This is a genomic window from Pseudonocardia abyssalis (assembly GCF_019263705.2).
GTDB classification, from domain to species: domain Bacteria; phylum Actinomycetota; class Actinomycetes; order Mycobacteriales; family Pseudonocardiaceae; genus Pseudonocardia; species Pseudonocardia abyssalis.
This window is the reverse complement of the sequence record NZ_JADQDK010000001.1, coordinates 2,097,384-2,212,726: the sequence shown is the minus strand read 5'-3', so window position 1 is coordinate 2,212,726 and position 115,343 is coordinate 2,097,384. Positions and strand designations below refer to the sequence as shown.

General features: G+C 74.5%; 107 protein-coding genes and 1 pseudogene (2 of these 108 cut by a window edge). 68 read left to right on the top strand and 40 right to left on the bottom strand.

The window, feature by feature from the left end; genetic code table 11:
• The 5 genes and pseudogenes from I4I81_RS10580 to arsC form a co-directional block, all read left to right on the top strand.
• Positions 1–206, top strand: partial view of a phage holin family protein gene (locus I4I81_RS10580; RefSeq protein ID WP_218603617.1) — the final stretch only. Its footprint begins 226 nt before the window's first position; 206 of the gene's 432 nt are visible here — the last part of the coding sequence; the start codon falls outside the window, past its left edge; the stop codon is at positions 204–206.
• Positions 203–607, top strand: coding sequence for a DUF3618 domain-containing protein (locus I4I81_RS10575; protein ID WP_218603616.1), 405 nt, complete (start codon positions 203–205; stop codon positions 605–607). The genes I4I81_RS10580 and I4I81_RS10575 overlap by 4 nt, the downstream gene beginning before the upstream one ends.
• Entirely contained in the window at positions 604–813 is a 210-nt protein-coding gene (locus I4I81_RS10570; RefSeq protein ID WP_218603615.1) for a hypothetical protein, read from the top strand. Before I4I81_RS10575 ends, I4I81_RS10570 begins: the two co-directional genes overlap by 4 nt.
• A gap of 159 nt (positions 814–972) precedes the next feature.
• Positions 973–1,278 (top strand): annotated as a pseudogene (locus tag I4I81_RS10565) (hypothetical protein); the annotation flags it as partial.
• Positions 1,275–1,625, top strand: a complete 351-nt coding sequence (arsC, locus tag I4I81_RS10560; RefSeq protein WP_218603614.1) for an arsenate reductase (glutaredoxin) — start codon at positions 1,275–1,277, stop codon at positions 1,623–1,625. The pseudogene I4I81_RS10565 and the gene arsC, both read left to right, overlap by 4 nt.
• Positions 1,626–1,632: 7 nt before the next feature.
• Here arsC and I4I81_RS10555 read toward each other — a convergent pair whose 3' ends face one another.
• The 3 genes from I4I81_RS10555 to I4I81_RS10545 are packed head-to-tail and all read right to left on the bottom strand — an operon-like array spanning position 1,633 to position 4,094.
• Positions 1,633–2,604: a coiled-coil domain-containing protein gene (locus I4I81_RS10555; RefSeq protein WP_218603613.1), complete on the bottom strand. Its 972-nt coding sequence runs from the start codon at positions 2,602–2,604 to the stop codon at positions 1,633–1,635.
• Between the two features lie 5 nt (positions 2,605–2,609).
• Positions 2,610–3,179 carry a hypothetical protein gene (locus I4I81_RS10550; RefSeq protein WP_218603612.1) on the bottom strand — a complete coding sequence of 190 codons (570 nt, stop codon included), beginning with the start codon at positions 3,177–3,179 and terminating at the stop codon, positions 2,610–2,612.
• 51 nt (positions 3,180–3,230) lie between these two features.
• Positions 3,231–4,094, bottom strand: a complete 864-nt coding sequence (locus tag I4I81_RS10545; protein WP_218603611.1) for an alpha/beta fold hydrolase — start codon at positions 4,092–4,094, stop codon at positions 3,231–3,233.
• A 119-nt stretch (positions 4,095–4,213) separates the two neighbouring features.
• Here I4I81_RS10545 and I4I81_RS10540 point away from each other — a divergent pair, with 119 nt between their 5' ends.
• The 6 genes from I4I81_RS10540 to I4I81_RS10515 all read left to right on the top strand — a co-directional run bounded on the left by I4I81_RS10540 (position 4,214) and on the right by I4I81_RS10515 (position 11,160).
• Positions 4,214–5,812 (top strand): ABC transporter substrate-binding protein, encoded by a 1,599-nt coding sequence (locus I4I81_RS10540; protein WP_218616010.1) that lies wholly within the window; start codon positions 4,214–4,216, stop codon positions 5,810–5,812.
• A gap of 1 nt (position 5,813) precedes the next feature.
• Positions 5,814–6,749, top strand: a complete 936-nt coding sequence (locus I4I81_RS10535) for an ABC transporter permease (RefSeq protein ID WP_218604573.1) — start codon at positions 5,814–5,816, stop codon at positions 6,747–6,749.
• On the top strand, positions 6,746–7,621 hold the full coding sequence (locus I4I81_RS10530) for an ABC transporter permease (RefSeq protein WP_226363871.1): 876 nt from the start codon (positions 6,746–6,748) through the stop codon (positions 7,619–7,621). Before I4I81_RS10535 ends, I4I81_RS10530 begins: the two co-directional genes overlap by 4 nt.
• Complete coding sequence (locus I4I81_RS10525; protein ID WP_218604572.1) at positions 7,618–9,057, top strand: ABC transporter ATP-binding protein; 1,440 nt, start codon at positions 7,618–7,620, stop codon at positions 9,055–9,057. Before I4I81_RS10530 ends, I4I81_RS10525 begins: the two co-directional genes overlap by 4 nt.
• A complete protein-coding gene (locus I4I81_RS10520; protein WP_218604571.1) occupies positions 9,044–9,730 on the top strand; it encodes a (2Fe-2S) ferredoxin domain-containing protein in 687 nt (228 codons plus the stop codon). Before I4I81_RS10525 ends, I4I81_RS10520 begins: the two co-directional genes overlap by 14 nt.
• A 122-nt stretch (positions 9,731–9,852) precedes the next feature.
• Complete coding sequence (locus tag I4I81_RS10515; protein ID WP_218604570.1) at positions 9,853–11,160, top strand: lysine N(6)-hydroxylase/L-ornithine N(5)-oxygenase family protein; 1,308 nt, start codon at positions 9,853–9,855, stop codon at positions 11,158–11,160.
• Positions 11,161–11,172: 12 nt separating this feature from the next.
• Here I4I81_RS10515 and I4I81_RS10510 read toward each other — a convergent pair whose 3' ends face one another.
• Positions 11,173–11,622: a hypothetical protein gene (locus tag I4I81_RS10510; protein WP_218604569.1), complete on the bottom strand. Its 450-nt coding sequence runs from the start codon at positions 11,620–11,622 to the stop codon at positions 11,173–11,175.
• A gap of 247 nt (positions 11,623–11,869) precedes the next feature.
• On the opposite strand from I4I81_RS10510, the gene I4I81_RS10505 reads away from it, so the two are divergent.
• Together I4I81_RS10505 and I4I81_RS10500 are read left to right on the top strand one after the other, a co-directional pair.
• Positions 11,870–12,733, top strand: coding sequence for an alpha/beta fold hydrolase (locus I4I81_RS10505; RefSeq protein ID WP_218604568.1), 864 nt, complete (start codon positions 11,870–11,872; stop codon positions 12,731–12,733).
• Positions 12,734–12,902: 169 nt separating this feature from the next.
• Positions 12,903–13,877 (top strand): NADPH:quinone oxidoreductase family protein, encoded by a 975-nt coding sequence (locus tag I4I81_RS10500; RefSeq protein WP_225924534.1) that lies wholly within the window; start codon positions 12,903–12,905, stop codon positions 13,875–13,877.
• 183 nt (positions 13,878–14,060) lie between these two features.
• Here I4I81_RS10500 and I4I81_RS10495 read toward each other — a convergent pair whose 3' ends face one another.
• Complete coding sequence (locus I4I81_RS10495; RefSeq protein WP_218606415.1) at positions 14,061–14,822, bottom strand: enoyl-CoA hydratase-related protein; 762 nt, start codon at positions 14,820–14,822, stop codon at positions 14,061–14,063.
• Positions 14,823–14,970: 148 nt separating this feature from the next.
• On the opposite strand from I4I81_RS10495, the gene I4I81_RS10490 reads away from it, so the two are divergent.
• A complete protein-coding gene (locus I4I81_RS10490; protein ID WP_218616009.1) occupies positions 14,971–16,149 on the top strand; it encodes an AI-2E family transporter in 1,179 nt (392 codons plus the stop codon).
• A gap of 28 nt (positions 16,150–16,177) precedes the next feature.
• The gene (locus I4I81_RS10485; protein WP_218606105.1) at positions 16,178–17,329 is read left to right on the top strand and encodes an FAD-dependent monooxygenase; all 1,152 of its coding nucleotides are present in this window, start codon (positions 16,178–16,180) and stop codon (positions 17,327–17,329) included.
• Positions 17,330–17,346: 17 nt separating this feature from the next.
• Here I4I81_RS10485 and I4I81_RS10480 read toward each other — a convergent pair whose 3' ends face one another.
• From I4I81_RS10480 to I4I81_RS10465, 4 genes are all read right to left on the bottom strand, one after another.
• Entirely contained in the window at positions 17,347–17,901 is a 555-nt protein-coding gene (locus I4I81_RS10480; protein WP_218606106.1) for a YdeI/OmpD-associated family protein, read from the bottom strand.
• Positions 17,902–17,948: 47 nt separating this feature from the next.
• Entirely contained in the window at positions 17,949–18,491 is a 543-nt protein-coding gene (locus I4I81_RS10475) for a hypothetical protein (protein WP_218616008.1), read from the bottom strand.
• 15 nt (positions 18,492–18,506) lie between these two features.
• Entirely contained in the window at positions 18,507–18,704 is a 198-nt protein-coding gene (locus I4I81_RS10470; protein ID WP_218616007.1) for a hypothetical protein, read from the bottom strand.
• A 108-nt stretch (positions 18,705–18,812) separates the two neighbouring features.
• On the bottom strand, positions 18,813–20,483 hold the full coding sequence (locus I4I81_RS10465) for an FAD-binding dehydrogenase (RefSeq protein ID WP_218616006.1): 1,671 nt from the start codon (positions 20,481–20,483) through the stop codon (positions 18,813–18,815).
• Positions 20,484–20,528: 45 nt separating this feature from the next.
• Here I4I81_RS10465 and I4I81_RS10460 point away from each other — a divergent pair, with 45 nt between their 5' ends.
• Entirely contained in the window at positions 20,529–21,062 is a 534-nt protein-coding gene (locus I4I81_RS10460; RefSeq protein WP_218602367.1) for an SRPBCC family protein, read from the top strand.
• Here the strand turns inward: I4I81_RS10460 and I4I81_RS10455 are convergent.
• Genes I4I81_RS10455 through I4I81_RS10440 form a run of 4 tightly spaced genes read right to left on the bottom strand, consistent with a single transcriptional unit; the run spans position 21,028 to position 26,426 of the window.
• Positions 21,028–23,223, bottom strand: a complete 2,196-nt coding sequence (locus tag I4I81_RS10455) for a glycoside hydrolase family 3 N-terminal domain-containing protein (protein WP_218602366.1) — start codon at positions 23,221–23,223, stop codon at positions 21,028–21,030. The genes I4I81_RS10460 and I4I81_RS10455 overlap by 35 nt on opposite strands.
• Positions 23,224–23,231: 8 nt before the next feature.
• Complete coding sequence (locus I4I81_RS10450; RefSeq protein ID WP_218602365.1) at positions 23,232–24,236, bottom strand: TIGR03617 family F420-dependent LLM class oxidoreductase; 1,005 nt, start codon at positions 24,234–24,236, stop codon at positions 23,232–23,234.
• Between the two features lies 1 nt (position 24,237).
• On the bottom strand, positions 24,238–25,782 hold the full coding sequence (locus I4I81_RS10445; protein ID WP_218602364.1) for an acyl-CoA synthetase: 1,545 nt from the start codon (positions 25,780–25,782) through the stop codon (positions 24,238–24,240).
• 29 nt (positions 25,783–25,811) lie between these two features.
• Complete coding sequence (locus I4I81_RS10440) at positions 25,812–26,426, bottom strand: TetR/AcrR family transcriptional regulator (protein ID WP_218602363.1); 615 nt, start codon at positions 26,424–26,426, stop codon at positions 25,812–25,814.
• Positions 26,427–26,495: 69 nt separating this feature from the next.
• On the opposite strand from I4I81_RS10440, the gene I4I81_RS10435 reads away from it, so the two are divergent.
• The 6 genes from I4I81_RS10435 to I4I81_RS10410 are packed head-to-tail and all read left to right on the top strand — an operon-like array spanning position 26,496 to position 34,354.
• The gene (locus tag I4I81_RS10435; protein WP_218602362.1) at positions 26,496–27,647 is read left to right on the top strand and encodes an acyl-CoA dehydrogenase family protein; all 1,152 of its coding nucleotides are present in this window, start codon (positions 26,496–26,498) and stop codon (positions 27,645–27,647) included.
• Between the two features lie 8 nt (positions 27,648–27,655).
• Complete coding sequence (locus tag I4I81_RS10430; RefSeq protein WP_218602361.1) at positions 27,656–29,206, top strand: AMP-binding protein; 1,551 nt, start codon at positions 27,656–27,658, stop codon at positions 29,204–29,206.
• A complete protein-coding gene (locus I4I81_RS10425; RefSeq protein ID WP_218602360.1) occupies positions 29,207–30,805 on the top strand; it encodes an acyl-CoA carboxylase subunit beta in 1,599 nt (532 codons plus the stop codon).
• A gap of 8 nt (positions 30,806–30,813) precedes the next feature.
• Positions 30,814–32,778, top strand: coding sequence for an ATP-binding protein (locus tag I4I81_RS10420; RefSeq protein WP_218602359.1), 1,965 nt, complete (start codon positions 30,814–30,816; stop codon positions 32,776–32,778).
• A 47-nt stretch (positions 32,779–32,825) separates the two neighbouring features.
• Positions 32,826–33,587: a 3-hydroxyacyl-CoA dehydrogenase gene (locus I4I81_RS10415; RefSeq protein WP_218602358.1), complete on the top strand. Its 762-nt coding sequence runs from the start codon at positions 32,826–32,828 to the stop codon at positions 33,585–33,587.
• A complete protein-coding gene (locus I4I81_RS10410; protein WP_218602357.1) occupies positions 33,584–34,354 on the top strand; it encodes a crotonase/enoyl-CoA hydratase family protein in 771 nt (256 codons plus the stop codon). Before I4I81_RS10415 ends, I4I81_RS10410 begins: the two co-directional genes overlap by 4 nt.
• 138 nt (positions 34,355–34,492) lie before the next feature.
• Here I4I81_RS10410 and I4I81_RS10405 read toward each other — a convergent pair whose 3' ends face one another.
• From I4I81_RS10405 to treS, 4 genes are all read right to left on the bottom strand, one after another.
• Positions 34,493–39,406: a SpoIIE family protein phosphatase gene (locus I4I81_RS10405; RefSeq protein WP_218602356.1), complete on the bottom strand. Its 4,914-nt coding sequence runs from the start codon at positions 39,404–39,406 to the stop codon at positions 34,493–34,495.
• Positions 39,407–39,505: 99 nt separating this feature from the next.
• Positions 39,506–40,729, bottom strand: coding sequence for an MFS transporter (locus tag I4I81_RS10400; protein WP_218602355.1), 1,224 nt, complete (start codon positions 40,727–40,729; stop codon positions 39,506–39,508).
• 27 nt (positions 40,730–40,756) lie between these two features.
• A complete protein-coding gene (locus I4I81_RS10395) occupies positions 40,757–41,116 on the bottom strand; it encodes an alpha/beta fold hydrolase family protein (RefSeq protein WP_218616005.1) in 360 nt (119 codons plus the stop codon).
• Between the two features lie 2 nt (positions 41,117–41,118).
• Positions 41,119–43,329, bottom strand: a complete 2,211-nt coding sequence (treS, locus tag I4I81_RS10390) for a maltose alpha-D-glucosyltransferase (protein ID WP_218605101.1) — start codon at positions 43,327–43,329, stop codon at positions 41,119–41,121.
• Between the two features lie 351 nt (positions 43,330–43,680).
• Here treS and I4I81_RS10385 point away from each other — a divergent pair, with 351 nt between their 5' ends.
• Positions 43,681–44,091: a PaaI family thioesterase gene (locus I4I81_RS10385; RefSeq protein WP_218605102.1), complete on the top strand. Its 411-nt coding sequence runs from the start codon at positions 43,681–43,683 to the stop codon at positions 44,089–44,091.
• 269 nt (positions 44,092–44,360) lie between these two features.
• Here I4I81_RS10385 and dinB read toward each other — a convergent pair whose 3' ends face one another.
• Complete coding sequence (gene dinB / locus I4I81_RS10380) at positions 44,361–45,587, bottom strand: DNA polymerase IV (RefSeq protein WP_226363870.1); 1,227 nt, start codon at positions 45,585–45,587, stop codon at positions 44,361–44,363.
• A gap of 6 nt (positions 45,588–45,593) precedes the next feature.
• Between dinB and I4I81_RS10375 the strand changes: the two genes are divergently transcribed.
• On the top strand, positions 45,594–47,348 hold the full coding sequence (locus tag I4I81_RS10375) for an acyclic terpene utilization AtuA family protein (protein WP_218605103.1): 1,755 nt from the start codon (positions 45,594–45,596) through the stop codon (positions 47,346–47,348).
• 9 nt (positions 47,349–47,357) lie between these two features.
• Here the strand turns inward: I4I81_RS10375 and I4I81_RS10370 are convergent, their stop codons facing one another.
• From I4I81_RS10370 to I4I81_RS10350, 4 genes are all read right to left on the bottom strand, one after another.
• Positions 47,358–47,726 carry a hypothetical protein gene (locus I4I81_RS10370; RefSeq protein ID WP_218605104.1) on the bottom strand — a complete coding sequence of 123 codons (369 nt, stop codon included), beginning with the start codon at positions 47,724–47,726 and terminating at the stop codon, positions 47,358–47,360.
• A gap of 31 nt (positions 47,727–47,757) precedes the next feature.
• Positions 47,758–49,017, bottom strand: coding sequence for a hypothetical protein (locus I4I81_RS10365; RefSeq protein ID WP_218616004.1), 1,260 nt, complete (start codon positions 49,015–49,017; stop codon positions 47,758–47,760).
• 404 nt (positions 49,018–49,421) lie between these two features.
• Positions 49,422–49,661 carry an IclR family transcriptional regulator domain-containing protein gene (locus I4I81_RS10355; protein ID WP_225926488.1) on the bottom strand — a complete coding sequence of 80 codons (240 nt, stop codon included), beginning with the start codon at positions 49,659–49,661 and terminating at the stop codon, positions 49,422–49,424.
• Positions 49,556–50,008 (bottom strand): helix-turn-helix domain-containing protein, encoded by a 453-nt coding sequence (locus tag I4I81_RS10350; RefSeq protein WP_308187763.1) that lies wholly within the window; start codon positions 50,006–50,008, stop codon positions 49,556–49,558. The genes I4I81_RS10355 and I4I81_RS10350 overlap by 106 nt, the downstream gene beginning before the upstream one ends.
• Positions 50,009–50,359: 351 nt before the next feature.
• Between I4I81_RS10350 and I4I81_RS10340 the strand changes: the two genes are divergently transcribed.
• From I4I81_RS10340 to I4I81_RS10300, 9 genes are all read left to right on the top strand, one after another.
• Entirely contained in the window at positions 50,360–51,235 is an 876-nt protein-coding gene (locus I4I81_RS10340; protein WP_218601936.1) for a TroA family protein, read from the top strand.
• Positions 51,236–51,583: 348 nt separating this feature from the next.
• Positions 51,584–51,670, top strand: a complete 87-nt coding sequence (gene kdpF, locus I4I81_RS10335) for a K(+)-transporting ATPase subunit F (RefSeq protein WP_218601940.1) — start codon at positions 51,584–51,586, stop codon at positions 51,668–51,670.
• Positions 51,670–53,334 carry a potassium-transporting ATPase subunit KdpA gene (gene kdpA, locus I4I81_RS10330; RefSeq protein WP_218601935.1) on the top strand — a complete coding sequence of 555 codons (1,665 nt, stop codon included), beginning with the start codon at positions 51,670–51,672 and terminating at the stop codon, positions 53,332–53,334. Before kdpF ends, kdpA begins: the two co-directional genes overlap by 1 nt.
• A complete protein-coding gene (kdpB, locus tag I4I81_RS10325) occupies positions 53,331–55,358 on the top strand; it encodes a potassium-transporting ATPase subunit KdpB (protein ID WP_218601934.1) in 2,028 nt (675 codons plus the stop codon). Before kdpA ends, kdpB begins: the two co-directional genes overlap by 4 nt.
• Positions 55,358–55,981, top strand: coding sequence for a potassium-transporting ATPase subunit C (locus tag I4I81_RS10320; protein ID WP_218601933.1), 624 nt, complete (start codon positions 55,358–55,360; stop codon positions 55,979–55,981). Before kdpB ends, I4I81_RS10320 begins: the two co-directional genes overlap by 1 nt.
• 93 nt (positions 55,982–56,074) lie before the next feature.
• On the top strand, positions 56,075–58,576 hold the full coding sequence (locus I4I81_RS10315; protein ID WP_226363868.1) for a sensor histidine kinase: 2,502 nt from the start codon (positions 56,075–56,077) through the stop codon (positions 58,574–58,576).
• Entirely contained in the window at positions 58,573–59,253 is a 681-nt protein-coding gene (locus I4I81_RS10310) for a response regulator (RefSeq protein WP_218601932.1), read from the top strand. The genes I4I81_RS10315 and I4I81_RS10310 overlap by 4 nt, the downstream gene beginning before the upstream one ends.
• A gap of 50 nt (positions 59,254–59,303) precedes the next feature.
• Positions 59,304–60,032, top strand: a complete 729-nt coding sequence (locus I4I81_RS10305; protein ID WP_226363867.1) for an alpha/beta fold hydrolase — start codon at positions 59,304–59,306, stop codon at positions 60,030–60,032.
• Positions 60,033–60,109: 77 nt separating this feature from the next.
• Entirely contained in the window at positions 60,110–60,310 is a 201-nt protein-coding gene (locus tag I4I81_RS10300) for a hypothetical protein (protein ID WP_185722928.1), read from the top strand.
• Positions 60,311–60,326: 16 nt separating this feature from the next.
• On the opposite strand, the gene I4I81_RS10295 is transcribed toward I4I81_RS10300, so the two are convergent.
• Positions 60,327–61,478: an acyl-CoA dehydrogenase family protein gene (locus I4I81_RS10295; RefSeq protein ID WP_218601931.1), complete on the bottom strand. Its 1,152-nt coding sequence runs from the start codon at positions 61,476–61,478 to the stop codon at positions 60,327–60,329.
• Positions 61,479–61,621: 143 nt separating this feature from the next.
• Here I4I81_RS10295 and I4I81_RS10290 point away from each other — a divergent pair, with 143 nt between their 5' ends.
• The 6 genes from I4I81_RS10290 (at position 61,622) to I4I81_RS10265 (ending at position 67,622) form a co-directional block, all read left to right on the top strand.
• Positions 61,622–62,653, top strand: coding sequence for a sensor histidine kinase (locus I4I81_RS10290; protein WP_226363866.1), 1,032 nt, complete (start codon positions 61,622–61,624; stop codon positions 62,651–62,653).
• Positions 62,653–63,417: a LytR/AlgR family response regulator transcription factor gene (locus tag I4I81_RS10285; RefSeq protein ID WP_218601938.1), complete on the top strand. Its 765-nt coding sequence runs from the start codon at positions 62,653–62,655 to the stop codon at positions 63,415–63,417. The genes I4I81_RS10290 and I4I81_RS10285 overlap by 1 nt, the downstream gene beginning before the upstream one ends.
• 13 nt (positions 63,418–63,430) lie before the next feature.
• Positions 63,431–63,781 carry a DUF485 domain-containing protein gene (locus tag I4I81_RS10280; RefSeq protein WP_218601929.1) on the top strand — a complete coding sequence of 117 codons (351 nt, stop codon included), beginning with the start codon at positions 63,431–63,433 and terminating at the stop codon, positions 63,779–63,781.
• A 10-nt stretch (positions 63,782–63,791) separates the two neighbouring features.
• Positions 63,792–65,465, top strand: coding sequence for a sodium/solute symporter (locus I4I81_RS10275; RefSeq protein ID WP_218601928.1), 1,674 nt, complete (start codon positions 63,792–63,794; stop codon positions 65,463–65,465).
• Between the two features lie 169 nt (positions 65,466–65,634).
• A complete protein-coding gene (locus I4I81_RS10270; RefSeq protein ID WP_218601927.1) occupies positions 65,635–65,976 on the top strand; it encodes a DUF485 domain-containing protein in 342 nt (113 codons plus the stop codon).
• Positions 65,973–67,622, top strand: coding sequence for a monocarboxylic acid transporter (locus tag I4I81_RS10265; protein WP_226363865.1), 1,650 nt, complete (start codon positions 65,973–65,975; stop codon positions 67,620–67,622). Before I4I81_RS10270 ends, I4I81_RS10265 begins: the two co-directional genes overlap by 4 nt.
• An 81-nt stretch (positions 67,623–67,703) precedes the next feature.
• On the opposite strand, the gene I4I81_RS10260 is transcribed toward I4I81_RS10265, so the two are convergent.
• From I4I81_RS10260 to I4I81_RS10250, 3 genes are read right to left on the bottom strand one after another with little or no spacing between them, the layout of a single operon-like run.
• Positions 67,704–68,015: a DUF202 domain-containing protein gene (locus I4I81_RS10260; protein ID WP_218601926.1), complete on the bottom strand. Its 312-nt coding sequence runs from the start codon at positions 68,013–68,015 to the stop codon at positions 67,704–67,706.
• The gene (locus I4I81_RS10255; RefSeq protein WP_218601925.1) at positions 68,012–68,347 is read right to left on the bottom strand and encodes a YidH family protein; all 336 of its coding nucleotides are present in this window, start codon (positions 68,345–68,347) and stop codon (positions 68,012–68,014) included. The genes I4I81_RS10260 and I4I81_RS10255 overlap by 4 nt, the downstream gene beginning before the upstream one ends.
• Positions 68,344–68,856 (bottom strand): SLAC1 family transporter, encoded by a 513-nt coding sequence (locus tag I4I81_RS10250; RefSeq protein ID WP_372453543.1) that lies wholly within the window; start codon positions 68,854–68,856, stop codon positions 68,344–68,346. Before I4I81_RS10250 ends, I4I81_RS10255 begins: the two co-directional genes overlap by 4 nt.
• 247 nt (positions 68,857–69,103) lie before the next feature.
• Here I4I81_RS10250 and I4I81_RS10245 point away from each other — a divergent pair, with 247 nt between their 5' ends.
• Positions 69,104–69,889 carry a DUF2470 domain-containing protein gene (locus I4I81_RS10245; protein WP_218601923.1) on the top strand — a complete coding sequence of 262 codons (786 nt, stop codon included), beginning with the start codon at positions 69,104–69,106 and terminating at the stop codon, positions 69,887–69,889.
• Positions 69,886–70,734 (top strand): siderophore-interacting protein, encoded by an 849-nt coding sequence (locus tag I4I81_RS10240; protein ID WP_218601922.1) that lies wholly within the window; start codon positions 69,886–69,888, stop codon positions 70,732–70,734. The genes I4I81_RS10245 and I4I81_RS10240 overlap by 4 nt, the downstream gene beginning before the upstream one ends.
• Positions 70,735–70,758: 24 nt before the next feature.
• Here the strand turns inward: I4I81_RS10240 and I4I81_RS10235 are convergent, their stop codons facing one another.
• Both I4I81_RS10235 and I4I81_RS10230 read right to left on the bottom strand, forming a co-directional pair.
• Positions 70,759–71,679 (bottom strand): alpha/beta hydrolase, encoded by a 921-nt coding sequence (locus I4I81_RS10235; protein WP_218601921.1) that lies wholly within the window; start codon positions 71,677–71,679, stop codon positions 70,759–70,761.
• A 326-nt stretch (positions 71,680–72,005) separates the two neighbouring features.
• Positions 72,006–73,421 carry an RNA polymerase sigma factor gene (locus I4I81_RS10230; protein WP_218616003.1) on the bottom strand — a complete coding sequence of 472 codons (1,416 nt, stop codon included), beginning with the start codon at positions 73,419–73,421 and terminating at the stop codon, positions 72,006–72,008.
• Between the two features lie 220 nt (positions 73,422–73,641).
• On the opposite strand from I4I81_RS10230, the gene I4I81_RS10225 reads away from it, so the two are divergent.
• On the top strand, positions 73,642–74,508 hold the full coding sequence (locus I4I81_RS10225) for an inositol monophosphatase family protein (RefSeq protein ID WP_226363864.1): 867 nt from the start codon (positions 73,642–73,644) through the stop codon (positions 74,506–74,508).
• A 19-nt stretch (positions 74,509–74,527) separates the two neighbouring features.
• Here I4I81_RS10225 and cei read toward each other — a convergent pair whose 3' ends face one another.
• Both cei and I4I81_RS10215 read right to left on the bottom strand, forming a co-directional pair.
• Positions 74,528–75,160: an envelope integrity protein Cei gene (gene cei, locus I4I81_RS10220; protein ID WP_218605630.1), complete on the bottom strand. Its 633-nt coding sequence runs from the start codon at positions 75,158–75,160 to the stop codon at positions 74,528–74,530.
• Positions 75,157–76,182: a phosphotransferase family protein gene (locus tag I4I81_RS10215; protein WP_225924532.1), complete on the bottom strand. Its 1,026-nt coding sequence runs from the start codon at positions 76,180–76,182 to the stop codon at positions 75,157–75,159. Before I4I81_RS10215 ends, cei begins: the two co-directional genes overlap by 4 nt.
• Before the next feature lie 314 nt (positions 76,183–76,496).
• Here I4I81_RS10215 and I4I81_RS10210 point away from each other — a divergent pair, with 314 nt between their 5' ends.
• Positions 76,497–76,796 carry a DUF4193 domain-containing protein gene (locus tag I4I81_RS10210; RefSeq protein WP_172164589.1) on the top strand — a complete coding sequence of 100 codons (300 nt, stop codon included), beginning with the start codon at positions 76,497–76,499 and terminating at the stop codon, positions 76,794–76,796.
• Positions 76,797–76,865: 69 nt separating this feature from the next.
• Here the strand turns inward: I4I81_RS10210 and I4I81_RS10205 are convergent, their stop codons facing one another.
• Positions 76,866–77,348 carry a DUF3093 domain-containing protein gene (locus tag I4I81_RS10205; RefSeq protein WP_218605632.1) on the bottom strand — a complete coding sequence of 161 codons (483 nt, stop codon included), beginning with the start codon at positions 77,346–77,348 and terminating at the stop codon, positions 76,866–76,868.
• 134 nt (positions 77,349–77,482) lie between these two features.
• On the opposite strand from I4I81_RS10205, the gene dut reads away from it, so the two are divergent.
• Positions 77,483–77,968, top strand: a complete 486-nt coding sequence (dut, locus tag I4I81_RS10200) for a dUTP diphosphatase (protein ID WP_372453684.1) — start codon at positions 77,483–77,485, stop codon at positions 77,966–77,968.
• Entirely contained in the window at positions 77,965–80,271 is a 2,307-nt protein-coding gene (locus I4I81_RS10195) for a DUF3710 domain-containing protein (RefSeq protein ID WP_218616002.1), read from the top strand. Before dut ends, I4I81_RS10195 begins: the two co-directional genes overlap by 4 nt.
• Positions 80,272–80,276: 5 nt before the next feature.
• Here the strand turns inward: I4I81_RS10195 and I4I81_RS10190 are convergent, their stop codons facing one another.
• Positions 80,277–81,005: an alpha/beta hydrolase gene (locus tag I4I81_RS10190; RefSeq protein WP_218616001.1), complete on the bottom strand. Its 729-nt coding sequence runs from the start codon at positions 81,003–81,005 to the stop codon at positions 80,277–80,279.
• Between the two features lie 165 nt (positions 81,006–81,170).
• Here I4I81_RS10190 and I4I81_RS10185 point away from each other — a divergent pair, with 165 nt between their 5' ends.
• Both I4I81_RS10185 and I4I81_RS10180 read left to right on the top strand, forming a co-directional pair.
• On the top strand, positions 81,171–81,548 hold the full coding sequence (locus I4I81_RS10185) for an OB-fold nucleic acid binding domain-containing protein (protein ID WP_218605319.1): 378 nt from the start codon (positions 81,171–81,173) through the stop codon (positions 81,546–81,548).
• A gap of 56 nt (positions 81,549–81,604) precedes the next feature.
• Complete coding sequence (locus I4I81_RS10180) at positions 81,605–82,243, top strand: DUF3159 domain-containing protein (protein ID WP_226363863.1); 639 nt, start codon at positions 81,605–81,607, stop codon at positions 82,241–82,243.
• Here the strand turns inward: I4I81_RS10180 and I4I81_RS10175 are convergent.
• Positions 82,240–82,587 (bottom strand): ArsR/SmtB family transcription factor, encoded by a 348-nt coding sequence (locus I4I81_RS10175; protein ID WP_218605320.1) that lies wholly within the window; start codon positions 82,585–82,587, stop codon positions 82,240–82,242. The two genes, I4I81_RS10180 and I4I81_RS10175, sit on opposite strands and share 4 nt — an antisense overlap.
• Before the next feature lie 38 nt (positions 82,588–82,625).
• On the opposite strand from I4I81_RS10175, the gene I4I81_RS10170 reads away from it, so the two are divergent.
• Positions 82,626–83,666: a cation diffusion facilitator family transporter gene (locus I4I81_RS10170; protein WP_218605321.1), complete on the top strand. Its 1,041-nt coding sequence runs from the start codon at positions 82,626–82,628 to the stop codon at positions 83,664–83,666.
• Between the two features lie 3 nt (positions 83,667–83,669).
• Here the strand turns inward: I4I81_RS10170 and I4I81_RS10165 are convergent, their stop codons facing one another.
• Entirely contained in the window at positions 83,670–84,326 is a 657-nt protein-coding gene (locus tag I4I81_RS10165; protein ID WP_218605322.1) for a potassium channel family protein, read from the bottom strand.
• Positions 84,327–84,329: 3 nt separating this feature from the next.
• On the bottom strand, positions 84,330–84,992 hold the full coding sequence (locus tag I4I81_RS10160; RefSeq protein WP_218605323.1) for a potassium channel family protein: 663 nt from the start codon (positions 84,990–84,992) through the stop codon (positions 84,330–84,332).
• 60 nt (positions 84,993–85,052) lie between these two features.
• Here I4I81_RS10160 and I4I81_RS10155 point away from each other — a divergent pair, with 60 nt between their 5' ends.
• Genes I4I81_RS10155 through I4I81_RS10140 form a run of 4 tightly spaced genes read left to right on the top strand, consistent with a single transcriptional unit; the run spans position 85,053 to position 91,740 of the window.
• A complete protein-coding gene (locus I4I81_RS10155) occupies positions 85,053–87,119 on the top strand; it encodes an APC family permease (protein WP_218616000.1) in 2,067 nt (688 codons plus the stop codon).
• Complete coding sequence (locus I4I81_RS10150) at positions 87,116–88,300, top strand: class I SAM-dependent RNA methyltransferase (RefSeq protein ID WP_218602695.1); 1,185 nt, start codon at positions 87,116–87,118, stop codon at positions 88,298–88,300. Before I4I81_RS10155 ends, I4I81_RS10150 begins: the two co-directional genes overlap by 4 nt.
• A gap of 4 nt (positions 88,301–88,304) precedes the next feature.
• Complete coding sequence (locus tag I4I81_RS10145) at positions 88,305–89,123, top strand: HTD2 family dehydratase (RefSeq protein ID WP_218602692.1); 819 nt, start codon at positions 88,305–88,307, stop codon at positions 89,121–89,123.
• 46 nt (positions 89,124–89,169) lie between these two features.
• Positions 89,170–91,740 (top strand): Tex family protein, encoded by a 2,571-nt coding sequence (locus tag I4I81_RS10140; protein ID WP_218602691.1) that lies wholly within the window; start codon positions 89,170–89,172, stop codon positions 91,738–91,740.
• Positions 91,741–91,750: 10 nt separating this feature from the next.
• Here I4I81_RS10140 and I4I81_RS10135 read toward each other — a convergent pair whose 3' ends face one another.
• The 3 genes from I4I81_RS10135 to I4I81_RS10125 form a co-directional block, all read right to left on the bottom strand.
• On the bottom strand, positions 91,751–92,434 hold the full coding sequence (locus tag I4I81_RS10135) for an HAD family hydrolase (protein WP_218602690.1): 684 nt from the start codon (positions 92,432–92,434) through the stop codon (positions 91,751–91,753).
• A 17-nt stretch (positions 92,435–92,451) separates the two neighbouring features.
• Positions 92,452–93,171, bottom strand: a complete 720-nt coding sequence (locus I4I81_RS10130; protein ID WP_226363861.1) for a tyrosine-protein phosphatase — start codon at positions 93,169–93,171, stop codon at positions 92,452–92,454.
• A gap of 64 nt (positions 93,172–93,235) precedes the next feature.
• A complete protein-coding gene (locus tag I4I81_RS10125) occupies positions 93,236–93,463 on the bottom strand; it encodes a hypothetical protein (protein ID WP_218602689.1) in 228 nt (75 codons plus the stop codon).
• A 171-nt stretch (positions 93,464–93,634) separates the two neighbouring features.
• Between I4I81_RS10125 and I4I81_RS10120 the strand changes: the two genes are divergently transcribed.
• The 8 genes from I4I81_RS10120 (at position 93,635) to I4I81_RS10085 (ending at position 104,582) form a co-directional block, all read left to right on the top strand.
• Positions 93,635–95,368, top strand: coding sequence for a DEAD/DEAH box helicase (locus I4I81_RS10120; RefSeq protein ID WP_225924531.1), 1,734 nt, complete (start codon positions 93,635–93,637; stop codon positions 95,366–95,368).
• 46 nt (positions 95,369–95,414) lie between these two features.
• Positions 95,415–96,824: a hypothetical protein gene (locus tag I4I81_RS10115; protein WP_218602687.1), complete on the top strand. Its 1,410-nt coding sequence runs from the start codon at positions 95,415–95,417 to the stop codon at positions 96,822–96,824.
• 36 nt (positions 96,825–96,860) lie between these two features.
• Positions 96,861–98,195 (top strand): MFS transporter, encoded by a 1,335-nt coding sequence (locus I4I81_RS10110; RefSeq protein WP_218602686.1) that lies wholly within the window; start codon positions 96,861–96,863, stop codon positions 98,193–98,195.
• Positions 98,192–99,865, top strand: coding sequence for a dihydroxy-acid dehydratase (ilvD, locus tag I4I81_RS10105; RefSeq protein ID WP_218602685.1), 1,674 nt, complete (start codon positions 98,192–98,194; stop codon positions 99,863–99,865). Before I4I81_RS10110 ends, ilvD begins: the two co-directional genes overlap by 4 nt.
• Positions 99,866–100,004: 139 nt before the next feature.
• Positions 100,005–100,628, top strand: coding sequence for a TetR/AcrR family transcriptional regulator (locus I4I81_RS10100; protein ID WP_218602684.1), 624 nt, complete (start codon positions 100,005–100,007; stop codon positions 100,626–100,628).
• The gene (locus tag I4I81_RS10095; RefSeq protein ID WP_218602683.1) at positions 100,622–102,355 is read left to right on the top strand and encodes an ABC transporter ATP-binding protein; all 1,734 of its coding nucleotides are present in this window, start codon (positions 100,622–100,624) and stop codon (positions 102,353–102,355) included. Before I4I81_RS10100 ends, I4I81_RS10095 begins: the two co-directional genes overlap by 7 nt.
• A 53-nt stretch (positions 102,356–102,408) precedes the next feature.
• The gene (locus tag I4I81_RS10090) at positions 102,409–104,343 is read left to right on the top strand and encodes an ABC transporter ATP-binding protein (RefSeq protein WP_218602693.1); all 1,935 of its coding nucleotides are present in this window, start codon (positions 102,409–102,411) and stop codon (positions 104,341–104,343) included.
• 11 nt (positions 104,344–104,354) lie between these two features.
• Positions 104,355–104,582 carry a VOC family protein gene (locus tag I4I81_RS10085; RefSeq protein ID WP_218602682.1) on the top strand — a complete coding sequence of 76 codons (228 nt, stop codon included), beginning with the start codon at positions 104,355–104,357 and terminating at the stop codon, positions 104,580–104,582.
• Here I4I81_RS10085 and I4I81_RS10080 read toward each other — a convergent pair.
• Positions 104,575–104,997: a pyridoxamine 5'-phosphate oxidase family protein gene (locus tag I4I81_RS10080; protein ID WP_218615999.1), complete on the bottom strand. Its 423-nt coding sequence runs from the start codon at positions 104,995–104,997 to the stop codon at positions 104,575–104,577. The two genes, I4I81_RS10085 and I4I81_RS10080, sit on opposite strands and share 8 nt — an antisense overlap.
• A gap of 81 nt (positions 104,998–105,078) precedes the next feature.
• Here I4I81_RS10080 and I4I81_RS10075 point away from each other — a divergent pair, with 81 nt between their 5' ends.
• The 8 genes from I4I81_RS10075 to I4I81_RS10040 all read left to right on the top strand — a co-directional run bounded on the left by I4I81_RS10075 (position 105,079) and on the right by I4I81_RS10040 (position 114,146).
• Positions 105,079–106,005, top strand: coding sequence for an AraC family transcriptional regulator (locus I4I81_RS10075; protein ID WP_218604884.1), 927 nt, complete (start codon positions 105,079–105,081; stop codon positions 106,003–106,005).
• A 29-nt stretch (positions 106,006–106,034) separates the two neighbouring features.
• Positions 106,035–107,567, top strand: a complete 1,533-nt coding sequence (locus tag I4I81_RS10070; RefSeq protein ID WP_218604885.1) for an MFS transporter — start codon at positions 106,035–106,037, stop codon at positions 107,565–107,567.
• A 128-nt stretch (positions 107,568–107,695) separates the two neighbouring features.
• The gene (locus tag I4I81_RS10065; protein ID WP_218604886.1) at positions 107,696–108,343 is read left to right on the top strand and encodes a TetR/AcrR family transcriptional regulator; all 648 of its coding nucleotides are present in this window, start codon (positions 107,696–107,698) and stop codon (positions 108,341–108,343) included.
• Between the two features lie 9 nt (positions 108,344–108,352).
• Positions 108,353–109,063: a dienelactone hydrolase family protein gene (locus tag I4I81_RS10060; RefSeq protein WP_226363860.1), complete on the top strand. Its 711-nt coding sequence runs from the start codon at positions 108,353–108,355 to the stop codon at positions 109,061–109,063.
• 59 nt (positions 109,064–109,122) lie between these two features.
• Positions 109,123–110,412, top strand: a complete 1,290-nt coding sequence (locus I4I81_RS10055) for an MFS transporter (protein WP_218604887.1) — start codon at positions 109,123–109,125, stop codon at positions 110,410–110,412.
• 288 nt (positions 110,413–110,700) lie between these two features.
• The gene (locus tag I4I81_RS10050) at positions 110,701–112,032 is read left to right on the top strand and encodes a ferredoxin reductase family protein (protein WP_218604888.1); all 1,332 of its coding nucleotides are present in this window, start codon (positions 110,701–110,703) and stop codon (positions 112,030–112,032) included.
• A 25-nt stretch (positions 112,033–112,057) separates the two neighbouring features.
• Positions 112,058–113,062: a DUF4142 domain-containing protein gene (locus I4I81_RS10045; protein WP_218615998.1), complete on the top strand. Its 1,005-nt coding sequence runs from the start codon at positions 112,058–112,060 to the stop codon at positions 113,060–113,062.
• 76 nt (positions 113,063–113,138) lie between these two features.
• On the top strand, positions 113,139–114,146 hold the full coding sequence (locus I4I81_RS10040) for a hypothetical protein (protein WP_218615997.1): 1,008 nt from the start codon (positions 113,139–113,141) through the stop codon (positions 114,144–114,146).
• Here I4I81_RS10040 and I4I81_RS10035 read toward each other — a convergent pair.
• On the bottom strand, positions 114,133–115,343 hold the 3' portion of the coding sequence (locus I4I81_RS10035; protein ID WP_225925331.1) for an ROK family protein. It continues 16 nt past the right edge of the window; 1,211 of the gene's 1,227 nt are visible here — the last part of the coding sequence; its start codon lies off the right edge, out of view; it ends in the stop codon at positions 114,133–114,135. The genes I4I81_RS10040 and I4I81_RS10035 overlap by 14 nt on opposite strands.

The following is a 115,343-nucleotide window of genomic DNA, read 5'->3' as shown; positions in this document are numbered from 1 at the left end:
TCGCGGCCGCGATCGCCGGCCTCTCCCTCGTCCTCGACGTGTGGCTGGCCGCGCTGATCGTCGCGGTCGTCGTCCTCGTCGTGGCGGGCGTGCTCGCGCTGGTCGGGCGCTCGCAGATCCGCAAGGCGGTGCCGCCGGTGCCGGAGCGGACCGTCGAGTCCGTCGGGCACGACGTCGACACCGTGAAGGCGGCGGTGCGGCGATGACCGGCGCGCACCGGGCCGACGACGGCGACGCCGAGACCCGCACCGTGGCCGATCTCGTGGCCGACGGCCCGGGCCCGGTCGACCCCGACCGCCCCGTCGTCGACGCACGCACCCCCGAGGACAAGCGGGCCGCGATCGAGGAGCTGCGCGCCGACCTCGGCGACACCGTCTCCGAGCTCGCGCACCGCGTCGACGTCCCCGCCCGGGTCAAGGCCCGCGGCGAGGAGGTCACGGCGCAGGCCAAGGCCGGGCTGGGGCGGGCGCAGTCCGTCCTCGACGACAACGCGCCGCAGGTCGGGCAGGTCGTCCGAGAACGTCCCGGATCCGTCGCCGCCGCGGCCCTCGCCGCCGTCCTCGCCGTGCTGGTGGTGACCCGCCTGCGCCAACGGAACGCCGGATGAGGGTGTCGAGAGTGCGGCGGACGGTGGCCGCAGGCGCGGCCGCGGCCGCTCTGCTGCTGACCGGAGCCGGTGCGTGCGACAGCGGCCCGGGCGTGCCGCCCAACGGTGAGCAGGGCGACGGCGTCGGCAACGGCGGCGACCAGGGCGACGAGGAGGCCCCGGGCGAGGGTGGCGCGGGCGACGAGGTCGGTGGCGGCGGGGGCTGAGCCCCCCGGTCCCGGGGGACCGCGGCGACGACCCGGTCCGGGCGCAGCAGCACCGCGGTCGTCCGACCGGCACCGAGCCACCTTCGGAGCGCGGGGCCGTCGGTGACGACCGTGCGGGCTCCGAGCGCGGCGGCCCTCGCCCGCAGGCCGGCATCGACCGGGGCCGTGAGCGACTTCGTCGTGGCGCGCGGGCGATCGGCGGTCCTGCTGTGCCTGGAGCTCACCTCGCTGCACGTCCGGCCGCCGACCGGGGACCAGGCCGCCTTCCCCGCCGACTCCCGCCGCAGGGTCGACGCACTCGGGGTGGCCGACCTGACCACGGCCTCGGTCCGCGGGCTGCACCTCGGCGGGGCTCCGGTGCCCGGGGAGTCGACCGGCAACGACCTCGCCGCCGACGAGATCGTCGGGTGGCTGGGGAAGCGGCACGACCTGGCCCCGCACCGCCGGACTACGCTCGGAGCGTGATCGTCTGGCACAACCCGCGCTGTTCGAAGAGCCGTGGCGTCCTGCAGGTGCTGGCCGAGGCCGGGGTGACGCCCGAGGTGGTGCGCTACCTCGACACCCCGCCGTCGCGGGCGGAGATCGAGGACGTGCTGCGCCTGCTCGGCACCGACGACCCGGCGTCGGTCGTCCGCACCGGCGAGCCCGCGTACCGCGAGCTGGGGCTGGCCGGAGCCGACCGCGACACCCTGCTCGACGCGCTCGCCGCACACCCGTCCCTGATCGAGCGGCCCATCGTGATCGACGGGGACCGGGCGGTGCTGGCCCGGCCGCCGGAGCGCGTGCGGGAGCTCCTCGACCGCCACCGCTGAACCCCGGTCAGGACCGGTGGGGAGCCAGGCGCGTCGCGATCCGGTGGTGGGACTCGCGGCGGCGGGGCGAGGCGTCGGGGCCCGGTGGATCGCCCAGCGCCACGGCGGCGTCGGTGATGCCGTAGGTGACCCGGTGCACGAGCAGGTCGACGGCGGTCTCCAGCCACGGACCGGCCTCGGCGGGCGGACCGGGCCCGAGCACCGCGTCGAACCACACCGGCGGCATCTCCGCGCGGTCGATCATCCCGGCCAGGCGGGTCCGCAGCGACGTGCGCAGGGCGTCGTGGGAGGAGCGGCCGTCGTCGATCGCCTCGGCCCGCTGCCCGCGGCGCTCGTCGTCGGCGGCCAGCACCGCCGCGGCGCGGTCGGCCGCCTCGGTGACGTGCTCGGAGGTCTGGCGGTAGTCGTCGAGGTCGAGCCGGGCGGCGGCGAACTCGCGAGCGGCGGTCGAGCGGGTCGGTGAGCCGGGCTCGCTCCGGGCGACGGCCAGGCTGGCGTCGACGGTGGCGCGGACGGCGCGGCCGTGGCCCACCCGCCAGCGGCGCAGCTCCGCGACGTCGGCCTGGAGGATCCGGCGCCGGGCCTCGGGCAGGAGATCGGCCTCCAGGTTCGCGCCGCGCTCGGCCCGGGCGGCGAGCGCGACGAGGTCGGGGCCGGCGTCGAGGTCGGCCGTGCGGGCCCCCGTGGACGCCCGGACGTGGCGGTCGAGCCAGCGCAGCCTGCGCTCGAGCCGGGCGGTGGTCTCGTCGAGACGCCGGGTGAGGTCGCGCTCCACCGCGTCGACCGCCTCGCCTGCCTCGTCGACACGACGTTCGAGCTGCTCGGCGTGGTCGGTGTAGCGGCTCAGGTCGTCGCGCAGCTCCTCGACGGGCCGCGCGTCGGCCTTGGCGTCGACGTCGCGCCGGAGCTGGGTGAGCCGGTTCTCCAGGCGCGCGATCAGGTGGTGCAGGTCGGCGTGCTGGTGATCGTCGGCGTCCACGGGGCTCAGGCCTCCTCGTCGGCCGGTGGGCGGCGCACGGTGCGCACGAACCCGGCGACCGCGACGGCGGCCACGACCAGCGCCACCGTGCGGGCCCACCACGGCGCCCACTCCGGCGCGACGCAGGCCAGCGCCACCCCGGCGACCAGCACGACGAGCGAGCCGGTGCGGCGCATGCGGTGACCGGCGGGCGGGCCGAACCGGTGCGCGACCGCGATCACTGCGGCGGCCACGATCCCGGCGACGAGGACGACGACGCCCCCCGCGCTCCACCACCCGGCGATCAGCCCGACGACGAGCAGCACCGCGGACCCCGCCCCGAGCGCCAGCGCGGCGCGGAGCACCTGCCGGGAGCTGGCGGCGTACGCGAGGGCCTCCTCGGCCCGCGCGGCCCGATCCTCCATCTCCAGCACCTCGTCGGTGGCCCGGACGATCTCGTCGACCTGGTCGTCGGTGAGGTCGGCGTCGCGCAGGTCCTGGTGGGCGCGGAGCAGCTCGAACCGCCGGCGCCGCGCGGCCTCGACGAGGCGCGCCGGCGACTCGGCGGCGAGGTCGGCCTCGGGGTCGGGCGGCACCCCGCCATCATGGCCGAGCGGGCCGAGAAGAATCCGGCGACGCGCGCGGGGTCAGCCGCCGAGGACCTCGCGCAGCGTCCGCGCGAACGCCTCGGGCTGCCCCGGGTGGCCGAACTCGTCGCCGGCGAAGCCGCCGTGGTGGCTGGGGAACACGGTCGCCTCCTGGCCGAGCAGCGCGGCCGTGGCCACCGCGGTGCGGCCGGTGAGGAGGTTCAGCGACTCCTCGCCGACGGCCAGCACGACCCGCGTCGGGGCTGCGAGCAGCGCCTCGACGCGGGGGCGGTAGGTGGTGAAGGCCAGCGACCGGTCCGAAAGCAGCGGGTCGTCGCGGTTGCCGTCGTCCTCGGTCGGCATCCCGAACGCGGCCGGGTCCGGCGCGGGCTGCGCGAAGTACTCGTCGGTGAACTCGCCCTCCCACGAGGTGCCGGCGATGAACCCGGCCATGCCGGCACCGAAGCCCTTGGCCTGGTACGCCTCGCGCCACCCGGCCTGGGCGCGCTCGGCGGCCGCGGCGTCGGGAAGCGTCGGGAGCACCGGGGGCTCGTGCGCCACCAGGACGGTCACGTCGTCGGGGTAGGCCGCGACGAGCTCCAGCGCGGTGACCGCGCCGCCGCTGCTGGCGAACATCTCGACCGGGCCCGCGCCGAGCGTCTCGATCAGGGCGTGGACGTCGGCGGCCTGGGTCTCGGGGAGGTTGTCGACGCGGCCGTCCCTGCGCACGCTGCGGCCGATGCCGCGCGGGTCGTAGGTGACGCAGGTGCGGTCGGGGAACTGCGCCGACAGCGAGCGGAAGCCGGTGGCGTCCATCGGCTGGCCGATCATGAGCAGGAGCGGCCGCCCGTCGGCGGTGGGGAGGGGCCCGAGGACGTCGTAGGCCAGGTCGGCGTCGGGAAGCGCGAGCGTGTGAGTGGTCATGCCCGTCAGACGACGCCTGCGCGGCAAACTCATCGCTCCGCGCAATCGTCGTCACATATGAACAATCGTTCAGATGTTGTTAGGGTCTCGTCAATCATCCGACGACGTGTGGAGGCAGCGTGCCGACCCGATCCCTGCCCGCCCTGTTCGCGCTGCCCGCCCTGCTCGCGCTGCCCGCCCTGCTCGCGCTGGTCGCGCTGCTGCTGGCCGGCTGCGCGACCACCGGCACCGGACCGGCGCCCGCCGACGCGCCCCCCACGCTGACGATCGCGACGGGTTTCGCGATCGACGACCTCGACCCGATCGAGAACGCGTTCTGGGGCCCCGAGTTCGGCTACATCGAGCTGCTCATGCACCCCGAGCGCGACGGCGCCCCGACGCCGTGGGTGCTGTCCGGCCTCGACAACCCGGACCCGCTGACCTGGGTGCTCGACCTGAACGGCGGCGTCACCTTCCAGAACGGCGCCCCGCTCGACGGCGCCGCGCTGGCCGCGCTGCTGACGTTCCAGCTCGCCGAGAACCCCGACTTCGGGGCCGGGCTGCCCGGCGCGACGGCCGCCGCCACGGGGCCGCTGCAGGCCACCCTGACCACCACGCGGCCCATCCCGAACGTGCCCGCGCTGCTCGCCGACGAGGCGATGGTGCCGGTCTACGACGTGGCGGCCTACCAGGCCCACCGCGCGTCGGGGGCGCCCGTGACCGACCTGGTGACCGCGGGCCTCTACACCGGGCCCTACGTCGTCGACGCGCTCGACGCCGAGTCGATGCAGCTCTCCCCGCGCCCCGGCTACTGGGACGGCGTCCCCGCGCTCGAGGACCTCACCGTGCGGTTCGTGCCGGAGGTCTCCGCGCGGATCCAGGCGGTGCAGGCCGGGGAGGCCGACATCGCGCTCTACCCGCCGACCGCGTCGGCGCAGACCCTGGACGGGCGCACCGACTCGTTCTACGTCACCGGGCAGCCCAGCGGGCCGTCGTTCATGTTCCAGCTCAACCAGCGGGTGGACCCGTTCGGCGACCCCCTCGTCCGGCGCGCGGTCTACTCCGCCGTCGGCTACGACCAGCTCGCGAACGAGGTGATGAACGGCCGCTACGCCCCGTCGACCGGCCTCTACATCGACTCGCGGCCGTGGGCCGTGCCGACCCAGCGCACCGACGTCGCCGCAGCCGCCGCCCTGCTCGACGAGGCGGGCTGGGCTCCCGGGGCGGACGGCACCCGCACCCGCGACGGCGTCCCGCTGCGCTTCACCGTCCTGACCTACCCGCAGCAGCCCGACTCCGACGTGCTGGCCCTCGCGCTGCAGTCCCAGCTCGGCGCGGTGGGGATCGGGGTGGAGATCCAGCAGGTCCCCGACATCAACGACGTGCAGGAGGGCGATCCGGTCGGCTGGCAGGCGGCGGTGACGAGCAACGGCTTCATCTCCTTCGGCGGTGACTACCTCACGCCCGTGCAGCGCTACCTGCGCACCGGCGGTCCGCGCAACGTCACCGGTGTCGCCGACCCCGAACTCGACGCGCTGGTCGACGAGCTCTCGACCACCCTCGACACGACCGCCCGCGACGACCTGCTGCGCCGCGTCCAGCAGCGCGTGGCCGACCAGGGACACCTCGCCTACCTCGGCATCCGGCTGCCCGCCGTGATCACCGGGCCCGCCTGGCGCGGCTACGAGGTGCCGATCTCCAATCTCTGGGTGGACGCCCGCACCGCGCCGGCCGCCTGAGGTGCGCGCGGTACTGACCCGGCTGGTCCAGGCTCTGGTCACGCTCGCCGGGGCGGGCGCGCTGGTCTTCGGGATGCTCGCCGTCACCCCGGGCGACCCGGCCCGGCGGGTGCTGGAGGCGCGCGGCGTGACCGAGCCGAGCCCGCCCGCGATCGCCGCGGTCCGCGCGGAGCTGCGCCTGGACGACCCGCTACCGCTGCGGTTCCTCCGGTGGGCGGCCGACGCGGCGACCGGGGACCTGGGGATCTCCTGGAGCACCGGGCAGCCGGTCGCCGCGGAGTTCGCCGAGCGGCTGCCCGCGACGCTGCGGCTCACCGGGGCGGCGCTCGCCCTCGCCGTCGCGCTGGCCCTGGTGCTCGGCGCGGTCGCCGCGGCGGCGCCGGGGCGGTGGCCCGACGTCGTCTCCCGGGTGGTGGCGCTCGGGATGCTCGTCGTGCCGAGCTTCGTGCTGGGCGTGCTCGTCCTCGACGTGCTGGTCGTCGGCGCCGGGCTCGGCCGCGTCATCGCCGACGGCACCTGGGCCACGGTGTTCCTCCCCGCGCTGACGCTCGCGCTCGCGTCGGGGGCGACCTGGTCGCGGGTGTTGCGCACCGGCCTGCTGGAGGCCCGCTCGGCGTCCTACCTGCGTGTGAGCACCGCCCGCGGTGCGACGCCGTGGCAGCGGCTGCGCGTCCACGAGCTCCCCAACGCCGCGGCCCCGTTCCTCACCGTCGTCGGGCTGGGCACCGCGGCGCTGATCGGCGGGGCGCCGATCGTCGAGAGCGTGTTCACCTGGCCCGGTGTCGGGCGGTACACCGTCGAGGCGATCGACGCGCGGGACATGCCGGTCGTCGTCGGGTTCACGCTCGTCGCGGTCGTCGTCTACGTGGTGACGAGCCTGGTCGTGGACCTGGTGTGCACGCTGATCGACCCACGGCTGCGGCAGGACGTCCGGTGACCGCGCTCGGGATCCTCACCCGCCCGGGACTCGCCCCCGAGGTCCGCGGCGGGGTGTGGCGCGACCTGCTGCGCCGCCCGGCGGCCCGGGTGGGGCTGGCGCTGGCCGCGGCCCTCGCCCTGGTCGCGCTGGTCGGCCCGTTGCTCGCCGCCGACCCGGACCTGCCCGACTACACCGACCAGCTCGCCGCCCCGAGTGCCGCGCACCGGCTGGGCACCGACCAGTCCGGCCGCGACCTGCTCGCGCGCAGCGTCGCCGGCGCGCAGACCTCGCTGGGGGCGGCGCTGCTGGTCATGAGCATCGCCGCGGCGGTCGGGCTCGTCGTCGGCACCGTCGCGGGGTCGGTCGGCGGCCGGGTCGACGCCGTGCTGACCCGCCTCACCGATGTCCTGCTCGGGCTGCCGTCGCTGGTGCTGACCCTGGCCGTCGTCGGGGTGCTCGGGCCCGGCTTCTGGAACCTGGTCCTCGCGATGTCGGCCACGAGCTGGGCGGGGCTCGCGCGCCTGGCCCGCAGCGTCGCACGCGGCAGCGACCGGCGCCCCGACGTGGTCGCGGCCCGGATGGCGGGTGTCGGGCGGGTGCGGGTCGCCCTGGGGCACGTCCTGCCTGCGGCGGCGTCGCAGGTCACGGTGGCGGCCACGCTGGGGCTGGGGGAGACGGTGCTCGCGCTCGGCGGGCTGTCGTTCCTCGGGCTCGGCGCGCAGCCCCCGACCGCGGAGTGGGGCAACATGCTCGCCACCGGCCGCGCGACGTTCGCGTTCGCGCCGTGGCAGCTGATCGGGCCCGGCGTCGGGCTCGTCCTCACCGTCACCGCGGCCGCCCTGATCAGCGACGCGCTGCGCGACGTCACGGACCCGGGGCGGCCCGCGTGAACGCCCCGCTGCAGATCACCGGGCTCACCGTCCGGTACCCGGGCGGCCGGGTCGCGCTCGACGGCGTCGACCTCACCGTGGGGGCGGGCGAGCGCTGGGCCGTCGTCGGGCGGTCGGGCAGCGGCAAGACCACCCTGGTCCGTGCGGTCCTCGGGCTGCTCCCGCCCGGTACACACGTGTCGGGCAGCGTGCGGGTGGGCGGCCGGGAGGTGCTGGGTGCGCCGGACGCGGAGCTGCGGGCGCTGCGCGGGCTCGTCGTCGGCTACGTCCCGCAGGACCCGTTCGCGGCGTGCGACCCGCTGCGGACCGTCGGGCACCACGTCGCGCAGGCCTGGGCCGCGCACCGCTGCCGCCCGCCCGACGGCGCGGTGCCCGCCGCGCTCCAGCGCGTCGGCATCCCCGACGCCGAGCGGCGCCACGGCCAGCACCCGCACCAGTGGTCGGGCGGGATGCTGCAGCGCGCCACCCTGGTGGCGGCCACCGCGCACACCCCGCTGCTGACGCTCGCCGACGAGCCCACCAGCGCGCTGGACGCGGAGCTCGCCGACGACGTGCTCGACCTCGTCCGCCGCACCTGCGGGGCACTGCTGCTGATCAGCCACGATCTCGCGCTCGTCGCCCGCCACGCCGGGTCGGTGCTGGTGCTCGGCGAGGGCCGGGTGGTCGAGCACGGCACCTCCGCGACGCTGCTGCGGGCGCCCGCGGCCCCGGAGACCCGTCTGCTGGTCGCGGCGTCGGCCCCGGAACCGCGGGCCGGACCCGCCGTGCCCGGCCCGGTCGTCGCGGGCGTGCGCGGGATCGTGCGCCGCTACGGGCCGGTCACCGCCGTCGACGGGGTCGATCTCGACGTCGCGGCGGGCGAGGTGGTCGGCGTGATCGGCCGTTCGGGGTCGGGCAAATCGACGCTCGCGCGGCTCGTCGGCGGGATGGAGCGCCCCGACGCGGGGACGGTGCACCTGCACGGGAACCGGCCCGGGTTCGTGATGCCGGTCTTCCAGGACCCCGTGGCGAGCCTGGACCGGCGCTGGCCGCTGTGGCGCACGCTGGCCGAACCGCGCCGTGCGCGCGGCGAGCGCCACTCCCGACGCCGGCTGCGCGATCTCGCGGCGGAGGCGCTGGACCGGGTCGGACTGGCCGGGGTCGACGTCGACCGGGTCCCGGGGACCCTCTCGACGGGCCAGGCGCAGCGGGTCGCGATCGCCCGCGCGCTCCTGGCCCGGCCCGCGCTGCTGATCGCCGACGAGCCGACCGCCAGCCTCGACGTCGCCGCCGCGACCGCGATCGCCGCCCTGCTCCGCACGATCGCCGACGACGGCGCGGCGCTGCTGGTCGTCAGCCACGAGGAGGCGCGGTTGCGCAGCTACGCCGACCGCGTGATCAGGATGCGGGCCGGTCGGCTCGCCGAGGGGGAGGTCCAGGACCGTGCCGTCCACTGAGTTCGCACGATCGACCGAGTTGTTGCTCGTCGCCCGCCCGACGCCCGCGGGCGTCGACGCGCGTTCGCTCGCGGCACTCGCCGCCGCCGTCGCGGAACGCAGCGCACTCCCGGTCCGGGTCGGGCACCTCGACCAGGCCGAGCCGTCGATCCATTCCGCGCTCGACGACGCCGTCGCCGCCGGGGCGGAGCGGGTGCGGATCGTGGCGCTCGCGGTGCCCGAGGACCGGTACCTCACCGCGTGGATCGGGCGGGCCGTCGCGCACTGGCGCGAGGACCGGGTCCCCGACGTGAACGTGACCCTCGCCACCGGGCTGGCCCGCCACGACGATCTCGCCGGGTTGGTCGCACGGCTCGGCGACGACGCGGGCGACCCGGTCCGGGCGAGCCCGGCCGGGTTCCGCAGCCCGGCGTGGTCGACGCTCCCGCGGGTCGGGCGGCACCTGCTGGTCTGCCGCGGCCCCCGCTGCACCGCCTACGACGCCGGGACGACGCACCGCGCGCTGACCGCGGCCACCTGCGACGACCCCGGCACGCTGGTCACCCCGATCGGCTGTCTCGGACCGTGCAACCTCGGCCCGCTGGTGATCGACAACCCGGCGGGGACCTGGCACACCGGGGTCGACGCGGCGGGGGTGTCCGCTCTGCTGTCGGGCCCGCGACAGCGCTCCTGAGGGGCCCGGGCCGCCCACGACACGAGCAGGCGCTTCCGTCAAGACTTGTAGTTAGGCAATCCTTCCATGAGGGTTGCCTATAGTCCTACGTTCGGGGGGCTCGTCGTCGAGAAGGGGCAGTCATGCCGCAGGTGAGATCGGCCGATGCAGGTCGCGGCTCCGTCCACGACCTGGTCGGTATCGGGTTCGGTCCGTCGAACCTGGCGTTGGCCATCGCGGCGGAGGAGTACGGCGGGCGGCTCGCCGCGCGGTTCGTCGAGAGGCAGACGGAGTTCGGCTGGCACCGCGGGATGCTGATCGAGGACGCGACGATGCAGGTGTCGTTCCTCAAGGACCTCGCGACGCTGCGCAACCCGACCAGCCGCTTCGGGTTCCTGTCCTACCTGCACGACCGGGACAGGCTCGTCGACTTCATCAACTACGGCACGTCGTTCCCCACGCGCCTGGAGTTCCACGACTACCTGGAGTGGGCCGCGGCGGGTTTCGCCGACCGCGTCGACTACGGCACGACGATCGTGGGGGTCGAGGCCGTCCCGGACGACCCGGAGGTGCTCGACGTCCGCACCGAGGACGGCGGGCGGCTGCGCACGCGCAACGTGGTGCTGGCGACGGGGCTGGTGCCGCACCTGCCCGAGGGCGTCTCCGGGGGGCGCCGGGTGTGGCACAGCCGCGACCTGGTCGCGGCCACGGCCGCGGCGACGGAGGTCCGTCGGGTGATCGTGGTCGGGGCCGGCCAGAGTGCCGCGGAGGCGGCGGACCACCTGCACCGCACGTTCCCCGACGCCGAGGTGTGCGCGGTGTTCGCCCGGTACGGCTACAGCCCCGCGGACGACAGCTCGTTCGCGAACCGGGTGTTCGACCCGGGTGCGGTGGACGACTTCTTCCAGGCCCCTTCGGAGGTGAAGGACCTGATCCTGGCCTATCACGGGAACACGAACTACTCGGTGGTGGACCTGGACCTCATCCAGGCGCTCTACCGGCGGCACTACCACGAGAAGGTCAGCGGGCGGGAGCGGTTGCGGTTCCTGAACGTCAGCCGGGTGGCCGACGTGGTCGAGACCGACGACCGCGTCGAACTGGCGGTGGAGTCGCTGGTGGACCGCAGCCGGGAGGTGATCTCGGCGGACCTGGTGGTGTACGCGACGGGGTACCGGCCGTCGGACCCGGTGGCCCTGCTCGGGGGGCTGGCGCCGCGGTGCCGCCGGGACCGGTTGGGACGTCTGGACATCGGGCGCGACTACCGGGTGGCGACCGACGGGGACCTGCGGGCGGGGATCTACGTGCAGGGGGCCACCGAGCACACCCACGGGTTGTCCTCGACCCTGCTGTCGAACGTCGCGGTGCGGACGGGGGAGATCGCCGCGTCGATCGTGGCCCGCAAGACCGCCCACCGGCCCGCCGACCTGGCGCGTTCCGCCACCGGCTCCTGAGGGCCACCGCCGTCAGATCCCGGCACGGTGGGTCCACCGGCCGCCCAGCAGCGTTCCGGCGACGGGCATCGACCGGAGCGCGGCCGGGGCGGCGGTGCGGGGGTCGAGGTCGGTGACGACGAGATCGGCCCGCCGCCCGACCGCCACCGGCCCGTCCGGCCCGGCCGACGCCGCCAGCGCGACGTCGACCGGGACGTGCTGCTCGGGATGCCACGGCGGGCGGGCGTCCCCGGAGTGGTGCACCGCGGCGGCGAGGGTGATCCACGGGTCGAGCGGGACGACCGGCGTGTCGGAGCCCAGCGCGAGCACCGCACCCGAGTTGCGGTTCCTCGGGGCGGGCCCGTCCTCCCCGTGCCCACGACGGCGCAGGACGGCAGCTGCGACGTGGCGCCGCGCGGTGCCCCGCCCGGGGTGCGCGTGCTCGACGACCAGACGGTCGCGATCGCCGACCGCACGGGACACCGGCGCCTCGACGGCATGCGCGACATCCCGAGCGGTCCGCAGGTGGGGACGCTGTTCCTGGTGCCGGGTCGGCGACACGCTGCGCGTCGACCCGGCTGCCACGACCCGGCCGCAGCGCGGCGACGTGCCCGGGGCCGGGCAGCTGGTGCGCGGCCGGCACGGCACACCGATCCCGGTCCGGCTGATCGACGCCGCTGCGCCAGGAGGCTCGGTTCCACCGGTACCGACACTGCCTAGGCTGCGGGTCATGGACGTGCCCGGTTGGTTCGCCGACGCGCTCGCCGCTCCCGTCGAGCACGTCCGGGTCCCCGCCGGGGAGGTCGCCGTGCCGGTGCGGGCCTGGGGCGATCCGGGCGCGCCCGGTGTCGTGCTCGTTCACGGGGCCGCCGCGCACGCCGGCTGGTGGGACCACGTCGGGCCGCCGCTGGCCCGGGCGGCCGGGTGCCGCGTCGTCGCGCTCGACCTGTCCGGCCACGGCGACGCTGACACCCGCACCGACTACTCGGTCGACCGGTGGGCCGAGGGGGTCCGTGCGGTCGCCGCGAGCCCCGTCGCGGGGCGGGCACCGGTCGTCGTCGGGCACAGCCTCGGCGGGATGGTCGGGCTCGCGGCCGCCGTCGTGTCCGGGGCGATGGCGGGACTGGTGATCGTCGACGCCGTCGTCCGGCCGCCGGACCCGCGGATCGAGCGGGTGCGCGAACGTCGGGCCCGCGCGGTCGCGCGCACGTTCGACTCGCCCGAGGAGGCCGTGGCGCGGTTCCGGCCGTTCCCCGACCAGGAGTGCCTGGGGTACGTCCGCGACCGTGTCGCCCGGGCCGCGGTGCGCCCCGACGGCGACCGGTGGACCTGGAAGCGCGACCTCCGGGCGTTCGACCGCCCGAGCCTCTACCTCGAGGACCTGCGGCCGCTCGCCTGCCCGCTCGCGGTGCTCCGCGCCGCGCACGGGCGGCTCACCGACGACGACCTCGCCGCGATGCTCCCGCGGCTCGCCCGGCCCGACGCCGCGGTCGCGGTGGTCGACTCCGGGCACCACCCGATGCTCGACCGCCCGCAGGCGCTGGTGGGGGCCCTGACGGCGCTGCTGGACGGCCTGCGGGCCGCAGCCGGATGACCGGTCGCTCGTCGCACGGCCTCTGGTTCGTCGCACGGCCTCTGGTTCGTCGCACGGGCTGCACCGTGTGCGAGTGACCGGGACGTCTGCGGGGACCGGGGCGCCCGTGCGTCCCGCCCGGGGGGTCCTGTCCGGCACGGTGCCGACCCGGACCGGCAGAGTGCAGGGCATGCGGCGCGTGGTGTGTGCGGAGTTCGGGGGGCCCGAGGGACTGGCCGTGGTCGAGGAGGCCACGCCGGATCCGGGGTCGGGCGAGGTGCTCGTCGAGGTCTCCGCGGCGGGCGTCAGCTTCGTCGACGGGCTGATCGTCGCGGGTCGCTACCAGCTACGGCCGCCGCTGCCGTTCACCCCGGGGTCAGCGGTCGCGGGACGGGTCGCGGCCCTCGGCCCGGACGTCGCGGGACCGGCGGTGGGCACCCCCGTCGTCGCCGCGTTGATGGACTTCGGCGGGTACGCCTCGCACGTCGTGGTGCCCGCGGCGCTGGCCGTCCCGGTGCCCGACGGCGTCGCCCTCGCCGTCGCGGCGTCGGCGATGGAGAGCTACAACACGCTGGTCTTCGCCGTGACCCGGCGCGTCACGATCGCGGCGGGGGAGTGGGTCGTCGTCCTCGGGGCGGGCGGGGGCATCGGGCTCGCCGCCGTCGACGTCGTCCGCGGGCTGGGGGCGCGGGTCGTCGGCGTCGCGTCGTCGGCGGAGAAGCGGGCGGCGGCCACGGCGGCCGGCGCCGAGGTCGTGATCGACTACACCGACCTCAAGGACGGCATCCGCGCCGCGACCGGTGGTGGCGCGGACGTCGTGATCGACCCGGTCGGCGGGCCCGCGGCCGAGTCGGCCCTACGGGCGCTGCGCGCGGGCGGGCGGTTCTGCGTGCTCGGGTTCGCCTCGGGGGAGATCCCGCGGCTGCCGGCCAACGTCGTGCTGCTGCTCAACCGCACGGTCGTCGGCGTCGACTGGGGCGACTGGGCGCGCCGGGTCGGCGGCCCGAGCGGCAACGCCGAACTGCTCGCCGACGTGCTCGGCCGCATCGCCCGCGGGGAGCTCCACCCGCCGCGCCCGGCCACCGCCCCGCTGGCGCAGGCGGGCGAGGTGCTGACCCGCTACGCCGGGCGCAGCGTCACGGGCAAGATCGTCCTGAACCCCTGAACCCCTGACGGTCGAGGGACTCGCGGACGGGATCGAGGGACTCACGGGCGCGAAACCGGCGACTCGCGGGCGCGAAACCGGCGACTCGCGGGCGCGAATCTCGCGACTCGCGGGAAACTCCGCGAGTCGCTGTCCCTCCGCCCGCGAGTCGCTGCATCTGCGCCCCCGAGTCCTTGCCGCTCGTCAGCGGGCCGTCCAGGTCGGGGGCCGTTTGCCGAGGAACGCCGCCACACCCTCCGCGGCGTCGGCACTCGGCAGGACCACGTCCTTCGCCGCCTCGGTCGCCGTCCAGCCCGCGCCGTCCCCTCCGAGGGCGTCGTCGATCGCGCGGACGCAGGCAGCCACGGCGAGCGGGGCGTTGCGGCAGATCCGTTGCGCGAGGCCCAGCGCGCCGTCGAGAGCGCCGCCCGGATCCGTCAGCAGGTTGACGAAGCCTAGGTCGTGCGCCCGGGCGGCGGACATCGGGTCGCCGGTCAGCACCAGCTCCCGGGCGATGTTGACGGGCAGTGCCCGTGGCCCGCGGAACAGCGCGCCGCAGGTCGGGATCAGGCCGATCCCCACCTCGGGCAGCCCGAACCGCGAGTCCGACGCCGCGACGACGAGGTCGCACGCCAGCGCGATCTCCATGCCGCCGCCGAGGGCGAAGCCCTCGACCGCGGCGATCAGCGGGGTGCGCCGCTCCCGCCGGACGACGCCGTACTCCCCGCCGCGCCCGGTGACGTAGTCGCCGTTCGCCGTCAGGTCGCTGCCGGCGCAGAAGTACCCGCCCGCCCCGGTCAGGACGCCGCACCACAGGTCGGGGTCGTCGTCGAGGCGGTCGAGCGCCGCGCTGAGCCCGTCGGCGGTGGCGCGGTCGATCGCGTTGCGCCGGGCGGGCCGGTCCACGGTGACGACCAGGACGTGGCCGCGCACCTCCGTGCTGACGGGTCGGACGGCGCCGGTCATGGTCCCCCTCGGGTGCGGTGTCGGGCCGGCCGAGGCTACCCGCGCACCCGTTGGGCCGATCGGCCCAACTTGGGGTCCGGGCCGGTGGGCGGCGTCCGGTGGGGGTACCCGGTCCTTCGGCCCGGTGCGGGCCGGACGGGTGGTGGAGATGACGGTGGACGAGCGTGCGCGGGTCCCGCGGGCCCTGCGCGTGACGGCGGCGCTCGGGTGGCGGGCACTGGTCGTCGTCGCCGCGCTGTATGTCGTCGGGCAGGTGCTCGCGACCCTCGCGTCCGTGGTGGTGCCGGTGGCCGTCGCGCTGCTGCTCGCCGCCCTGCTGGCGCCCGCGGTGCACTGGCTCGTGCAGCACCGGGTGCCACGCTGGGTGGCGACCGCCGTGGTGATGACGGGCGGGCTCGCCGTGCTGGGCGGGGTGCTGTCGTTCGTCGTGATCGCCTTCGTCGACGGCGTGCCGGACCTCGCGGCGCAGCTCACCTCGGGTGTCGACACGCTCGCGAGGTGGCTGCAGGACGGCCCGCTGCGCGTCAGCGAGCAGCAGCTCAGCAGCGCCCAGCAGGACGTGCTGGCGCTCATCGGCGACAACCAGGGCGCGTTGACGACCGGGGCGCTCACGACCGCCGCGACGCTCGGCGAGACCCTGGCCGAGATCCTCCTCGTGGTGTTCACCCTGATCTTCTTCCTGCAGGGCGGGTCGGGGATCTGGCAGTTCCTGCTGCTCGCGGTGCCGTCGGACGTCCGGGCCAGGGCCGACGTCGCGGGGCGCCGCGGACTGGCCGCGCTGGTGAGCTACGTGCGGGCGACCGCAGCCGTCGCGGTCGTCGACGCCGTCGCGATCGGGATCGGGCTGGGGGTCCTCGGCGTGCCGCTCGCGGTGCCGCTGTCGGCGCTGGTGTTCCTCGGCGCGTTCGTCCCGATCATCGGCGCGCTGGTCGGGGGCGGGGCGGCCGTGCTCGTCGCGCTCGTCGCGCAGGGCCCGGTCTCCGCACTGATCGTGCTGGCGATCATCGTGGGCGTCATGCAGCTGGAGGCGCACGTCCTGCAGCCGCTGCTGCTGGGCCGCGCGGTCCGGCTGCACCCGCTCGCCGTCGTGCTCGCGGTCGCCACCGGGCTGCTCGTGGCGGGCATCGCGGGCGCCCTGTTCTCGGTGCCGCTGCTGGCCGTCCTGAACTCGGGGATCCGGTCGCTGCGCAGCTCCTCCGACGAGCACCTGGACCCGGACGAGGTGCGCGGCAGCGAACCCGAGGAGCGCGCCCCGCCCGAACCCGGGCACGACCGCTACGGCGAAGCGGACCCGTCCGAGGTCGAGGTGCACGCCGTCCCGACGTGACCCCGTCCGCCCCCTACTGTCTCCGTCCATGACGGAGATCGTCCCGGACGTCCTGGTGGTCGGCGGCGGGATCGGCGGGCTCACCACCGCCCTGTGCGCCGTCCGCCGCGGGCTCTCGGCGCGGGTGCTGGAGCAGGCCGCGACCTACGGCGAGATCGGGGCCGGGATCCAGCTCGCGCCCAACGCCACCCGCGTCCTGGACCGGCTCGGGCTGCTCGACCGCATCCGCGACGTCGGGGTCCTGCCCCGGCGGCTCGTCCTGGCCCACGCCGGTACCGGACGCGAGCTCACCCACCTCCCGCTCACCGACTTCCCGCAGCGCTACGGCGGGCCCTACGTCGTGCTGCACCGCAGCGACCTGCTCGCCGCGCTGCTCGACGCCTGCCGCGACGCGGGCGTCGCACTGGAGACGGGCGCCCGCGCCGACCACGTCACCGACACCGGCGACCGGGTCGAGGTCCGCTGCACCGACGGGCGGGGGTTCGCGGGTGGCGTGCTCCTCGCCGCCGACGGGCTGCACTCGCGGATCCGGCCGCGGCTCGTCGTCGACGAACCGGTCTGCTCGGGTTACGTCGCCTACCGGGGTGCGGTGCCGCTGGAGCGCGTGCAGCACCGCTCGGACCTCGACGACGTCGTCGTGTTCCTCGGCCCCGGCCGCCACCTCGTGCAGTACCCGCTGCGCGCCCGGACGCTCTACAACCAGGTCGCGGTGTTCCGCAGCCCGGGTTTCGCGCGCGGGGAGACCGACTGGGGCGGCCCGGACGAGCTGGACGCCGCGTTCGCCGGGAGCTGCGGGCACGTCCGCGGCGCGATCACCGCCGTGGGCCGTGACGCCCGCTGGCCCATGTACGACCGGCCGCCCACCGAGCACTGGGTGAGGGGCCGGATCGGCCTGCTCGGCGACGCCGCCCACCCGATGCTCCAGTACCTGGCGCAGGGCGCCTGCCAGGCGGTGGAGGACGCCGACGCCGTGACCGGGGCGCTCGCCTCCTCGCCGCCCGCGGAGGCGCTGCGCCGCTACGCCGAGCGGCGGGTGCCCCGCGCGACCCGCGTCCAGACCACCGCGCGGCAGTGGGGCGAGCTGTGGCACCTCGACGGGCCCGCCGCCGACGCCCGCGACGCGCTGCTCGTCGGACGGGCCCCGGACGACCACGGCCACGTCGGGTGGTTGTACGGCTGACGCTCCCGCCGAGGGGATCAGGGTCGCTCGCCCCGCGCCGCCCGCTCCACGATCCGCTCGACGTGGCGGCGGCGGGTCTCCGGCCGCTTCGCCCGCGCGACCGCCTCCAGCGCGGCCCGGCGCGCCGACGCCGGGAACGCGGCGAAGTGGCCGGCCGCCTCGGGCACCGCGTCCAGGGCCGCGCGCAGGTCGTCGGGGACGATCCCGGCCTGGGCGTCGGTGAGCAGGCCCCACGTACCGGTCCGCCGGGCCAGCTCGACCGCGGCGAGCCCGGCCGGGGCCATCCGTCCCTCCGCGGTCAGTCGCTCGACGGCCTCGCGGTTGATCGCGCTCCACGCGCTCCTCGGGTTGCGCGGGCTGAACCGCTGCCGCCGCGAGTTCTCGTCGTGGCGGCGGGTGAGGCTGTCGATCCAGCCGAGGCACAGCGCCTCCTCGACGGCCTCGCCGTGCCGGATGCCGCCCTGTGCCGCTCGCGGGATCACCAGCCAGACCTCGCGCGCGGTGCCGGCGTGCTCGTCGAGCCACGCCCGCCACCCGGCGCGGTCGGTGACGTGGAGTATGTCGTCGGTCATGGGCACAGGATGCTCCGCAGAAGTGCTCATCTCCTGAGCACTTCGCGTCAGAACCTCAGCATCGGCGCCGGTCGCCACGGGGCCTCACGCAGGCCCCGGCCGAACGCGCGGGCCAGCATCGGCCGGAACCCGCGGTCCGGGTACCGCCCGACCAGCTCGCGGAACCGCGCGCGGGGCACCCCGGGCGCCCCGATCAGCCCGCCCGTGACGTCGGCGAGGTCCGCCCGGCGGAACGCCTCGACCAGCGGGTCCGGGTGCCGCGCGGGCCGCACGCGGTGGTGCTCGTCGACCATCGCCGCGACCAGCGCCGCCTGTCCGGGGTCCCCGAGCGCGTCGACGGCCCGGCGCGACGACGGCGGAAGGTAGTCCCACGTCCCGTCGAACCAGATCCCGGCGTCATGGAAGAACGCGGCGACGCCGAGCACGCGGGCCCGGTCCTCGGGCACCGGTGCCTGCAGTGCGACGACGCCGATGACGCGGTGGACGTGACCGCGGTAGGTGGCGAGCTCGTCGCCGAAGACGGCGGCGTGCTCGGTGAACAGCTCGTCGGCGGTGTCGTGGGCGGTGTCGGGGGCGCAGGCGGGGGGCATCGGCACAGCATTCCGTTACTGCACCGGGGCGGTCAGCTCCAGATGGCCGCGGACGACCTCGCTCACCGCCGGTGCCTCGACGCGCCCCCAGGATTCCGGCTCCCACAGCCCGGACCGCTTCAGCGACGCCGCGCAGTCCACGAACACCGACCCGACGGTGATGCCGATCGCCGAGACCGGGCGCGGGCCGTCGCCGGCGACGCGGTCGAGCACGGCGTCGTCGACGGCTCGCCCGGCGGGCGGTAGTGCTCCGCCAGCTGCTCGGGGGTGGTCAGGACGGAACCGAAACCGGGCACCTGCCCACCTTGGGGTCGCCTGCGTTCACACCCCTGTCGCGAGCGCCGCCGACCGTCCGGCCTGGCGGCCCGAGAACAGGCACCCGCCCAGGAACGTGCCTTCCAGCGAGCGGTACCCGTGCACACCGCCGCCGCCGAACCCGGCGACCTCGCCCGCGGCGTAGAGGCCGGGGAACGGGGTGCCGTCGGCCCGGCGGACCCGCCCGGACAGGTCGGTCTGCAGTCCGCCGAGGGTCTTGCGGGTGAGGATGTTGAGCTTCACGGCGATCAGCGGGCCGTTGCGGGGGTCGAGCACCCGGTGCGGGGCGGCGGTGCGCACGAGCCTGTCGCCGCGGTAGCGCCGCGCCCCGTGGATCGCGGTGACCTGCAGGTCCTTGGTGAACGGGTTGTCCATCTCGCGGTCGCGGGCCACGATCTGGCGCTCCAGCGCGGCGGCGTCGAGCAGCGGCTCGTCGGTCAGCCCGTTCATCCCGGCGACCAGCTCGGGCAGCGTGTCGGCGACGACGAAGTCGGCCCCGTTGCGCAGGAACGCCTGGACGGGGGCGGGGGCGCCGGCGCGGGCCCTGCCCAGCGTCGCGCGGACGTCCTTGCCGGTCAGGTCCGGGTTCTGCTCGGATCCCGAGAGCGCGAACTCCTTCTCCACGATCTTCTGCGTGAGCACGAACCACGAGTGGTCGTGGCCGGTGGCGGTGATCGCGGCGAGCGTGGACAGGGTGTCGAACCCGGGGAAGTTCGGGGCGCCGAAGCGCGTCCCGGTGGCGTCGAACCACAGCGACGACGGCCCGGGCAGGATCCGGATGCCGTGCCGGGCCCAGATCGGGTCCCAGTTGCGGATGCCCTCGGTGTAGTGCCACATGCGGTCGCGGTTGACGATCCGCCCGCCCGCGGCCTCGGTGATCCCGAGCATCCGCCCGTCGACGTGCTCGGGGACCCCGGAGATCATCCGCTTCGGCGGCGAACCGAGCCGCCTCGGCCAGTTGGCCCGGACGAGGTCGTGGTTCGCGCCGATGCCGCCGGAGGTGACGATCACCGCCTGCGCGCCCAGCGCGAACTCGCCGGCCGTGGTCCGGGAGCTCGCCGTACCCCGCGGGGCCGTGCTGGGTTCGAGCACCGCCCCGTGGACGCCGGTGACCGTGCCGTCGGTGACGGCCAGCCCGTCGACGCGGTGCCGGAAGCGGAGTTCGACGAGCCCGCGCGCGACCGCCTCGCGCACCCGCAGCGCGAACGGCTCCACGACGCCCGGCCCGGTGCCCCAGGTGACGTGGAAGCGCGGCACCGAGTTGCCGTGCCCGTCGGCGAGACCCCCACCGCGCTCGGCCCACCCCACGACCGGGAACCAGCGCATCCCCATCGCGTGCAGCCACGACCGCTTCTCGCCCGCGGCGAAGTCGAGGTACGCGGTGGCCCACTGGCGGGCCCAGAAGTCCTCGCCGGACGGGTCGTCGACGCCGCGGTCGAACCCGGCGCTGCCCAGCCAGTCCTGCATCGCGAGGTCGGCGGAGTCGCGGATGCCCAGGCGGCGCTGCTCGGGGGAGTCGACGAGGAACAGCCCGCCGAACGACCAGAACGCCTGGCCACCCAGGTTCTGCTCCGGTTCCTGCTCGAGCAGCAGCACCCGCCGCCCCGCGTCGGCCAGCTCCGCGGTGGCCGCCAGCCCGGCCAACCCCGCCCCCACCACGATCACGTCGGCGTCCATCCCCTCATCCTGCCTCGACCCCCACCACGGGAGCAGGATGCGGGGATGGCCGACGAACGCATCCCAGAGGAACGCATCCCAGAAGAACGCATCCCAGAAGAACGAATCGAGGTACGCCGCACCGTCCCCGCCACCCCGCAGACGGTCTTCGCCGTCCTCTGCGACCCGCAGGGGCACGTGGAGATCGACGCCACCGGGATGCTGCAGGACGCCACGGGGGAGCCGGTGACGGCGGCGGGTGACACGTTCGTCGTCCACATGGACCGCGAGTCCCTCGGCGACCTGCCGATGGGCCGCTACGACGTGCAGGTCACGATCCGCGACTTCGAGCCGGACCGCGAGATCGCCTGGACGATCCTCGGCACGATCCGCCCGGCGATCGGCCACGTCTACGGCTACCGCCTGGAGCCCACCGCCGACGGCACGGTCGTGACGTCCTACTACGACTGGTCCGGCATCGACGACGAGTGGCGGGCCAGGGCGGTCTTCCCGATCATCTCCGAGCAGGCGCTGAAGGCGACGCTGGGCATCCTGGAGCGGACGGTCAGGCGCCGAGCCGCGTCAGCGTCTCCCAGCTGATCCCGATACCGGGGAACGCGGCGAGCCGCCCGAGCGGGAAGTTGCCGATCACCCGCAGCAGCTCGTCGTCCTGCAGGATCCCGGGCCCCGCCGCGGCACGCAGCTCCGGTCCGCGGTCGGGGTCGGCCAGCCACTCCTGCAGCGTCGAGTCCGCCGTGAGCGGGGTGCGCACCGGGTCGGTGTCGACGACGACGGTCCGGCACAGCCGCAGGTCCCGCGAGGACGCCCCGACGGCGATCTCGAACTCGCCCGCCTCCAGCACCCAGCGGCCGCGGGCGGTCGACCAGAACGACAGGTCGCGGGCGTCGAGGGTGAAGGAGACGGTCCGCGACTCCCCGGGTTCCAGCGTGATCTTGGTGAACCCGCGCAGCTCGGCGGGCGGGCGCGCGACCGAGGCCTCCGGGTCCCCGACGTAGAGCTGCACGACCTCGCGCCCCGCCCGGCCGCCGGTGTTGGTGACGGTGGCCCCGACGGTCAGGTCCGTCCCGTCGACGTCGACGGTCAGCCCCGAGTAGTCGAACCCGGTGTAGGACAGGCCGTGGCCGAACGGGTGCGCGACCGGGCGGTCCAGCGCGTCGAACCCGCGGTAGCCGACGAACACGCCCTCGCCGTAGCGGACGCGCCCCTCCTCGCCGGGGAAGTTCAGGTGCGACGGGGTGTCGGCCAGGCGCAGCGGGATGGTCTCGGCGAGGCGCCCGCCGGGGTCGACGACGCCGGTCAGGACGTCGGCGAGCGCACCGCCGCCGGCCTGCCCGCCGAGCCGGCACTCGACGAGCGCCGCGACGCGCTGTTCCCACGGGTCGGTGCGCACGACCCCGCCGTGCGCCAGCGCGACGACCACGGGCACCCCGGTGTCGACGAGCCGCGACAGCAGCATGAGCTGCGCGGTGGGCAGGTCGATGTGCTCACGGTCGAAGCCCTCGGACTCCTGCGCCGCGGGCAGCCCGAGCAGCGCGACGACGACGTCGGCCCCCGTGGACAGCGCGACCGCCTCGTCGGCGAGCGCCCGGTCGCCGGGCCCGTCGAGGGCGTAGCCCGCGGCGAAGGAGACCGTCGCCTGCGGCAGGGCGGCCACCAGCTCGTCGAACGGGACGTCCAGGCGGGTCGGGTTGACCTGGGAGCTGCCCGCGCCCTGGTAGCGGGGGGTGCGGGCCAGCTCGCCGACGACCGCGACCGTCAGCGCCGCCGAGTCGTGCAGCGGCAGGATCCGGTCCTCGGGGTCGTGGCCCTCGTTGCGCAGCAGCACGATCCCGTCGGCCGCGGCCCGCCGGGCCAACGCGTGGTGGGCGTCGACGTCGAACGCATCGCCCGGGTCGGACCGATGTGCCCGCTCCACCAGCGTCCGCATCCGCGCGACGGCCCGGTCCAGCACCGCCTCGTCCAGTGACCCGTCGGCGACGGCGTCGACGATCGCGCGGTCGCTCACGCCCAGGTTCGGCGGCATCTCCAGGTCCAGCCCCGCGGCGAGCGCGGCGACGCGGTCGGCCACCGCGCCCCAGTCGGACACGACGACGCCGTCGAAGCCCCACTCGTCGCGCAGCACCGTCGTGAGCAGCCACTCGTGCTGCGAGGCGTAGATGCCGTTGACCTTGTTGTAGGCGCACATCACCGTCCACGGCCGGGCGTGCGTGACGACCCGCTCGAACGCGGGCAGGTAGATCTCGCGCAGCGTGCGCTCGTCGACCTCCGCGCTCACGCGCAGCCGGTCGGTCTCCTGGTTGTTGGCCGCGAAGTGCTTCACCGACGTCCCGACGCCCCGGCTCTGCACGCCCTCGACCAGCGCCGCGGCGAGCACGCCCGTGAGGTGCGGGTCCTCGGAGAAGTACTCGAAGTTGCGCCCGCACAGCGGCGAGCGCTTGATGTTCACCCCCGGCCCCAGCACGACGCCGACGCCCTGCGCACGGGCCTCGTCGCCGAGTGCCGCACCGATCTCGCGGGCCAGGTCCGGGTCCCACGACGACGCGAGCGCCGCCGCCGTCGGGAAGCAGGTGGCGGGCAGGCTGCCGCCGATCCCGGCGTGGTCACCCGCGCCGGGCTGCACGCGCAGGCCGTGCGGCCCGTCGGAGACCAGGATCGACGGGACGCCCGGGACGGCGGCGGTGTGCCAGAAGTCGGCGCCGAGGCACAGCGCGGCCTTCTGGTCGACGGTGAGGGTCTCCATACCGGCGATCATGCCCGCAGCCGCGCGGCCACCTCCAGCACCTGTGCCTCGTCGGCCGCGTACGGCGTGTTGAGCGAGAGCCGCCCCGCGATCCCGCCGAAGCGGGTCCTCAGCTGCGCGGCGACCTCCGCGGCGTCCCCGGCGACGGCGAAGGTGTCGAGCACGTCGTCGTCGATCAGCCCGGTCATCTCCGTCCAGGACTGCCGGCGCGAGAGGCGGTTGAGCCGGTCGGCCAGGTCTCCCCAGCCGTGCAGCTCCAGCACCGGGCGGTAGGCGGGCGTGGATCCGTAGAACGCGATCTGCCGGCGCACGCCCGCCTCGGCCGCGGCCCGCTGCTCCGGGGAGTCGCCGAGCACGGCGAACGCCGGCACGCCGACGGTGAACCCGTCGAGCGGGCCGCCGCGCCCGCGCGTCAGGGCCGGGAGCGTCACCTCGGTCAGGTACCGCACGGTCGTGAGGCTGTGGCACAGGATCCCGTCCGCGACGCGGCCCGCGACCTCGGTCATCCGCTCCCCGACGGCGGCCAGCAGCACCGGCGGCGGGCCGTGCGGGTTGGGCCCGGGGTCGAAGAACTCCGTCATCAGGGTGTGCCGGTAGAACTCGCCCTCGACGCGCAGCCGCTCGCCGGTGGCGAACCGCTCCCAGATCGCGCGCAGTGTCGAGATGTACTCCTCCATGCGCGCGGCCGGGCGGCTCCACGGCATCCCGAACCGCCGCTCGATGTGCGCCCGCACCTGCGACCCGAGGCCGAGCTCGAACCGCCCGCCGGAGACGAGCTGCACGTCGTTGGCGACCACCGCCGTCGTCATCGGGTTACGGGCGAAGGCCACCGCGATGCCGCTCTGCAGCGTGATGCCGTTCGTCGCCCTGGCTGCGAGCGTCAGCGCGACGAACGGGTCGTGCGAGGTCTCCGGGATCGAGACGCCGTCGTACCCCTCGGCCTCCGCGCGCACGGCGGCGGCCTCGGCGGCGAACGGGTCGGCCGCGAAGTCGACGACGGCGTCGATCAGCACCTCAGCCCGCCGGGGTCGGGTAGCGGTCGCGCAGCTTGTGCTTCTGCAGCTTGCCGGTCTCGGTGCGGGGCAGCGCGTCGACGAAGTCGATGCTGCGCGGGACCTTGAACCCGGCGATGTGCGTGCGCAGGAAGTCGAGCAGCTCGCGCTCGAGCTCCGGGGACCCGGCGACGCCCGGCGCCGGCTGCACGACCGCCTTGACCTGCTCACCCATCTCCTCGTCGGGGATGCCGATGACGGCCAGGTCGAGCACCGACGGGTGCAGCGTCAGCGCGTTCTCGATCTCCTGCGGGTAGATGTTCACCCCACCGGAGATGATCATGAATGCCTGGCGGTCGGTGAGGAACAGGAAGCCGTCCCCGTCGAGGTAGCCGACGTCGCCGGTGGTGCCCCAGTTCGGGTGGTCCGGGTGCTGCGCGGAGGCCGTCTTGTCGGGGTCGTTGTGGTAGGCGAAGGGCAGCACCTCGCGCTCGAAGTAGATCAGCCCGACGTCGCCGGTCGGCTGGTCGGTGCCGTCCTCGCCGCAGATGTGCACCACGCCGAGCAGCGACCGGCCGACCGACCCGGGGTGCTCCAGCCAGGTGGGGGAGTCGATCACGGTGACGCCGATGGCCTCGGTCGCCGCGTAGTACTCCTGCAGGACCGGGCCCCACCAGTCGATCATCCGGCGCTTGACCTCCACCGGGCACGGTGCGGCGGCGTGCACCGCGACCCGCAGCGAGGACAGGTCGTAACCCGCGCGGACCTCGTCGGGGAGCTTCAGCATGCGCACGAACATCGTCGGTACCCACTGGCTGTGCGTGACGCGGTAGCGCTCGATCGCCGCCAGCGCCGCGGTCGGCTCGAACTTCGGCATCACGACGACCGTGCCGCCGACCTGGTGGATCATCCCGCCGAAGCGCAGCGGCGCGGCGTGGTACAGCGGCGCGGGGGAGAGGTAGACGGTGTCGGCGCCGAACCCGTAGAGCGGGCCGAACAGACCGAGCAGCGCGTCGCCACCCTCCCGGACGTCGACGCCGGGCAGCGGCGCCTTGACGCCCTTGGGCTGCCCGGTGGTGCCCGAGGAGTAGAGCATGTCGCGGCCGCGGGGCTGGTCCTCGAGCGGCTCGGCCGGCGCCGCGGCGAGCGCGGTCTCGAGGTCGTCGTGGTGGTCGACGGGGTCGGGCCCGTAGGCGAGCCGCAGCGTGACGGCCGGCGTGCCGTCGACGATCGCGGTCGCGGTGGCCGCGTAGGCGGAGGAGACGACGATCGCCTTCGCCCCGCAGTCGCCGACGATGTAGGAGACCTCGGACGGCGTCAGGTGCTGGTTGATCGCGGTGATGTAGAGCCCGCTGCGCATCGCGGCCCAGAACACCTCGTAGGTGCGCAGGTTGTTCTCGGCGAGCAGGGCGACGTCGTCGCCGGGCCGCAGGCCCGCGGCGTGCAGGACGCGCGAGAGCCGGATCGACCGGTCCTCCAGTTCGGCGTAGGTGAGCGTGGCCCCGGTGTCGGACATGACGACGGCGGCCTTGTCCGGGGTCGTCGCGGCGAAGGTCCCTGGGTACACGGTGCTCTCCTCGGTGGGGTGCGGTCAGATCACCAGTCGGTCATCGGGGATTCACTCGCGGGCTCCACACCGAGGCAGCTGTGCGCCATCGTGTCGAGCAGCGCGGCCAGCCGGTCCTCGGGCAGTCCGCTGCGGAAGAACAGCGTCGACTGCACGGCGCCGATCGCGGCCTGCACCACCACCCGCAACTCGGGATCGGACAGGTCGCGGCGCAGCGGGCCGAGCACGTGCACCCAGTCCTCGAGGTAGTGGCGCTGGCGCCTGCGCAGCCGCCGCCGGTCGTCCTCGGGCAGGTTGTGCACCTCGCGGTGGTAGGCGGCGAGCATCGGCCGCTCGGTGATGGCCACCTCGATGTGGTCGCGGACCAGCGCGGTCAGGGCACTGCGGTCGTCGGGGGCCGAGGAGACGATGTCGGCGGCCCCGCGGGCGAGGCGGTCCATGCCCAGGTCGAGCACTGCGACCAGCACGGCCATCTTGCTGTCGAAGTGCCGGTAGATCCCGGTGCCGACGATCCCGGCCTGCGCGCCGATCTCGGCCATCCCGACGCTGTGGAACCCGCGCTGCGCCGCGAGCTCGGCTGCGGCGTCGAGGATGCGGGCGCGCCGGTCCGGGTCGCGTCTGCGCCCGGTGTCGGTCGACGGCATCTGGCCAGTGTGGCACCGGGAGGTCTACGTTGCTAGTGATCCGGGAATGACTCGATGAGGAGGACACGGGTGGACTTCACCGAGACCGACGAGCACCGCGACCTGCGCGCCGCGGTGGGTGCGGTCGCGAGCCGCTTCGGCCCCACCTACTACGCCGGGCGCGCCGCGGCCCACGAGCCGTGCACCGAGCTGTGGGCGGCCCTCGGGGAGTCGGGCTTCATCGGGGTCAACGTGGCCGAGGAGCACGGCGGCGGCGGGGGCGGGCTCGTCGAGCTGGCCATCGTCTGTGAGGAGATCGCCGCCCGCGGCACCCCGCTGCTCCTGCTGCTGGTCTCCGCAGCGATCTCGGCCGAGGTGATCGGCGAGTTCGGCAGCGCGGCGCAGCGCGCGCAGTGGCTCCCGGGTCTCGCCGACGGCACGGTCAAGGTCGTCTTCGCGATCACCGAGCCGGACGCGGGCTCCAACACCCACAAGATCAGCACCACGGCCGTGCGCGACGGCGACGACTGGCTGATCCGCGGCACGAAGTACTACATCTCCGGCGTCGACGAGGCGGCCGCGCTGCTCGTCGTCGCGCGCACCGGCCGCGACGAGTCCGGCGGCCCGCTGATGTCGCTGTTCGTCGTCCCCACCGACGCGCCGGGGATGCAGGCCGTCCCGCTGCCCGTCGACGCGATGCTCCCGGAGCGCCAGTTCACCCTGCACTTCGACGACGTCCGGGTGCCGGCCACCTCGCTCGTCGGCGAGGAGGGGCAGGGGTTCCGGCAGGTCTTCCGCGGGCTCAACCCGGAGCGGATCACCGGCGCCGCGCTGTGTGTCGGCATCGCCCGGCACGCACTCGACCAGGCCGCGTCCTACGCCACCACGCGCACGGTCTGGGACACCCCGATCGGCGCGCACCAGGGCGTGTCGCACCCGCTGGCCAAGGCGAAGATCGAGACCGAGCTGGCCGCGCTGATGACCCGTAAGGCCGCCTGGCTGCACGACCGCGGGCTGCCGGCGGGCGAGGCGTCGAACATGGCGAAGTACGCCGCGGCGGAGGCCGCGATCGCCGCCGTCGACGCGGCGATCCAGTCCCACGGCGGCAACGGCCTGGCCACCGAGTACGGCCTCGTGCCCTACTGGGGCCTCGCGCGGCTGCTGCGGATCGCGCCGGTCAACCGCGAGATGATCCTCAACTACGTGGCCCAGCACAGCCTCGGCCTCCCGCGCTCCTACTAGGGGTCGACATGCAGAACCTCGTTCAGCGGATCAACGTCGGCGACTCGCTGACCCGCACCGCCGCCCTGCGGCCCACGCAGCCCGCGCTCGTCGACGGCGACCGCCGGTGGACCTACGCCGAGCTGAACGCGTGGGTCAACCGGCTCGCGCACGGCCTCGCCGCCCGCGGCTACGTCCGCGGCGAGGCACTGGGGCTCGCGTCGGCCAACAGCGCGGAGTTCCTCGCCGTCTACTACGCGTGCGCGAAGATCGGTGTGGTCTGCGTGCCGATGAACCTCGGCTGGCGGCCCGACGAGGTCGCCTACGTCCTCGGGCACTCCCGGGCGCGCGGGATCGTCGTGGAGTCCCAGCTGCTCGACGCGCTGCGCGACGGCATCGCCGACGGCGTCGAGGTGATCGTCGCGCCCGGCACCGGGACGGCCCCCGCCGGCGCCCTCACGGCGGCGGCGGTCGAGTCCGACGACGCCTCCGAGCCCGCTGTCCACGTCGAGGACGCCGACGCACTGTCCTACCTCTACACCTCTGGCACCACGTCGTTCCCCAAGGGCGTGGTGGGCAGCCACAAGGCGATCTACCTGGGGTCGATGTCGGGCGCGCTGGAGGCGGGCTGGAACGCCGGCGACCGGTTCGTCGCGATGATGCCGATGTTCCACACCGCGCAGCTCAACGCGTTCTGCACCCCGGCGGTCCTGGTCGGGGCCACGATCCACGTCCACCGCGGGTTCGACCCGGCCGCGTTCCTGGACGCGATCGAGCGCGAGCGGATCACCCAGGTCTTCGGGCTGCCGATGATGTTCCGCGCGGCGTTGGAGCACCCGTCGTTCGCCGGACGGGACCTGTCGTCGCTCAAGCGCGCGGTCTACGCCATGGCCCCGATGCCCGACGCGCTGATCCGCGCCTGCCTGGACGGCTTCGGCTGCGACTTCGCGCTGCTGTTCGGCCAGACCGAGATGAGCCCGGTCACCACGCTGTTCCGCCCCGAGCACCAGCTCACCCACATCGGCGCGGTCGGCACGCCGATCGTCGGCGTCCAGGTCGCGATCATGGGCCCGGAGGGGGAGCTGCTCCCGGCCGGCGAGCTGGGCGAGATCGTCTACCGCGGCCCGTCGACGATGAACGGCTACCTCGACGACCCCGACGCCACCGCGGAGGCGTTCGCGCACGGCTGGTTCCACTCCGGCGACGTCGGCCGCTTCGACGACGACGGCGTGCTGTGGTTCGCCGACCGCTACAAGGACGTGATCAAGACCGGCGGCGAGAACGTCGCGTCGATCGAGGTGGAGAAGGCGGTCTACGCCGCCGACGACCGCGTGGCGGAGGCCGTCGTCGTCGGGTTGCCGCACGAGCGCTGGACCGAGGCGATCACGGTGGTGGTGGTGCCCAAGCCCGGCGAGAGCGTCGACGGGCCGGAACTGCTGGCGGCGCTGCGCGGCCGGCTCGACGGCTACAAGGTCCCCAAGTCCGTGATCGTGGTGGACGAACTGCCGCGCACGAGCACGGGCAAGATCCGCAAGAACATGGTGCGCGAGGCGCACGCGGACCACTACGGAGGTCGCTGAATGGCCGTACTGAGATCGGCACTGGACACGGCGACGGACGACTACCGCGCCAACCGGGCCGTCCAGCTCGACCTGCTGGAGCGGGTCGCCGAGCAGCACGCGATCGCGATCGCGGGCGGCGGAGCGAAGTACCAGCAGCGCCACCGCGACCGCGGGCGGCTGCCGGTGCGCGAGCGCATCGAGCTGCTGCTCGACCCGGACTCCCCGTTCCTGGAGCTCTCCGCGCTCGCCGCGTGGGGCACCGCGTTCACGGTCGGGGCCACCGTCGTCACCGGGATCGGGGTGGTGTCGGACGTCGAGTGCATGGTGATCGCGCACGACCCGACCGTCCGCGGCGGCGCGATGAACCCGTACTCGCTGAAGAAGACGCTGCGGGCGCTGGAGATCGCGCGCGTCAACCGGCTGCCGGTGGTCAACCTGGTGGAGTCCGGCGGAGCCGACCTGCCGACCCAGGCGGACCTGTTCGTGCCGGCCGGGCGGATCTTCCACGAGCTGACGGGGCTCTCGGCCGCCGGCGTGCCGACCGTCGCGCTGGTGTTCGGCAACTCCACCGCCGGCGGCGCGTACGTGCCCGGCATGTGCGACTACGCGGTGCTCGTCGACAAGCAGGCGAAGGTCTTCCTCGGCGGGCCGCCGCTGGTCAAGATGGCCACCGGCGAGGACGCCGACGACGAGGCGCTCGGTGGCGCCGACATGCACTCGCGGGTCTCCGGGCTGTCCGACCACTTCGCCGTCGACGAGCGCGACGCCATCCGGATCGGCCGCGAGATCCTCACGCGGATCAACTGGCGCAAGCTCGGCCCCGCGCCGCGCGCGCTGCCGGAGGAGCCGACGTACGACCCCGACGAGATCCTGGGGATCGTCTCCACCGACACCAAGGTGCCGTTCGACCCCCGCGAGGTCCTCGCGCGCACCGTCGACGGCTCCGAGTTCGACGAGTACAAGCCGCTCTACGGCACCTCGCTGGTCACCGGGTGGGCGCAGATCCACGGCTATCCGGTCGGCGTGCTCGCCAACCACCGCGGCGTGCTGTTCAGCGAGGAGGCCAAGAAGGCCACCGAGTTCATCCTGCTGGCCAACCAGACCGACACGCCGCTCGTCTTCCTGCAGAACACCACCGGTTACATGGTGGGCACGAGCTACGAGCAGGGCGGCATCGTCAAGGACGGCGCCAAGATGATCAACGCGGTCGCGAACAGCACCGTGCCGCACCTGACGATCAACATGGCCAGCTCGTTCGGGGCGGGCAACTACGGCATGTCCGGGCGCGCGTACGACCCGCGGCTGATGTTCGCCTGGCCCGGCGCGAAGCTCGCGGTCATGGGGGCCACGCAGCTCGCGGGCGTCATGTCGATCGTCGGGCGGGCGTCGGCGTCGTCGCAGGGGAAGCCCTTCGACGAGGACGCCGACGCGGCCCGCACCGCGGCGATCGAGGAGCAGATCGAGGCGGAGTCGCAGGCGATGTTCGTCTCCGGCCGCCTCTACGACGACGGCATCGTCGACCCGCGCGACACCCGCACCGTGCTGGGGATGTCGCTCTCGGCCACCCACTCGAACACCGTCGAGGGCCGTCGCGGCTTCGGCGTCTTCCGGATGTGAGTACTCGCATGATCCAGAAGTTGCTCGTCGCCAACCGCGGCGAGATCGCCGTCCGCGTGTTCCGCACCGCGCGGGCCCTCGGGATCACATGCGTCGCCGTGTACTCCGATCCCGACGCCGACGCCCCGTTCGTCGCCGCCGCGGACGAGGCCGTGCGGCTGCCCGGGGCCGCGCCCGCCGACACCTACCTGCGCGGCGACCTCGTGCTCGCCGCCGCCCGCGCCACCGGCGCCGACGCGATCCACCCCGGTTACGGGTTCCTCTCGGAGAACGCCGGGTTCGCCCGCGAGTGCGCCGCGGCCGGGATCACGTTCGTCGGCCCGTCGCCCGAGGCGATCGCGGCGATGGGGTCGAAGATCGGGGCCAAGGCGCTGATGTCGGCGGCCGGGGTGCCGGTGCTTCCCGGGGCGACCGTCGGCCCGGACGACGATCTCGCCGCACTGGGGGACCGGGTCGGCTTCCCGCTGCTGGTCAAGGCCGCGTTCGGCGGTGGCGGACGGGGGATGCGGGTGGTCCGCGCCGCCGGTGAGCTGGAGGAGGCCGTGTCGAGCGCGCGCCGCGAGGCCGCGTCCGCGTTCGGCGACGGCACGGTGTTCCTGGAGCGGTTCGTCGTCGACCCGCGCCACGTCGAGGTGCAGATCCTCGGTGACGCCCACGGCTCGGTCGTCGCGCTGTTCGAGCGCGAGTGCTCGATCCAGCGCCGCTACCAGAAGATCGTGGAGGAGGCGCCGTCCCCCGCGGTCGACGACGCGCTGCGCGCGGAGCTGAGCGCCGCCGCCGTGACGGCCGGGAAGGCCCTGTCCTACGCGGGCGCGGGCACCGTCGAGTTCGTCCTCGACGCCGACGGTTCCTTCGGGTTCCTGGAGGTCAACACCCGGCTGCAGGTGGAGCACCCGGTCACCGAGCTGGTCACCGGGCTCGATCTCGTGGAGCTGCAGCTGCGCGTCGCGGAGGGCGAGCCCCTGCCGCCCGAGGTGCACGACGCCCGGATCAGCGGGCACGCGATCGAGGCGCGGCTCTACGCCGAGGACGTCCCCGCGGGGTTCCTGCCCGCCACCGGCACCCTGCACCGCTTCGCCGTGCCGGGCGACGTGCGCGTCGACACCGGCGTCGCCGACGGGTCGGTCGTCGGCCCGCACTACGACCCGATGCTGGCGAAGGTGATCGCGCACGGCCCCACCCGCGCCGCGGCCGCCCGCACGCTCGCCGCGGCACTGGCCGGTGCGCGCGTGCACGGCGTCGTCACCAACCGCGACCTGCTCGTCGCCATCCTGCGCGAGCCCGACTTCCTCGCCGGCGCCACCGACACCGGCTTCCTCGACCGGCACCCGGACCTGCTCACCGTCACGGACTCCGCCGTGGCGCTGCACGCCGCGGCCGCCGTGCTCGCCCGCCAGGCCGGGAACCGGGCGGCCGCGCGCGTGCTCGGCGGGCTCCCGTCGGGCTGGCGCAGTGTCGCCCCGGCGCCGCAGCACGTGTCGTTCCTGCTGGGGGAGCGGGACGTCGAGGTGGCCTACCGCATCCGTCGCGGGGGCGCCGACGTCACCGTCGACGGCGGGTCGTTCGCGGTCACGACGCACGCGGTGACGCCGACGTCGGTCGAGGTCTCCGTCGACGGCGTACGACGGTCGGTGTCGGTGCACTCGGTCGACGGCGTGTCCTACGTCGACAGCCCGCTGGGCTCCAGCGCGCTCGTCGAGGTGCCGCGGTTCGTCGACCCGTCCGCCGCGCAGGCCCCGGGCTCGCTGCTCGCCCCGATGCCCGGTGCGGTGCTGCGGGTGCTCGCCGAACCCGGCGCGACGGTCACCGCAGGCCAGCCGCTCGTCGTCCTGGAGGCGATGAAGATGGAGCACACGGTGGCGGCCCCGGCCGACGGCGAGCTGACCGAGCTGCACGTCGCCGCGGGCGACCAGGTCACGACCGGCCAGGTGCTGGCCGTCGTGACCGGGGCCACCCCTAACGGTCAGGACTGACTGCTAACCTGCCGGTCAGGTAGGCATCGACGCACGAGGAGACACCTGTGGACATCAACGGAGCTGCCGCGGTCGTGACCGGTGGGGCGTCCGGGCTCGGCCTGGCCACCACCGAGAAGCTGCTCGACGGGGGCGCGTCGGTCGTCATCCTCGACCTGCCGTCGTCGGCGGGTGCCGAGGTCGCGGCGAAGCTGGGCGACCGCGTGCGGTTCGCCCCCGGTGACGTCACCGACGAGGCCTCGGTGAGCGCCGCGCTCGACGCCGCCGCCGAGCTGGGCCCGATCCGGGTGGCCGTCAACTGCGCAGGCACCGGAGACGCGATCCGCGTGCTGGGCAAGAAGGGCGTGTACCCGCTCGAGAAGTTCGCGCGGATCATCAACATCAACCTGATCGGCACGTTCAACGTCATCCGGCTCGCGGCCGAGCGCATCGCCGCCACCGAGATCGTCGACGGTGAGCGCGGCGTCATCGTCAACACCGCGTCCGTCGCGGCGTTCGACGGCCAGATCGGGCAGGCCGCGTACTCGGCGTCGAAGGGCGGCGTCGTCGGCATGACGCTGCCGATCGCGCGCGACCTCGCGTCGGCGATGATCCGCGTCGTCACGATCGCGCCGGGCCTGTTCGACACCCCGTTGCTCGCGGGCCTCCCCGAGGACGCGCGGATCTCGCTGGGCCAGCAGGTGCCGCACCCGTCGCGGCTGGGGCAGCCGTCGGAGTTCGGCGCGCTCGTCGCCCACATCGCGGCCAACCCGATGCTCAACGGCGAGGTCATCCGCCTCGACGGCGCGATCCGGATGGCCCCCCGATGAGTGGGTCCGACGAGGTCCTCGTCGAGCGCCGCGGCGCCGTCCAGGTCATCACCATCAACCGGCCGCAGGTCAAGAACGCGCTCAACGGCGCGGTCGCGCAGGGTATCGCCGACGCCGTCGACGAGCTGGACGCCTCCGACGAGCTGTGGGCCGGCGTGCTCACCGGCGCGGGCGGCGTGTTCTCCGCCGGCATGGACCTGAAGGCGTTCCTGCAGGGCGAGCGTCCGGGGATCGAGGGTCGCGGCCTGTGCGGGATCACCGAGACCCCGCCCCGCAAGCCGCTGATCGGCGCGGCCGAGGGCTGGGCGCTGGCGGGCGGGTTCGAGCTGCTGCTGGCGTGCGACCTGGTGGTGGCGTCCCGTACCGCGAAGTTCGGTGTACCCGAGGTGAAGCGCTCGCTGGTCGCCGCGGCCGGCGGCGCACTGCTGTTGACCCGCCGGGTGCCGTACGCGCTCGCGATGGAGATGCTGCTGACCGGCGACCCGATCGGCGCCGAGCGCGCCGCGGAGATCGGCCTGGTCAACCGCGTCACCGACGAGGGCGGCGCCCTCGACGCGGCCCTGGAGCTGGCCGCCACCATCGCCGCCAACGCCCCGCTCGCCGTCGCGGCCTCGAAGCGGATCGCCCGCTCCAGCGCCGACTGGACCGTGGAGCAGGGCTGGGTCGACCAGGCCGAGATCATCGCGCCGGTGTTCTCCTCCGACGATGCGCGGGAGGGATCCACGGCGTTCGCGGAGAAGCGGGCGCCGGTCTGGAGGGGACGCTAGGAGCCGCCGGCGCCCACCGCGCCGGGTTCGCCCACCGCGCCGGGTTCGCCCACCGCGCCGGGTTCGCCCACCGCACAGTCGTGGTGCGGACCGCACCGCCGCCGGAACAGCGGTGCGGTCACCGCGACGGCGGTGCGGTCAGGTGAGCTCCGCGCCGAGGGCGCGCCCCAGGTCCGTCAGGGCCAGTACCCGCGCCACCGGTCCGCCCCCCGTCACGACCACCCGCACCCCCCGCGGGGCCAGCGCCGCGATCTCCAACAGCAGCCCGATCCCGGCACTGGCCAGGTGCGTGACCGCCGTGGCGTCGACGACCACCGGGGATCCCGCCCCGTGGATCGCCTCCAGTACCCGGTCGCGCAACCCCGGCACCGTCGCGACGTCCAGCTCCCCGGCCAGCTCCAGGCGCGGCCCGTCGTGCACGCGCAGCCCGGCCCACGCGGGCGGCGCCGGGCCGGCGGGCGCCGCGGCGGGGGCGGGGTCCGGCTCGTCGACGGGGAGCACCGTGAACGTCACGCGCGTGCCCTCGTCGGACCGCTCGATGACCGCTCCGCCGGCGAGGCGGTCGATCACGAGCAGGCCGCGGCCGCGGTACCCGGGGTCAGCGGGCGGGGGCCGCCAGCTCCCGTGGTCGCTCACCTCGACCTGCACCGCGCCGTCGGGGCGCTGGTCGAGCCGGTAGTGGTACTCGCCGGGGGCGCGGTCGCGGTAGGCGTGCTCGACGGCGTTGGCGAGCGCCTCGCCGAGCGCGAGCTGCAGGTCGTCGCCGGTGTCCTTCGACAGCGCGGCGGCGGTGACCCAGGCGGCGACGTCGCGGCGCACGACCGCGAGCTGGTCGGGGCGGGCCGGGCCGCGGCCGGCCAGGGCCGGCGGGCGCAGCCGCGCGACGATCAGTGCGACGTCGTCGGCCGGGCCCGCGCGGTCCAGCGCCGCGTCCAGCACGGCGGGGACGAGCTTCTCGACGGGACTGGTGCAGTACCGGGCCGCGGCGGCGGCCAGCCGCGCGACCCCGTCATCGACGATCTCCCCGCGACGCTCGACGAGCCCGTCGGTGTAGAGGATCACCGTGGACCCGGGGGCCAGGGTCGTGCTGCCCTCGGTGAACGGGGGCGCGCCGGTCACGCCGAGGACCGCTCCGTGGGCGTCCTCCAGGAACTCGAACCCGCCGTCGGGCCCGAGGACCAGGGGCGGCGGGTGGCCGGCGCGGGCCCAGCGGACGTCGCCGGTGCGGGTGTCGAGCACGACGCAGATCGCGGTGCTCGCGCGCGCCCCCGGCACCCGGAACGACCACCGGTTCAGCCAGGTCAGCGCTTCGGCGGGGGCGTGGTTCTGCAGCAGGTACGCCGAGAGTGCGCTGCGCAGCTGGCCCATCACGGCGGCGGCGGTGGGCCCCTGCCCCACCACGTCGCCCACGACGATCGCGACGTGGTGGTCGTCGAGCGGGAGGACGTCGTACCAGTCGCCGCCGGTGTTGCTGCCCGACGACGCGGGCAGGTAGCGGGCGGCGAGGGTGACCCGGTCGTGGTCGGGGAGCGCGGGCGGGAGCAGGCTGCGCTGCAGCGTGTCGGCGAGCTCGCGCCGGGTGTCGGCCAGCGCGGCCCGCTCGAAGGCCAGTCCGGCCTCGCTGGCGAGGGTCTGCAGGAACGTGCGTTCGTCGTCGTTGAAGGCGCGGGGGCCGTCGAACCCGATCGCGAGCGCGCCGACGACCCGCTCGCCCACCGTCAGCGGGAGCGCGGCCCCGCACGGACCCCAACCGGGGGTCGCGGTCCGGATGGCGTCGGTGACCGGCGGGACCGCGTGCGGGTCGCCCACCTCGTGGACCATCGCGGGCCCGCCGGGCGCGGGCAGGGTGACCGAGACGGCGACCGCACCCGTCGCGTCGACGATCCCGGCCTCCAGCACCCGTGCGGCCTCGGTCACGGTCCCGGCGGCGGCGAGCGCGGCCGTCACCTCGTGCAGCTGGCGCTCGCGGGTGGCGAGACGGTCGGTCTCGATCATCAGTGCGACGCGGCGGCCCAGCTCCTCCGCGGTGGCGACGTCGGTGTCGTCGTGGCGGTGCGGCCGACCGGTCGCGGCGAACACCAGTTCGCCGAGCAGGCGTCCGGCGACGAGGAGGGGAACGACCAGCGCGCCGCCGAACCGGGCCCCGCCCGCCTCGGTGGGCGTGCCGGGGGACAGCTCCGTGAGCTCGTACGCCTGCCCGGCGCGCTGCCGGGCGTTCTGCGCGGGTGTCGGGCGGCCCGGTGGGAGCGCGCGGACGGCGTCGGCCACGACGGGGTCGCGGTGGTGCGCGGCCGCGACGGCGTGCGTGCCGTCGGGCCGGGCGAGGTAGACGACGGCCAGGTCGCCGAGCACCGGGGACGCCGCGGCGAGCAGACCGGCGAGCCGCTCCCGCAGCGCACCGGGCTGCCCGAGCAGGCGGCCGGTGTCGGCGAGCAGCCGGTCGCGCTCGGCGATCCGGCGACGTTCGGTGACGTCGCGGACCGTGCTCAGCAGCATCGGATCCCCGCCGTCGCGACCCGGGGCCGTGGCGACCGACACCTCCACCCAGAGCCAGTGCCCGTCCTTGTGCCGGACGGGCAGGACGAACGTGCCCGTCCCCTGCCCGGTCGCCGTGGCGAAGGCGGCGGCGGCCTCCGCCGCGGCCTCGGGGTCGGTCTCCGGGTCGGGTAGCCACGGGTAGGGGGGTCGGTACGGGAGCCCGTCCCGGCCGTACCCGAGGATGGTCTCGAGCGCCGCGTTCGCGTCGATGACGGAACCGTCGGGCGCGACGACGAACAGGCCCTCGCGCATCGCGTCGATGAGCGCGGTGCGCCACGCCGACTCCTGGTTGCGCACCCGGGAGAGCTGCAGGTTGGACCGGACCCGCGCCAGCAGGTCGGCCGAGGAGAACGGCTTGACCAGGTAGTCGTCGGCACCCGCCGCCAGCCCCTCGATGGCGGCGTCCTCGCCCGCCCGCGCGGAGAGCATCACGACCGGCGTGGTTGCCGTCGCCGGGTCGGCGCGCAGCGCCGTGAGCAGTTCGAAGCCGTCGAGGCCCGGCATCATCGCGTCGGTCAGGACCAGGTCGGGCCGCTCCGCCAGTGCGGTGGCCAGCGCGCTGTCGCCGTCGCCGACGACGAGCACGCGGTAGTGCGGGGAGAGCAGCCCGGCCAGGAACCGTCGCAGGTCGCTGTTGTCCTCCGCGACGAGCACCGTGTCGCCCGCCGTCGTCCCCGCGTCGAGCGGGACGAGCTCGTCGGTGTCGTAGGTGGACCACTGCAGCGCCTCCTCGCGGTAGCGCTGGGTCGCGACGGAGACCCGGGCGCTCGTCGGAGGGGCGCCGGTGAACGCGGAGGCCGGGAGCGTCACCGAGAACTCCGAGCCGCTGTCGGGGACGCTCGCGACGCCGGTCGTGCCGCCGTGCAGCGCCGTCAGTTCGGCGACGAGCGCGAGCCCGATGCCGGATCCCTCACGGCTGCGACCGGCCGCCCCCTGCACGCGGTGGAAGCGCTGGAACAGCAGCGGCACGTCCTCGGCCGGGATGCCGATCCCGGTGTCGGTGACGTCGAGCCGTACCCCGCCGTCGTCGGTGGCGGCGAGGGTGACGGAGACCCCTCCGGCCAGGGTGTACTTGACCGCGTTGGACAGCAGGTTGAGGACGATCTTCTCCCACATGTCCACGTCGACGGCGACGGCGGACGGCAGCGCGGGGCACGTGACCACGAACCCCAGCCCGGCCCGGGTGGCTGCGGGGGCGAAGGACTCGGCGATGCCGCGGGTCAGAGCGGCGAGGTCGACGGAGGCGAGCTGCGGCGCGAGCCGGCCGCCCTCCAGCCGGGCGAAGTCCAGCAGGGTGTCGACGAGCCGCCGCAGCCGGCCGCTGCTGCGGCGGATGACCTCGAGGCGGGCGCGCTGCGGCGGGGTCAGAGGGTGGTCGCGGTCGGCGAGCGCGTCCTCGGCCGGCCCGGCGACGAGCGTCAGCGGGGTGCGCAGCTCATGGCTGACGCCGGTGAAGAACTCGGTCTTGGCCCGGTCGAGCTCGGCGAGCTCGTCGGCGCGGCGGCGCTGGGCCTGGTAGGCCTGCGCGTCGGTGACCGCGATGGTGACCTGCCCGGCGACGAGGTCGAGGAAGCGCCGGTACTCGGTGTCGAGCGCCCGGAACGGGCTCACCCCCGCGGTGAACACCCCGATCGGCCGCCCGGTCCCGCCCCCGACGAGCGGCATGCAGATCGCCGCGTCGGGCTCGATCGCGTCGTCGATGTACCCGGTGGGCAGGAACAGGCCCTTGTGCTCGGCGGCGAGCCCGGTCAGGGCGCGCGCCTCACCGGTCTGGAGCACCGACCACAACGGGGATCCGTCGTCGAGCACGGGCGGGACGATCCGTGGGTCGTCGAGCATGCCGAAGTAGGCGGTGCGGTGGGCCGTCCCCGCGCCGTCGAGGAGGTAGACCGAGGCGAACGGGACGTCGAGGCGGCCGCGCTCCAGAGCCGTCAGCACGGCGCGGCAGGCTTCCTCGACGGACGGTGCGGTGGCCGTCGAGACGTCGCCGAGTTCGCTGAGGACCCGCAGCCGGCGCTCGCTGAGCACCCGCTCGGTGTTCTCGCTGACGACGCAGAGCAGGCCGGAGATCCGGCCGTCGGCGTACTCGAGCGGGCTGTAGGAGAAGGTGTGGTAACTCTCCTCGACGTAGCCCGCGCGTTCCAGGGTGAGCAGCAGGCCCTCGTCCCAGGTGGCCTCACCGGTCTCGATGACCTGGCGCACACGCGGCGAGACGTCGTCCCAGATCTCCGCCCACACCTCGTGGGCGGGCCGCCCCAGCGCCCACGGGTGCTTCGCGCGGAGCGTGTCGCGCTGGTAGGCGTCGTTGTAGAAGAACGCCAGATCGGGGCCCCAGCCCATCCACATCGAGAAGCGCGACGTGAGCAGGATCCGCACGACGCTGCGCAGCTCGGGCGGCCAGGTCTCGGGTGGCCCGACCGGGGTCGCGGCCCAGTCGTGGGACTCCATGACGCGCCCGACCTCCCCGCCCCCGGCGAACAGCGGGTTCGGAGCCGAGGGCGGGTCGGTGGGCATGGTCGAACAGTCTGACTTCCCGCTGATCGACGCGCCATCGCAGCCGCTCGACCGATCCGGCGAGCAGGGTGCGCCGGCTCGGCAGGTCGTGGGGGAGGGTCACGCGCGAGGTGCAGGAAGCCTGACCTGATCTGCGCGAGCACTCGCCGAGAAGCCGCCCGCGACGGTGAGCAGGGTGACCGCGCCCAGGACCACCAGCAGCGGGGCCGTCCAGGTGCCGGTGGCCTCGTGCACGGCACCGACGATCGTCGGTCCGGTGGCCGCGATCAGGTACCCGCCGCCCTGCACCAGCGCCGACATCCGGCGCCCCTCGGCCGGCCCGCGCGCCGCCCGCACGACGATCGAGAAGATCACGGTGAACCCACCGCCCTGCGCGGCGCCGCCGAGTGCGCACCAGACCGGCCACAGCCCGGGGGCCAGCAGCAGGCCCAGCGGAAGCGTCACCCAGAACGCGCAGACGACCAGCAGCGCGGGCAGCGGACGGTCGAACACCCGCAGTAGAACCGGCACGCCGAACGCGCCCGCCACGGCCGCCACCTGGAAGATCGACGCGCTGACGCCGGCCGCTGCGGGGTCCATGCCCAGCTCGTCGCGCAGCAGCAGCGGCAGCCACGCCGTCACTCCGTAGTAGGCGAACGCCTGGCCGCCGAACGCGATCGCGAGGGTCCAGACGATCGGGCGCCGCCACCATACGGGGTCGCCGTCGCTGCCCCCGTCCGGCGCGACGGCCTCCGCGGCGCGCCGCGCGTTGCCGCGCGTGCCGACCCACCAGATCACCGCCGCGAGCACGGCGACCAGCCCCCACGCCGCCAGCGCGGGCCGCCAGCCCAGCCCGGCCGCGAGCGGCACCGTGAACGACAGCATGATCATCGAGCCGACGTTGAGCGCCGCCGTGTAGCCGCCGAGCACGATCCCGGCGCGGTGCGCGGGCACGTCCCGTCCGACGATGACCGGCACCGCGACGTTGCCGACGGTGATCGCGATCCCGATGATCAGCGTGCCCACGACGACGGCGGGCAACCCGTCGGTCGAACGGACCACCGTGCCGACGAGCAGTGCCCCCAGCGCGATCAGCACCCCGCGCTCCAGACCGGCCCGGGCCAGCAGCAGCGACGCGAGCGGCGTGGCGAGCGCGAAGCAGAGGACCGGCAGGCTGGTGAGCAGCCCCGCCGTGCCTGCCCCGATGCCCAGGTCGGCGCGGATCGTGTCCAGCACCGGGGAGATCGCGACGATCGGGCCGCGCAGGTTCAGCGCGAGCACGACGAGCGCGAGGACGAGGAGTGCGGTGCTGGTGCCGGGGCGGACGGGGGAGCGGACGGTCACTGCCTCCATGTTCGTCCCGCAGGGGCGTCAGGTCACGCCGGGGTGAGCAGTTCCACCGCGGAGCACGCGCGCGAGGAACGCGTGCAGGGCCGTCCGCAGCGCGTCGGCCCCGGCCGGTTCGGCGGGCAGGTGCCCGGCGTCGGGCGGGCCGACGTACACCGTCGGCGCGGCGATCCGGTCGAGGAACCGGCGGCTGGGCGGCGGGGTCCAGCGGTCGGCGGCCGGGTGGGCGAGCAGGACCGTGCACGGCGCGTCGGGGGCGGGCAGCCGGTCCAGGTGTACCGGGCCGAGCCTCTCCCCGACCGGGTCCGGGCCCCCGCGCAGGGCGTCCGGGTAGTGGTCGGGGTACCGGGTCCACAGGCCCGTGGACCCGGCGTACCTACGCACCGTCAGTGCTCCTCCGGGGCCTGCGCCACCAGCAGCGAGTGCCCCTGGTGCGGCTCCATCTCGACGGAGAAGGAGTGCAGGTCGTCGACGGTGCCGAGCGGACGGCTGGTGAACATGTCCGAGACCTCGGCGCCGGGCGTCAGGAACTCCGAGCGGACGGTGCCGGTGACGGGCTCTCCCGAGAAGTTGAGCACCGTGAGGTGCAGCTGCGCGGCGTCGGCGAGCTGGTGCACGAGCACGAGCAGGCCGTGGTGCGACACGTCCGGCACGTCGACCTGCTGAGCCGTCGCGATGCCGTAGCGGGTGCGGACGGCGAGGATCGCCTGGAGCTGGCGGACGAAGCTGGCCTCGTCGTCGAGCTGGTCGGGGATCGTGCCGTAGAGGCTGCGCCCGCGCGGCAGGCCCGACGACGAGCTCCGCGCCCCCGGGTTGACCCCCATCAGGTCGTGCCCCGCCCGGTGGATCCAGCGGGTGTCGCCGCTCTCCAGCAGCTCTGCGACCTGGTCGGGGGCCAGGGTGAGCATGCCGCCGAGGTCCCACCCGGACAGCGCGAACACGCCGGGCTGCAGCGCGTTGAACATCGCGAGCAGCAGGTGCACCCGCATGATCCGGGCGGTGTCGATCTCCTCGATGGTGTCGAGGTCGGAGATGCCCAGCGTCGCGGCGATGACGGTGGCGGTGGTGCAGGCGATGCCGTTGGTCGTGAAGATCAGGTTGTACGGGGCGTCCGGCCCGGTGAGCTGCTCGCACAGGTCGCGGCGCACGCTGATCGCCAGGTCGCCGCCGGTGATCTCCGCACCCTTGTAGGTGTAGACGTCGTCGCGGTGCCCGGTGGCCCAGTGCACGAGCTCGTAGGTCAGCTCGTCGTGGTTCTGCAGGGCGTGCACCAGCGACGCCGGGTCGACGCCGAGCTCCAGCGACGTGCGCAGCGTCAGCCGCAGGAACTCGGTGTCGCCGGTGGCGAGCGCGTGGTGGTAGGCGGGCCGGTTGACGAAGTCGTAGGACAGGTCGGCGCCCGCCTCGGCGGTGACCCGGATGTCGTCGATGGTGAGGTTCAGCTCCTGGAAGGTGAACCCGCCGAGCTTGCGCACCATCGAGCCGATGAGGTGGTTGGCCGCCTGGGAGAGCGGGTGGCCCTCGGACCACGCGGGCAGCCCCTCCGTCGACTTCTCGACGCCGAGGAAGCCGTTGGCGTCCAGGCGCAGCGCGCCCGCGCCGAGGTCGGTGAGCGAGTGCAGGGCGTCGCCGATGACCAGGCGCATGCCCGCGAAGCTGGGGTCGAGCCAGTTGATCGAGGGCTGGCCCTCCTTGAAGTAGTGCAGGTACACCCAGCGGCGTTCGACCCCGTCGACGCCCTCGACGGCCTTCGTGGCGCTCCAGTTCGTCTCCTTGACGCCCTCGGCGTAGAAGATGACGCGCTGCAGGCGGCCGATGATGTAGCCGGCCTTCTCCAGTTGCTCCTCGGTGGCCGGGTCGATGTTGACGGAGTCGCGGCCGGACGGGACGTCCGGGAGCAGCGTCCAGTCCTCCGGGTCGACCTCGATCATGTGGTAGACGCCGGGGTAGTCGGCGTACTTCATCTCGGCGAGCCGGAAGTCGGCGCCCTTGCCGGTGTGGCCGGGCACGATGTCGTCGATGATCGTGCCGCCGGACCAGGTGGCCATGCCGCACATCGCGCGGAACTCGGCCTCGGTGCCGAACGCCGGGTCGATCTCGGTGCTCATCCGGTCGAAGTGCCCGTCGACGCTCGGGGTGGTCTGCCAGCCCGACAGCCCGCCCGCGCGCTTCACCGGCCCGGTGTGCACGGCCTCGATGCCGATGGTCGCGAACGCGTCCCACAGCGCCTCGTCGGCCAGCGCGCCCAGGAACGACTCCCCGGGGCGGGTGATGAACGAGATCGGGTAGGCGGTGAACCACACCGACGCCGTCTCCACGGCCTGCCGCGGCCCGGGGTTCGCGAACGGGTTCTGCCACATCGTGCCCTGGCCGGAGAACTGCCGGCTGATCTCGTTGGCGTCGGCCAGCATCGACTGGCTCAGCAGCCACGACACGTACGCCGGGTTCGTGCCGGTCGGCTTCCCGTCCTTGGCCACGGACCGGCGCGCGAACGGCGCCTTGACCTTCGCGCGGTGCCGCAGGCTCCGGGGCCGGGCCGGATGGAAGTGCTCCGCGTAGGTGATCTCGCTCGGCTCGTGGGACTGCTCGTCTGACATCGACTCTCCGTGCAGGATCGCGGCGCTCGTTCGACCCGGACGGTAGTGGAGGCCGGGCGCGGTGGTGGGGGTGGCCACACCCCTGCCGGGGGAACGAATCCGCGCGCGCCCGGGGTGTGCGGCCGGACGGAGGAACCGTGGCGGTCACACGCCGTGGTCGCCCGCGGCGCCGCGGCATCCGGGCGGCGCGCGGTGCCCCCGCGCTCCCGTCGGCACCAGACGCACCCGGCGGTCCGGTGCCCAGGTCGGGCTCCCGCGCACCCGCCGCTGTCTTGCGCACGTCCGGGCGTGCGCGGGTGGCCGGGAGGTGCGCGGGATCCGCGCAGGTCGTGGGGTGGCACGCTGCGGGGCGTGACCGACTCCCTCGCCGAGCGGGCCGCGGCCGCGCTCGCCATCCCGCTGCAGGTGGCCCTCGAGGCCCGGGCGCTCGACCCGGCCGACCCCGCAGCGGGCGTGGTGTTCCCCGTGGCCGGGCTGGCGATCAACCCGGGCGGCACCCTGCACGCCGGAGCGCTGGGCTCGATCATGGAGCTCACCGGCTTCCTGGCCCTGCTCCCGCACCTCGACGCCGCCGAGCACGCCGTGACCCACCACATCTCGACCCAGGTCCTCAGCCCCGGGCGGGCGGGGGAGGAGGTGACGGTGACGGCCGTGGTGGAGCGCCGCACCCGCCGCCTCGGCTTCGTGACCGCCACCGCGGTGGTGGGCGACCGCCTCGTCGCCCGATCCCAGATCACGAAGTCGGTGATCGACATCCGCTGACCGGCGCCCCGTGCCGGGTCCGGGCGCGTTCCCGGGTTTCGCGCGCCCCGGGGCCACGCAGATCCCGGCCCGGCGTGCGAGCCAGGCGCGGACGTGGCACGGGACCCGGCTCGACGCGTGAACCCCGATCCGGACCCGGCGCGGTGTGCGGGCCCCGCCCGGCGTCCGGGCGGGGACGCGGCGGCGAGCCTCGCATGATCGTGATCCGCCGCACCGCACGGCCCCGGGGAGGGCGCCGATGTGCGGCCGGTGACGATCTTCGCGGTGGGTCAGGGGTCGTCCGGGAGTTGGGGTACCTCCAGCGGGGCGCGGGTGTGCAGCAGGGTGCCGCGGGTGACCGAGCGGGCGCCGAAGCGGGCGCGCAGGTCGTCGAGGGTGGAGTCGAGGGCGGCCCCGGCGGCGCGGTCGAAGGGCAGCGCGAGCTGGACGGCGTCGTCGTCGGCCAGGTTGCCCAGCGAGACCCCGAGCAGGGTGATCCCGCGCTCGCGGATCATCGGCAGCGCGGCGACCAGCAGCTCGCGGCACGCGGCCAGCAGCGTGGCGGTGTGCGCGGTGGCCTCGGGGAGGGTGTGCGAGCGGGTGGCGCGGGAGAAGTCGCCGAAGCGCAGCCGCAGCACGACCGTGCGGCAGACGCGATGGCCGCCGCGCAGCCGCCGCCCGAGCCGGTCGAGCGTGCCGGCGAGCAGGGCGTCGAGCTCGTCGGGTGTGCGGGTGCGCCGGCCCAGCGCCTGCTGCGACCCGATGGAGCGCCGCCGCTCGGTGGCCTGCACCGGGCGGGGGTCGCGGTTGTGGGCGAGGGCGTGCAGGTGCCGCCCGCCTGCCCGGCCGAGCATCGACACGAGCGCGGCCTCGCCCACCGCGGCGACCTCGCCGACCGTGCGGATGCCCATCGCGTGCAGCTTCTCCGTGGTGACGGCGCCGACGCCCCACAACCTCCGCACCGGCAGCGGGTGCAGGAACGCGAGCTCGGCCTCCGGGGCCACGCGCAGCAGACCGTCGGGCTTGGCGACCCCGCTCGCGACCTTGGCCAGGAACTTCGTGCGCGCGACGCCCACCGTGATCGGCAGCCCCACCTCCCGCGCGATCCGCTCCCGCAGCCGCGCCGCGATCTCGACGGGCGAGCCCGCGATCCGCCGCAGCCCGCCGACCTCGAGGAACGCCTCGTCGATCGAGATGCCCTCCACCAGCGGCGTCGTGTCACGGAACACCGCGAACACCTCCGTGCTGGCGCGGGAGTACGCCGCCATCCGCGGCGGCACGACGATGGCCTGCGGGCACAGCGCCCGTGCCTGCCGCCCGTTCATCGCCGTGCGCACCCCGCGGGCCTTGGCCTCGTAGCTGCACGCGAGCACCACCCCGCCGCCGACGATCACCGGCCGCCCGCGCAGCCGCCGGTCGTCGCGCTGCTCGACCGACGCGTAGAACGCGTCGAGGTCGGCGTGCAGGATCGTGGCGGTGTCGGATCGGGTCGGATCGGGTCGTCTCGGGTCGGACACGAACGCATGTTCGCATCGACCACCGACATTCTCGTCGCCTACGGTGCGACGGTGACGCGACCGGTGATCATCGGCAACTGCTCGGGGTTCTACGGCGACCGGATCGCCGCCGCACGGGAGATGGTGGACGGGGGGCCGATCGACGTCCTGTGCGGCGACTACCTCGCCGAGCTCACCATGCTCATCCTGGCGAAGGCGCAGGCGAAGGACCCCGCGGGCGGCTTCGCGAAGACGTTCCTCACGCAGGTGGAGGACGTCCTCGGCACCTGCCTGGAGCGCGGGATCAAGATCGTCGCCAACGCGGGGGGGCTCAACGCGGCCGGGCTGGCCGACGCGATCCGGGCGGTCGCGACGCGGCTCGGGCTCACGGTCGCCGTGGCCCACATCGAGGGCGACGACCTGCGCGGCGACCTGTCGGCGATCAGGCCCGAGGTCGTGGGCGAGCCGGTCTCGGCCAACGCCTACCTGGGCGGCTGGGGCATCGCGCAGGCGCTCGCGGCGGGGGCCGACGTCGTCGTCACCGGGCGCGTCACGGACGCGTCGCTGGTCGTGGGCCCGGCGGCGTGGTGGCACGGCTGGGGCCTCGAGGACTGGGACCGCCTGGCCGGGGCCGTCGCCGCCGGTCACGTGATCGAGTGCGGCCCGCAGGCGACCGGCGGCAACTACCCGTTCCTCGACGAGATCACCGACCTGCGCTACCCCGGCTTCCCGATCGCCGAGGTGGCCGCGGACGGCTCGTCGGTGATCACGAAGCACCCGGGGACGGGCGGGCTCGTCTCCGTCGGCACCGTCACCGCGCAGCTGCTCTACGAGATCGCCGAGCCCGCCTACCTGGGCCCGGACGTCACCACGCACATGGACACCGCCGTCCTCGGCCAGGACGCCGAGCACCGCGTCACGATCTCCGGCGTGCAGGGCAGCCCGCCGCCGTCGACGCTCAAGGTCGCGCTCAACGACATCGGCGGGTTCCGCAACACGATGACGTTCGTGATCACCGGCCTCGACATCGAGGCGAAGGCCGCGCGCTGCGAGTCCCTGCTGTTCGAGGTGCTCGGTGGGAAGGACCGCTTCGGCTCCGTCGACGTCCGGCTGCTGCGCTTCGACACCCCCGACGCGGAGGAGAACGCGCTGGCCACCGCGCACCTGAAGATCACGGTCATGGACCCGGACCCGCAAGTGGTCGGCCGGGCGTTCTCGGGTGCGGCGATGGAGCTCGCGCTCGCCGGCTACGCGGGTTTCCACACCACGACGCCGCCGACCTCGGAGTCGGCCTACGGGGTGTACCGGCCCGCCGCCGTGCCGCGGACCGCGCTGGAGCAGGTCGTGGTGCTGCCCGACGGGTCCCGCCACGTCGTGGCCGACCCGCCGACCGGCCCTGCGCCGACGCCCCCGACGCTCACCCCGGCCGACCTGCCGGACGGGCCGACCGTGCGTGCCCCGCTGGGCCGGGTCTGCGGCGCGCGCTCCGGCGACAAGGGCGGCAACGCGAACGTCGGCCTCTGGGCCCGTGACGACGCCGGCCACGCCTGGCTGCGCGCCTACCTCACCGTCGACCGGCTCCGCGAGCTGCTCGGTCCGGAGGCCGCAGACCTGCGCATCGAGCGGTACGAGCTGCCCACGCTGCGCGCGATCAACGTGGTGGTGCACCGGCTGCTCGGCGACGGCGTCGCCTCCACCGCCCGCCCGGACCCGCAGGCCAAGGGGCTGGGGGAGTACCTGCGCAGCCGGACCGTCGACGTCCCGGCGGCGCTGCTCGACTGAGCGCCGGCGTCAGTCGGTCCGTGCGGCCACGACGCCGGTCGCGGCCGCCGCCAGCGCCACGGTCGTCACGAGTGCGGCGGCGGTGCGGGGGATGCCACCCTTCCGCGCGGCGAGCAGGGCCGCGGCGGCGTCGAGGACGTCGCACGCGATCCCGGACCGCAGCACCGTGCGGCGGGCCGTCCCGGTCGTGCCGAGCGTCGCGTAGGCCAGCGCGGCGTCGCGGACGGCGAACAGGCGCGCCATCAGCACGGCCTCGGTGTTGCCGTCGACGCGCAGGCCGAACGTGCGGGCGGCCAGGGCCGGAGCGGCCCAGGCCCCCACCCCGATCCCGGCGCGGAGGGCGACGAGGGCGGTGGCTGCGGTGTCCCGACGGCTCATGGGGGCGCAGGATGCCAGGTGGGTGCGCCGTTCAGCCCAGCAGGCCGCCGAGGGACGGGGCGTCGCCGCCGAGCAGACCGGTGACGGTCTCGACGACCGGCACCTCGGACGTCGAGATCTCGGGGAGCTCGACGTCGGGGAGGTCGAGCTCCGTGCCGCCGACGGTGAGGGGCGGGGTCTCGATCTCGGTCGCGGAGAGCCCGATCCCGGGCACGGTCAGCTCGGGTTCGGGGCCGAGCTGCAGTACCTCCGCACCCTCGACGGTGAGGGCGGGCAGGGTCGCCGACGTCTCCCCGAGACCGACCGGCCCTGCGTCGAGGGGGCCGACGTCGGTGTCCGGGAGGTCCACGACGGTGTCGGTGATGGCGACGCCGACCCCCTCGTCGTCGACGGTCACGCCGAGGTCGGGGGTGGTGACGGCGGCCGCGCCGACCGTGATCGGCGGCGTCGACACCGGGCCGAGCGGGGTGGGCGCCACGACGACGGCGGGCACGTCGACCTCGGGGGTGCCGAGGTCGGGGGTCGGGACGGACACGGTCGGCGCCTCCGGTGCGGCCGGCGACGGCCCGGGCTCGGAGGGCGACGGCCCCGCCGGCGGCGGTGCGACGGGCGACGGTCCGGTGGGCGCGGGCCCGGCGGCCCCCGGATCGACCGCACCCGGATCGACCGCACCGGGACCCGCGGCACCGGGCGCGGTGGGCAGTACGGGCGCGGACGGCGACGACGCCGCCGGGGACGCGCCGGGACCGCCGGGGGCGGCCGCCCCGGGCGCGAACGGCCCGAGCACCGCCCGACCGATGTCCGCGCCGTCGACCGGTGCGGTGTCGGCGAGCGGCAGCGCGGCGGACGCGAGCGTCACGCCCGGTCCGGGGACGAGTCCCGGCCGTGCGGCACTGCCGGCGATCCCCGCGGAACCGGCCGTGGGCTCCTCGGCGTCGGCCTCCGGGGACGGGAGCAGCAGGGCCTCCTCCAGCGAGGTCGTGCCGAACACCGCGCCGACGACGAACAGTGCACCCGCCGCGGCGGCGGCCTTGCGGACGTTGTGGCGCGGCGGCTCGTCGGAGGCAGGTCCGGGCCCGGGGCGGGAGTGGCCGCGGGGCACGAGCGGGCGGTCCAGCGCGCGCCGGGCCCGGCCCTCGCGGCGCAGCAGCGCCGACACGGGCACCGGCTCTCCCGGTGGCCCGGCCGGGGGACGTGCGTCGGTGACCGGAGTGGTCGCGTAGCGGCAGAGCAGGTCGGCGACGGTGACGGGGTGCGGGGAGCGCCGTCGGGTCGGGGGGAGCGCGTCCACGGTCGGGGGCCTTCCGGGCGAGCGGTTGGGGAGGGGGTGACGATCGTCGCGCGGTAACCGTCCCGTCGCTAGGTGTCATTCGCCCGTTCACCGTCAGCCACCTGAACGGCCCAACGAACCACTCACCGTGACGCCGGGCCCGCTCGACGTGTAGCTGGACCGGAAGCAGGGGAGAAGTTCCGGCATTCGGCCCAGCAGACTGCGCACCCTCGACGAGGGGCGGCCACCGCACCGCCGTCGTCGGCACCGCACCGCCGTCCCGTCAGCGGTGCGGTGCCCGAAACGGCGGTGCGGTGGCCGACTCTTCAGGCGAGTGCCCGGACCAGCGACACCGCCGCCCCGCGGCCGTCCGTCGTGCACCGGCGCGGCGACCAACAGCGAGTCGTCGGTGACCTGCCGGTCGCTCACCGCGTACCCGCTCCCGCGGATGTCGGCGAGCATGTCGCGCAGCGCCCGCGGATCGATGACGGTGTGCGGGATGTAGTGCTCCACTCCGGCGGCGCGTGCGCGGGCAGGACGAGCCCGAGGCCGGTCGCGGTCAGCGCGAACCGCCCGCCGACGCGCATGAGGACCGGCACCGCGCCGGACCCGGCGATCCGCTCGACGAACACCACCTCGACGCCCTCGAGCACCGCGAGCTGCACGTTCTCCCGCGTGACCTGGCTGGGGTCCTCCAGGAACGGCAGCGCCCCGCTCCGCAGCGCCGATCCGCGCGGGGCGGGCGCCCCGACCCCCGGAGCCGCAGCCCGACGCGGAACCGCCCGTTCTCACCCCGCTCCACCAGCTCCCCGGCGAGGAGGTGCACCGTCGACAGCGGGAGCTCCGCGCGGCGGGCTAGCTCGGACAGGCTCAGGGCGGGGTGATCGGCGGAGAAGGCGTCGAGGATCCGCAGGCCGCGGGCGAGCACCGGTCCGCGACGGGGCCACGGCGCCACCTCCTGGAGATCGAGCACGAGTCTCCCGCACGCCGCCCGGCAGACGCAGACGACCATCGTGTCGTGCGACAGCCTGCTCGGCGTCGGTGAGCAGCGAGTCGCGGTGGTCGACCCCGCCGGCGAGCCCCCCCGTCTCGCAGCTGCCCTCCCGGCACGACGACAGGACGTCGATCCCGGCGGTCGTCTCCGGCGTCTCGAGCACGGTCCGGTCGACCGGCACGGTGAGCACGGTCCCGCTGGAGGACAGCTCCACCTCGAAGGAGAGCCCCGAACCGTCCGTGGCGGCGCCGCCGACGTGCGTGGGCGCGAACCGCTCCACCGGTGGGTGCGGCCGGCGTGACGACGACGGTGTGCCGGAACGAACAGGCTCTCCGGATGCCGGAAGGCCGACCTCCGTAGGCTGTCCGCGTGCGGATCGCGTCGTTGCTGCCCGCCGCCACCGAGATCGCGGCCGCGGTCGGCCTGCTCGACGACCTGGTGGCGGTCACGTTCGAGTGCGACCACCCGGCCGGGATCCGCGACCGCGTGCCCGTCGTCGTCGACACCGCGCTGCCCGCCGGTCTCTCCCCCGGGGAGATCGACGCCGTGGTGCGCGACCGGTCCGCCCGCGGCCTGCCGATGTACGAGGTCGACGCCGACGCGCTGGGCCGGCTGCGGCCCGAGCTGATCCTCACCCAGGACCTGTGCCGGGTCTGCGCGCTGCCCGCGGGGTCGGTGGCCGACGCGCTCGCGCTCATCGGGTCCGACGCCGAGGTCCTGTCGATCGACCCGCACTCCGTCGACGACGTGCTGGCCGCGATCGTCGCCGTCGGGCACCGCGGCGGTGCGGGCGTCGCGGCGGACGCGTTGGTGGGGGAGCTGCGGGAGCGGCTCGCGGCCGTCGAGCGGGCGGTGGCGGGTCGGCCCCGGCCGCGGGTGCTCGTGCTGGAGTGGACCGATCCGCCGTTCCTCGCCGGGCACTGGGTGCCTGAGCTGGTGCGCCGCGCGGGCGGGGAGCCGGTCGGCGGCGTCGACGCGGGACGCAGCACCACGGTGGACTGGGCCGACCTGCCCGCCGCGGACGTGGTCGTGGTGGCGCCGTGCGGCTACGGCCTGCCCGACGCCCTCGCCCAGGCCGCCGCGGTCCGTCCGCTGCTCCCCGCCGTCCCGGTGCTGGCGATGGACTCCGCGTCCTACGTCGTCCGCGCCGGACCCCGGCTCGTCGACGGGATCGAGGCGCTGGCCGGTGCCCTGCACCCCGACGCCGTCGCCCCGGCCCCACCCGGCCGGATCGCGAGCCCCTGACCCGCGCCCACCACGTCGGGCGTACGCGCGCGCACCTCCGGTCCCCCCGCGCACCGTCGACGGTGCGCGTGGCGGCGGTCGGTGCGCGTGGCTGGAGCGGTGCGCATCGGCCGGGGACGGCGTGCGGGCCGTCACCCCCGGCGTCAAGATCGCGTCAACGCGGCGCTCCCGGCCGTCAAGCCCCCGTAGCGGCCGCCCCGACCACCGCTCGCCGGGTGCACGGTGAGCCGTCCCACCGGAACGGCCGGTGGGAGTCGGAGGTGTGGCGATGGCGGACATCGCGTACGTGCTGCTGCTCGTCGGTGGCTTCCTGGTGCTCGCGCTGACCCTGCGCGGACTGGAGCGTCTGTGATCGCGAACGTCGTCGGGGCGGTCATCGCCCTGGCCCTGCTCGTCTACCTGTTCATCGCGTTGATCCGCCCGGAGAGGTTCTGATGTCGTCCACCGTCGCCGGCCTGCTCCAGGTCGGCGCGCTCCTCGTGCTGCTCGCCGCCGTGTACGCGCCGTTCGGCAACTACATGGCGCGGGTCTACGGGAGCGGGAAGCACTGGCGCGTCGAGCGCGCCCTCTACCGCGTCGTCCGCGTCGATCCCGACTCCGAGCAGCGCTGGACGGTCTACGCCGCCGCGCTGCTCGCGTTCTCCTTCGTCTCGGTCCTGTTCCTCTACCTGCTGCAGCGGTTCCAGGCGTTCCTCCCGCTGAGCCTGGGCCGCGGCGCGGTGGAGCCGGGGATCGCGTTCAACACCGCGGTGTCGTTCGTGACGAACACGAACTGGCAGTCCTACGTGCCCGAGACCGTCATGGGCCACCTGGTGCAGATGGCCGGGCTGACGGTGCAGAACTTCGTGTCCGCCGCGGTCGGGATGGCCGTCGCCGTGGCGCTGGTGCGCGGGTTCGCCCGCACCGGGTCCGACCGCATCGGCAACTTCTGGGTCGACCTGACCCGGGGCGTCACCCGCATCCTGATGCCGATCTCGGTGGTCGGCGCGATCGTGCTGGTCGCGCTGGGCGTCACGATGTCGCTGAAGGCGGGCGTCGACGTCACCGGTGTCGACGGCTCGTCGAGCACCGTCGCCCTCGCCCCGACGGCGAGCCAGGAGCTGCCCAAGCTGCTGGGCACCAACGGCGGCGGGATCTTCAACGCGAACTCCGCGCACCCGTTCGAGAACCCCAACGCGTTCACGAACATCCTGGAGGTCTTCCTGCTGCTGGTGATCCCGGTCTGCCTGACGCGCACGTTCGGCGTGCTGGTGCGCGACACGCGCCAGGGACACCTGCTGATCGCCGTGATGGGCGCGCTGTGGGGCATCCTGCTCGCCGTCGCGTGGTGGGCGGAGAGCAACCCGAACGGACCCGCGCACCTGCTCGCGGGCGGGGCGCTGGAGGGCAAGGAGACCCGCTTCGGGATCCCGTCCTCGGTGCTGTTCGCGATCTCCACCACCGGCACGTCGACGGGCGCGGTCAACAGCTGGCACGACGGCTACACCGGCCTGGGCGGCGGGATGGCGCTGCTGAACATGCTGTTCGGAGAGGTCGCACCGGGAGGGGTCGGCGCGGGTCTCTACGGCATCCTCGTGCTGGCGATCATCGCGGTGTTCCTGGCCGGGCTGATGGTCGGGCGCACCCCGGAGTACCTGGGCAAGAAGCTCGGGCGCGTGCAGATCACCGCCGCCGTCGTGGCGATCCTCGCGATGCCGACGATGGTGCTGCTCGGGACGGGCGCCGCGCTCGCGCAACCGGTAGAGCTCGACGCGGCGCTGAACAACTCCGGCGCGCACGGTCTGTCCGAGGTCCTCTACGCCTACGCCAGCGCCGCGAACAACAACGGCAGCGCGTTCGCCGGGATCACGGTCACCAGCGGCTGGTTCCAGGCCTCGCTGGGCGTCGCGATGCTGATCGGGCGGTTCGTGCCGATCCTCGCGGTGCTGGCCCTGGCCGGATCGCTCGCCGCGCAGAAGCGCGTCGAGCCCGGGGCGGGGAGCCTGCCGACGTCCGGGCCGCTGTTCGGCGTGCTGCTCGGCGGCACCGTCGTCCTCGTCGCCGCACTCACCTTCTTCCCGGCCCTCGCGCTGGGCCCGTTCGCGGAGGCGTTGGCATGACCGCAGTACTGGACAAGCCCACCGAGACCGTTCCGGGCGGGGCGTTCGCCCCGTCGCAGCTCGTCGCGTCGCTGCCCGAGGCGTTCCGCAAGCTCGACCCGCGCGCCCAGCTCCGCAACCCCGTCATGTTCGTGGTCTGGGTCGGGTCCGTGCTGGTCACGGTGCTGACGATCGTGGAACCGAGCGTCTTCTCCGTCCTGATCGCGGTGTGGCTGTGGTTCACCGTGCTGTTCGCGAACCTCGCCGAGGCCGTCGCGGAGGGCCGCGGCAAGGCGCAGGCGGAGTCGTTGCGGCGCACCAAGAAGGAGTCGGTCGCCCGCAAGGTCGACGGGACCGAGGTCCCCGGCACCGAGCTGAGGGTCGGCGACCGCGTCGTCGTCGAGGCGGGGGAGGTGATTCCCGGCGACGGCGACGTCGTCGAGGGCATCGCCACCGTCGACGAGTCGGCGATCACCGGCGAGTCCGCTCCGGTCATCCGCGAGTCCGGCGGCGACCGGTCCTCGGTCACCGGCGGCACCACGGTGCTGTCGGACCGGATCGTCGTGGAGATCACGACGAAACCGGGGGAGTCCTTCGTCGACCGGATGATCGCGCTGGTCGAGGGCGCCGAACGGCAGAAGACGCCCAACGAGATCGCGCTGACGATCCTGCTCTCCGCCCTGACGATCATCTTCCTGCTCGCCGTCGTGGCGCTGCAGCCGATGGCGGGCTACTCGGGCGCGCAGCAGTCGCTGGTCGTGCTCACGGCCCTGCTGGTCTGCCTCATCCCGACGACGATCGGTGCGCTGCTGTCCGCGATCGGCATCGCCGGGATGGACCGGCTCGTGCAGCGCAACGTGCTCGCGACGTCCGGCCGGGCCGTCGAGGCGGCCGGGGACGTCGACGTCCTGCTGTTGGACAAGACCGGCACCATCACCTTCGGCAACCGGCAGGCGACCGACCTGGTCCCGACCGGCGGGGTGTCGCCCGACGAGCTCGCGGCGGCGGCGCGGCTGTCCAGCCTCGCCGACCAGACGCCGGAGGGCCGGTCGATCGTGGTGCTCTGCGCGGAGCGGTACGGCCTGCCGGGGGAGGCCACCCGCGACGAGGCCGTCGCCGAGTTCGTGCCGTTCACGGCGCAGACGCGGATGTCCGGCGTCGACATCGGGGGCCGCGAGATCCGCAAGGGGGCCTCGTCGGCCGTCGCCGGGTGGGTCGGGTCGCTCGACGCCGAGGTGACCGACGTCGTCAACGCGATCAGCCAGGGCGGCGGCACCCCGCTCGTCGTGGCCGAGCGCGGGCGGGTGCTGGGCGTCGTCCAGCTCTCCGACGTGGTCAAGCCCGGCATGCGCGAGCGGTTCGACGAGATGCGCGCCATGGGCATCCGCACCGTCATGATCACCGGGGACAACGCGCTCACCGCCGCGGCCATCGCGCGGGAGGCGGGCGTCGACGACTTCCTCGCCGAGGCCACCCCCGAGGACAAGATGGCGCTGATCAAGAAGGAGCAGGCCGGGGGCCGGCTGGTCGCCATGACCGGGGACGGCACCAACGACGCGCCCGCGCTCGCGCAGGCCGACGTCGGCGTCGCGATGAACACGGGGACGGCCGCGGCCAAGGAGGCCGGCAACATGGTCGACCTCGACTCGAACCCCACGAAGCTCATCGAGATCGTGGAGATCGGCAAGCAGCTGCTCATCACCCGCGGCGCGCTCACCACGTTCTCCGTGGCGAACGACCTCGCGAAGTACTTCGCGATCCTGCCGGCCATGTTCGCGGTGCTCCACCCGCAGCTGGGGCGGCTCAACGTCATGGCGCTGGCGACACCGCAGTCGGCCATCCTCTCCGCGGTCGTCTTCAACGCGCTGATCATCGTGGTGCTCATCCCGCTGGCGCTCAAGGGCGTCCGGTACCGCCCTGCCAGCGCGGCGAACCTGTTGCGCCGCAACCTGTTGATCTACGGACTGGGTGGCGTCGTCACGCCGTTCGTCGGCATCTCCGGAATCGACCTGCTCGTCCGCCTCATCCCGGGAATGGGGATCTGATGCTCACCTCCATCGCCCGCCAGTCCGGCGCCGCCCTGCGCGTGCTGCTGGTCATGACCCTGCTCCTCGGGGTCGTCTACCCGCTCGGGATCTGGGCGATCGCCCGCATCCCGGGCCTGTCCGGGCCCGCCGAGGGCTCGGTGATCCACTCCGCGGACGGCACGGCGGTCGGGTCGTCGCTGATCGGGATCGACCCGGTCGCGTCCGATCCCACCGACGACCCGTGGTTCCACGCCCGGCCCTCGGCCACCGCGGAGGACGAGCTGGGCCTCGGCCCGGGTGACCCGTCCACCTCGGCGGGGGCCAACCTCGGCGGCTTCGACGAGGGCCTGGTCGAGACGATCGCGGCCCGCCGGGAGGCGATCGCGGCCCGTGAGGGCGTCGACGTCTCGCAGGTGCCGGTCGACGCGGTGTCCAGCTCGGCGTCGGGCATCGATCCCGGGATCTCCCCGGAGTACGCGGCGCTGCAGGTCGCGCGGGTGGCCCGGGTGACCGGACTGCCGCTGGGGCAGGTGCAGGCGCTGGTCGCCGACGCGACGACCGGCCGGGTGTTCGGATTCCTCGGCGAGCCGACGGTGAACGTGACGGAGCTGAACCTCGCGGTGGCGGGGGCGCGGGGCTGACCGGGATGGCAGCAAAGCCACCTTGCCGCCGTGAGATGGCGGGAAGGTGGCTTTGCTGCCACCGGGGTGGGCCGCAGGGAGGAGGATGGCGCCGTGGGTGAGCGGGGAGAGTTGCGGATCTACCTCGGGGCCGCGCCGGGCGTCGGGAAGACCTTCGCCATGCTCGGCGAGGCGCACCGGCGGCTGGAGCGGGGCACCGACGTCGTGGTCGGGCTCGTGGAGACCCACGGCCGGGCCCGGACCGCCGAGCTGGTCGGGGGGTTCGAGACGGTGCCCCGCCGCCGCTACGTGCACCGCGGCACCACGCTGGAGGAGATGGACGTCGACGCCCTCCTCGCCCGCGCCCCCGAGGTCGCGATCGTCGACGAGCTCGCGCACACCAACGCCCCCGGCTCCCGCAACGCCAAGCGCTGCCAGGACGTCGCGGAGCTGCTGGAGGCCGGGATCGACGTCCTGACCACGGTCAACGTGCAGCACCTGGAGTCCCTCAACGACGTGGTGGAGCGGATCACCGGGGTCAAGCAGCGCGAGACCGTGCCCGACGAGGTGGTGCGCCGCGCGGAGCAGATCGAGCTCGTCGACATCACCCCGGAGGCGCTGCGCCGCCGCATGGCGCACGGCAACATCTACGCCGCGGAGAAGGTCGACGCCGCGCTGAGCAACTACTTCCAGCCGGGCAACCTCATCGCGCTGCGCGAGCTGGCCCTGCTCTGGGTCGCCGACCAGGTCGACGTGGCGCTGCAGCGCTACCGCACCGACCGCTCCATCACCGACACCTGGGAGACCCGCGAGCGGGTCGTCGTCGCCGTCACCGGCGGCACGGAGAGCGAGACGGTGGTGCGCCGGGCCGCGCGGATCGCGAAGCGGGCCGGGTCGGCCGACCTGCTGTGCGTGCACGTCCTGCGCGGCGACGGGCTCGCGGGCGCCCCGGTCGGGGCGCTGGCGACGCTGCGCAAGCTCGCCGACGACGTCGGCGGCTCGTTCCACACCGTCGTCGGCGACGACGTACCGGACGCCCTGCTCGACTTCGCCCGCGGCGTCAACGCCACCCAGCTCGTGATCGGCACGTCCCGGCGCTCCCGGCTGGCCCGCGCCCTGGACGAGGGCATCGGCTCGCAGGTGGTGCAGGACTCCGGACCGATCGACGTCCACATGGTCACCCACGCCGAGGCGGGCGGGCGGGCCCTGCGGCTGCCCGCGCTGCGGTCCGGGATCCCCGGCCCGCGCGGCGCGCTCGGCTGGGTGCTGGCCCTCGTACTTCCCGGGCTGGCCACCGGGATCGGGGTGCTGCTGCTGGAGGTCATCGACCTGTCCACCGACGTCGTCCTGTTCTTCCTGGCGACGGTGGTGGTGGCGCTGGTCGGCGGGCTCGGGCCCGCGGTGGCGGCGGCGCTCGTCGGCGGGCTGCTGCTCAACTTCTTCCTCACCCCGCCCACCGGCAGCCTGACGATCGCGCAGCCGGAGAACGTCGTGACGCTGGTGGCGATGGTGCTGGTCGCCGTGCTCGTCGCGCTCGTCGTCGACCGGGCCGCACGGCGCACCGAGCAGGCGGCGCGGCTGCGCACCGAGGCGGCGCTGCTCGCGTCGTTCTCGCGCACCGTCCTGACCCGCACCGACCCGCTGCCGCGGCTGCTGGAGAAGGTCTCCGAGGCGTTCGGGCTGTCGTCGGTGGCCGTCCTGGAGCGGTCCGACGGCGGGTGGCGCCGCGTCGTGGAGGTCGGGCCGCCGGTCTGCGACCGCCCGGACGAGTGCGACGTCGACGTGGCGGTGGAGCCCGGACTGCACCTCGTCGGGCGCGGCCGCGCGCTCGCGGCGGCCGACCGGCGGCTGCTGGAGACCGTCGGCGGGCAGGCCCTGCTCGCCCTGCGCAGCCAGCGCGACGCCGCCGACGCCGCGGCCGCCCGTCGCCGCGCCGAGGCGACCGAGCTGCGCAGTGCACTGCTCTCGGCCGTGGGGCACGACCTGCGCACGCCGCTGACCTCGATCAAGGCCGCAGCGGGGAGCCTGCGCGACGAGCACCTGCGCCTCTCCGCCGCCGACAGGGCCGATCTCGCCGCCACCGTCGAGGAGTCGGCGGACCGGCTCACCGCCCTGGTCGACAACCTGCTCGACTCCTCCCGGCTCGCCGCGGGTGCGGTCGTCCCGCTGCTCGCGCCCGTCGGCTACGACGAGGTGGTGGTGCCCGCGCTCGCCGGGGTGGAGGGGGCGGCGCGGGTCGAGGTGGAGGTCGACGAGACGCTGCCCGACGTGGTCGCCGACGCCGGTCTGCTCGAACGGGTCGTCGCCAACCTCGTCGACAACGCGCTGCGCCACGGCCGCGGTGCCCCGGTCGCGGTGCGGGCGAGCGCCTACGCCGACCGCGTCGAGCTCCGCGTCGTCGACCGCGGCCCGGGGAAGGCGCGTGAGGACCTGTTCGCGGCGTTCCAGCGCAGGGGTGACCGCAACGCCACCGGTGGGGTGGGGCTCGGGCTCAGCGTCGCGCGCGGGTTCACCGAGGCGATGGGCGGTTCGCTCGCCGCCGAGGACACCCCGGGGGGCGGGCTGACTCTGGTCGTCGCGCTGCCCGCGGCCCGCCGGCCGGTGCCGGTCACGTGACGCGCGTCCTCGTCGTCGACGACGACCCGCAGATCCTGCGCGCGTTGCGGATCAACCTCACCGCGCACGGCTACGACGTCACCGTCGCCTCCGACGGGGCGGGGGCGCTGCGCGCGGCCGCCGACCACCACCCCGATGTCGTGGTGCTCGACCTCGGCCTGCCCGACCTCGACGGCACCGAGGTGATCGCCGGGCTCCGCGGCTGGACCCCGGTGCCGATCATCGTGCTGTCCGCGCGGGTCGAGTCGACCGACAAGGTGCGGGCGCTGGACGCCGGCGCCGACGACTACGTCACCAAGCCGTTCGGGATGGCCGAGCTGCTCGCCCGGCTGCGGGCGTCGGTGCGCCGCGCCGCGGTGGCGACCGTCGACGGGGAACCGGTCGTCGACGCCGGGGACTTCCGGGTCGACCTCGCCGCGAAGAAGGTCGTGCGCGGCGGCACCGAGGTGCACCTGACGCCGACCGAGTGGGGGATCCTCGAGCTCCTGGTGCGCCACCGCGGCAAGCTCGTGGGCCAGCGGGACCTGCTGCGTGCCGTCTGGGGGCCCGGGTACGGCAAGGAGACCAACTACCTGCGGGTCTACCTCGCCCAGTTGCGGCGCAAGCTCGAGGTGGAGCCGTCGCGGCCGCGGCACCTGATCACCGAGGCGGGCATGGGGTACCGGTTCGAGGTGTGAGACCCCTCGCGGCCGGGCACCGATCCGGCCCGCCGGGCCGTTGTTCCCACGTGCTCTCCGAGGTGGTCCGTGAACTCGCCCCCGTCGTCGGCGTCGGCCGGCGCACCCTGCGCCGTCATCCCGTGTGGACCGCGACCGGGCCCGGCGTCGGGCACGGCCTCGGCGTCGTGGTGGTGCCGGGGTTCGGTGGCGCCGACGCGTCGATGTCGGCGCTGCGGACCTGGCTCGACGCCCGCGGCTACCGGGCCTCCGGGGCCGGGCTGGGGATCAACGTCGGCTGCACCGCCTACCTCGTCGACCGCCTCGAGCGCCGCGTCGCGGAGCACGCGGCGGCCACCGGCGGGCCGGTGGTGCTCGTCGGGCACAGCCGCGGCGGCTGGATCGGGCGCCTGGTCGCGGTGCGCCGCCCCGACCTCGTCCGCGCGCTGGTCATGCTGGGCACCCCGGTCCTCGACCCGCTCGACACCCGGGCCGCGGTGACGGTCGCCTGCCGCGCACTCGTCCGGCTCTCCGACCTGGGCCTGCGCGGGCTGCTGGAGCGCGACTGCCTCGACGGGACCTGCCGCGCCGCCACCGAGGCCGGGCTGAACGCCCCGCTGCTGATGCCCGCCGTATCGGTCTACTCCCGCAGCGACGGCGTCGTCGGCTGGCGGTCCTGCCTCGCCCCCGACGCCGAGCACGTCGAGGTGACCTGCGGTCACACCGCGATGGTGCAGGATCCGGCGCTGTTCGCCGCACTGGCCCCACGCCTCGCCGCATGGGTCCCCCGGCCGGAGTGACCCGGGGTAGGATCGACACGACGTGCGAGCGACCTCATCGGGGCCCGCGGCACGCGACCCGAGGGAGTCACGGACACGTGAGCTGGACCGGAAGCCCCACCACCAACGACGAGGGCGGCCGGTTCGCCGCCGCCCAGGTCGCCAACGAGATGAGCAACGACCTCCAGAACCGCCGCGCCGCGCGCGTGGTGGCCGGCCGGGCGATCGACGTCGACGACTGCGCCGAGATGCTGGCCATGTTGGGCCTCGACGCGAACGAGCGCGTCGCCGTCGACTGACCCGTCGCGCGGGGGCTCAGTCGAGACCCCCGCGCTTCACCAGCTGCGCGGCGATGACGTTGCGCTGGATCTCGTTCGTCCCCTCGCCCACGATCATCAGCGGGGCGTCGCGGAAGTAGCGCTCCACGTCGAACTCGGTGGAGTAGCCGTACCCGCCGTGGATGCGCACCGCGTCGAGGGCGATCTCCATGGCCGCCTCCGAGGCGAACAGCTTCGCCATCCCCGCCTCCAGGTCGCAGCGCTGCCCGGTCTCGTACCGCTCGGCGGCGTGCAGGATCAGCTGCTTGGCCGCGGTGAGCTTCGTGGCCATGTTCGCGAGGTGGTTGCCGATCGACTGGTGCTGCCAGATCGGCTTGCCGAAGCTCTCCCGCTCCTGGGAGTAGCGCAGGGCGTCGTCGAACGCGGCCCGTCCGACGCCGAGCGCGCGCGCCGCCACCTGGATGCGGCCGGTCTCCAGGCCCGTCATCATCTGCGCGAACCCGCGCCCCTCGACGCCGCCGAGCAGGGCGTCGTCGGCGACGCGGTGGTCGGAGAACGTCAGCTCGCAGCTCTCGACGCCCTTGTAGCCCAGCTTGGGCAGGTCGCGGGACACGGTGAGCCCCGGACCGTGCTCGACGAGCAGGATCGAGATGCCCCGGTGCGCCGGGGACGCGTCCGGGTCGGTCTTGCACAGCAGCGCGATGAGCTGCGAGCGCCGCGAGTTGGTGATCCACGTCTTCGCCCCGTCGACGACGTACCCGCCGTCGGTGCGTCGGGCGCGGGTCGTCATCGCCTGCAGGTCGGAGCCGCCGCCGGGCTCCGTCAGCGCCATCGTGGCGCGCACCTCGCCGGTGGCCATCCGCGGCAGCCAGCGCTCCTGCTGGTCCCGGGTGCCGAACGCGACGAGCAGCTTCGCCACGACGGTGTGCCCGCCCATCGCCCCGGCCAGGCTCATCCAGCCCCGGGCCAGCTCGGCGGTGACGAGCGCGTAGCAGGGCATCGACACCGGCGCCTCGCCCCACGGCTCCGGCACGGCGAGCCCGAAGATGCCGAGCTCCTTCATCTGCTCGATCAGCTTCTCGGGGTAGGTGTCGGCGTGCTCCAGCTCGCGGACGACCGGCCGGACCTCGCGTTCCACGAACTCCCGGACGGTGGCGATCACGGCCTGTTCCTCGGTGCTCAGCTCCACGGGCCGAGCGTAGAGTCACGCGGGCCCGGGTCCCCGACGGAGAGGCGGAGATGGTCGTCCTGCCCCGCCTCCGGTTGTCCCGACTCCGCCTGCCCCGACCGAGGTTGCCCCGTCCACGGTTGCCGCACCTCCTCGGACGACCGGTGCGCACCGGTCCGGGGCCCGAGGCGCTCGCGGTCCTGGCCGCGGGCCGGCGGATCGCGATCGAGCTGCGCGACGGCCTCGACGCACCGCGGGCGGCCGGTGCGGCCCGCGAGCTGCGCCGCCTGCTCGACGTCACCGCGGTCGGCCTGGTCGGGCTCGACGGCGAGACGCAGTGGGGCGGGCGACCCGACAACCCCGCCACCGCCGCACAGCTGATCGAGCGCGTGCGGCGCACCGACTCCCGATCCGTGCGTGGCGACCTCGTCGCGTTGCCGGTGCACGCCCGCGACGAGCTGGTGGGCGTCCTCGTCACCCAGGGCCGGTTGTCGGCCGGCCAGCTGCGGGAGGCCGCGGCGTGGGTGGGCGAGGCGCTGGAGCGGGGCCGCCTCGAGGCATCGGCCGGGGTCGCGGAGGCCGCCGAGCTGCGGGCGCTGCGCGCGGAGATCTCTCCGCACTTCGTCTACAACTCGCTCACGGTGATCGCGTCGTTCGTGCGCACCGATCCCGAGCGGGCCCGGGAGCTCATGCTCGACTTCGCCGCCTACACCCGGCACAGCCTGGCCCGCAGTGGCGACTACACGACGGTCGCGGGCGAGTTCGCCGCGATCGAGGCGTACCTCGCGCTGGCCAGGGCGGTGCTGGGGGAGCGGTTGCGGGTGCAGGTCCGGATCGCGCCGGAGATCCTGCCCGTCGCCCTGCCCTATCTCGCACTGCAGCCGCTCGTGGAGAACGCGGTGCGGCACGGGGTGGAGCTCGGTCCGGGCGGGTTGATCCAGGTCACCGGCGAGGCGCAGGGGGGCGAGTGCGTGATCAGCGTCGAGGACGACGGGGCGGGCATGGACCCGGCCTACGCCGCCGACGTGCTGGCCGGGCGCGGGAAGCCGGGCAGCCTCGGCCTGGTCAACGTCGACCGCAGGCTGCGCAGCGTGTTCGGGCCCGGCTACGGCCTGATCGTGGAGACCGCCGACGGCGCCGGCACGCGGGTGGTGCTGCGGGTGCCGCGGTTCCAGCCGGGGGTGGCGGCCACGTGATGCGCGTCCTGGTCGTCGACGACGTCGAGCCCGCCCGCGACGAGCTGCGGCGGCTGCTGCTGGACTCCCCGGGTGTCGACGAGGTGGCGACGGCCCCGGGTGCGGTCGAGGCGCTGCGGCAGATCCAGGCCGGGCCGGTCGACGTGGTGTTCCTCGACGTGTCCATGCCCGCGATGGACGGCATGGAGCTGGCGTCGCTGCTCGCGCGGATGACCGACCCGCCGATGGTCGTGTTCGTCACCGCGTTCGAGGAGCACGCGGCGTCGGCGTACGGCATCGGGGCGGTCGACTACCTGCTCAAGCCGGTCGGCCCGGAGCGGCTCGCGGCCGCGCTGGACCGGGTCCGCCGCTTCGCCGCCGCCGGGCTCGGGGACCAGCCGCCCGGCGAGCCGGTCGACGCACTGGCCGCCGTCCCGGTCGAGCTGGGCGGGCGCACCCGGTTCGTCCGCCGCGACGACGTGCGGTTCGTCGAGGCCCAGGGCGACTACGTGCGGCTGCACACCCCGGGAGGCGGGCACCTGGTGCGCATCCCGATCTCCCGGCTGGAGGAGCACTGGCGGCCCGCCGGGTTCGTGCGCGTGCACCGCAGCTACCTGCTGGCCGTGGGGGCGGTGCGGGAGCTGCGCAGCGACGTCAGCGGAGGGCTGCTCGCGCACACCGACGCCGGTGACGTCCCGGTGAGCCGCCGCCACGCCCGCGACCTGCGCGAGCTGCTCCTGGAGGCGGCCACGCGCGGCGACTTCGACCCCCGGGGCCGGCGATGACGGGGGGTCGGCGGTGACCAGGCAGCGCCGCGTCGCGGTCACCAGCCCGCAGACCAGCCTGGTGATCGCGCGCAGGCGCGCGGGCGGGCGGGTCGACCCCCCGCACCTCGCCGCGGCCGACATGGAGCGCGCCCGCCGGCTGCACCGCGAGCAGTTGCGCCGCGCGATGGGGGCCGTCGCGGGACTGGCCGGACTGATCATCGGACTACCGCTGGTGCTGGCCGCGTTCCCGGATCTCGACGCCGTGCGCCTCTACGGGGTGCCCGTGTCCTGGCTCGCGATCGCGGTCCTGCCCTACGTCGTGCTCGTCGGGCTCGCGTGGTGGCAGCTGCGCCGGGCCGAGGCGGCCGAGGACGGCCGGTGACCGGTCCACGATGATCATCGCCGGGATCGTGCTCGTCGTCCTCGCGGCGCTCCTGATCGGGGCGCGCGGAGTGGCCGCGATGCGCAGCACGTCGGACTTCCTGGTCGCCTCGCGGCGGATCTCGCCCGTGCTGAACGCGGCGGCGGTGTCGGGGGAGTACCTGTCGGCTGCCTCGTTCCTGGGCGTCGCGGGGCTCGTCGTCAAGGACGGGATCGGGGCGCTGTGGTACCCGGTCGGGTTCACCGCGGGCTACCTCGCGATGCTCGCGCTGGTGGCGGCGCCGATGCGGCGCACCGGCGCACTGACCGTCCCCGACTTCGCGGAGGCCCGCCTCGGGTCCGCCGGCCTGCGGCGCCTGTCCGCGGTCGTGGTGCTGGTGATCGCCACGCTGTACCTGGTGCCGCAGTTCAAGGCGGCGGGGCAGGTGCTCGCGGTGGTGGCGGGCACGCCGTACTGGGTCGGGGTCGTCGTCGCGGGGGCGGCGGTGTCGATCACCCTGGCGCTGGGTGGGATGCGCGCGGCCACCTACGTACAGGCCTTCCAGTTCGGGCTGAAACTGCTGCTGTTCGTCGTCCCGGCCATCTGGCTGGTGCTCAGCGTGACCGGCGAGACGCGCGCGGCGGCGCTGTCCCCGGTGGAGTTCACGACGTTCACGCGCGACACCCCCGTCGACTTCCGGCTCGGCACGGAACTGAGCGTCACCGAGCCGACGACCGTCGCCGTCGACGGGGCGGAGCGCACCCTCGCCCCGGGCCGGTACGTCGTCGACGCGGGCAGCACGTGGGTGTTCGCGGCGGGCTCGGACGTCCCCGACGTCGACGGGGCCGTCCCGCCAGGCGGCGAGGGCTGGTCGCGGCCGCTGCTCGACCCGGGCGGCGCGGGCTACCCGGTGCTCACGACACTGTCGATCCTCGTCGCCACCGTGCTGGGGACGATGGGCCTTCCGCACATCCTGGTGCGCTTCCACACCAGCCCCGACGGCCGCGGCGCGCGGCGCACCGCGGCGATCACCGTGGCCCTGCTCAGCACGTTCTACCTCTTCCCGGCGGTGTACGGGGTGCTCGGTGCGGTGCTGCTGCCCGAGCTGTACCTCTCCGGCGGCACCGACACCGTCGTGGTCTCCCTGCCCGCGCGCGTCGACGGCGGGTTCGCCGGCTCGCTGTTCACCGCCCTGCTGACGGCCGGGGCGTTCGCCGCGTTCCTCGCCACCTCGCTCGGTCTGCTGCTCGCGATGTCCGGGGCGGTGTCGCACGACCTGCTGCCCGGTACGACCCTGCGCCGGCTGCGGCTGACCTCGCTCGGTGCGGCCGCACTCGTGGTCATGCTGGCCCTGCCCGCGGTCCACCTCGACGTCGGAGTGCTGGTGACCTCGGCGTTCGCCGTCGCCGCCTCCACGTTCTGCCCCCTGCTCGTGCTCGGCATCTGGTGGGCCGGGCTCACCGCCCGCGGCGCCGTCGTCGGGATGGTGGTGGGGCTGGTCTCCTCCGCCGGGGTGATCGGCGTCGATCTCACGCTCGGGTCCCCGGAGGGCATCGCCTCGATCCTGCTGGGCCAGCCCGCGCTGTGGTCGGTGCCGCTCGCGTTCGCGACGATGGTCCTGGTGTCGTTGCGCGGCAGCCCACCCGCGTGGGCCGCCGCCGCGATGCTGCGCCTGCACCTGGACGAGACCCGCCCCCGTTCCTGATCGTGCTCACGCTGTGTGACCGTTGGACGGCATCCCCGACCGTTCGTCGACCGTTCGTCGACCGTGCGGGCTATGTGTCGTGCGCCACTTCCGGGTGGGAACTCGGGCCGCTTTCCTGAGCGTCCGTTCCGATCGGAGAACTGCGGTCGGACGAGTGCGAGGAGGCACCGTGAGTACCACCGATCCGTCTCCGGCGGCGGCGACCCGGGACTGGCAGGCCATCGAGGCCGAGCCGGACTTCCAGGAGCTCCGTCGCAGGTTGCGCAGTTTCGTCTTCCCGGTCACCGGCCTGTTCCTGGCCTGGTACGTGCTGTACGTGCTGCTGGCGACGTACGCCACGCCGATCATGTCGATCAAGGTGCTGGGCAACATCAACCTGGGGCTGCTGCTCGGCCTGCTGCAGTTCGTGTCGACCTTCGCGATCACCGCCTGGTACGTGAAGTTCGCCGACCGCAGGCTCGACCCGCTGTCCAGCTCGATCCGTGAGGGCATTCAGGGGGCCGACAAGTGAACACCACCGTGCTCGCCCAGGGCGGGGTCGAGGGCAGCGACCCGATCCTCAACATCACCATCTTCGGGCTGTTCGTCGTCTTCACGCTCGGCATCGTCATCTACGTGAGCCGCCGCGCCACGTCGAGCGCCTCGGACTTCTACACCGCGGGCGGCGGCTTCTCCGGCCCGCAGAACGGCGTCGCGATCTCCGGCGACTACCTCTCCGCCGCGTCGTTCCTCGGCATCGCCGGTGCCATCGCGCTCAACGGCTACGACGGCTTCCTGTACTCGATCGGGTTCCTCGTCGCCTGGCTCGTCGCGCTGCTGCTGGTGGCCGAGCTGCTCCGCAACACCGGCAAGTACACGATGGGCGACGTCCTCGCGTTCCGCATGCGGCAGCGGCCCGTCCGCGCCGCCGCGGCCACGTCGACGCTCGCGGTGTCGTTCTTCTACCTGCTCGCGCAGATGGCGGGTGCCGGTGGTCTCGTCGCGCTGCTGCTCAACGTCACCGACGGGTTCGGGCAGTCGATCGTCATCGCGATCGTCGGCGCGGTCATGATCGCCTACGTCCTCATCGGCGGCATGCGCGGCACGACCTGGGTGCAGATCATCAAGGCGGTCCTGCTGATCGCGGGCGCCGGCATCATGACGATCTGGGTCCTCGCGCTCTACGGCTTCAACTTCTCCGCGGTGCTCGCCGACGCCGTCCGTGCGGGCGGTGAGACGGGTGAGGCGCTGCTCAACCCGGGCAAGCAGTACGGCAAGAGCGCGCTCACCCAGATCGACTTCCTGTCCCTCGGGCTCGCGCTCGTGCTCGGTACCGCGGGCCTGCCGCACATCCTCATGCGCTTCTACACCGTGCCCACGGCCAAGGAGGCCCGCCGCTCGGTGGTCTGGGCGATCTGGCTGATCGGCCTGTTCTACGTGTTCACGCTGGTCCTGGGCTACGGGGCGGGTGCACTGGTCGGCCCCGAGGCGATCCGGGCGGCGCCGGGTGGCGCCAACTCGGCGGCCCCGCTGCTGGCCTACGAGCTGGGCGGCACGGTGCTGCTCGGCATCATCGCGGCGGTCGCGTTCGCCACGATCCTCGCGGTCGTCGCGGGTTTGACGATCACCGCGTCGGCGTCGTTCGCGCACGACATCTACGCCAACGTGATCAAGAAGGGCGAGCTGTCCGACCCGAACGAGGAGGTGAAGGTCGCCCGCATCACGGCGGTCGTCATCGGCGTCGTCGCGATCTTCGGCGGCATCCTGGCCAACGGCCAGAACATCGCGTTCCTCGTGGCGCTGGCCTTCGCGGTCGCGGCCTCGGCGAACCTGCCGACGATCCTGTACTCGCTGTTCTGGAAGCGCTTCAACACCTCGGGCGCGCTGTGGAGCATCTACGGCGGCCTCGGCGTGACGGTGATCCTGATCGTCTTCTCGCCGGTGGTGTCGGGCAAGCCCGTCGACGCCGTCACCGGGAAGAGCGCGTCGATGCTGCAGGGCGTCGACTTCCACTGGTTCCCGCTCGACAACCCGGGCATCGTCTCGATCCCGCTGTCGTTCCTGCTCGGTTACCTCGGCACCGTGCTGAGCAAGGAGAAGCCGAACGCCGACAAGGTCTCCGAGATGGCGGTCCGGTCGCTGACCGGGGTCGGCGTCGAGAAGTCGGTCGCGCACTAGACACCCCGAACCCCGGGGACCGAACGGCCCTCCCGTCCACCACGAGTGGACGGGAGGGCCGTTCGTCGTCCGGCCAGGGGACTAGCCCAGCGCGCCGGTCAGGACCGCGACGACCACCGCGAGCCCGAACACGACCACCGCGGTGCCCCCGACGACGACCGCCCGCCGCGGCGACGCCGTCGGGTCCGCGAGCAGCAGCCGCGTGCGCCCCCGCCCGAGCGCGGCGAGCAGCAGCGCGAGGACCAGGCCGAGTGCGGCGAGGACGAGCGCGCCCGAGCCGGGGTCGTCGAGGTGGCGCACCGCGAGCAGCGCGCCACCGGTCAGCATCGCGAGCGCGGTGCGCTCCCAGGCCAGTGCGGTGCGCTCGGTCGCGAGCCCCGGCGGCGCGCTCACCGCGGGCCGCCGACCAGCAGCAGCACCGCCACGGCCAGACCGAGGGCGCCCAGCGCGGAGCCGAGCAGCAGCGGCATCCGCGTCGGCGGCAGGTCCGCGCCGCGGGTCATCGCGTCCTGCACGCGGTGCCAGCGCCGCATCGCCCCGGCGGCCACGGCCACGCCGAGCCCGGCCAGCACCACCCCGACGACGTGTCGGGCCCCGTCGACGCCGAACTCCGGCACCAGCGCCGCGACCGCCACCCCGGCGGCGACGAGCGCGAGCGAGGTCCGCAGCCAGGCCAGGAAGGTGCGCTCGTTGGCGAGGGTGAAGCGGGGGTCCGGGGCGGTCACGCGGGCACCCGACCGGCGACGCCGACCCGGACGGAGCGGGTCGCGACGGTGGGCCGGGCCGCGACCAGTGCGCCGTGGAGTGCGACGGCCGGCCCGCCCAGCGCCGCGGAGCCGCTGTGCGGGGTCAGCGCACGGGCGCCGGTGACGACCGGGAACGTGGACGACGACCAGGCCGACGAGAACGGCGGGTGCGCCCGGGCGGTGTGCACCGAGACCGCGGTGGCCAGCGCCGCCCACAGGAACGCGAAGCCGAGCACCGGCACACCGTAGACGAGCCCGAGCACGACGAACGCCGTGGCGCACGGCTCGGGCAGGGCGAGCGGGGCGACCGCTCCGAGCAGGGTCACCGCGGCTGTCGCTGCCGCGGGAGCTGCGGGCGGTCTCGGTCGACGGCCCGGCCCGGCCCGCGACCTGCTGCGGATCGCCCACCGTCCCGGAGCGCCCGGCCCCGGTGGCCTGGGTCGGGCCGGCTCGCGGGCGGCGCGCCGCCGCCGCTCCTGCTCGTGCATCGCCTCGTCGGCGGCCTGCCACGCGCCGGGCAGCCCGGCGACGACGCTGTGCGGAGCGTGCCCGAACCGGCCCCGGACGTGCCTCGGGGCCCGACCGATTCGGCCGGGCCCCGAGGTGTCCCGAACTGACGCGCTGCTCCCACCACGAAGCAACGTGGCTGAAGTTAGCCTAACCTGATTTCTGACGCAACCCCTTGCGGTCGGAGATCATCCCGATACAGTTAGGGCAACCTAACTCGGAGGTCCAGTGCGCAGTCCGTCCCGCCGGTCCGGTCCCGGCACCGCCGAGATCGCCCGCACCGTGCTCGGTCACGCCCCGCTGCTCGACGTCGGGTGCGGGGCCGACGTCGAGGTGGTCGACGTCCGCGGGATCGGCGACGACGGGTCGCTGGTGCTGCTGGTCGGCGCGGAGGGCCCGCTGGCGAGGCGGCTGTGCGAGGACTCGCGGACGGACGACGTCTGCACCGTGCGCGCGGCACTGCTGAGCCCGATCGCGGGCCCCGACCGCGTCCTGCACACCCTGACCCTGCACGGCCGACTCGAACCGGCCGCAGAGGTCGAGCCCGCGCTGGACGCCGTCCTGCGGAGCCACCCGGACCGCTCGGCCGAGGTGGTCCTGCGCCCCGACGCGTCCGCCCTGCTCCGGGTGCGTCCCCTGCACCTCGAGCTCGACGGCGAGCTCGTCGACCCCGCGGCCCTCGCCGAAGCGCCCGACGATCCGATCGCCCACGGCAGCGACGAGTTCGTGTCGCACCTGCTGCACGACCACCCGGACGCGGTGGTGCGACTCGCCCTCCTGCTGCGGCCGGTCGTGCTCGCCACGGCCCGCGCGATCGCCCCGGTGCGGGTCGACCGCCACGGCCTGACCCTGCGCGTCGACTCCCCGGTGTGCTCCGAGTACCTCCGGCTGGACTTCCCGGCGGCCCTGCGCGGCCCGGCGGACCTGCCCGCGGCGATACGGGAGCTCCGGCGCCGGGCGGCGCAGGTGAGTGCCTGCCCGATCAGCCCCGACGCGATCAAGGAGCGCCCGTGAGCACCGACGAGGTGACGGCCCGCCAGGTCGAGGTGCGGGAGGTGGTGCGGCTGTCGCCGAGCCTCGTGCGGGTCCGGCTCGGCGGGCCCGACCTCGACGGCTTCGAGTCGCTCGGGGTACCCGACGAGGGGTGCGTGCTGCACTTCCCGGCCGGGCCCGACGGCGAGCCCGACCCGGAGATCGGCCGCTGGTACACCGTGCGCCGGATCGACGCCGGGCTGCTCACCGTCGACGTCGTCCTGCACGAGGGCGGGTCCGGGGGTGAGTGGGCCGCGGTCGCGCGGGTCGGTGACCGGCTGCGGATCACCCACCGCAACAGCTGGTACAGGCGGCCGGAGTCGGCGGAATGGCAGCTGCTCGTCGGTGACGTCACCGCGCTGCCGACGATCGGCCGGATCGTCGAGGAGACCGCGTCGACGGTCCCGACGACGGTGCTGGTCGAGGTGCCCGACACCGGTGACGCGCAGCCCCTCGACGGCGTGGACGCGACCTGGGTGCACCGGCCCCGGCTGGCCACCGAGGGGAGCGGGATGGAGGCGCTGGTGCGCTCGGCCGTCCTCCCGGACAGCCCGGGGTACGTCTACGTCGCGGGGGAGGCGGCCGCGACCCGGGCGGTGCGGAAGTACCTGAGGCACGAGGCCGGGCTGCCCACCGGGTCCTACGGCGTGGTCGGCTACTGGCGGGTCGACGGTGAGTGCTGGAAGCGGCGGTACGCGGAGTCCGGCGTCGACACCGTCGCCCTGTACCAGGCCGCTCAGGCCGAGGCGGAGCGGGTCGGGGGCGGCCACGGGGAGGAGGTCCGCGACATCTACGAGCGCAAGCTCGCCGAGGTCGGGCTGCTCTGAACCGGTCACCGACGCAGGACCCGGCTACCGCAGCAGGGTCGCGAACGCGGCGAGCACCTCGCGGCTGCGGGCGTCGGCGGCGGGTACGGTGCCGAGGAACGCGAAGTAGCCGTGGATCAGGCCCGGACCGTCGAGGTGCGTCACGGGCACGCCCGCGGCGCGCAGCCGCTCGGCGTAGGCCGCGCCCTCGTCGTGGAGCGGGTCGAACTCCGCCGTCGCCACGACGGCGGGCGGGAGACCGGCCAGGTCCGGGGCGGTGAGCAGGTCGACGCGCGGGTCACCGGCCTGTGCGGGCGTCGGCGCGTACTGCCGGTAGAACCATGCCATGTCGGCGGCGGTGAGGAAGCGGCCCTCACCGTTGCGTCGCACCGAGTCGTGCGCCATCGACGGGTCGGTGGCCGGATAGACGAGGAGCTGCGCGGCCAGTGCCGGCCCGCCCTCATCGCGGCTGTGCAGGGCCAGCCCGGCGGCCAGGCTGGCCCCGGCGCTGTCACCCGCGACGGCGAGGGGGCGTCCCGGGAAGCAGGCCGCCACCTCCCGCAGCGCCGCCCACGCGTCGTCCACGGGCGCCGGGTGCGGGTGCTCCGGGGCGAGGCGGTAGTCCAGCGCGACGACGGTCGCGCCCACCGCGTTCGCCACACGGCGGCACACGGGATCGTGGGTGTCGAGGTCACCCATCACCCAGCCGCCGCCGTGCAGGAACAGCACCACGGCGTGGGCGGGGTCCGGGGTGTAGATGCGGACGGGGAGTGGCCCGTCCGGCCCCGGCACCGTCGCGTCGACGACGGACGCGACGCGTTCGGGCACGAAGTCCTGGCCGCGCCGGGCGAGCGAGAGCGCCCGGTAGTGCGCGCGCGTGTCCTGCGCGGTGCCCCGCACCAGCGGTAGCGCGCCGGCGTCGGTCAGCCGGGTGATGAGGGCGGTGAACTCGGGGTCCAGCGGCACGGACGGCCTCCTCGGGTCGACGGTGATCGTCGATCACTCTGCCGGTCGGCCCGGCGTGCTCGCCACCAGGAGCGGGCGCCGATGGTGCACCATGACGGCATGTCGTCCCCGGAGCTGACCGAGGTGTTCACCGCGCCCGCGACCAGCGCGGATAGCCGCACCCACCGTGGGCCGGGGCGCGCAGCCCATCGGCTGTCCTAGAGCACCGGGCCACCCTGCCACCGCGAGAGCGGTCGACGTGGCACGGGCGTGGGCCTCGGCGACGACGAACGGCACCCCCGTCGACCAGGTCGGACGGGGGTGCCGTTCGTGGCGTGCGGACCTGCCTAGTCCAGGTAGTCCCGGAGGACCTGGGACCGGCTCGGGTGGCGCAGCTTCGACATCGTCTTCGACTCGATCTGCCGGATCCGCTCCCGGGTGACCCCGTAGACCTGGCCGATCTCGTCGAGTGTGCGGGGCTGGCCGTCGGTGAGGCCGAACCGCAGTCGCACCACGCCCGCCTCGCGCTCGCTCAGCGTGGCCAGTACCGACTGGAGCTGGTCCTGCAGGAGCGTGAAGCTGACCGCGTCGACCGCGACGACCGCCTCGGAGTCCTCGATGAAGTCACCGAGCTGGCTGTCGCCCTCGTCACCGATGGTCTGGTCGAGCGAGATGGGCTCCCGGGCGTACTGCTGGATCTCCAGCACCTTCTCCGGGGTGATGTCCATCTCCTTGGCGAGCTCCTCGGGCGTGGGCTCGCGGCCCAGGTCCTGGAGGAGTTCGCGCTGTATGCGGCCGAGCTTGTTGATGACCTCGACCATGTGCACCGGGATACGGATGGTGCGGGCCTGGTCGGCCATCGCGCGGGTGATGGCCTGGCGGATCCACCACGTCGCGTAGGTCGAGAACTTGTAGCCCTTGGTGTAGTCGAACTTCTCGACCGCGCGGATCAGACCGAGGTTGCCCTCCTGGATCAGGTCCAGGAACGCCATGCCGCGGCCGGTGTAGCGCTTGGCCAGGGAGACCACGAGCCGGAGGTTGGCCTCCAGCAGGTGGTTCTTGGCGCGCTCGCCGTCGCGGACGATCCAGCGCAGGTCGCGCCGCAGCTGCGGGGAGACCTTCTCGCCGGCGTCGATCGCACGGCGCAGCCGCTCGGCGGCGTAGAGGCCGGCCTCGATGCGCTTGGCGAGCTCGACCTCCTCCTCCGCGTTGAGCAGCGCGACCTTGCCGATCTGCTTGAGGTACGCGCGGACCGAGTCGGCCGAGGCGGTGAGCTCGGCGTCCTTGCGGGCCTGGCGCAGGGCCTCGGACTCCTCCTCGTCCCACACGAAGTCCGAGGACTTCGTCGGGGTGGAGGAGCGCTCGCGCGGGCCGCGACGGTTGGCTCCGGTGTTGGCCGGCTCGTCCTCGTCGTCGTCCTCGTCGTCGTCGTCCTCGTCGGTGGCCTTGCCGGGCACCTGGACGCCCTTGGCCGGCGCCTCGGGCGTCACCTCGACGTCGTCGAGGTCGACCTCGACCTCCTCGAGGTCGGCACCCTCGGGGGAGCCGTCGAGCTCGCCCGGGTCGGCGTCGGGACCGTCGAGGTCGGCGGGCTCGCCGTCCTTCTTGGCGGGGGCCGCCTTGGTGCCGGCACGGGCGCGCGGCTTGGGCGCGGCCTTGGCCGCGGGGGCGGTCTTCGCCCGGGGCGCCCGGCGCGCGGGGGTGGGAGCCGTGGCCTGGTCGGCCGTGGGCTCGGTACGGGTTGCGGAATCTGCGGCTGCCACCTAGGCCCTCTCACTACGGTGCGCTGGTGAGCCGGACGATCACATACCGGCTGCCTGACGAGATCTGTGGGACGTTGACCCGCCGGGTCGCCGCCCGGGAACATCGGAGGGGCGGCCCCGCAGCGGGGTGTATGGCCATTGTAACTGCGTGCGTCCCGGGTGCTCGCGCCTGCAATCCCGTAGGCGTGTCCGGAGCCCCGGGATGTGATCGGATGACGGGGTGAGCACCCCGCCCGACAGCCCCCCGCCCGCGGCCGATCCGGAGGTATTGCGTCTGGTCGCGGTGCGTGTCGCCACCGAGGCGGCCGAACACCTGCGCGGCCTGCCGAGGCCGTGGGAGACCGGAGGGGCGGCCGGGTCGGTGGCCACCAAGAGCACCCCGACCGACGTCGTGACGGCCTCGGACACCGCGCTGGAGACGCTGATCCGCGAACGGCTCGCCGTGCTGCGTCCGGGCGACCCGATCGTGGGGGAGGAGCACGGCGGCAGCGCGGGTGTCGACCCCGAGCGCGTCGTGTGGGTCGTGGACCCGATCGACGGCACCGTCAACTTCCTCTACGGCCTGCCCTGGTACGCGATCTCGGTGGCCGCCACGCGCGGCGGCGAGTCGCTGGCGGGGGCCGTCGTGGAGCCGGACTCGGGGCGGCTGTGGAGCGCGGCCGCGGGCCTCGGGGCCACCTGCGACGGGCGGCCGCTGGCGGTGTCGGCGGCCACCGACGTGTCGCTGTCGCTGCTGGGCACCGGCTTCGCCTACGACGGGCGGCGCCGCGCCCGGCAGGCCGGCCTGGTCGCCGCGTTGCTCCCGCAGGTCCGCGACGTCCGCCGCACCGGGTCGGCCGCGCTGGACCTGTGCGCCGTCGCCGCCGGCTGGACCGACGCCTACCTGGAGCACGGCTGCAACTGGTGGGACTGGGCCGCGGCCGCACTCGTCGCGCGGGAGGCCGGCGCGGTGGTGCGGACGCCGGGCGTCGCCGGGGTGGAGGCCCCCGACGACGGTCTGGGCGCCGACGCGACCCTCGCCGCCGCCCCGGGCATCGCGGCGCGGATCGCCGCGTTGGCGCGGGACGCCGGAGCCGCGTCCGTATGAGGTCGTGCGCGCACGGGTCCTAGCAGGGCGTCGTGTCGCGCGCCTCCGCCAGCACCGCGGGGTCGACGGCCGCGGGGGCACCCGCCTCGCCGTCGTCGGCGGGGGAGGGGGCACCGAGGGTCTCCAGCACGTCGCGCACCGGGCGCGGCGGGTTGACGTCGCCGAAGCCCGTGCCGACGGAGACGTCGACGGTCTCGTCGGCCCGCTCGTCGCGCACCAGTTCCGCGCAGGGCAGCACGAGCGACAGCGTGCTGGCCGCAGCCTCGCCCGCGGGCCCGAAGCGGACCTGCCCGACGCACTCCATGTCGCCGTCGGGGAAGAACGGGTCGTTGTCCGGTGCGCCCGCGGAGTCGAAGCCCAGGTCGCCGAGCTGTGCGGCCACCAGGTTGGCCTGCCCGCGCTGCCCGCCGGCGTTGAAGACCCGGACCGAGATCGCGGCGGGCGGGGCCGGCGCGACGGCGTCGAGGGCGCCGGACTCCAGCGTCGCGCCGGGCGCGGTGCCCGCCGCGGGGGTCGGGCAGGACTGCGGGCCGCTCGGTCCGGACGCGCCGATGAGCACGACGGTCCAGGTGACGACCGCGATCACGGCGAGGACGGACACCACCGCGACGATGGGGGTCCGGCGCCTGCGCCGGAAGGGCGGCGCGGTCATCGGTCGATCCCGTGGGCCAGCACGTGCTCGCCGAGCGCGACCAGCGGGTCGACCGCGTCGTCCAGACCGTCGGCCATCGACGCGGGCACCATCCCGGCGTGCACGCGCGCCAGGATCCCGGCGAGCACGACGGCGAGCTTGAACGTGCCGAACGCGACGTACCAGGGCAGCGGGGAGAGATCGAGACCCGACCCGGCGGCGTAGGCGGCGGCGACCTCCGCGCGCGTCGGGAACCCGGGCAACCGCGTCGGGCTGGACAGGTGCTGCGCGCCGCGCCAGATGGGGGAGTCGTCGGCCTCGTGCCAGTAGACGAGCAGCAGGCCCAGGTCGGCGAGCGGGTCGCCGAGCGTGGAGAGCTCCCAGTCGAGCACCGCGCGGATCCGGCCGGGGTCGTCGGCGTCGAACAGGCAGTTGTCGATGCGGTAGTCGCCGTGGACGATCGTGTCGCGCTGGGTGGTCGGCACGGACGCGGCCAGGGTCCCGGCCAGGCCGGTGAGCGCGTCGGCGGTGCTCTGCTCGACGGCGCCGCCGGACTCGCGCGAGGCGTCCCACTGCTTGCCCCAGCGACGCACCTGCCGGGCCATGAACCCGTCGGGACGCCCGAAGTCGCCCAGGCCGACCGCCTCCGGGTCGACGGCGTGCAGGGCGACCAGCACGTCGACCAGTGCCTGACCCGCCCGGCCGCGGTCGGCCCCGGTCTCCGCCCAGCCCGCGGGCAGCTCGCCCAGCGGGACGACGCCGTCGACGAGCTCCATGACGAAGCACGGGGCGTCGACCGGCGGGCCGCCGTCGGAGGAGGCCAGGACCTGAGGCACCGGCACCGCCGTGCCCGCCAGGCCGGTGATGACGCGCCGCTCGCGCCCCATGTCGTGCGCGGTGGCCGCGACCTCCCCGACCGGCGGCCGGCGCAGCACCACCGCTCCCGCGGGGCTCGCGACGCGGTAGGTGAGGTTCGAGCGACCCCCGCCGATCGGCGACAGCGTGCAGTCCGTCCAGCGCGGGTCGCCGAGCCGCTCGGCCAACCAGGGGCCGACGGCACCGGGATCGGCTCCCGGGACGGGGCCCGGCGATTGCGCTCTGGGCGAGTCGGATCCGGGGGCGGCAGACGCGGTCACGAACGCGAACCCTAGCCCGCACGTCCGCTCGCGGCCGGGCCCGTCGCGGGGTCGGTCGCGGGGGCTTGACGCATGGGCTAGGGTTCGCGGCCGCGGGTCAGAGCTGACGGTCCCGGGCGGGTGAGACCGGCATCACTCCTGGGGCCGGGCACAAACCCTGCCGCTGTGACGTTGTCCAGCGGCACGACGACGAAGAACTGCTGTTCACAGAGGGTGGGACGATGGCAACCGACTACGACGCTCCACGGCGCAACGAGACCGACGACATGGCCGAGGACTCGCTCGACGAGCTGAAGGCCCGTCGCAACGAGGCGCAGTCGTCCGTGGTCGACGTCGACGAGACCGACACGGCCGAGAGCTTCGAACTCCCGGGCGCCGACCTGTCCGGCGAGGAGCTCACCGTCAAGGTGATCCCGAAGCAGGCCGACGAGTTCACCTGCTCCAGCTGCTTCCTGGTGCACCACCGCAGCCGCCTCGCCGAGAGCAGCCCGCAGTTCGTCTGCCGCGACTGCGCGGCCTGAGGTCTGCACGGCCTGACGCACCACGACCGCTCGACGCCCCGGACCCCGGAGGGTTCGGGGCGTCCTCGCTCACTTGCCGAGCGCGGCCACCAGCCCGTCGGCGTCGCGCACGCTGACCACCCAGTACGGGGCCGCGGACGCGGGGTCGGTGACCTGTACCCGCACCACCGGCCGCACCCACGCGCGGTGCAGCAGGTACGCGGTCGGGTCGAGGTCGGGACCCAGCGCCACCTGCTTGGCGTCGCGGTCGCGGAGCACGTCGACGTGGCCGACGTGCGCCAGTGGCAGGACGGCGTCCCCCGCCCGCAGCACGCCGCCGGACACCCGTACCCGGACGCGCCCCAGCCAGACCAGCACGGCCACCGCGACGGGGATCAGCGCGGCGTACCCGATCCAGGCCCGGACGCCCGGGTAGCCCATGTGGATCTCGGCGCCGAGCAGCACCGCCACGCCGACGGCCGGTAGGTACCACCACCACGGCACGGACAACCGCTCGTCGAACCCGGAGGTGCCGGACGTCGCAGGCTCGGCCGTCGATGGGTGCTCGTTCACGATTCCTGAGGGTAGCGTCGCCCGTCGTGTCCGGCCCCGTCGATGCTCCCCAGCAGGCGCCGTCCACCGCACCGCCCGCGGCGCAGCCCCACCGCGCCCAGGGCGGGTCGCCGGTCGACGAGCGCCCGGCCGAGGTGTGCCCGGCCCCGGTGGACGTCCGGATCGTCCGGCTCGACCCCGCGCTGCCGCTGCCCGCGTACGCCCGTCCCGGTGACGCCGGCGTCGACCTGACCTGCACCGACGACGTGCTGCTCGGCCCCGGGCGCCGCGAGCTCGTCGGCACCGGGGTCGCTGTGGCCCTGCCGCCGGGGTTCGCCGGCTTCGTGCACCCACGGTCCGGTCTGGCCGCGCGGACGGGGCTGTCGATCGTCAACGCGCCCGGCACCGTCGACGCCGGGTACCGCGGCGAGATCCGGGTCTGCCTGGTCAACCTTGGCCAGGACGAGGTGCGGCTGGCCCGCGGTGACCGGATCGCCCAGCTCGTCGTGCAGCGGGTGGAGCAGGTGCGGTTCGTCGAGGTCGACGCGCTGCCGGAGTCCGTGCGCGGGGCGGGCGGCCACGGGTCCACCGGTGGGCACGCCGTCCTCGACACGCCCGCCCCGGACGGGGGCCTCCGGTGACCGCCGACGCCCCGGGCCGGGTCGGGCGCCGCGCCACGTCGACCGGCACGTTCGGCACGGCGGCCATCCGCCGCCGGTTCGCCGCCCAGCGCGACTTCGGACCGTTCGACGCCGAGGACCTCGACGCCGCCGTCGGCTCCCCGCCCGGCCTGCTCGACTTCGGCTCCATCCGCGTGCCGGTCCCGGAGGCGGGCACCGTCACCGTCGAACCGACGGCGAACGGGCGTCTGCAGGCCGTGCACGTCGCTCTGCCCGGCGGGCGGCTCTCGGTGAGTGCGCTCGCGGCGCCGAAGTCGTCGGGGCTGTGGGCGGAGCTGGTCGCGGAGATCGACAGCTCGCTGCGCGAGGGCGGTGCGAGGGTGCGGTCGTTCCAGGGCGACTGGGGCCGTGAGCTGCACGCCCAGACCGGGGCGGCCACCTCCGTGTTCGTCGGGGTCGACGGCGCCCGCTGGATGCTCTACGGCGTCGCCACCGGGCCCGAGCGGCATGCCGTCGACCTCGACGCCGCCCTGCGGCAGATGCTCAAGGGCACGATCGTCGACCGCGGCCGCTCGCCGTTCCCGGTGCGCACCGTCCTCCCGCTGACGGTGCCCGAGGAGCTGGCCGACTCCGACGTCGTCGACGACTCGGCGGCCGGGGTACCCGGACCGCCCGCGCCGCCCGCCCGCCCGTCGCTGGTTCCGCCGGCAGCGCGCCGGCCGGCGGCCCCGGCCGGTCCCGTCCCGGTCCGGGCGCCCGCGCCGGTGGTGCCGCGGCGGATCGACGCCCCGACCGTCATCCGGCCCGTCACGGCCTTCCCGCCGGCCGCGTCGGCCCCCGCGCCCGTCCAGCCGCTGCGCCCGGCGGACCGGCGGCCGGTGCCGCCGACCGTCCCGCCGCGGGCGCCCGCCGCGGCCGCCCGCAACGAGGCCCGGACCCCGGACACCCGGATGCCCGACCACCGGACCTCCGACGCCCGGACCTCCGACGCCCGTACCCCGGACCGGTGGACGCCGGACCGCTGGACCCCGGAACCCGACCCCGGCCGGCCCGCCGGGATCGGCTCGCCCCCCGCCGATCCCACGCAGGCGCTGCCCGTCGCGCGGCACGACCGGCCGGACGAGACGCCCGTCCCGCTGTGGGCCGCACCGGCGGGGTACCCCGCCGACGGCGAGCTGGGCCCGGACCCGACCGGTGACCCCTACCCGGCCGACCTGTCCACCGCGGGCGGGCGCACCCGCGACGACGCCGCCACCGAATGGTGGCCCGCTCTCGGCGAGGTCTCCCGGCCGGACGCCCCGCGTACCGACGGCCGGTCCGGCCGCGAACCCGGACCGTGGTCGGCCGCGGACCCGTGGGCCGCCGCGGCGCCGCTGCAGGACGACCCCGACGCCGCCGTGCGCGAGGCGCCCGCGGGGGGCCGCCGCCGAGCCCGCGACGACGTCGACGACGGCCCGAGCACGGGCTACGGGGCCCCTCGGCGCCGTGCCCCCGGCGCCGGCCCAGGCGACGGCCACGACGACGACCGCACCTACGGCGCCCCCAACCACGGGCTGCCCGGTGCCGGGTACACCGCCGTCCCGGTGCACGGCGCCGGGGCCGATCCCGCCCCCACCGAGTGGTGGCCCGCGCTGCCCCCGGAGGAGCCCGGGCCCGCGCCCCGCCGCGCACGCCACGGGTCCCCCGACGCGGCCCCGCCCGCCGCCCCCGCCTTCGACGCCGTCGCGCCGGAGCCGCGGTCCGGGCGCCGCAGGCGCGCCGACGACGAACCGGCCGGCGCCGAGGCCACTCTCGACCTCGCCGCGTTGGTCCGCGACCGGCCCGGCCGCCGCCGGTCCCGCTACGAGCCGGAGCCCGGCGGTCACGGCGTCGGCGACCTCCCGTCGCCCCCGCCGCCCGGGCGGCGCACCCCGCCGGGGAGCGAGCCCCCCGCGTGGGACCGCCCGGCGTCCGCGTGGACGGCCTCCGAGCACGGCCGCGGCGGCCCCCCGGCCGTCGGCTTCGATCCGCTGTCCGATCCGCTGTCCGACTCGCAGCCGGGGTGGTCGACGATCGACCCCCACCCGTCGGAGGACCGGTACGGCTGGTCGACCACGGGGGAGCGTCCGGGCCGCCGCCGCGCCCCGGAGCCGGCCGCCGCCACCGACCCGGTGCCCGCGGTCGATCCCGCGCCCCGGCGCCGCCGCAGCGTCGACGTGCCGCCGGACCCCGACTGGGCACCGCCGTCGTCCCGCGACGGCCGTCCCCGGGACGGGTCCGCCCCGGCTCTGGCGTTCCTCGACGAGCCCGTACCCCGCCCCGGCCGCCACCACCGCCCCCGCTGATCCGCTCAGCGGGCCCCGTCCCGGTCCGGCCCGGCCTCCCGATCACGGGCGGCGGCCCACCCCCGGACGGCGGCCCGGCCGAGCACGGCGGGATCGGCGCCGAACGCGTCGAGAGTGGAGGTCACCAGCGTGGCCCGGGGGAGCAGCTCCGCCCACCGCCGTGCCTCGGCGAGCGGGTGCACGGCGTCCCCGGACAGTCCGACGACCCCGGCCGGCACGTCGAGGCCCCGTAGTTCGTCGGGTGAGGGGCCGGGTTCGGTGGCGGCGGCGTCGAGCGCGTCGGGCAGCGCGGGGCCGTGCCCGGCCCAGGCCCGCGCGAGCTCGTCGGCGAGCCACGCCGGCGCCCCGGACCGCGCCGACGCGACCGCGGCGTCCAGCCCGTCGCGGCGCATCAGGACCGCGGTGAACCGCGCGGCGAGTGCGGCGGGCGCGGCGGCCGGGTCGTCGCCCCACGCGGGCAGGACCAGCAGCAACCCCGCCACCCGGCCGGCGCCGGCCCGGGCCGCCCACCGCGCGGCCACGTGCGCCCCGAGCGACACCCCACCCACCAGCAGCGGCCCGTCTGCTCGGTCCAGGGCGCCGTCGAGGGCCGTCCGGTACCCGGCGACCACGTCCCGTCCGCGGCGCGGGACGGGTGCGTGCAGCGCCACGCCCGCGGCCCGCAGCGGAGCGGCGAACGCGGTCCGGACGAACACGTCGTCGGACCCGGAACCGGGGAGGAGGACCGCCGTCACCGGCCGACCGTCCGGCGAGCCGCCCCACCGTTCGGCGCTCGGCGCGGCGCGTGCGGCTCGATGCGCGGGATCGGCCCCGTCCGGGGGCATCGAGGCAGGTTTCCGGGGAGTTACGCTTGTAGGGTAGCGGGCCCGACGACGGGCGCCGGATGTGATGGGGGAGAGATGGGCACCACCGATGGTGGCGCGTTCAAGCGGATGCTCAAGCGTCTGACCAGCGACGTCGACACGCTCGACGCCGACGATCTCTCCTCCGACGCCGAGAAGTCCGGGGCCCAGCGCGCATCGGACTGCGTCTGCGGCGACGAGGTCGAGGTGCTCGGTAGGCTGCGCAGCGTGGAGTTCTGTCCGCAGGACGCCGCGGCGTCCCTGGAGGCGGAACTGTTCGACGGCAGCGAGGGAGTCACGTTGATCTGGCTGGGCCGGCGGCGCATCCCGGGCATCGAGCCCGGGCGCACGATGCGCGTACGGGGGCGGCTCGCCGTCCGCGACGGGCGCAAGGTGCTCTACAACCCGTACTACGAGATCTGCCAGGCCCAGTGAAGGTCGGTAGGGCGCAGTGAAGGTCGGTAAGGCGCAGTGAAGGTCGGTAGGGCGCAGTGACGGCTGGTCCGGAGAAGGAACGTCCCGCACGCGAGATGCCGACGCTGCTCGACCAGATGGGCGGCGTGTCCGGCATCGTCGCGTCCTCGGTCCCGGTGGGCGTGTTCGTCGTCGCCAACATCCTGTTCGAGCTGCAGCCTGCGATCATCGCGGCGCTCGTCGCCGGGGTGGCCGTGGCCGTGTGGCGCGTCGTCCGCAAGCAGCCGTTGCAGCCCGCGGTCTCGGGCCTGCTCGGTGTCGGCCTGGCCGCGTTCATCGCCTCCCGCACCGGTGAGGCCCGCGGGTTCTACCTGCCCGGCCTGATCACCAGCGGGGTCTTCGCGGTGGCGTTCCTGGTCTCGGTGCTGGTGCGCAGGCCGCTCGCCGGGGTGGTCTGGCACGGCATCAACGGCGACGGTCAGGGCTGGCGACGCAACCCGCTGCTGCTGCGCGCCTACACCTACGCCACGCTGCTGTGGGCGCTCGTGTTCGCCTCCCGCGTCGTCCTGCAGGGGCTGCTCTACGACGCCAACGAGGAGACCTGGCTCGGCGTCGCACGCCTGGCCATGGGCTACCCGCTCACCGGTCTGGCCCTGCTGTTCACGATCTGGGCCGTCCGCCGCGCCCACCGCAGCAGCGAGGCCCCGGCCACCTAGCCGTCCACCACGTGGTGCGGGATCGACCGCACCACGTGCGAGGCGAACTCGTAGGCCTCCGCGACGAGCGCGTGCACGTGGTCGCTGCCGACGCGGTAGAGCATTCGCCGCCCGTCGCGGCGCACCTGCACGAGTCCGGCCAGGCGCAGCCGGCCCAGGTGCTGCGACACCGACGACCGTGACGCCGCCACCTGTTCCGTCAACGTCGATACGTCCTGCTCCCCGCCGGCGAGCAGCCGGAGCAGGTGCAGCCGCGTCGGGTCGGCCAGGTGACCCAGCACCTCCGCGGCCAGCTCGGTCTCGTGCACGGTGCTGGCAGCAGCCACTCCGTTGTGCGCGCGCATGATTGCATGATGGCCCTGAGCAGGGCATCCTGGCAACCGTGAACGACACGCAGACGGGTCATGGTCATGGTCATGGTCATGGCCACGGGCACTCCCGCGCCGGGGTCCGGGCGGCGCTCGCCTCGGTGTTCCGTCCGCACAGCCACGACGCCGCCGACTCGGTCGACGCGGAGCTGGAGGCCAGCGCCGACGGCATCCGCGCCCTGAAGATCAGCCTGGTCGTGCTGCTGGTGACCGCGCTCGCGCAGGCCGTGGTGGTCGCCCTGTCCGGGTCCGTCGCCCTGCTCGCCGACACGATCCACAACTTCTCCGACGCCCTCACCGCCGTCCCGCTGTGGATCGCGTTCGTGCTGGGCCGCCGCGCCGCCACCCGCCGCTACACCTACGGCTTCGGCCGGGCCGAGGACCTCGCGGGCGTGTTCATCGTCGCGATGATCGCGCTGTCCGCGGTCGTGGCGGGCTGGGAGTCGGTCCACCGGCTGATCGAGCCCCGACCGATCGAGAACGTGGGCATCGTGGTGGCCGCGGGGGTCATCGGGTTCGCGGGCAACGAGCTCGTCGCGGTGTACCGGATCCGGGTCGGGCGGCGGATCGGGTCCGCCGCGCTCGTCGCCGACGGCCTGCACGCCCGCACCGACGGCTTCACCTCGCTCGCGGTGGTCGGCGGGGCGGTGGGCGTGCTGCTCGGGTTCCCGCTCGCCGACCCGATCGTCGGCCTGCTCATCACCGCGGCGATCCTGGTCGTCCTGCGCGGCGCCGCCCGCGACATCTACCGGCGCCTGATGGACGCGGTCGACCCCGCGCTCGTGGACACCGCGGAGGCGGCGCTGCGCGAGGTCCCCGGCGTGCTCGACGTCGAGTCGCTGCGGTTGCGCTGGATCGGGCACCGGCTGCGCGCCGAGACCGCGATCGCCGTCGACCCGACGCTGTCGGTCGTCGACGCGCACGCCCTCGCCGCCCGCGCCCAGCACCGCCTGCTGCACGACGTGCCGCGGTTGGCGGCGGCGTCGGTGCACGTCAGCCCGGCGGGGGAGCACGGAGCGGCCCACCACGCCGAGCTGGCGCACCACCTGGGGTGAGCCTCAGCTCCGCAGCGCGGCGCGGATGTCCTCCTCGACCGCTGCGGTGGCCACGAAGACCAGCTCGTCGCCCGGCTCCAGCGCGTCGTCGGCCTGCGGCACGATCACGCGTCCGCCGCGCAGGATCACGACGAGCGCAGAGTCGACGGGCAGCTTCAGCGAGCGGACCGCACGCCCGGCGAGCGGGGTGTCGGCGGGCAGCGTCACCTCGACGAGGTTGGCCTGGCCCTGGCGGAAGGTGAGCAGCCGGACGAGGTCGCCGACGGCGACGGCCTCCTCGACGAGTGCGGCGAGCAGGCGCGGGGTGGACACGGCGACGTCGACGCCCCAGTTGTCGCCGAAGAGCCACTCGTTGCGGGGGTCGTTCACCCGCGCGACCACCCGGCGCACCGCGAACTCGGTCTTCGCCAACAGCGACACCACGAGGTTGACCTTGTCGTCGCCGGTCGCGGCGATCATCACGTCGCAGCTCTCGATGTCGGCGTCTTCGAGCGTGGACAGCTCGCAGGCGTCGGCGTGCACCCACTCCGCCGCCTCGACGGTCTCGGGCGCGATGTTGGCCAGCTCGCGCTCGATGAGCATGACCTGGTGGTGGTTGTCGAGGAGCTCGAGCGCGATGGACCGCCCGACGGCGCCCGCTCCCGCGATGGCGACGCGCATGGTTCAGCCTTCCTGCGGGGGAGCGGCCGCGGCCGCGGTGACGTCGCTGACCGTGCCGGAGACCGCGGCGACGTAGACGGTGTCCTCGGCCTGCACGACGGTGTCGGGCTTGGGCAGCACGCCGGTGCCGAACCGGACGACGAACGCCACCCGGGACCCGGTGACGCGCTCCAGCTCGGAGACCGGGTGCCCGACCCAGTCCTCGTGCACGGGCAGCGGCAGGATCGCGACCGTGCCCGACGGCTCCCGCCACGCCGACGCGACGCCGTCGGGCAGGATCATCCGCAGCAGCCGGTCGGTGCTCCAGGGCACGGTCGCGACGGTCGGGATGCCGAGCCGCTCGTAGACCGCGGCGCGCTTCTCGTCGTAGATCCGCGCGACGACCCGCTCGATGCCGAAGCTCTCCCGGGCGACCCGCGCGGCGATGATGTTGGAGTTGTCTCCGCTGGAGACCGCCGCGAACGCACTCGCCCGCTCGACCCCGGCCTCCACCAGCACCTCCCGGTGGAAGCCCTCGCCGATGACCTGTCGGCCGCGGAACTCCGGGCCGAGCCTGCGGAAGGCCTGCGGGTTCCGGTCGACGACCGCCACCTCGTGGCCGAGGCGTTCCAGCCCGGCGACGAGCGACGAGCCGACCCGGCCGCACCCCATGATCACGACGTACACGGGACGCAACGTTAGCGCGCCCGCTGCTCGAACCGCGGGCCGGCGGCATAGGCTGCGCCCGTGTCCACGCTCGCCACCGCGGTGAAGCGCATCCTGGTCGGGCGACCGCAGCGAAGCGATCGACTCAGCCACCAGTTGCTGCCCAAGCGGATCGCGCTCCCCGTCTTCGCCTCCGACGCCATGTCCTCCGTCGCCTACGCGCCAGAGGAGATCTTCCTGACGCTGTCGATCGCGGGCGTCGCGTCGTACGCCTTCTCGCCCTGGATCGGGCTCGCGGTGGTGATCGTGCTGCTCACGGTGGTCACGAGCTACCGGCAGAACGTCACGGCGTACCCGTCCGGCGGCGGCGACTACGAGGTCGCCACCGTCAACCTGGGCAAGCGGGCGGGACTGACGGTCGCGAGCGCGCTGCTCGTCGACTACACCCTCACCGTCGCCGTCTCGATCTCCGCGGCCGCGGCCAACGTCGGGGCGCTGGTGCCCTACGTCGCCGAGCACAAGGTGCAGTTCGCCGTCGCCGCGATCGTCGTGCTCACCGCGGTGAACCTGCGCGGGGTGCGCGAGTCGGGTGTCGCGTTCGCGATCCCCACGTACGCGTTCATGATCGGCATCGCCACCATGATCATCTGGGGGCTGACGCGGATCCTGCTGTTCGGGGAGACGGTGCAGGCCCCGAGCGCCGGTCTGGAGCTGGTGGCCGAGGGCGACGCGCTCACCGGGCTCGCGCTCGCGCTGCTGGTGCTCCGCTCGTTCACGCAGGGCTGTGCGGCGCTCACCGGCGTCGAGGCGATCAGCAACGGCGTACCGGCGTTCCGCAAGCCGAAGTCGAGCAACGCGGCGAAGACGCTGCTGCTGCTCGGCGGCATCTCCGTCACGATGTTCATGGGCCTGATCTGGCTGGCCCAGCTCACCGGCGCGAAGATCGCGGAGAACCCGGCGGTCCAGTTCCCCGGCGCACCTCCCGGCTACGTCCAGCAGACGCTGGTGGCCCAGCTCGCCGACGCCGTGTTCGACGACTTCCGCCCCGGCTTCTTCTTCGTCGTCGTGGTCACCGCGCTGATCCTCGTGCTCGCCGCCAACACCGCCTACAACGGTTTCCCGGTGTTGGGCTCGATCCTGAGCCAGGACCGCTACCTGCCCCGCCAGCTGCACACCCGCGGCGACCGGCTGGCGTTCTCCAACGGCATCCTGGTGCTCGCCGGGGTCGCGATCCTGCTGGTCGTGGGGTTCCAGGCCGAGGTGACGCGGCTGATCGCGCTCTACACCGTCGGCGTGTTCACCTCGTTCACGCTGAGCCAGTTCGGCATGCTGCGGCACTGGAACCGGCTCCTCGCAGGGGAGACCGACCCCGCCGAGCGCAGCCGGATGCGCCGCGCGCGCGTCGTCAACGGGTTCGGTGCGGGCATGACCGGCGTCGTGCTGATCATCGTGCTGATCACCAAGTTCACCCGCGGGGCGTGGATCGCGATCGCCGCGATGGGCGTGTTCTACCTGCTGATGATGGCGATCCAGAAGCACTACGACCGCGTCTCCGCCGAGCTGGTCGCGGGCGACGGCGACGGCGTGCTGCCCTCGCGCAACCACGCGATCGTGCTGGTCTCCACGCTGCACAAGCCCACGCTGCGGGCCGTCGCCTACGCCAGGGCCACGCGCCCGGACGTGCTCGAGGCGGTCACCGTCAACGTCGACGAGGCCGACACGAAGCGCCTGATGCGCGACTGGGACAAGCGCAAGATCCCGGTGGCGCTCAAGGTCATCGAGTCGCCGTACCGGGAGATCACCAAGCCGGTCCTCGACTACGTCCGGCGGATCCGCGGCGACAACCCGCGCGACGTCGTCACCGTCTTCATCCCCGAGTACGTGGTGGGGCACTGGTGGGAGCAGATCCTGCACAACCAGAGCGCGCTGCGGCTCAAGGGGCGGCTGCTGTTCCAGCCCGGGGTGATGGTCACGAGCGTGCCGTGGCAGCTCGCGTCCTCGGAGCGGGTCACGACGCGGCGGCCGGAGACCCCGCCCGGGTCCACGCGGCGCGGGTACGAGACGCCGCCCGCCCCCCTCCCGAAGACGTCCACGACGAAGGCCCCCACGACGAAGGCCCCCACGACGAAGTCAGAGGTGCGCCGGTGACGGCCGACTGGACCGACCGGATCCTCGATCTCGACGTCGGCGCGGTCGCGCACGGCGGGCACTGCGTCGCGCGCTCGGAGGGGCGGGTCGTGTTCGTACGGCACGCGCTGCCGGGCGAGCGGGTGCGGGCCGTCGTCAGCGAGGACGGCGGCGGTGCGTTCTGTCGCGCCGACGCCGTCGCCGTGCTCGACGCGTCGCCGGACCGCGTGCCGTCCTCGTGCGTCTGGGCCCGCGCGGGCGGCTGCGGCGGCTGCGACCTGCAGCACGCCGACCCGGCGGCCCAGCGTGCGCTCAAGGGCGCCGTGCTGGCCGAGCAGCTCCAGCGCCTCGCCGGGGTCGTGCGGCCCACCGTGGTCGAGGAGCTGCCCGGCGGGCCGCTGGGCTGGCGGCACCGCGTGCGCCTCGCGGTCGACGCCGCGGGCCGTGCCGGGCTGCGCGCGCACCGCAGCCACGACGTCCTCCCGATCGCCGACTGCCCGCTCGCCCCCGCCGGCACGCTGCCGTCGGTGCTCGCGCACTCGTTCGAGCCCGGGGGAGAGGTGGAGATCGCCTCCGACGCCGACGGGCTGCTGCACGTCGACGCCCCCGGCCCGCAGGCCGGCGGCTTCCCGGAGGACGGTCCCGTCGTCCAGCGGGCCGTGGGCCGGGAGTGGCGGCTCTCGCCCGGCGTCTTCTGGCAGGTGCACCCCGCCCTGCCCGACACCCTCGCCGCGGTCGTCGCGCAGTGGGCCGACGCCCCGGCGGGCGGCGTGGCGTGGGACCTCTACGGCGGCGTCGGGCTGTTCGCGGCCGTGCTCGCGGAGCAGGTCGGTCCCGACGGCGGCGTCACCGTCGTCGAGTCCTCGCGCCAGGCCGTCGCGGACGGGCGGGCGGCGCTGGCCGACCTGCCGCAGATCGGGTGGCGGGTCGGGCGCGTCGAGCGGCTCGTGGAGACCCTCGACGGGCAGCCGGACGTCGTCGTCGCCGACCCGCCGCGCAAGGGGCTGGGCAAGGCTCTCGTCGAGGCCCTGTGCGACCGCGGGCCGCAGCGGGTGGTGCACGTGGCGTGCGACCCGGCCGCCCTGGCCCGCGACGTGTCCCTGTTCGAGGCGCGCGGGTACGCGCTCACCGAACTGCGCGCGTTCGACGCGTTCCCGATGACGCACCACTTCGAGTGCGTGGCGCTGTTCGTCCGGGTCTGAGCAGGTGATCGACCTGGCCGGATGGGCACCCGAGCCCGTCGAGACCACCGCCCGCATCGACCCGTGGCCCGGTGAGGCGTTCGCGGCCCTGCTCGACGTCGAGCCGCCCGGGCCGGAGCTCCCGCCGATGTGGCACGGGTTCCACCTGCTCGACCACCCGGCTCAGGCCGACCTCGGCGACGACGGGCACCCCGCCCACGGGCACTTCCTCCCGCCGATGCCGGACCGGCGGCGCATGTTCGCCGGCGGCCGGCTCGAGGTGCGCACGCCGCTGCGCGTCGGCGATCTCGTCACCCGGCGCTCGTCGCTGGTGTCGGTCGTGCCCAAGACCGGGCGCAGCGGGGAGATGGTGCTGGTGACGCAGCGCCACGAGTTCACCGTCGACGGGGCGCTGGTGCAGGTGGAGGAGCAGGACTTCGCCTACCGCAGCCAGCCCGCCGGCACCGCCCGCGCGCTCGCCCCGGACGCGCCGGGGGAGCTGCCCGCCGGGGGGTGGCGCCTGGACCTCGCGCCCGACGCCCCGATGCTGTTCCGCTTCAGCGCGCTGACCTACAACACCCACCGCATCCACTACGACCACCCGTACGTCACCGGGGTCGAGGGCTACCCGGGTCTCGTCGTGCACGGCCCCCTGCTCGCCCTGCTGCTGCTGGAGCTGCCCCGCCGCTTCGCCCCGTCGCGGCGGGTCACCGGCTTCTCCTACCGGCTGCGGCGGCCGGTGTTCGCCGGGACGCCGGTGGCCGCGGCCGGGTCGCCCGACGACCTCGCGGCCGGGGTGCCGGGGCGGTCACCTGCGGTCACCGGTGGGGTGACGCTCGGCTAGGACCCCGCGAGTCGGTGCGCCGAGCGTCACCGGGCACCATGGACGGGTGACGAGTACCGCCCCCGCCATCCGGAACACCGTGCCGCACGGCCCGCACACCGTCGAGCAGCGCATCGCCGACGAGCTCGGGGTCCGCCCCCACCAGGTGGCCGCGGCCGTCGGGCTCCTCGACGGCGGGGCCACGGTCCCGTTCATCGCCCGGTACCGCAAGGAGGCCACCGGAACCCTCGACGACGCGCAGCTGCGCACGCTCGAGGAGCGCCTGGGCTACCTGCGGGAGCTGGAGGACCGGCGCGCCGCCGTGCTGGAGGAGATCCGGAAGCAGGGCAAGCTCGAGCCCGAGCTGGAGGGCCGGATCCGTGCCGCGGAGTCCAAGGCGCGGCTGGAGGACGTCTACCTCCCGTTCAAGCCCAAGCGTCGCACCAAGGCGATGGCCGCGCGCGAGGCGGGCCTGGAGCCCCTGGCCGACGCCCTGCTCGGCGACCCGTCGCTGGACCCGCAGGGGACCGCGGCCGGGTACCTGAACGACACGGTCGCCGACGTCGCCGCGGCCCTGGAGGGGGCGCGGGCGATCCTCGTCGAGCGCTTCGGGGAGGACGCCGACCTCATCGGCGGCCTGCGCGAGCGGATGTGGACGCGCGGCGTGCTCGTCACGAAGGTCCAGGCGGGCAAGGAGGCCGAGGGTGCGAAGTTCTCCGACTACTTCGACTTCTCCGAGCCGTTCACGAAGCTGCCCTCCCACCGGATCCTGGCCGCGCTGCGCGGGGAGAAGGAGGAGATCCTCGACCTGTCGCTGGAGCCCGATCGCGAGCCCGCCGAGCCCGGGGTGCGCACGGACTACGAGGCCACGATCGCGAAGGCGTTCGGGATCTCCGACGAGGGCCGTCCGGCCGACAAGTGGCTCGGCGACGTCGTGCGCTGGGCCTGGCGCACCCGGATCCTGCTGCACCTGGGCATCGACATCCGCGTGCGGCTGCGGACGGTGGCCGAGGAGGGCGCGATCGGCGTCTTCGCCACCAACCTGCGAGACCTGCTGCTCGCCGCCCCGGCGGGCAGCCGCGCGACGATGGGCCTGGACCCCGGCCTGCGCACGGGGGTGAAGGTCGCCGTCGTCGACGCGACGGGCAAGGTCGTCGCCACGGACACGATCTACCCCCACGAGCCCCGCAGGGACTGGAAGGGCTCGCTCGCGACGCTGACGAGGTTGGCCGCCGCCCACGACGTCGACCTGGTGGCGATCGGCAACGGCACCGCATCGCGCGAGACCGACCAGCTCGCGCGCGAGCTCGCCGCCACCAACCCCGCACTCAAACTGACGCCGGTGATGGTGAGCGAGGCCGGGGCGTCGGTGTACTCGGCCTCCGCGTTCGCCTCGGCGGAGCTGCCCGACCTCGACGTCTCGATCCGCGGCGCCGTCTCGATCGCGCGGCGCCTGCAGGACCCGCTCGCCGAGCTGGTGAAGATCGACCCCAAGTCGATCGGCGTGGGCCAGTACCAGCACGACCTCGCGGAGTCGGCGCTGTCACGCTCGCTCGACGCGGTCGTCGAGGACTGCGTGAACGCGGTCGGCGTCGACGTCAACACCGCGTCGGTGCCACTGTTGCGCCGCGTCTCGGGGATCACCGAGGGCCTGGCCACCCAGATCGTGCTGCACCGCGACACGCACGGCCCCTTCCGCACCCGCACCGCGCTGGCCGACGTGCCGCGGCTGGGCCCGAAGGCCTTCGAGCAGTGCGCGGGCTTCCTGCGCATCCGCGGCGGCGACGACCCGATCGACATGTCCGGCGTGCACCCCGAGGCGTACCCGGTGGTGCGCCGGATCGTGGAGACTGCGAAGGTCGACGTCTCCACGCTGATCGGCAACGCGTCGAAGATCAAGACGTTGCGCGCCAAGGACTTCGTCGACGAGACGTTCGGTCTGCCGACGGTCTCCGACATCCTCGGCGAGCTGGAGAAGCCCGGCCGCGACCCTCGCCCGGCGTTCCGCACGGCCACGTTCGCCGACGGCGTCCACAAGATCTCGGACCTGCGGCCGGGGATGCTGCTGGAGGGCCAGGTCACCAACGTGGCGGCGTTCGGGGCGTTCGTCGACGTGGGCGTGCACCAGGACGGCCTGGTGCACGTGTCGGCGATGTCGAAGGACTTCGTGTCCGACCCGCGCGAGGTCGTCAAGAACGGCGACGTGGTGCGCGTCAAGGTGATGGAGGTCGACGAGGCGCGCAAGCGCATCTCGCTGACCCTGCGCCTCGACGACGAGGTCGGGGCCGACGGGAAGCCGGTGTCGCAGCGCGAGCGCCGCTCCGGCGGCGGGCGGCCCGAGGGTGACCGCCCCGGCGGCGGCCCGCGTGGCGCCGGCCCCCGTCAGGGAGCCGGCCAGGGCGGTGGCGGCAAGCGCTCCGACCCCAAGCGCTCCGACCCCAGGCGCGGCGACCCCAGGCGCGGCGACGGCAAGCGCATCGACGCCGGCCGCGGTGGCCAGGGCGGCGGCGGCCGCGGAGCAGGATCGGGCGGGTCCCGCGGCGGCTCCAGCAGCAGTCCCGGCGGCGGCGGGCTCGGCAACAGCGCGATGGCCGACGCCCTGCGCCGGGCCGGCCTGGCCGACGGCGGCAAGAAGTAGCGGCCGGGGCTCAGCTCGCCAGCACCGCCACCACCGCGTCGACGTCGGAGAGGTCGACGAGCACGTGGTGAGCGCCCGCGTGCATCAGCTCCTCGGCGGTGGCCGGGCCGGTGGTGACGCCGACGGCCACGACGCCGGCCCCGAGCGCGGCGGCGACGTCGTGCACGGTGTCGCCCACGACGAGCACGTCGGCGTCGGCGAACGGGCCGTGGGCCGCCTCCGCGCGCTCCCGGCTGCGGCGCACCAGCTCGGTGCGCACGGGGTGGTCGTCGCCGTAGCCGCCGATGGCGGTCTCCAGCCAGCCGTCGAGACCGAACGCGGCCACCTTGCCGATGCCGACGGGGGCGATGTTGCCGGTCACCAGCGTCTGTACGACGTCGGGCCGCCCGGCCAGCGCGGCGAGCACCTCGGCGGCACCGGGCAGGAGCCTGCCCTCGACGGCCATCCGCGCGGAGCGTCCGGCGAACTCCTCGGCGTAGCGGGCGAAGAACGGTTGCAGGTGCGGGCCGGCGTCGTCGATGCCGTGCTGGGCGAACAGCTCCGGGGTGATCGACAGGTCGGTGCGGCCCGCGGCCACGAGCGCGCCGCGCCACGGGATACCGGTGACGGCGGTGAACGCCGCCGCGTACGCCTCGACGCCCACGCCGCCGCCGACGAGCAGCGTGCGGTCGACGTCCCACTGGATCAGCCTCATGCGCTGATCCTGCGCGATCAGGCGGCGACGACCTGCGCCGCCCCGAGCAGGCGGTCGGTGAGCCGCGCGAGCACGGCCTCGTCGACGCCGTGCGCGGCGAGCCAGCCCGCGGCACCGCCGTCGTAGGCCTCGACCTCGTCGAGCACCGCCTCCAGCGCCGCGGCCTGCACGCCCATCAGTGCGCGGTTGCGCGGCTCGTGGATCCCGGCGGCGCGCAGCGTGGCCCACAGCTGCGGGAGGTTGGCCTCGGTCCGCAGGTAGTCGTCCATGACGTCGGCGCGGCGGACGCCCACCGCCCGCAGCAGCACCGCGACGACGACGCCGGTGCGGTCCTTGCCCGCGGTGCAGTGCACCAGCACCGGGCCGGGGGAGCCGGCGACGACCCCGGCGATGTGCGCGATGGAGCCGGCGGCGTCGCGGGCGAGGAGCCGGTACGCCTCGGCCAGGTCGTGACCGGTGGGCTGCTCGGCGGCCAGCGCCGGTGCGAGGTCGGCGCCCATCGGGACGGAGTGCACCGTGGTGCCGGGGCGGTCGAGGCGGTGCGGTGCGGGGTCCTCACCCGGGACGCGCAGGTCGATGACGTCGGCGGGCGGCCAGATCGCGACCGTGGCCGACGCGGCGGTGCCCGACAGCGGCAGCTCGCTGCGGTAGAGCACACCCCGGCGCACGATCCGGCCGTCGTCGGTGCGCAGGCCGCGCAGGTCACGCAGGTTGGCGGGAGCGGGGGAGATCGTCACGTCGACCAGGGTCCCCGCGCGAGGTGAACGGCGAGCCACATCGTGACCCACGACCCATGTGACGTCAGCGGTTGCGCGGGTGGTCCCGGGCCGTGCGCTCGTTGCCCCGCTTGTAGTCGCCGGTGACACGGGCCATCAGCTGCTGCGGGTCACCCGACTCGACCTCGACGAGGAACTGCGCGGCGGCGGCCCCGCGCAGCGTCGTGGCGGGCCGGCCGCGGTGGCTGATGCGCACCTCGTCACCGTGCTGCGCGTAGTCGAAGCCGTCGGGGGAGTGCGCCACGGGGCCCATGATCGCACCCCGATGGTGACGTGAGCGGTGTCACCTGGGAGTATTACCGGTCGATGGTGCGTTGAAGGCCATCAGAGACCGCAACGGCCAGGCAGATTTCGTGCAGAGGGCCCGCGGGCTCGCCCGCGGGTACGCCGACGTGTGCCCGCCGACTGCGACGGAAGACTTCATTTGTCTCAGCACGACTCCGACCTGACCACCTTCGCCGAACTCCCCCTGCGCGCCGAGCTCCTCTCGGTCGTCGAGGAGCTGGGCTACACCAGCCCGAGCCCGATCCAGGCCCAGGCCATCACCCCTCTGGTGGAGGGCCGCGACCTGCTCGGCCAGGCCGCCACCGGCACCGGCAAGACGGCGGCGTTCGCGCTGCCGATGCTGGAGCGCCTCACCGACCTGCGCCCCGCCCGCGACCGCGGCGCGGCGCCGTTCGGCCTGATCCTGGCGCCGACCCGCGAGCTCGCGCTGCAGGTGTCCGAGGCGGTCACCCGCTACGGCTCGCACCTGCGCACCCGCGTGCTCACCGTCTACGGCGGTGCGCCGGTCGGGCCGCAGCTCAAGGCGTTGCACCAGGGCGTCGACGTCGTGGTGGCCACGCCGGGCCGCGCGATCGACCTGATGAACCGCGGCGCGCTCAAGCTCCAGGACCTGGAGATGGTCGTCCTCGACGAGGCCGACGAGATGCTCGACATGGGCTTCGTCGAGGAGATCGAGACGCTGCTCGACGCCACCCCGGACACCCGGCAGGTCGTGCTGTTCAGCGCCACCATGCCGCGCCGCATCGAGACCCTCGCGCAGAAGTACCTGCGCGAGCCGGTCACCGTGCGGATCGCCCGCGAGGAGGCCGTCGAGGGCGAGGCGCCGCAGGTCCGCCAGACCGCGTACCTGGTGCCCCGCACCCACACCACCGCCGCGCTCGGGCGCGTCCTGGAGGCCGAGCGGCCGAAGGCGGCCATCGTCTTCTGCCGCACCCGCCTCGACGTCGACGCCGTCACCGAGACGCTCACCGGCCGCGGCCTGCGCGCCGAGGCGCTGCACGGCGGCATGGACCAGGAGCACCGCACCCGGGTGGTCGAGCGGCTGCGCAGCGGGCGCACCGAGCTGCTCGTCGCCACCGACGTCGCGGCCCGCGGCCTCGACATCGACCTGCTCACCCACGTCGTCAACCACGACGTGCCGCAGAGCTCCGAGGCCTACGTCCACCGCATCGGGCGCGTCGGCCGGGCCGGGCGCGAAGGCGTGGCGATCACGCTCGCGCCGCCGTCGAAGGTGTACGCGCTGCGCAACGTGGAGCGGCTCACCGGCCAGACCATCGAGATGGCGCCGGTGCCCACCGCCGCCGACCTGCGCGCCGCCCGCCTCGAGCGCACCCGTGAGGCGCTGCGCGCCGAGCTGGAGACCGGCACGCCCGACGCAGGAGACGGCGTCGACGCGATGATCGCCTCCCTGGCCGAGGACTTCGACCCCGCCGACGTCGCCGCCGCGGCGATCCGGCTGATGACCTCCGCCGCGGGCTCGCCCGACGACGGCGAGGACATCCCCGTCGTCAGCGCCCCGCGCTCGGGTTCGCGCGACGCGCGCGGCCCCCGCGACACGCGTGGTCGCGGCGGAGCGGCCGCGGGCACCCGCGCGCCGAAGGCCGGCACCACGCGGCTGTTCGTCAACGCGGGCCGCGCCAGCGGCGTGCGCCCGCAGGACATCGTGGGTGCGCTGGCCAACGAGTCCAACCTGACGGGCCGCGACATCGGCGCCATCCAGATCCACGAGCGCCACGCGCTCGTCGAGATCCCGGAGCACGCCGCCGACGACGTCCTGCGCAGCCTGCGCGGCACCACGACGCTCAAGGGTCGCCGGGCCAACGTCCGGCGAGACCGCGGGTTCGCGGGCGCCGGAGCGGGCCAGAGGGACTAGTCGCGTTAGGACGAACGGTCTAGCGCCGCTCTGCTAGTTTCGCCCGATGCGCGGGCGGACGGCGGTGGCGGCGCTGGCCGCGTTCACGGTCATGGCCGGGTGTTCGGCCGTCGTGCCCGGCACCGGGGCGCCGGCCCGCGACGTGCCCGTCGCCGACGTCGGTTTCGGCGACGCCGAGCGGGTCCTCGCCGAACAGATGGCGATCTTCCGCTCGTGGGACGTGTGCGCGATGCACGACGTGGCCGCGGCGGAGCGCGAGACCGCGGCCGTCGCCTTCGCGGTGCGTCCGGTGCGGGGGTACGACGGATGCGAGATCGCCTTGGAGGCCGCCGCGGACGGCGCGCTGTCCTACGTGACGATCGAGGTCACGGAGGTCGTGCGGGGGTCCGGTGCGCCCCGCGAGGTCGACGCGCGCACGTTCGCGCCCGTGGCCGCGGCCCCGCAGGCGCAGGGGCGGTCCGAGTGCGGGTACGTCCGGGAGGTCGCGCTCGGCTGGGGCGTCGTCGTGCGCGGGGAGGTCGCCGGTGACCCGGGCGCCTCGTGCGCACTGGCCGGTGACTACCTCGCCGACGTCCTGCCCCGCATCGACGACCCGCCGCGGCGGGCGGCCGCGGGCACCGACCCGGCGTTCGCGCTGGACGAGCAGGACCCCTGCGCGGTGCTCGCCGCACTGGCCCCCGATGCGGCGGACGTGACCGTCGACGGCCCGCGCGCCTGTTCCGCCCCGGGTCTGCGGGTGGCGTTCGGGCTGTCCCAGGTCGAGGCCGACGTCGAGGGTTCCGCTGTGCTGCTGCCCGGCGGCCGCGTCGAGGTCGTCGACGACGCACCGGACGGGTGCACGGTGACGCGGCAGGCGAGCGACACGACGTTGCTCGCCCCGTCGCTGCCCTACCTGTTCCGCGAGACGCTCGCCGTCACCACGGCCGACTGCGCCGCAGCCCGTGCCGACCTGGACGCGGTCGGGCTCCCGGGTCCGGTCGCCGCGGCGCCGGGGGCGTTCGCGTTGGGGTCGCTGGAGGACTTCCCGACCGCCGACGACGTGGGCGCGCCCTTCGACCCGTGCGCGACGGTCGGCTGGTCGGCGTTCCCGGCCGCGGTGCGCCCGCCGGGGATCGACCCGCGCCCGTTCCCGTCGCCGGTCGACACCGACACGCTCTACCGCGTGGGCTGCGACTATTCCTCCGACGCGCTCGCGTCGATCCTGAGCTGGGGACCGGCCGCAGGCGCGTACTCGACCGACCCGGCCGCACGCCCGGGTGTCGCCACGCAGTTCGGCGGCCGCCCCGGCCTGGAGCACCGGGCCGCCCCGGCGTCGGGCGAGGCCCCGCTGTGCCTGTCGACCATGCAGCTCGGCAACGGGATCGCCGGCGTCGTCACCCTGGCCCGCGACACCACGGAGGACCTGTGCGCGGTCAACCGTGCGGTGCTGGAGGCGCTCGCGCCGCTCGTGCCCTGACTTGTGAGGGGGCGGCGCCGGGGGTAGGCACTGCGGATGGCCGATGACGTCCTGGTGACCCCGGAGCCCGTGCAGGTCGCGGTGCGGCGCGCGATGTGGCGCCTCCTGCCGTTCCTCGGGTTCTGCTACCTGCTCAACTACGTCGACCGTGTCAACGTCGGGTTCGCGGCACTGCGCATGAACCCCGACCTCGGTCTCTCCGCCGCGTCCTACGGGCTGGGCGCCGGGCTGTTCTTCGTCGGCTACTTCTTCTTCGAGGTGCCGAGCAACGTGATCCTGCACCGGGTCGGCGCCCGGCTGTGGATCGCCCGGATCATGGTGACCTGGGGGATCGTCGCCTCGGCCACCGCGTTCGTGACGAACGAGCTCGGCTTCTACGCCGTGCGCTTCCTGCTCGGGGTGGCGGAGGCCGGGTTCTTCCCCGGGATCATCCTGTACCTGACGTACTGGTTCCCCCGCGCCCAGCGCGCGAAGGTGGTCGCCCTGTTCTTCCTCGCGGTGCCGCTGTCGACGGTGTTCGGCGCCCCGATCTCGACGCTGCTCATCGAGAACGGCGACGGCGTGCTCGGGTTCGAGCAGGGCTGGCGGTTCATGTTCTTCGCCGAGGGCATCCCCGCGATCCTGTTCGGGCTGCTCGTCCTGGTGCTGCTGCCCGACCGGCCGACGAGGGCCCGCTGGCTCACCCCCGACCAGGCGCAGGCGCTGGAGGCGACGATCGCGGCCGAGGACACCGAGCAGGTGCCGGAGACCACCGGGATGCGCCACGCCCTGCGCGACGGCCGCGTGATCGCGCTGTCGGTCGTCTACTTCGGGGTCGTGTTCGGGCTCTACGTGCTCGCGTTCTTCCTGCCGCAGGTGGTCTCCGAGCTGCAGGAGCAGTTCGGGGTGGAGTTCTCGCTGGTGCAGATCGGGCTGATCACCGCGGTGCCGTACGCGGTGGCGTCGGTGGTGATGCTGCTCAACGCGCGGCACTCCGACGCCACGGGGGAGCGGACGTGGCACGTCGCGGCGCCGGCGTTCGTCGGGGCCGCGGGGGTGGCGGTCGCGCTGTTCATGGACTCGCCGTACCTGGTGATCGCGGCGATGTGCGTCTGCGCGTCGGGGGTGTTCGCGGCGATCCCGGTGATCTGGCAGATCCCGCCGACGTTCCTGACGGGCGTCGGGGCCGCCGCGGGTATCGCGCTGATCAACTCCTTCGGCAACCTGTCGGGGTTCGTCGGGCCGTACCTGACGGGCTGGCTGCAGGGCGTGACCGGGGACTTCCGGGCCGGGATGTTCGTCGTCGCCGGGTTCATGGTGCTGTCCGGTGTGGTGGTGCTGGTGGTGGGCAGGAAAGCTGGGGCCTCCACCACCCGAGGAGTCCGCGCATGACCGACATCAAGCCCCGTTCCCGCGACGTCACCGACGGCCTGGAGCGCACCGCCGCCCGCGGCATGCTCCGCGCGGTCGGGATGCGCGACGAGGACTTCGGCAAGCCGCAGATCGGCATCGCGTCGAGCTGGAACGAGATCACCCCGTGCAACCTGTCGCTGCAGCGCCTGGGCCTCGCGGCCAAGGAGGGCGTGCACCGCGCGGGCGGCTTCCCGATGGAGTTCGGCACGATCTCGGTGTCCGACGGGATCTCGATGGGGCACGTCGGGATGCACTGGTCGCTGGTGTCGCGCGAGGTGATCGCCGACTCCGTGGAGACCGTCGTGCAGGCCGAGCGCCTCGACGGCACCGTGCTGCTCGCGGGCTGCGACAAGAGCCTCCCCGGGATGCTGATGGCCGCCGCGCGCCTCGATCTCGCCGCGGTGTTCCTCTACGCCGGGTCGATCATGCCCGGGTACGTGGGGGAGCGGGAGGTGACGATCGCCGACGCGTTCGAGGCCGTCGGCGCGTGCCAGCGGGGGTTGATCACCCGCGAGGAGGTCGACGCCATCGAGCGCGCGATCTGCCCCGGTGAGGGGGCCTGCGGCGGGATGTACACCGCGAACACGATGGCCAGCGCGGCCGAGGCGCTGGGGATGGCACTGCCCGGGTCGGCGAGCCCGCCCGCGGTCGACCGGCGCCGCGACGGCATCGCCCGTGCGTCCGGCGAGGCCGTGATCGGGATGATCGAGAAGGGCATCACCGCACGGCAGATCCTCACCAAGGAGGCGTTCGAGAACGCGATCGCCGTGGTGATGGCGTTCGGCGGGTCCACCAACGCGGTGCTGCACCTGCTGGCGATCGCCTGGGAGGCCGGTGTCCCGCTGGAGCTGGCCGACTTCACCCGCATCGGTGACCGCGTCCCGCATCTCGCCGACGTCAAGCCGTTCGGGGCGCACGTGATGTCCACCGTCGACCGGGTGGGCGGGGTACCCGTCGTCATGAAGGCCCTGCTCGACGCCGGGCTGCTGCACGGCGACGTGCTCACCTGCACCGGGTCCACCGTGGCGGAGAACCTCGCCGCGATCGACCCGCCGGACCTCGACGGCGACATCCTGCGCGCGCTGTCCGACCCGATCCACCCCACCGGTGGCATCACGATCCTGCACGGCTCGCTCGCGCCGGAGGGCGCCGTCGTCAAGAGCGCGGGGTTCGACTCCTCGCGCTTCGAGGGCACCGCCCGCGTGTTCGACGGGGAGCAGGGCGCGATGGACGCCGTGCCCGACCTGGCGCCCGGAGACGTCGTCGTCATCCGGTACGAGGGGCCGCGCGGTGGGCCGGGGATGCGCGAGATGCTCGCCGTCACCGGCGCGATCAAGGGCGCCGGCCTGGGCAAGGACGTGCTGCTGCTGACCGACGGCCGGTTCTCCGGGGCCACGACGGGCCTGTGCGTGGGGCACGTCGCGCCCGAGGCCGTCGACGGTGGGCCGATCGCGTTCGTCCGCGACGGCGACCGGATCGTGCTGGACATGGCCTCGCGCACCCTGGACCTGCTCGTCGACGACGCGGAGCTGGAGCGGCGCCGCGACGGATGGTCCCCGCCCACCCCGACGCCCGAGCTGCGGCGCGGGGTGCTGGGGAAGTACTCGAAGCTCGTGGGGTCCGCGGCGCAGGGCGCGGTCTGCTCGTAGCGCACCTGCACCGCACCGCCGTCGCGTGGACCGCACCGGTGCCGCAACGGCGGTGCGGTCGCGGCGACGACGGTGCGGTGCGTCCGCCCACGGCATAACCTGTTGTTTACTGAGCGCGCGCTCAGATACGGTCCCGGCCGTGACCCGTCCTGCGCGCGCCCGCCGCCTCGCCCCCGAGGCGCGACGACGTGCGCTGGTCGAGGCGACCCTGCCGCTGGTGCTCCGGCACGGCGCCGCCGTCAGCACCCGGCAGATCGCCCTGGCCGCGGGCGTCGCCGAGGGCACGATCTTCAGCGTCTTCCCGCACAAGGAGGCCCTGATGCGCGCGGTCACCGCGGCCGCGCTCGACCCGGCGTCGACCCTGCGCGAGCTCGCCGACGTCGACGGCTCGCTGCCGCTCCGCGCGCGGCTCGTCGCCGGGGTGGAGATACTGCAGAGCCGCCTCACCGGGGTCTTCGGGCTCCTCGACGCACTCGGCATGCACCGTCCGCCCGACGAGGAGGAGTGCGACCACCCCGCGCCCAGCACCATGAACGACGCGTTCCGCGTGGCCATCGCCGACCTGGTCGGCCCCGACGCCGACGCGCTCCGTGTGCCGCCCGGGGAGCTGGCGCACGTGCTGCGGCTGCTCGTGTTCTCCGGCACCCACCCCCGCATCTGCGACGGGGCGCCGCTCACCGCCGAGCAGATCGTCACGGTCGTGCTCGACGGCTACTCCCACCACCACTGCGACCACCACCACGGCGGGACACGCTCATGTTGATCAAGCTCCTGCGCGAGCACCTGCGCCCCTACTCGAGACCGCTGCTGATGGTGGTCGGGCTGCAGCTCGTCGGCACCGTCGCCGCGCTGTACCTGCCCAGCCTCAACGCCGACATCATCGACTCGGGCATCGCCCGCGGCGACACCGCCTACATCCTCGGCACCGGCGGCTGGATGCTGCTGGTCACCCTCGCGCAGGTCGCCTGCTCGATCGGGGCCGTCTGGTTCGGCGCCCGCACCGCGATGGGCTTCGGCGCCGACCTCCGGGCCGCGGTGTTCCACCGCGTCGGGGAGTTCTCCGCGCGCGAGGTCAACCGCTTCGGGGCCCCGTCGCTGATCACCCGCAGCACGAACGACGTGCAGCAGGTGCAGATGCTCGTGCTGCTGTCGTGCACGATGCTCGTCTCCGCCCCGATCATGTGCGTCGGCGGCATCTTCTTCGCGCTGCAGGAGGACATCGGCCTGTCCTGGCTGGTGGCCGTCAGCGTGCCGGCGCTCGTCGTCGCGATCGGGCTGATCATCGTCCGGATGGTGCCGCAGTTCCGCCTCATGCAGGTGCGGATCGACGCCGTCAACCGCGTGCTGCGCGAGCAGATCACCGGCATCCGCGTGGTGCGCGCGTTCGTGCGCGAGCCGCAGGAGTCGGCGCGCTTCGGCCTCGCGAACACCGGGGTCACCGAGGTGGCGATCCGGGCGGGCCGGCTGCAGGCGCTGATCTTCCCGGTCGTGATGCTGCTGCTCAACGTCTCCAGCGTGGCGGTGCTCTGGTTCGGCGCCGAGCGGATCGACGCCGGTCAGATGTCGATCGGGGCGTTGACGGCGTTCCTGCAGTACCTGCTGCAGATCCTGATGGCCGTCATGATGGCCACCTTCATGGCGATCATGATCCCGCGCGCCGCGGTGTGCGCGGACCGGATCGGCGAGGTGCTCGACACCGAGTCCTCCGTGGCCCCGCCGAAGCGGACGACCGTCCCGACCCGCTCCGACGGCCTGCTGGAGTTCGACCGCGCCGGCTTCACCTACCCCGGCGCCGCGTCCCCGGTGCTGAGCGACGTCTCGCTGACCGCCCGGCCCGGGCAGACCACCGCGATCATCGGCAGCACGGGTGCGGGCAAGACCACGCTGCTCTCGATGGTGCCGCGCCTGTTCGACGCGACGGCGGGCGCGGTCCGCGTCGACGGCGTCGACGTCCGCGAGCTCGATCCCGAGGTGCTGTGGAAGCGGATCGGGCTGGTGCCGCAGAAGCCGTTCCTGTTCTCCGGCACGGTCGCGAGCAACCTGCGCTACGGCGACCCGGACGCCTCCGACGACGCCCTGTGGGCGGCGCTGGAGATCGCGCAGGGCGCCGACTTCGTCCGGGCGATGGAGGGCGGGCTCGACGCCCCGATCAGCCAGGGCGGCACCAACGTCTCCGGCGGGCAGCGCCAGCGCCTGGCCATCGCCCGCGCGCTGGTGCGCAAGCCCGAGATCTACCTGTTCGACGACTCCTTCTCCGCGCTCGACCTCGCCACCGACGCCCGCCTGCGGGCCGCGCTGGGGCCGGTCACCGCCACGGCGACGGTGGTGATCGTCGCGCAGCGGGTGTCGACCATCCAGGGAGCCGACCAGATCGTCGTCCTGGAGGACGGTGCGGTGGTCGGGATCGGGCGCCACGACCAGCTCCTGGAGTCGTGCCCGACCTACGTCGAGATCGTCGAGTCCCAGCTCGGTGCGGAGGTGGGTGCGTGAGCGCCCCGGCGAAGCCCCGGCAGGACCAGGAGACCGTCCAGGCCGCGCGCGGCATGGCGGCCCAGCGGCGCGGCGGCGGTCCGCCGTGGGGCGGGATGGGCCAGCCCGCGGAGAAGGCGTCGAACTTCTGGCCGTCGCTGCGGCGCCTCGCGGTCCGGCTGTCGCCGGAGCGCCTCGGCGTCATCGCGGTGCTGGTGCTGGGCGTGGTCAGCACCGCGCTCAACGTCATCGGCCCGTACCTGCTCGGCGCGGCCACCGACGTCATCTTCGCCGGGGTGGTGGGCCGGCAGCTGCCGGCCGGGATCACCGCGGAGCAGGCGGCGCAGGCCGCCCGCGCATCGGGCGACGACGCCGTGGCCAACCTCATCGCGGCGCAGGACGTGGTGCCCGGGGTCGGGATCGACTTCACGGCGCTGTCGATGGTGCTGCTCGGCGTGATCGCGCTGTACCTGGGCGCGTCGGTGTTCGGCTACGCGCAGGGCTACCTGCTCAACGGCATCGTGCAGCGCACGGTGTTCGCGCTGCGCCGCGACGTCGAGGACAAGATCAACCGGCTGCCGCTGCGGTACTTCGACTCCCAGCAGCGCGGCGAGGTGCTCAGCCGCGTCACCAACGACATCGACAACGTCCAGACCAGCCTGCAGCAGACGATGAGCCAGCTGCTCACCTCGCTGCTGACGATCGTCGGCGTGGTCGCGATGATGTTCGTCGTCTCGCCGCTGCTGACGCTGATCGCGCTGGTCACGATCCCGGTCACGCTGTGGCTGACGAAGGTGATCGCGTCGCGCTCGCAGCCGCAGTTCGTGGCGCAGTGGCGGCACACCGGGCGGCTCAACGGGCTGATCGAGGAGTCGTTCACCGGTCACGAGCTGGTGCGGGTGTTCGGTCGCCGCGCCGAGAGCGAGCAGGAGTTCGCCTCCCGCAACGCCGACCTGTTCCAGGCGAGCTTCCGCGCCCAGTTCATCAGCGGGATCATCATGCCGACGATGATGTTCGTCGGGAACCTCAACTACGTCGCCGTCGCCGTGATCGGCGGGCTGCGGGTGGCGTCGGGGTCGCTGAGCCTGGGCGACGTGCAGGCGTTCATCCAGTACTCGCGGCAGTTCACCCAGCCGCTGACGCAGGCGGCGTCGATGGCGAACGTGCTGCAGTCGGGCGTGGCGTCGGCGGAGCGGGTGTTCGAGCTGCTCGACGCGCCGGAGCAGACGCCCGACCCGCAGTCGCCGCAGGTCCGCACCGAGCGCCGGGGCCGGGTGGCGTTCGAGAACGTCGCGTTCCGGTACCTCGCCGACACCCCGCTGATCGACGACCTGTCGCTCGTCGCGGAGCCGGGGCAGACCGTCGCGATCGTGGGACCGACCGGCGCGGGCAAGACCACGCTGGTCAACCTCATCCTGCGGTTCTACGAGCTCGACGGCGGCCGGATCACCCTCGACGGCGTCGACATCGCCGCGATGGCCCGCGCCGACCTGCGCTCGGGCATCGGGATGGTCCTGCAGGACACGTGGCTCTTCGGCGGCACGATCCGCGACAACATCGCCTACGGCAACCCCGACGCCACGCCGGAGCAGCTGATGGCGGCCGCGGAGGCCACCTACGTCGACCGGTTCGTGCGCTCGCTGCCCGACGGCTACGACACCGTGATCGACGAGGAGGGCTCCAACGTCAGCGCGGGGGAGAAGCAGCTCATCACGATCGCGCGGGCGTTCCTGGCCGATCCGTCGCTGCTGATCCTCGACGAGGCCACCAGCTCCGTCGACACCCGCACCGAGGTGCTGGTGCAGCGGGCGATGGCGGCGCTGCGGTCCGACCGCACCAGCTTCGTCATCGCCCACCGCCTCTCCACGATCCGCGACGCCGACCTGATCCTGGTCATGGAGGCCGGGAACATCGTGGAGCAGGGCACCCACGAGCAGCTGCTCGCCGCCCGGGGCGCCTACTGGGCGCTCTACAACGCCCAGTTCGCCGCCGCCGCGGCGATCGAGTGAGGAGAGAGCCCGTGCTGCTCGACGGCGTCCACCACATCGCCTGGATCTCGACGGACGAGGCCCGCCTCGTCGGGCTCGGGGCGGCCACCCCGGCGGCGTTCGAGACCATCCGACGGCGGCTCGTCGAGGCCGGGGCGAGCGACGGGCAGGTCAACGACTTCGGCGGCGCGCTGAGCATGTTCTTCCGCGACCCCGACGGGCTGGAGGGCGAGGTCCTGCTGCCCGAGCCGGCTAGTTGACGAAGCGGCTCACCTTCTCCGGGTGCAGGACCAGCCGCACCCAGTCGAGGGCGAGCATGCCCGCGAGCTCGTCGGTCCGGTCGCGGGCCCGCTCACCCCAGTAGCGGGCGAACAGGCGGGCGACCAGGTCGGCGGCGCCGCCCGGCTCCTCCGTCACCGAACCGGTGACCGACACCCAGTGCTCGCGCTCGCCCACCGGTGAGGCGACGAGGAACGAGGCGCGGGGGTCGCGGCGCAGACGGCGCACCTTCGGGGAGGCGGGGTCGGTGAAGAGCTGGATCGTGCCCTCACCGGTGGTCTCGAACCACACGGGCCGGGGCTGCGGCGGGGTCGGCCCGCCCGCCGTGGACAGGAACCCGTGCAGGGGGCGACGGAGGAGGTCGAGGTCCTCGGGGGTGAGGGGACTGTCGCTCATGGCCCCATTCCATCCCGCGTGATCGGACGATTCCATGGTTCAGGAGCCGGATCTCCTGTGTGATCGTCTAACGTCGGGGACGTGGATGCGTTCGGGGACCTGTTCCGCGGGATCCGGGCCCAGGGCTCGTCGTTCGGCAGCACGGCCCTGGCGCCGCCCTTCGCGCTGCACTTCGTCGACGGCGCACCGCTGACGCTGTGCACGGTGCTCGACGGCGCGGCGTGGGTCGTCCCGGAGCACGGCGCACCCGAACGGCTCGGCGACCGCGAGACGGTCGTCGTGCGCGGTCCGGGCAGGTTCACCGTCGTCGACGACCCCGGCACCCGGGCCGCACCCGTCGAGTGCGGTGCCGACTGCGCAGCTCCCGACCAGGGCGGAACACGGCACCGCCGGGGCTGGGCCGATCCGGCGTCCGGCGGCGCGACGCTGATCACCGGCGCCTACCCGGTGCGCGGCGAGATCGGCCGCCGGTTGCTGGACGCGCTGCCCGTCGTCCTGCGCGTGGGGGCCGGGGGCACGGGCGACGCCGTGCTCGACCACCTCGCCGCCGAGGTCGCCGCCGACACCCCGGGCCAGCAGGTGGTACTCGACCGCCTGCTGGACTGGATGCTGGTGTGCACGCTGCGCGAGTGGTTCGACCGCCCCGGCGGCGAACCCCCGGCCTGGTGGGCCGCCCAGCACGACCCGGTGGTCGGCGGCGCGTTGCGCCTGCTCCACGACGAACCGGAGGCGCCGTGGACGGTCTCGTCCCTGGCCGACCGGACCGGGGTGTCGCGCTCCACGCTGGCGAAGCGGTTCGCCGAGCAGGTCGGCGAGCCGCCGCTGACCTACCTCACCCGCTGGCGCATGACGCTCGCCGCCGACCTGATGGCCGAGGGGGAGGCGACCCTCACCGAGGTCGCCCGCGCCGTCGGCTACGCCGACCCCTTCGGCTTCAGCGCCGCGTTCAAACGGGTCCGCGGCGTCAGCCCGTCGGAGTTCCGGCGGGCGGGCACCGGTCACCGATGACTTTCCGGACACCTGCCCGTCCTACCTGCATGCGCACCGCATCCGACCGGGTCTTCCGGCACCTGCTCGTCGACACGCTGTTCGTGTCGGTCACCCACTTCACCGTGTGGTTCGCGATCACCTTCTACGTCTACCTGCAGACGCGGTCGGTGTTCGCGACCGGGATCATCGCCGGGCTGTTCCTGGTGATGACGTCGCTGTCGGGGATCTGGTTCGGCAGCCTCGTCGACCACCACCCCAAGCGCACGGTGATGATCGGCTCCAACCTCAGCTCGCTGGCGCTCTACGCCGCGGCGTTCGCCGTCTACCTCACGGCGGGCGACGGTGCGTTCACCGACCCGGCGAGCCCGGTGCTGTGGGGGTTCGTGCTGCTGCTGATGAGCGGGGTCATCGCCGGCAACATCCGGGGGATCGCGCTGTCGACCACCGTCACGCTGCTGGTGCCCACGGAGCGTCGCGACAGGGCCAACGGGCTGATCGGCACGACGTCGGGGGTGTCGTTCCTGGTCACCTCGGTGATCAGCGGGCTGCTCGTCGGGCTTTCCGGCATGTTCCACGCGATCGTGCTGGCGCTGGTGATCGTCGGGATGTCGGTGGTGCACCTGTTCGCGGTCCGGATCCCCGGTGACCGGCCGGCGGCCGTCGAGGGAGACTCCGGTCGCGTCGACCTGCGGGGCACCATCGCCGTCGTCGCCGCCCTCCCGGGGCTGCTCGCGCTCATCGCGTTCAGCACGATCAACAACTTCCTCGGCGGCGTCTACATGGCGCTGCTCGACGCCTACGGCCTCTCGCTGATGTCGGTGCAGGCGTGGGGGCTGCTGTTCGGCGCGCTGTCGACCGGCTTCATCATCGGCGGCCTCGTGATCGCCCGGCGGGGTCTGGGTGCGAACCCGCTGCGCACGCTGCTGCTCGGGAACGTCGGGCTGTGGATCATCGCGACCACGTTCACCCTGCACCGCACGGTGTGGCTGTTCGCGATCGGGATGTTCCTGTACCTGTGTCTGATCCCCGCGATCGAGGCGTCCGAGCAGACCGTGCTGCAGAAGGTGGTGCCGTTCGAGCGGCAGGGGCGGGTGTTCGGGTTCGCCCAGAGCGTCGAGCAGGCCGCGTCGCCGCTCACCGCGTTCCTGATCAGTCCGGTCGCGCAGTTCGTCTTCATCCCGTTCATGACGACCGGCGCGGGCGTCGACCTCATCGGCGGCTGGTTCGGCACCGGTCCGGACCGGGGGATGGCGCTGGTGTTCGTCCTGACCGGCCTCACCGGACTCGTGCTGACGCTGGCCGCGTTCCGCACGCGGCAGTACCGCGGGTTGTCGGAGCGAGTACGTGACCTCGTCGGCGTGGCTGGCGGTGTCGGCGACGACGATCCCGACGGGGCGGCCGTTGATCCCGCCGTCGGCGTTGAGGCCCTCGACGTAGAGCTCCAGCGCCTGGCACTCGGGCTCGGGGATCGCGGCGTAGGCATCCGTGAGACCGAGCAGGGCACCGACCCGGTCGGGCTCGGGTTCGCCCGGGGCAGGCGCGGGCGACCCCCACCCGAGCCGGTGGTGGAGCGGAGGTGACGACCACCGTCGACTGTCGTGTTGACGAGTTGGTGGCGGTCGCAGTGCGGCGCAATCCCGTGGCGCGAGGGTCGGCGTCGACGGGACCGACGCGGCCGCGCGCCCGGACGGCCCGCCATACTGCGGGGATGACCAGCGGGATCGGCAAGCGGCGGGCGGCGGCCCGGGACGAGGGCGGGGCCGCCTACCGGGAGCGCCGGACGGAGATCATCGCGGCGGCGGCGGAGATGTTCAAGCGCAACGGCTACCGCGGCACCAAGCTCGCCGACGTGGCCGAGGCGATGGGGTTGGACCGCGCGTCGCTCTACTACTACGTCGGCAGCAAGGAAGAGCTCTTCCAGGACGTCGTGGGCGGTGCGGTGGAGGCCAACGCCGAGGCCGCCGAACGCATCCTCGCCGGTCCGGGGTCGGCACCGGAGAAGCTGCGGGCGCTGATCGTCGGCCTCATGGTCAGCTACGCGGAGGCCTACCCGTTCCTCTACGTCTACATCCAGGAGAACCTCGACCCCGGCACCCGAGACCGCTCGGCGTGGGCGCGGGAGATGGCCCGGCACAACAAGCGCTACGAGAACGCGGTCGTGGCGATCGTGCAGTCCGGAGTCGACGAGGGGAGCCTCGCCACCGGCACGCAGCCCTGGGTGGTGGCGTTCGGCGTCATCGGGATGGTCGCCTGGTCCAACCGCTGGTTCGACCCCAACGAGAGCTCCGTGTCGGCCGCCGAGATCGGCTCCGCCTACGCCGACACGCTGCTCAACGGGCTGATCACCCGCGAGTAGGGTCGGCGCGTGCCCGCCACGACGATCCCCGGTGCCACCACGGTCAGCTCCCTCGACGCCTACATCGCGGTCCCGGACGGCGCGGGTCCGTGGCCCGGTGTGGTCGTGATCCACGAGGCGTTCGGCCTCAACGACGACACCCGCAGGCAGGCCGACCGGCTCGCCGCGGCCGGCTACCTCGCCGTGGCCCCGAACCTGCTCGCCGCGGGCGGGGTCCGTTGCCTGCGTGCCACGTTCTCGGCGATGCTCGCGGGGGAGGGTGCGGCGTTCGGCGACATCGAGGCCACCCGCACCTGGCTGGTCGACCACGCCGACTGCACGGGCCGCGTCGGGATCATCGGGTTCTGTCTCGGGGGCGGGTTCGCCCTCGCCACGGCCTCGCGCGGGTTCGACGCCGCCGCCCCCAACTACGGTCGGCTGCCGAGGAACGCGCGGGAGATCCTGGCCGGTGCGTGCCCGATCGTCGCGAGCTACGGCGGTTCCGACGTCACCCTGCGCGGTGCCGCCGGGAGGCTGGAGTCCCTGCTCACCGAGCTCGACGTCGTCCACGACGTGCACGAGTACCCGGGCGCCGGGCACTCCTTCCTCAGCACGGTCGAGGGTCCGGCCGCATCGCTGATGAAGGTGCTGGGCATGGGCCCGCACCAGCCGTCGGCCGACGAGGCATGGGCCCGGATCCTCGCCTGGTTCGCCACTCACCTGCGCCGACCTGAGTCCTGATCCGGCGCAGGCGCTCCCGGACACCTACCCTCCCGGGGACGTCGACCTCGGGGGTAGCCGTGTCCGATCCTTCCGCCGCGCCCACCGAGGCGCCGCACAGGCTTCCCGTCCGCACGCTCGTCGCGGCGTCGGTGGGCAACGCCATCGAGTGGTACGACTGGACGATCTACGCGACGTTCAGCGTCTACTTCGCGACGCAGATCTTCTCGCCCGCCGACCCGGCCGCCGCGCTGATCGGCACCCTGGCCACCTACGCGCTCGCGTTCTTCTTCCGCCCGCTCGGCGGGCTGCTGCTGGGCCGCTTCGCCGACCTGCGTGGGCGGCGCACCGCGATGCTGGTGACGATCCTGCTGATGGCGGGCGGGTCGTTCGTCATCGGCGTCCTGCCCACCTACGACGCCGTGGGCTGGCTCGCGCCGGTCCTGCTGCTGCTCGCGCGGATCGCGCAGGGGATGTCGCTGGGCGGGGAGGTGTCGAACGCGTCGGCGTACCTCGCGGAGATCGCCCCGCCGGAGCGCCGTGGCCGCTACTCGTCGTTCTTCTACATCTCCACCGGCACCGCGGTGCTGCTGGCCTCGCTGCTCGGCGTCCTGCTCACCACGACGCTGACGGAGGACCAGCTCGCCGCGTACGGCTGGCGGATCCCGTTCGTCATCGGGGGAGTGCTCGGCCTGATCGGGCTGTGGCTGCGCCGCGCGATGCCCGAGACCGACCAGTTCGAGGAGAACAAGGAGAAGGCCCAGGCGCTGCGCCACCCGCTGCGCACGACGCTGCGCGAGCACCCGCGGGCCGTCGCCCAGCTCGTCGGCTTCACCCTGCTCTCCACGCTCTGCTACTACACCTTCTTCTCCGCCCTCACGCCGTACGCGGTGCAGGAGGGTGCGGCCGCGGGGGAGGTGTTCGTCGCGTTGTCCATCGCGACGGCGCTGTTCGTGCTGCTGCAGTACCCGATGGGCGCGCTGGCCGACCGGGTCGGGCGCCGCCCGCAGCTGCTCGTGTGGTCGGCGGCGACCGCGGTGCTGATCGTCCCACTCTCCACGCTGATCGGCCCCGGCCTGGGCAACCTGCTCGTCGTGTTCTGCGTCGGGCTGGTCCTCTACACCGCCATGACCTCGATCGCGCCCGCCGTGATGAGCGAGCTGTTCCCCACGGAGCTGCGCGGCCTGGGCATCGGTGCCTGGTACAACCTGACGGTCGCCCTCTTCGGCGGCACCGCCCCGCTGATCATCACTGCACTGCGCCAGGCCGGCCACGCCGACCTCTTCTTCGTCTACGTCGCCGTGGGCGCGGTGATCTCCTTGGTCACCGTGTGGCGGATGCGCGAGACGCGCGGGGAGGTTCTGCGGTAGGGCGGCGTCCGTCGCCGAGCGTGACGGCGCGCCTCCGGCGGGCGCACGCCGAGCAGTCGCCCCCGTCGGCTCGACGGGCGTGCCGCCCGGGGGGAGCGGTGAGCGGTCGGGGGCCGTCGCGGGCGGCCCGGATCGTCAGCTTCCCTGAGGGTGTTACGGGGCAACCGGTGCAACTCGTGGTCCGAACAGTCCAATCCGTCCCCGCTCGTCGCACCCGGGACGACGCCCGGCCCGGGGGGCTCTCAGGCTCGCAACCCCGACGGGGTACCCCCTTCTAACGTCCGGCCCATGACAGACGGCTCCTACCCCGCGGGCACCGTGCGGGCCGCGTGGATCGCGGCGCTGGGCACGGTTCTCGTGGCCCCGGTGGTGATCCGCCTGCTCACGTCCCCGCCGGCTCCACTGTGGACCCAACTGTCGACGACGACCGGGCTGCTCGCGCTCTCGGCGATCGTGTCCGCGGCGGTGCTGCCCTCGCGCGTCCGCTCGCTCACCCGTGCGTTCGGCATCGAGGGCATCCTCGAGGTCCACCGCACGCTCGGCGGCCTGGCCGCGGGTCTGGTGCTGCTGCACCTGGCCTGCGTCGTCGCCGCCGACCCGCTCAACGTCACGCTGCTGACGCCTGCGCGGGCCACGTCGGCGTCGGTCGCCGCCACCGTCGCCACCGCCGCGGTCGCGCTCGCCGTGGCGCTGGCCGTCACCCGCAGCCGCACCCGGCACCTGCCCTACGAGTTGTGGCGCTGGACCCACGTCGGGCTCGCCGGGGTCGCGGTCGTCGGCTCCGCGCTGCACGTCTGGTACCTCCAGCAGCTCGTCACGGACTCCGTGATGAGCGCGGTGCTCGCCCTGATCTGCGTGGCCCTGCTGGCGGTGCTGCTGCACCGCTGGCTGCTGCGCGCGGTGTTCGACCCGTCCTCGGAGTTCGTCGTGCGCGAGGTCCGCTCCGAGGCGCCGACCGTCAGCACCCTGGTGCTCGACCGGCGCCGCGCCCGCCACGGGGCGGGCGACGAGCACGACTGGACCTTCGCGCCCGGCCAGTTCGCGTGGCTGCGGCTGGCCCGCTCGACGCGCGCCGAGGAGCACCCCTTCACGATCGCGTCCTCGGCGCACGACCCGTACTCGGTGGAGTTCACGATCCGGCACGCCGGGTCGTTCACCGCGGCGGTCGCGGACCTGCGGCCCGGCCAGCAGGTCTGGGTCGACGGCCCGCACGGCGCCTTCACCGTCGACGACTCCCGCTCGGCGACCGGCGTCGTGATGATCGCCGGCGGCGTCGGCGTGACGCCGATGATGAGCATGCTGCGCACCGCGGCCGACCGCGGCGACGCCCGCCGGTTCCATCTCGTGCTGGTCGTCGCCGGCCGCGAGGACGTGCTGTTCCGCGACGAGCTCGCACTGCTCGCCGACCACCTCTACCTCGACGTCAGCGAGGTGCTGCGCGGCCCCCACCGCAACGCGACCACCCCCCTGACCACCGCTCTCGCGGGCATCCCCGACCCGCGCTCGCTCGACTGGTTCGTCTGCGGTTCCCCGACCCTCGTCGCGACCGCGTTCCACGCACTCGGACTCCTCGGTGTTCCCCCGGACCATGTCCGCACCGAGCAGTTCGACATGGTCTGACCCGTCCCTGAAAGGCTCCCCCACCATGCTCCGCCGTGTTCCCCGCGCCCTGCGCACGGCCGTGATCGTCGCGGTGCTGCTCGCCGTCAGCGCCTCGATCGCCCAGTCCTGGGCGTCCGGCACCCCCGGCACCGCCGGTTACACCCAGACCGCGTGGGGCCCGCTCGGCCCCGCCGACCGCGACCTGCTCGTCAAGGTCCGCCTCGCCGGTCTCTGGGAGGCCCCCACCGGCCAGCAGGCCGAGCAGCAGGCCAGCCGTGCGGAGGTGCAGACCGTCGGCACCAACATCCACCACGAGCACGTGGAGCTCGACCAGCTCGTCATGGAGACCGCCGACCAGCTCGGCGTGCTGGTGCCGAGCCGCCCCACGGCCGAGCAGTTGACCTGGATGAACGAGATGTCCGCGCTCACCGGCACCGACTACGACCGCGTGTTCGTGCAGCGCCTGCGCGCCGCGCACGGCACCGTGCTCCCGGTCATCGCGGCGGTCCGGGTCAGCACCCGCAACGAGCTGGTCCGTCAGTTCGCCGCGCAGGCCGACGAGTACGTGACCCGGCACATCGGCTACCTGGAGAGCACCGGGCTCGTCGACTACTCGGCGCTGCCCGAGGCCCCCTCGCCCGGCCTGCTCGGCTCGGGCCGCGGCCCGGCGGACCTGATCGTCCCCGCGCTCGTCGTCCTGGCCGCGGTGCTCGCCGCGATCGCCCTGTTCTCCGCGATGCGCCGCCGGCCCGGTCCGGTGGGCCTGCCCGTCCGGGGCCCCGCCCCGGACGCGACGGCCCGCGCGATCGCGGCCATCGCCGCGCCGGCCCCGCCGCCGCACTCCCGCTACCCCGAGTCCCACATCACCGGGTCGCACCCCCGCATCCCCGATCCCCGCGTGTCGCAGACCGGCCCGCACCCCCGGGTCTCCGACACTGGCCCGCACCCCCGGGTCTCCGACACCGGCTCGCACTCGCGCGTGTCCCCGAACGCGGTGTCCCCGAACGCCGTCTCACAGACCGGTCCGCGGCACTCCGTGAAGCGCTGACCCGCACTCCCGACCCACCCGCGCCGACGCTCCCCGCTCCCCGGCGCTCCGCTCCCCGTCCCAGAGAGGCACCCCGATGCGCGAGACAGCGCTCCCCGACCCGACCCTGCCCGAGAACAGTCCTTCGGCCCGCGCCCGCCGCGCCGCGCTGACGATCATGGCGGCCGCGGCCGTGGTGCTGCTGCCGACGGCCTGCGACTACGCCATCGCGACCCCGTCCACCGGTGACTACGGCCAGGGCGCAGGACAGGGTTCCGGGCAGGGTACGGGCGGCCACGGCGGCCACTCGGTCACCCCGACCACGGTCCGGACCGTCCCGGCGGGCAACACGCAGGAGCTGGAGCCGACCGAGGAGGAGACCGCCGCGGACGAGGAGACCGCCGCGGACCAGGCGACGTCCCAGGAGGAGACCGCGACGGCCGAGGAGACGGCCGGTGCCGAGGAGCCCGGCGCAGCGGAGGACACGGACCCAGCCGAGGACACGACGACGGGGGAGACCACCACCGCGCCCCCCGTCGCCCCGCCGCCCGCGGCCGGCGGCCTGGAGATCCTCGGCGACGACTGCTCCACCAGCGATCTCGACCCGCACACCGGCTTCCAGGACGCCCCCCGCTGCGTCGCGATCGCGTTCGGCGAGGTCGCCGCGGCCGCGCAGAGCCCGTCGTTGCTGATCACCGACGCCCCCGCCACCGTCGCGGTGGGGGAGAAGTTCACCCTGCAGGTCAGCACCCGCAACCTGGTCCGCGACCGCTTCCTCGGTGCGGCCGCGGGCGGCTACTACCGCGAGAGCTCGTTCCTCACCGAGGACGGCATCCAGCGCGGCCACTTCCACACCGCCTGCCGGATGCTCGACTCCCTCGACGTCGCCCCCGACGCCGAGCCCGCGCCGGAGTTCTTCCTCGCCACGCAGGACAACCAGGGCGGCGCGGCTCCCGACCAGGTCACGGTGCCGGTGAACGCCATGCCGAGTGCCGGCACCGCGCAGTGCGCGGTGTGGGCGGGCGACGGATCGCACCGCGTCCCGATGATGCAGCGTGCCAACCAGACGCCGGCGTTCGACATCGTGCGCATCACCGTCGAGTAGCGGCACCCAGCAGCCCGATGTGCTCGGCGGAGAGCACCCGCTCGATGCCGAGCACGGACGCCCCGCCGAGCCCGGCGTGCTCCCCGAGCACGCTTGTGGCGAGGACCAGGTTGCGGGTGGCCAGCGGCAGGGCCCGCTGGTAGACGACGCTGCGGACACCGGCCAGCAGCTCGTCACTGGCCGAGGTGACCGACCCGCCGAGCGTGACGCGCGCGGGGTTGTAGAAGTGCACGAGCATGGCGACGACCTCGCCGATCAGCGCGGCGGCCTCCCGGACCAGCGCCATCGTCTCCGGGTCGGCGCGGGCGACCAGCTCCCGGACCTCCGACGCGGCGTCCGCGCCGGCGAGCCCGAGCCGCCGCCCGATCGCGGTGACGGAGGCGACGGCCTCGATGCACCCGATGTTGCCGCAGACGCACACGGTGTCGGGGGCGCCGCGGACGCGCACGTGCCCGATGTCGCCCGCGGCCCCGTCGGCGCCGTGGTGCAGCACCCCCTCGCGCGTCACCAGCCCGCCGCCGATCCCGGTGCCGACCTTGACGAACAGCAGCGGGGCCTGGTCGGCGGGCAGCGCCCTGGCCTCGCCGAGGGCGCGCAGGTTGACGTCGTTCTCCAGCAGCACGGGGCACGCGAACGTCTCCTGCAGCCGCGCGGCGACCGGGTAGGCGTGCCAGCCCGGCATGATCGGCGGCCGCACCGGGACGCCGAGGTGGCCGTCGACGGGGCCGGGCAGGCCGATCACGACCGCGCGTACCGGCACCCCGGCCCGGGTGCGGAGCTTCTCCAGCTCACCCTCCACGGTGCCGAGCACCGCCGCGGGCCCCTCCCGGACGTCGAGGTCGACGTGCACGTGGCCGAGCACCTGCTGGCGCAGGTCGACCACGGCCAGGTGCGCCCCGCGGGCCCCGACGTCGGCGAGCAGCACCGCGCCGCAGTGCGGGGACAGGGCGAGGCGGTCGGCCGGGCGCCCGCGCCCGCTCGTCGGGCGGATCCCGTCGGGCTGCAGGACGCCGCGCGCGAGCAGCTCGTCGACGGCGGCGCTGACGGTGGTGCGCGCCAGCCCGGCGGCGACGACGAGGTCGGCCTTGCTGACGGCCGTGCCGGACGCGACCAGCCGCGTCACGGTGCTGAGGGTGACGCCCGCGTCGATCCGCCCGGAAAGCAGCGGGGCCTCGAGGCGCAGTGCGGGCAGCGTCC

Bases quoted from the DNA above. Each gene is read 5' to 3' on its own strand.
- I4I81_RS10515 (WP_218604570.1), top strand. From the start codon at position 9,853: ATGCCGCAGGTGAGATCGGCCGATGCAGGTCGCGGCTCCGTCCACGAC.
- I4I81_RS10455 (WP_218602366.1), bottom strand. From the start codon at position 23,223: ATGGAGACCCTCACCGTCGACCAGAAGGCCGCGCTGTGCCTCGGCGCC.
- I4I81_RS10375 (WP_218605103.1), top strand. From the start codon at position 45,594: ATGTTCGCATCGACCACCGACATTCTCGTCGCCTACGGTGCGACGGTG.
- I4I81_RS10040 (WP_218615997.1), top strand. From the start codon at position 113,139: ATGCGCGAGACAGCGCTCCCCGACCCGACCCTGCCCGAGAACAGTCCT.
- I4I81_RS10045 (WP_218615998.1), top strand. From the start codon at position 112,058: ATGCTCCGCCGTGTTCCCCGCGCCCTGCGCACGGCCGTGATCGTCGCG.
- I4I81_RS10405 (WP_218602356.1), bottom strand. From the start codon at position 39,406: ATGCCCACCGACCCGCCCTCGGCTCCGAACCCGCTGTTCGCCGGGGGC.
- cei (WP_218605630.1), bottom strand. From the start codon at position 75,160: ATGACCGCGCCGCCCTTCCGGCGCAGGCGCCGGACCCCCATCGTCGCG.
- I4I81_RS10575 (WP_218603616.1), top strand. From the start codon at position 203: ATGACCGGCGCGCACCGGGCCGACGACGGCGACGCCGAGACCCGCACC.
- I4I81_RS10480 (WP_218606106.1), bottom strand. From the start codon at position 17,901: ATGACCGACGACATACTCCACGTCACCGACCGCGCCGGGTGGCGGGCG.
- I4I81_RS10350 (WP_308187763.1), bottom strand. From the start codon at position 50,008: ATGGTCGTCTGCGTCTGCCGGGCGGCGTGCGGGAGACTCGTGCTCGAT.
- I4I81_RS10485 (WP_218606105.1), top strand. From the start codon at position 16,178: ATGACGGAGATCGTCCCGGACGTCCTGGTGGTCGGCGGCGGGATCGGC.
- I4I81_RS10065 (WP_218604886.1), top strand. From the start codon at position 107,696: ATGACCAGCGGGATCGGCAAGCGGCGGGCGGCGGCCCGGGACGAGGGC.
- I4I81_RS10110 (WP_218602686.1), top strand. From the start codon at position 96,861: ATGGCCGATGACGTCCTGGTGACCCCGGAGCCCGTGCAGGTCGCGGTG.
- I4I81_RS10570 (WP_218603615.1), top strand. From the start codon at position 604: ATGAGGGTGTCGAGAGTGCGGCGGACGGTGGCCGCAGGCGCGGCCGCG.
- I4I81_RS10465 (WP_218616006.1), bottom strand. From the start codon at position 20,483: ATGGACGCCGACGTGATCGTGGTGGGGGCGGGGTTGGCCGGGCTGGCG.
- I4I81_RS10275 (WP_218601928.1), top strand. From the start codon at position 63,792: ATGATCATCGCCGGGATCGTGCTCGTCGTCCTCGCGGCGCTCCTGATC.
- I4I81_RS10050 (WP_218604888.1), top strand. From the start codon at position 110,701: ATGACAGACGGCTCCTACCCCGCGGGCACCGTGCGGGCCGCGTGGATC.
- I4I81_RS10080 (WP_218615999.1), bottom strand. From the start codon at position 104,997: ATGAGCGACAGTCCCCTCACCCCCGAGGACCTCGACCTCCTCCGTCGC.
- I4I81_RS10135 (WP_218602690.1), bottom strand. From the start codon at position 92,434: ATGAGGCTGATCCAGTGGGACGTCGACCGCACGCTGCTCGTCGGCGGC.
- I4I81_RS10185 (WP_218605319.1), top strand. From the start codon at position 81,171: ATGGGCACCACCGATGGTGGCGCGTTCAAGCGGATGCTCAAGCGTCTG.
- I4I81_RS10115 (WP_218602687.1), top strand. From the start codon at position 95,415: ATGCGCGGGCGGACGGCGGTGGCGGCGCTGGCCGCGTTCACGGTCATG.
- I4I81_RS10370 (WP_218605104.1), bottom strand. From the start codon at position 47,726: ATGAGCCGTCGGGACACCGCAGCCACCGCCCTCGTCGCCCTCCGCGCC.
- I4I81_RS10285 (WP_218601938.1), top strand. From the start codon at position 62,653: ATGCGCGTCCTGGTCGTCGACGACGTCGAGCCCGCCCGCGACGAGCTG.
- I4I81_RS10410 (WP_218602357.1), top strand. From the start codon at position 33,584: ATGAGTGGGTCCGACGAGGTCCTCGTCGAGCGCCGCGGCGCCGTCCAG.
- I4I81_RS10430 (WP_218602361.1), top strand. From the start codon at position 27,656: ATGCAGAACCTCGTTCAGCGGATCAACGTCGGCGACTCGCTGACCCGC.
- ilvD (WP_218602685.1), top strand. From the start codon at position 98,192: ATGACCGACATCAAGCCCCGTTCCCGCGACGTCACCGACGGCCTGGAG.
- I4I81_RS10250 (WP_372453543.1), bottom strand. From the start codon at position 68,856: ATGCACGAGCAGGAGCGGCGGCGGCGCGCCGCCCGCGAGCCGGCCCGA.
- I4I81_RS10125 (WP_218602689.1), bottom strand. From the start codon at position 93,463: ATGGGCCCCGTGGCGCACTCCCCCGACGGCTTCGACTACGCGCAGCAC.
- I4I81_RS10210 (WP_172164589.1), top strand. From the start codon at position 76,497: ATGGCAACCGACTACGACGCTCCACGGCGCAACGAGACCGACGACATG.
- kdpB (WP_218601934.1), top strand. From the start codon at position 53,331: ATGACCGCAGTACTGGACAAGCCCACCGAGACCGTTCCGGGCGGGGCG.
- I4I81_RS10320 (WP_218601933.1), top strand. From the start codon at position 55,358: ATGCTCACCTCCATCGCCCGCCAGTCCGGCGCCGCCCTGCGCGTGCTG.
- I4I81_RS10090 (WP_218602693.1), top strand. From the start codon at position 102,409: ATGGCGGCCCAGCGGCGCGGCGGCGGTCCGCCGTGGGGCGGGATGGGC.
- I4I81_RS10475 (WP_218616008.1), bottom strand. From the start codon at position 18,491: ATGCCCCCCGCCTGCGCCCCCGACACCGCCCACGACACCGCCGACGAG.
- I4I81_RS10420 (WP_218602359.1), top strand. From the start codon at position 30,814: ATGATCCAGAAGTTGCTCGTCGCCAACCGCGGCGAGATCGCCGTCCGC.
- I4I81_RS10495 (WP_218606415.1), bottom strand. From the start codon at position 14,822: ATGACCGGCGCCGTCCGACCCGTCAGCACGGAGGTGCGCGGCCACGTC.
- I4I81_RS10165 (WP_218605322.1), bottom strand. From the start codon at position 84,326: ATGCGCGTCGCCATCGCGGGAGCGGGCGCCGTCGGGCGGTCCATCGCG.
- I4I81_RS10460 (WP_218602367.1), top strand. From the start codon at position 20,529: ATGGCCGACGAACGCATCCCAGAGGAACGCATCCCAGAAGAACGCATC.
- I4I81_RS10490 (WP_218616009.1), top strand. From the start codon at position 14,971: ATGACGGTGGACGAGCGTGCGCGGGTCCCGCGGGCCCTGCGCGTGACG.
- I4I81_RS10175 (WP_218605320.1), bottom strand. From the start codon at position 82,587: ATGCGCGCGCACAACGGAGTGGCTGCTGCCAGCACCGTGCACGAGACC.
- I4I81_RS10070 (WP_218604885.1), top strand. From the start codon at position 106,035: ATGCGCACCGCATCCGACCGGGTCTTCCGGCACCTGCTCGTCGACACG.
- I4I81_RS10440 (WP_218602363.1), bottom strand. From the start codon at position 26,426: ATGCCGTCGACCGACACCGGGCGCAGACGCGACCCGGACCGGCGCGCC.
- I4I81_RS10545 (WP_218603611.1), bottom strand. From the start codon at position 4,094: ATGACCACTCACACGCTCGCGCTTCCCGACGCCGACCTGGCCTACGAC.
- I4I81_RS10095 (WP_218602683.1), top strand. From the start codon at position 100,622: ATGTTGATCAAGCTCCTGCGCGAGCACCTGCGCCCCTACTCGAGACCG.
- kdpA (WP_218601935.1), top strand. From the start codon at position 51,670: ATGTCGTCCACCGTCGCCGGCCTGCTCCAGGTCGGCGCGCTCCTCGTG.
- I4I81_RS10500 (WP_225924534.1), top strand. From the start codon at position 12,903: ATGCGGCGCGTGGTGTGTGCGGAGTTCGGGGGGCCCGAGGGACTGGCC.
- I4I81_RS10505 (WP_218604568.1), top strand. From the start codon at position 11,870: ATGGACGTGCCCGGTTGGTTCGCCGACGCGCTCGCCGCTCCCGTCGAG.
- treS (WP_218605101.1), bottom strand. From the start codon at position 43,329: ATGTCAGACGAGCAGTCCCACGAGCCGAGCGAGATCACCTACGCGGAG.
- I4I81_RS10425 (WP_218602360.1), top strand. From the start codon at position 29,207: ATGGCCGTACTGAGATCGGCACTGGACACGGCGACGGACGACTACCGC.